At 63.9% G+C, this 115,343-nt stretch carries 70 protein-coding genes (2 of these 70 running past the window's edge); 29 read left to right on the top strand and 41 right to left on the bottom strand.

The window, feature by feature from the left end:
• Window positions 1–19,150, bottom strand: partial view of an amino acid adenylation domain-containing protein gene (locus PFZ56_RS20615; RefSeq protein WP_394304425.1) — the 5' portion only. It extends 911 nt beyond the left edge of the window; the window shows 19,150 of its 20,061 coding nt (coding positions 1–19,150); it begins with the start codon at window positions 19,148–19,150; the stop codon falls past the left edge of the window.
• 740 nt (window positions 19,151–19,890) lie between these two features.
• Here PFZ56_RS20615 and PFZ56_RS20610 point away from each other — a divergent pair.
• The 3 genes from PFZ56_RS20610 to PFZ56_RS20600 all read left to right on the top strand — a co-directional run bounded on the left by PFZ56_RS20610 (window position 19,891) and on the right by PFZ56_RS20600 (window position 22,250).
• A complete protein-coding gene (locus tag PFZ56_RS20610) occupies window positions 19,891–20,208 on the top strand; it encodes a hypothetical protein (RefSeq protein WP_220039252.1) in 318 nt (105 codons plus the stop codon).
• A gap of 123 nt (window positions 20,209–20,331) precedes the next feature.
• Window positions 20,332–21,312 (top strand): two-component system response regulator, encoded by a 981-nt coding sequence (locus PFZ56_RS20605; RefSeq protein WP_170003029.1) that lies wholly within the window; start codon window positions 20,332–20,334, stop codon window positions 21,310–21,312.
• A 20-nt stretch (window positions 21,313–21,332) separates the two neighbouring features.
• Window positions 21,333–22,250: a LysR family transcriptional regulator gene (locus PFZ56_RS20600; protein WP_170003027.1), complete on the top strand. Its 918-nt coding sequence runs from the start codon at window positions 21,333–21,335 to the stop codon at window positions 22,248–22,250.
• On the opposite strand, the gene PFZ56_RS20595 is transcribed toward PFZ56_RS20600, so the two are convergent.
• From PFZ56_RS20595 to PFZ56_RS20570, 6 genes are all read right to left on the bottom strand, one after another.
• Complete coding sequence (locus PFZ56_RS20595) at window positions 22,247–25,483, bottom strand: ATP-binding protein (RefSeq protein ID WP_170003035.1); 3,237 nt, start codon at window positions 25,481–25,483, stop codon at window positions 22,247–22,249. The two genes, PFZ56_RS20600 and PFZ56_RS20595, sit on opposite strands and share 4 nt — an antisense overlap.
• Before the next feature lie 79 nt (window positions 25,484–25,562).
• Window positions 25,563–27,068 carry a TolC family outer membrane protein gene (locus PFZ56_RS20590; RefSeq protein ID WP_170003025.1) on the bottom strand — a complete coding sequence of 502 codons (1,506 nt, stop codon included), beginning with the start codon at window positions 27,066–27,068 and terminating at the stop codon, window positions 25,563–25,565.
• A 78-nt stretch (window positions 27,069–27,146) separates the two neighbouring features.
• On the bottom strand, window positions 27,147–36,158 hold the full coding sequence (locus PFZ56_RS20585; RefSeq protein ID WP_394304424.1) for a TcdA/TcdB pore-forming domain-containing protein: 9,012 nt from the start codon (window positions 36,156–36,158) through the stop codon (window positions 27,147–27,149).
• Between the two features lie 115 nt (window positions 36,159–36,273).
• On the bottom strand, window positions 36,274–38,433 hold the full coding sequence (locus tag PFZ56_RS20580) for a type I secretion system permease/ATPase (RefSeq protein WP_110651693.1): 2,160 nt from the start codon (window positions 38,431–38,433) through the stop codon (window positions 36,274–36,276).
• Window positions 38,434–38,435: 2 nt separating this feature from the next.
• Window positions 38,436–39,824: an HlyD family type I secretion periplasmic adaptor subunit gene (locus PFZ56_RS20575; RefSeq protein WP_170003021.1), complete on the bottom strand. Its 1,389-nt coding sequence runs from the start codon at window positions 39,822–39,824 to the stop codon at window positions 38,436–38,438.
• Window positions 39,821–41,962: a type I secretion system permease/ATPase gene (locus PFZ56_RS20570; RefSeq protein WP_170003019.1), complete on the bottom strand. Its 2,142-nt coding sequence runs from the start codon at window positions 41,960–41,962 to the stop codon at window positions 39,821–39,823. The genes PFZ56_RS20575 and PFZ56_RS20570 overlap by 4 nt, the downstream gene beginning before the upstream one ends.
• A 489-nt stretch (window positions 41,963–42,451) precedes the next feature.
• Here PFZ56_RS20570 and PFZ56_RS20565 point away from each other — a divergent pair, with 489 nt between their 5' ends.
• Window positions 42,452–43,219, top strand: coding sequence for an ABC transporter substrate-binding protein (locus PFZ56_RS20565; protein ID WP_110651687.1), 768 nt, complete (start codon window positions 42,452–42,454; stop codon window positions 43,217–43,219).
• 130 nt (window positions 43,220–43,349) lie between these two features.
• On the opposite strand, the gene pelG is transcribed toward PFZ56_RS20565, so the two are convergent.
• The 12 genes from pelG to PFZ56_RS20505 form a co-directional block, all read right to left on the bottom strand.
• Window positions 43,350–44,720 (bottom strand): exopolysaccharide Pel transporter PelG, encoded by a 1,371-nt coding sequence (pelG, locus tag PFZ56_RS20560; RefSeq protein ID WP_102879372.1) that lies wholly within the window; start codon window positions 44,718–44,720, stop codon window positions 43,350–43,352.
• Complete coding sequence (pelF, locus tag PFZ56_RS20555; protein ID WP_110595665.1) at window positions 44,721–46,253, bottom strand: GT4 family glycosyltransferase PelF; 1,533 nt, start codon at window positions 46,251–46,253, stop codon at window positions 44,721–44,723.
• Complete coding sequence (locus tag PFZ56_RS20550) at window positions 46,250–47,239, bottom strand: lipopolysaccharide assembly protein LapB (protein WP_102865061.1); 990 nt, start codon at window positions 47,237–47,239, stop codon at window positions 46,250–46,252. The genes pelF and PFZ56_RS20550 overlap by 4 nt, the downstream gene beginning before the upstream one ends.
• Entirely contained in the window at window positions 47,217–48,587 is a 1,371-nt protein-coding gene (locus tag PFZ56_RS20545) for a PelD GGDEF domain-containing protein (protein ID WP_110595664.1), read from the bottom strand. Before PFZ56_RS20545 ends, PFZ56_RS20550 begins: the two co-directional genes overlap by 23 nt.
• Before the next feature lie 5 nt (window positions 48,588–48,592).
• Window positions 48,593–49,114 carry a penicillin-binding protein activator LpoB gene (locus PFZ56_RS20540; protein ID WP_102865063.1) on the bottom strand — a complete coding sequence of 174 codons (522 nt, stop codon included), beginning with the start codon at window positions 49,112–49,114 and terminating at the stop codon, window positions 48,593–48,595.
• A 28-nt stretch (window positions 49,115–49,142) separates the two neighbouring features.
• Window positions 49,143–52,730, bottom strand: a complete 3,588-nt coding sequence (locus PFZ56_RS20535; RefSeq protein ID WP_394304422.1) for a tetratricopeptide repeat protein — start codon at window positions 52,728–52,730, stop codon at window positions 49,143–49,145.
• Window positions 52,708–55,518, bottom strand: a complete 2,811-nt coding sequence (locus PFZ56_RS20530) for a bifunctional glycoside hydrolase 114/ polysaccharide deacetylase family protein (RefSeq protein ID WP_102879376.1) — start codon at window positions 55,516–55,518, stop codon at window positions 52,708–52,710. The genes PFZ56_RS20535 and PFZ56_RS20530 overlap by 23 nt, the downstream gene beginning before the upstream one ends.
• An 80-nt stretch (window positions 55,519–55,598) precedes the next feature.
• Complete coding sequence (locus PFZ56_RS20525; protein ID WP_170003015.1) at window positions 55,599–56,531, bottom strand: NAD-dependent epimerase/dehydratase family protein; 933 nt, start codon at window positions 56,529–56,531, stop codon at window positions 55,599–55,601.
• Between the two features lie 355 nt (window positions 56,532–56,886).
• Window positions 56,887–57,930 carry a HAMP domain-containing sensor histidine kinase gene (locus PFZ56_RS20520; RefSeq protein WP_110651681.1) on the bottom strand — a complete coding sequence of 348 codons (1,044 nt, stop codon included), beginning with the start codon at window positions 57,928–57,930 and terminating at the stop codon, window positions 56,887–56,889.
• Window positions 57,931–57,940: 10 nt separating this feature from the next.
• Window positions 57,941–59,401, bottom strand: coding sequence for an ATPase domain-containing protein (locus PFZ56_RS20515; protein ID WP_102879379.1), 1,461 nt, complete (start codon window positions 59,399–59,401; stop codon window positions 57,941–57,943).
• On the bottom strand, window positions 59,398–59,832 hold the full coding sequence (locus PFZ56_RS20510) for a hypothetical protein (RefSeq protein ID WP_249735884.1): 435 nt from the start codon (window positions 59,830–59,832) through the stop codon (window positions 59,398–59,400). The genes PFZ56_RS20515 and PFZ56_RS20510 overlap by 4 nt, the downstream gene beginning before the upstream one ends.
• An 82-nt stretch (window positions 59,833–59,914) precedes the next feature.
• A complete protein-coding gene (locus PFZ56_RS20505; protein ID WP_102879380.1) occupies window positions 59,915–60,115 on the bottom strand; it encodes a hypothetical protein in 201 nt (66 codons plus the stop codon).
• Between the two features lie 511 nt (window positions 60,116–60,626).
• Between PFZ56_RS20505 and gltS the strand changes: the two genes are divergently transcribed.
• Complete coding sequence (gltS, locus tag PFZ56_RS20500; RefSeq protein ID WP_170003013.1) at window positions 60,627–61,838, top strand: sodium/glutamate symporter; 1,212 nt, start codon at window positions 60,627–60,629, stop codon at window positions 61,836–61,838.
• A gap of 97 nt (window positions 61,839–61,935) precedes the next feature.
• Here gltS and PFZ56_RS20495 read toward each other — a convergent pair whose 3' ends face one another.
• Entirely contained in the window at window positions 61,936–62,079 is a 144-nt protein-coding gene (locus PFZ56_RS20495) for a hypothetical protein (RefSeq protein ID WP_170003011.1), read from the bottom strand.
• 177 nt (window positions 62,080–62,256) lie between these two features.
• Here PFZ56_RS20495 and PFZ56_RS20490 point away from each other — a divergent pair, with 177 nt between their 5' ends.
• From PFZ56_RS20490 to PFZ56_RS20480, 3 genes are read left to right on the top strand one after another with little or no spacing between them, the layout of a single operon-like run.
• Window positions 62,257–62,967: an SDR family oxidoreductase gene (locus PFZ56_RS20490; protein WP_170003009.1), complete on the top strand. Its 711-nt coding sequence runs from the start codon at window positions 62,257–62,259 to the stop codon at window positions 62,965–62,967.
• Window positions 62,961–64,508 carry a cryptochrome/photolyase family protein gene (locus tag PFZ56_RS20485; RefSeq protein ID WP_170003007.1) on the top strand — a complete coding sequence of 516 codons (1,548 nt, stop codon included), beginning with the start codon at window positions 62,961–62,963 and terminating at the stop codon, window positions 64,506–64,508. Before PFZ56_RS20490 ends, PFZ56_RS20485 begins: the two co-directional genes overlap by 7 nt.
• The gene (locus PFZ56_RS20480) at window positions 64,505–64,648 is read left to right on the top strand and encodes a DUF2256 domain-containing protein (RefSeq protein ID WP_102879383.1); all 144 of its coding nucleotides are present in this window, start codon (window positions 64,505–64,507) and stop codon (window positions 64,646–64,648) included. Before PFZ56_RS20485 ends, PFZ56_RS20480 begins: the two co-directional genes overlap by 4 nt.
• A gap of 11 nt (window positions 64,649–64,659) precedes the next feature.
• Here PFZ56_RS20480 and PFZ56_RS20475 read toward each other — a convergent pair whose 3' ends face one another.
• Window positions 64,660–65,001, bottom strand: a complete 342-nt coding sequence (locus PFZ56_RS20475; protein ID WP_102879384.1) for a hypothetical protein — start codon at window positions 64,999–65,001, stop codon at window positions 64,660–64,662.
• Between the two features lie 199 nt (window positions 65,002–65,200).
• Here PFZ56_RS20475 and PFZ56_RS20470 point away from each other — a divergent pair, with 199 nt between their 5' ends.
• A complete protein-coding gene (locus PFZ56_RS20470; RefSeq protein WP_102879385.1) occupies window positions 65,201–65,461 on the top strand; it encodes a hypothetical protein in 261 nt (86 codons plus the stop codon).
• Window positions 65,462–65,470: 9 nt separating this feature from the next.
• Here PFZ56_RS20470 and PFZ56_RS20465 read toward each other — a convergent pair whose 3' ends face one another.
• On the bottom strand, window positions 65,471–65,914 hold the full coding sequence (locus tag PFZ56_RS20465; protein WP_110595655.1) for a nuclear transport factor 2 family protein: 444 nt from the start codon (window positions 65,912–65,914) through the stop codon (window positions 65,471–65,473).
• 139 nt (window positions 65,915–66,053) lie between these two features.
• On the opposite strand from PFZ56_RS20465, the gene PFZ56_RS20460 reads away from it, so the two are divergent.
• The 7 genes from PFZ56_RS20460 (at window position 66,054) to PFZ56_RS20430 (ending at window position 76,357) form a co-directional block, all read left to right on the top strand.
• Window positions 66,054–66,674 (top strand): TetR/AcrR family transcriptional regulator, encoded by a 621-nt coding sequence (locus PFZ56_RS20460; RefSeq protein WP_110595654.1) that lies wholly within the window; start codon window positions 66,054–66,056, stop codon window positions 66,672–66,674.
• A 607-nt stretch (window positions 66,675–67,281) separates the two neighbouring features.
• Complete coding sequence (locus PFZ56_RS20455) at window positions 67,282–69,129, top strand: N-6 DNA methylase (RefSeq protein ID WP_170003005.1); 1,848 nt, start codon at window positions 67,282–67,284, stop codon at window positions 69,127–69,129.
• The gene (locus tag PFZ56_RS20450; RefSeq protein WP_170003003.1) at window positions 69,126–70,769 is read left to right on the top strand and encodes a restriction endonuclease subunit S; all 1,644 of its coding nucleotides are present in this window, start codon (window positions 69,126–69,128) and stop codon (window positions 70,767–70,769) included. Before PFZ56_RS20455 ends, PFZ56_RS20450 begins: the two co-directional genes overlap by 4 nt.
• On the top strand, window positions 70,770–72,659 hold the full coding sequence (locus PFZ56_RS20445) for an AAA family ATPase (RefSeq protein WP_170003001.1): 1,890 nt from the start codon (window positions 70,770–70,772) through the stop codon (window positions 72,657–72,659).
• Window positions 72,652–73,791: an HNH endonuclease gene (locus PFZ56_RS20440; RefSeq protein ID WP_170002999.1), complete on the top strand. Its 1,140-nt coding sequence runs from the start codon at window positions 72,652–72,654 to the stop codon at window positions 73,789–73,791. The genes PFZ56_RS20445 and PFZ56_RS20440 overlap by 8 nt, the downstream gene beginning before the upstream one ends.
• 58 nt (window positions 73,792–73,849) lie before the next feature.
• Window positions 73,850–74,230: a RidA family protein gene (locus PFZ56_RS20435; RefSeq protein ID WP_102865077.1), complete on the top strand. Its 381-nt coding sequence runs from the start codon at window positions 73,850–73,852 to the stop codon at window positions 74,228–74,230.
• 123 nt (window positions 74,231–74,353) lie between these two features.
• Window positions 74,354–76,357: a U32 family peptidase gene (locus PFZ56_RS20430; RefSeq protein WP_170002997.1), complete on the top strand. Its 2,004-nt coding sequence runs from the start codon at window positions 74,354–74,356 to the stop codon at window positions 76,355–76,357.
• 19 nt (window positions 76,358–76,376) lie between these two features.
• Here the strand turns inward: PFZ56_RS20430 and PFZ56_RS20425 are convergent, their stop codons facing one another.
• Window positions 76,377–77,258 carry a LysR family transcriptional regulator gene (locus PFZ56_RS20425; RefSeq protein ID WP_123390915.1) on the bottom strand — a complete coding sequence of 294 codons (882 nt, stop codon included), beginning with the start codon at window positions 77,256–77,258 and terminating at the stop codon, window positions 76,377–76,379.
• Window positions 77,259–77,437: 179 nt separating this feature from the next.
• Between PFZ56_RS20425 and PFZ56_RS20420 the strand changes: the two genes are divergently transcribed.
• From PFZ56_RS20420 to PFZ56_RS20410, 3 genes are all read left to right on the top strand, one after another.
• Window positions 77,438–78,508 (top strand): SDR family oxidoreductase, encoded by a 1,071-nt coding sequence (locus PFZ56_RS20420; RefSeq protein WP_110595745.1) that lies wholly within the window; start codon window positions 77,438–77,440, stop codon window positions 78,506–78,508.
• Window positions 78,509–78,525: 17 nt separating this feature from the next.
• Entirely contained in the window at window positions 78,526–79,068 is a 543-nt protein-coding gene (locus PFZ56_RS20415) for a histidine phosphatase family protein (RefSeq protein ID WP_170003033.1), read from the top strand.
• Between the two features lie 192 nt (window positions 79,069–79,260).
• The gene (locus tag PFZ56_RS20410) at window positions 79,261–79,968 is read left to right on the top strand and encodes a peptidoglycan DD-metalloendopeptidase family protein (RefSeq protein ID WP_102879395.1); all 708 of its coding nucleotides are present in this window, start codon (window positions 79,261–79,263) and stop codon (window positions 79,966–79,968) included.
• 91 nt (window positions 79,969–80,059) lie between these two features.
• Here PFZ56_RS20410 and PFZ56_RS20405 read toward each other — a convergent pair whose 3' ends face one another.
• Entirely contained in the window at window positions 80,060–82,339 is a 2,280-nt protein-coding gene (locus tag PFZ56_RS20405; RefSeq protein ID WP_170002995.1) for a P-loop NTPase fold protein, read from the bottom strand.
• Between the two features lie 12 nt (window positions 82,340–82,351).
• Window positions 82,352–83,758 (bottom strand): hypothetical protein, encoded by a 1,407-nt coding sequence (locus tag PFZ56_RS20400; protein ID WP_170002993.1) that lies wholly within the window; start codon window positions 83,756–83,758, stop codon window positions 82,352–82,354.
• 217 nt (window positions 83,759–83,975) lie between these two features.
• On the opposite strand from PFZ56_RS20400, the gene fnr reads away from it, so the two are divergent.
• Window positions 83,976–84,728, top strand: coding sequence for a fumarate/nitrate reduction transcriptional regulator Fnr (fnr, locus tag PFZ56_RS20395; RefSeq protein WP_170002991.1), 753 nt, complete (start codon window positions 83,976–83,978; stop codon window positions 84,726–84,728).
• Between the two features lie 11 nt (window positions 84,729–84,739).
• On the opposite strand, the gene PFZ56_RS20390 is transcribed toward fnr, so the two are convergent.
• Window positions 84,740–86,101: an MBL fold metallo-hydrolase RNA specificity domain-containing protein gene (locus tag PFZ56_RS20390; RefSeq protein WP_170002989.1), complete on the bottom strand. Its 1,362-nt coding sequence runs from the start codon at window positions 86,099–86,101 to the stop codon at window positions 84,740–84,742.
• Window positions 86,102–86,146: 45 nt separating this feature from the next.
• Complete coding sequence (locus tag PFZ56_RS20385; protein ID WP_170002987.1) at window positions 86,147–87,058, bottom strand: universal stress protein; 912 nt, start codon at window positions 87,056–87,058, stop codon at window positions 86,147–86,149.
• Window positions 87,059–87,315: 257 nt separating this feature from the next.
• On the opposite strand from PFZ56_RS20385, the gene PFZ56_RS20380 reads away from it, so the two are divergent.
• Window positions 87,316–87,879, top strand: coding sequence for a GNAT family N-acetyltransferase (locus PFZ56_RS20380; RefSeq protein WP_170002985.1), 564 nt, complete (start codon window positions 87,316–87,318; stop codon window positions 87,877–87,879).
• Between the two features lie 44 nt (window positions 87,880–87,923).
• Here PFZ56_RS20380 and PFZ56_RS20375 read toward each other — a convergent pair whose 3' ends face one another.
• The 3 genes from PFZ56_RS20375 to PFZ56_RS20365 form a co-directional block, all read right to left on the bottom strand.
• Entirely contained in the window at window positions 87,924–88,847 is a 924-nt protein-coding gene (locus PFZ56_RS20375; RefSeq protein ID WP_170002983.1) for a universal stress protein, read from the bottom strand.
• Window positions 88,848–88,962: 115 nt separating this feature from the next.
• Window positions 88,963–90,201, bottom strand: a complete 1,239-nt coding sequence (locus PFZ56_RS20370) for a DUF4010 domain-containing protein (RefSeq protein WP_170002981.1) — start codon at window positions 90,199–90,201, stop codon at window positions 88,963–88,965.
• 147 nt (window positions 90,202–90,348) lie between these two features.
• Window positions 90,349–91,257 carry a helix-turn-helix domain-containing protein gene (locus tag PFZ56_RS20365; RefSeq protein ID WP_102879404.1) on the bottom strand — a complete coding sequence of 303 codons (909 nt, stop codon included), beginning with the start codon at window positions 91,255–91,257 and terminating at the stop codon, window positions 90,349–90,351.
• A gap of 163 nt (window positions 91,258–91,420) precedes the next feature.
• On the opposite strand from PFZ56_RS20365, the gene PFZ56_RS20360 reads away from it, so the two are divergent.
• Genes PFZ56_RS20360 through PFZ56_RS20350 form a run of 3 tightly spaced genes read left to right on the top strand, consistent with a single transcriptional unit; the run spans window position 91,421 to window position 95,226 of the window.
• Window positions 91,421–92,779, top strand: coding sequence for a glutamine synthetase family protein (locus tag PFZ56_RS20360; RefSeq protein ID WP_170002979.1), 1,359 nt, complete (start codon window positions 91,421–91,423; stop codon window positions 92,777–92,779).
• 48 nt (window positions 92,780–92,827) lie between these two features.
• Window positions 92,828–93,916, top strand: a complete 1,089-nt coding sequence (locus PFZ56_RS20355; RefSeq protein ID WP_110651645.1) for a polyamine ABC transporter substrate-binding protein — start codon at window positions 92,828–92,830, stop codon at window positions 93,914–93,916.
• Window positions 93,913–95,226, top strand: a complete 1,314-nt coding sequence (locus PFZ56_RS20350; protein ID WP_170002977.1) for an FAD-binding oxidoreductase — start codon at window positions 93,913–93,915, stop codon at window positions 95,224–95,226. Before PFZ56_RS20355 ends, PFZ56_RS20350 begins: the two co-directional genes overlap by 4 nt.
• Window positions 95,227–95,479: 253 nt before the next feature.
• Here the strand turns inward: PFZ56_RS20350 and PFZ56_RS20345 are convergent, their stop codons facing one another.
• Window positions 95,480–96,235, bottom strand: coding sequence for a TetR/AcrR family transcriptional regulator (locus tag PFZ56_RS20345; protein ID WP_102879408.1), 756 nt, complete (start codon window positions 96,233–96,235; stop codon window positions 95,480–95,482).
• A gap of 353 nt (window positions 96,236–96,588) precedes the next feature.
• Here PFZ56_RS20345 and PFZ56_RS20340 point away from each other — a divergent pair, with 353 nt between their 5' ends.
• From PFZ56_RS20340 to PFZ56_RS20325, 4 genes are read left to right on the top strand one after another with little or no spacing between them, the layout of a single operon-like run.
• Window positions 96,589–97,293, top strand: a complete 705-nt coding sequence (locus PFZ56_RS20340) for an ABC transporter ATP-binding protein (protein ID WP_102879409.1) — start codon at window positions 96,589–96,591, stop codon at window positions 97,291–97,293.
• On the top strand, window positions 97,290–98,489 hold the full coding sequence (locus PFZ56_RS20335) for an ABC transporter permease (RefSeq protein WP_110651641.1): 1,200 nt from the start codon (window positions 97,290–97,292) through the stop codon (window positions 98,487–98,489). Before PFZ56_RS20340 ends, PFZ56_RS20335 begins: the two co-directional genes overlap by 4 nt.
• Window positions 98,482–99,981 (top strand): TolC family protein, encoded by a 1,500-nt coding sequence (locus tag PFZ56_RS20330; protein WP_110595636.1) that lies wholly within the window; start codon window positions 98,482–98,484, stop codon window positions 99,979–99,981. The genes PFZ56_RS20335 and PFZ56_RS20330 overlap by 8 nt, the downstream gene beginning before the upstream one ends.
• On the top strand, window positions 99,971–101,257 hold the full coding sequence (locus tag PFZ56_RS20325) for an efflux RND transporter periplasmic adaptor subunit (protein ID WP_170002975.1): 1,287 nt from the start codon (window positions 99,971–99,973) through the stop codon (window positions 101,255–101,257). The genes PFZ56_RS20330 and PFZ56_RS20325 overlap by 11 nt, the downstream gene beginning before the upstream one ends.
• 189 nt (window positions 101,258–101,446) lie before the next feature.
• Here the strand turns inward: PFZ56_RS20325 and PFZ56_RS20320 are convergent, their stop codons facing one another.
• From PFZ56_RS20320 to PFZ56_RS20275, 10 genes are all read right to left on the bottom strand, one after another.
• Window positions 101,447–103,150 (bottom strand): AMP-binding protein, encoded by a 1,704-nt coding sequence (locus tag PFZ56_RS20320; RefSeq protein WP_170002973.1) that lies wholly within the window; start codon window positions 103,148–103,150, stop codon window positions 101,447–101,449.
• Window positions 103,151–103,169: 19 nt separating this feature from the next.
• Window positions 103,170–104,468, bottom strand: a complete 1,299-nt coding sequence (locus PFZ56_RS20315; RefSeq protein ID WP_110651637.1) for an acetyl-CoA C-acetyltransferase — start codon at window positions 104,466–104,468, stop codon at window positions 103,170–103,172.
• Entirely contained in the window at window positions 104,465–105,358 is an 894-nt protein-coding gene (locus tag PFZ56_RS20310) for a MaoC/PaaZ C-terminal domain-containing protein (protein ID WP_110651635.1), read from the bottom strand. The genes PFZ56_RS20315 and PFZ56_RS20310 overlap by 4 nt, the downstream gene beginning before the upstream one ends.
• A 3-nt stretch (window positions 105,359–105,361) precedes the next feature.
• Window positions 105,362–106,714, bottom strand: a complete 1,353-nt coding sequence (locus PFZ56_RS20305; RefSeq protein WP_102879416.1) for a 3-oxoacyl-ACP reductase — start codon at window positions 106,712–106,714, stop codon at window positions 105,362–105,364.
• Window positions 106,715–106,744: 30 nt separating this feature from the next.
• Entirely contained in the window at window positions 106,745–109,294 is a 2,550-nt protein-coding gene (locus PFZ56_RS20300) for an acyl-CoA dehydrogenase (protein ID WP_102879417.1), read from the bottom strand.
• A gap of 279 nt (window positions 109,295–109,573) precedes the next feature.
• Window positions 109,574–111,010, bottom strand: a complete 1,437-nt coding sequence (locus tag PFZ56_RS20295; RefSeq protein ID WP_102865102.1) for an outer membrane protein transport protein — start codon at window positions 111,008–111,010, stop codon at window positions 109,574–109,576.
• Between the two features lie 123 nt (window positions 111,011–111,133).
• Window positions 111,134–111,625, bottom strand: coding sequence for an alkane oxidation protein activator PraB (praB, locus tag PFZ56_RS20290; protein ID WP_102879418.1), 492 nt, complete (start codon window positions 111,623–111,625; stop codon window positions 111,134–111,136).
• 207 nt (window positions 111,626–111,832) lie between these two features.
• Complete coding sequence (praA, locus tag PFZ56_RS20285) at window positions 111,833–112,282, bottom strand: alkane oxidation protein activator PraA (RefSeq protein WP_394304657.1); 450 nt, start codon at window positions 112,280–112,282, stop codon at window positions 111,833–111,835.
• Window positions 112,283–112,469: 187 nt separating this feature from the next.
• Window positions 112,470–113,747 (bottom strand): alkane 1-monooxygenase, encoded by a 1,278-nt coding sequence (locus PFZ56_RS20280; protein ID WP_170003787.1) that lies wholly within the window; start codon window positions 113,745–113,747, stop codon window positions 112,470–112,472.
• Between the two features lie 293 nt (window positions 113,748–114,040).
• Complete coding sequence (locus tag PFZ56_RS20275) at window positions 114,041–115,036, bottom strand: alpha/beta fold hydrolase (RefSeq protein ID WP_394304419.1); 996 nt, start codon at window positions 115,034–115,036, stop codon at window positions 114,041–114,043.
• A gap of 265 nt (window positions 115,037–115,301) precedes the next feature.
• Between PFZ56_RS20275 and PFZ56_RS20270 the strand changes: the two genes are divergently transcribed.
• Window positions 115,302–115,343: the start of an NAD(P)/FAD-dependent oxidoreductase gene (locus PFZ56_RS20270; RefSeq protein WP_170003790.1), read on the top strand. It continues 1,527 nt past the right edge of the window; the window shows 42 of its 1,569 coding nt (coding positions 1–42); it begins with the start codon at window positions 115,302–115,304; its stop codon lies beyond the right edge, outside the window.

Genomic DNA, 115,343 nt, shown 5'->3' with positions numbered 1-115,343 from the left:
GGAACCACCATTGCCCCTGGCGCAGCGCCAGCACTTCACCACACCGCACTGCCGCGAACGGCGCGCTGGCCAACCGCGGCAGTTGCCCGTCTTCCAGGTCGGCAAGGTGCACCTGCCAGTGCGGGTATTCCTTGGCCAGCGAGCCGGCCAGACCATGCACCGCCGCATGCGCCACATGGCTGGGCTCCCCAGGACGCAGGCTGATGGCCTGAGCGGTGACTAGGGTCAAGCGCAGCGGCCGTCGGCCGTAGCCCTGGCGCAGCAGCGCCTTGATCAGCCGGAACAGCGCCAGAACCCCAGGGTCCTGGGCGGCAATCAGGTCCTCGCTGCCATCAACAGGGGGGGCCAGCCACATCACGTCCGCCAGCTCGGGCCCGGCCTGCAGTTGGGCGTCGTAGTTGACCGGGCAGTCGTCCACCCGCCTCGCCTGGGGATAGAGCCCGGCCAGGGCCTGATGACGACACGGGGTCGCGCCGAAGATCAGCATCGCCCCCTGCCGATCCCGTGGCGGGTTGCTGCCGGTGTCGCCCCCGGCGAGCTGCTCATCGACAACCGACCAGATCGGCGTCAGCAGTTGCTCAATGGCCGGTGTCGGCGCTTTGGGGGCAGCCACGGCAAGCGCTCTGGCAGCGAACCCGACCCAGCGTGCGCAGAGACGACCCTGGTCGTCACTCAGCTCGATGTCGATCCGCTGGCTCGGGTGGTCGCCCAAGTCGCTGCGCAACAAGGCCCACATCCGCCGCGCACAGGGGGCGATGATCTCCAGGCGCTGCAGGGCAAAGGGCAGCATCAGTGGCAAGGGCTCGGCCGGCTCGGAGTCCAGTGGCAGCAGCATACCGACGGCGGCCTGCAGCACGCTGTCGGTGATGCCGGGCTCCAGCCAGCAGTCGCTGGCCTCTGCGACCGCCTCAAGGTGCACCTCTGCCAGCACTTGGCGACGAGCGCCCTGCTCCGCGATCAGCAACTGCTGGATACCGCGATGGCTGGGGCCGTAGGCCAGGCCCATGGCGTCGAACAGCCGATAGACGTCGTCGCGATCAAGGCGCCGCTGCCAAGGGCGGTTACGCCAGTACCCCAGGTCCAGGGGCTCGGCGACAGGCGCTGCCTCGGCCGTCACTCGGGCCTGACAATGCACCAGCGGTTGCTCGCCGTCATCGCTGAGCAAGGTCACGGCCAACTGATCGTCGACCGCTTGCAGCGTGACCCGCAGGCCCCGGGGCGCAGACTCCAGCGTCCAGGGGGCCAGCCAATGCAGCTGTTCGATGACCATGCCCCCGGCCTCGCCGGGCGCCCGCGAATGGCTCGCCGCGGCCCTGATGATTTCCAGGCAGGCAGCCCCGGGCAGGGTTTTGCGCCCCTGCACCTGGTGGTCAAGCAGCCACGGCTCGTCACCGCGAAAGAGGCTGGTGAATTGCTGACGGTCGAAGGTCGAACTGTTGCGGTGCAGCAAGGGATGCAAGGTCGTCGCCGCCGGCAACCCCGTGGTGGCAACGGGCGCCCAGTAACGACTGGTGGCGAAGGGATAGGTCGGCAGGCTGATACGCGGAGGCCGCTCGCCGCTGGCCGCGCGCAGCGCGTTCCAGTCGATACGCAGCCCGGCGCTCCACAACGCCAGCAATTGTTGCCGCTCGCCCTTGGCAAGCAGCTGGGCCAGCTGTTCATGCCACGAGTTGCGGTAACGGTGCTTGAACGCCTGCAAGGTTTCGCTGCCGCTGTGGGTGTCACCGCAGATCCAGTCACTGCAGTCGTCATTGGCCAACGCGCGCAAGGCCTGAAGCAGGCTCGCGAGGGAACTGGTGATCAGCGCCGCGCGATGCTCCATGGCTTCGCGTCCGACCTGCAGCGTCCAGGCCACGGCCGCCAGGCTTGCAGCCACCGGGGCCTGCTCCAGTCTGGCCAGCAGGCGGCTGGCGATCTGGCGCAACTGTTCGGGCTCGCGGGCAGACAGCAGAATCATTTGCGGCTGGCCGTCAGGCGCCGGCACCGGCCGCTTGGACAGGTATTGCGCAACGATCAGGTGGGCGTTGGAGCCGCCGGCGCCAAAGGACGACAACCCGGCGATGCGCGGCAGCGGCTGGCCCTGGTGCCAAGGCTGCGGCCAGTCCCGCAACTGCTGGTTGACCTCGAACGGCGTGGCGGCAAAGTCGATAAAGGGATTGAGGGTCTGTGAGTGCAGCGAAGGTACGATTTTTTCGTGCTTGAGCTGCAACAGCACCTTGGTCAGCCCGGCAATTCCGGCGGCCGCCTCGCAGTGGCCGATGTTGGACTTCACCGAGCCGATCCAGCAGGTCTGAGCCGGCGTGCGCGGGCCCAGGGCGCTGGCCAGGCCGGCGATTTCGATCGGGTCGCCCAGCCGGGTGCCGGTGCCGTGGGCCTCGATGTAGCTGATGGCGGCCGGATCGACCTTGGCGTCCTTGAGCGCACCGCTGATGGCGGCCTGCTGCGCACGCGGATCGGGCACGCTGTAACCGGTGTTCTTGCCGCCGTGGTTGAGGTAGCTGCCCTTGATCAGGCCATAGACCTGATCGCCGTCGCGTTCGGCATCGGCCAGGCGCTTGAGCACCACCGCGCCAACCCCTTCCCCCGGCACATAGCCGTCGCCGCCTTCACCGAAGCTGGCGCACTGGCCCTGGTTGGAGATGAACTGACCACTGCTGAGCATCAGGTATTTGTTGGGGTGCAGGGTCAGGTTGACCCCGCCGGCAATGGCCATGGCCGTGCGCCCGCTGTGCAGGTCCTGACAGGCCAGGTGCAGGGCTGTCAGCGAACTGGAGCACATGGAATCCACCGCCAGGCTCGGGCCCTGCAGGTTGAGGCAGAACGACACCCGATTGGCGATGCTCGCGCTGGAACCGGCAAAGCCCATGCGCTGGCCGCGCAGGCTGGCTTCGGCACCCAGCAGTTGATACTCGTTGTACATCACCCCGGCATAGACACCGACCTGCAGCGCCGGGTCAGCCTGCTCGGCGCCGAGCTTTCGGCTGTAACCGGCGTCTTCCATGGCAGACCAGGCGGTTTGCAGAAACAGCCGTTCCTGGGGGTCGATCAGCTCGGCTTCGAGGGGGGAAATATTGAAGAACAGCGGATCGAACTGATCGATGCCGTCGATAAAGCCGCCCCACTTGCTGTTGTGCACCCCGCTCAGGCTGCGGTCATGGCTGTAATAGTCGCGCCAGTCCCAGCGCTCGGGCGGAATTTCGCCAATGCTGTTCTTGCCCTGGCTGAGGTTCTGCCAGAAGGCTTCAAGATTGGCAGCCTCCGGGTAGCGCCCGGCGATGCCGATGATGGCGATATCGTCCCGTGGCTGGGCGGCCGGCTGCAGCGATTGCGGCGGCCCGTCGAACAGCCGGCGTTGAATCTCCTGGCTGGGGTTGCCCGCTTCGGCAGGTGCCTTGGCCGCCCTGGCAGTCAGGTAACGCGCCAGGGCCTGCAGGCTGGAATGCTCGAACAGCAACCCCGGCGGCAGCGCGCCAAAGCGCTGCTGCAGGCGGCGCGTGAGTTCGACAATCTGCAACGAGTCGAGACCATAGTCTTCGAAGCACTGCTGCTCGTCGATCTGCTGCGGCGCCAGGTCCAAGGCACTGGCAAACAGGTCGCGCAACGAGGTGATCAAGGCGTTCTGGGGCGGTTTGCGAACCGGCCGCGTGGCCAGATGCTCGGCCAGGCCTTGCAGGCTGGGGTATTGGAAAAACAGGGTTTTGGACAAGGCGCCGAAGCGTTTTTCCAAGACCGCCGTCATCTCCATGATCATCAGCGAATCGATGCCGTAGTGTTCGAACGGCACCTCGCTGTCCAGCCGCGCTGGGTCGATCTTCAAGGTCTTGGCCAGTAGCTGGCGCAACCAGGCCAGCAGGTCATCGCCCTCCAGAGCGACGGCTTCGGGGGTTGGGGCCGGTTCCGGGTTGAGCAAGGCGAGCAGTTTTTCGCGGTCGCCGGCCAGCACCATCAACTGCGCTTCATCGCTGTGCAGGGCCTGATAGAGGGCCTGGACCCCGGTGGCGCTGGCCATCGCTTCAATGCCGCTGCGTTGTGCCAACAGGCGTCGCGCCGTGTCGCTCATGTGCAGGCCGCCCTCCAGCCATAACGGCCAGTTGATCGCCAGGCTGCGGCCGTGTCGCGTACCCGCCGCGACCTGCTGCTCGCGCAGGCTGGCGAATGCGTCCAGATAGCCGTTGGCCGCGGCGTAGTCGGTCTGCCCGGGGTTGCCCAGAACGCTGGCGATCGAGGAGTACAACACGAAGAAATCCAGGGCCAGCCCGGCGCTGTAGCGATCCAGGTGGCGCACGCCGTCGACCTTGGCGGCGAACACCGCGGCAAAGTCCTCAATGGACTTGTCTGCCAGCAAGGCGTCGCGGGTCACGCCTGCGCAATGGATGATCCCGTGCAGCCCACGGTCATCGCGCACCAGCTCAGCGATCAGCTGTTCAACCTGGTCGGCACTGGCCAGATCCACGGCGCGGTAGTCAACGCCGGCTCCCAGTTGCTCCAGTTTGGCCAGCACCGAGGGCGCGGTGGCCGGCGTGCGGCCACAGAGCACCACACGTGCCCGGGGCGCTGCCGCCCTGATCTCTCGTGCCAGGACCGTGCCGACACCGCCCAAGCCACCGGTGATCAGGTACACGCCCTCGGGCCGCCAGGGTGCGGGCGCCGTGTCCAGGGGCTGGTGATCCCAGCTCAGTTGCTGGCGGCGCAGTGTGCCGGCGTCTTGCAGATAGCGCAGTTGGCGTTCAGCGGGGTCGGCGGCCTCGGCAACCAGGGCCGTCAACAGCGGCTGGGCGGCGAGCTGCGGTGCCACTTCTATCAGTTGGCAGATCAAGGCCGGCTGCTCACGGCTGACGCTGTACAACAGGCCGCCAAGGCCGCGATAGCCATGGGCATCGTCGGCTGCGACCAGCAGTTGAATCAGGCAAGGCTGAGCGCTGTGCAGCCAGGGCTTGAGCTGCTCGGCAAGGGCCAGCGCGGCCTGTGGATAGTCAAGCTCCGGCCAGGCGACATGGCCGATGCCCCGCTCCGCCAGGTGCGGCGCCAGATTGGCAAAAGCCTGATGACGCCCCAGGGTCAGTACCTGTTGCGCAAGCCCTGGCGCGGCAGCTGTTGGCGCCGGCCGCGCATCGTGCCAGTGCTTGTGGCAGAGCAGTCCGATGTTGGCGCCCGGGCTGGCGGCGAGGCTGGTGTCCGTCAGGGGCTGGAACGACAGTTGATTGAGGATCGCGCAGCACTGTCCCTGGTCGTCGAACAAGGCCAGATCGAAACAATAGTCGTGCGCTGTGCTCGGGGCACGGCGTATCTGCACCTGCAGGCTGGCCGGGCAATCGGCCAACAGCACACATTGCCCCAGGCCGGCGGGCAACAGCAGTGCCGGGCGCTCCTCCAGTTCATCCAGGAGCAAGGCCATGACCCCTTGCATGGCGGCATCCAGCAAGGCCGGATGCAGCGCGAAACCGCTGTTCAACGCCGGGTCTTGCAGGGCGATGCGCGCCAGCGCCTGATCCCCCTGGCGCACCAGCGACAGCAGCCGACGATGCCCCACGCCATACTCGATGCCCATGGCGGCAAAGCGCTGATAGCAGGCCTCGACGTCCACCACTTGCGCGCCAAGGCTGCTGAAGTCGAGCCGGGCCGCCTGGACCTCTGCGGTGCTGGCTCGGGCCTGGCAATGCAGTTGCAATTGCGCGGCCTGGTCATAGGCGTAGATCCCGATCCGATAGTCGCCCGCGGCCGGCATCGACAGTTCAAGGAACAGCTCGCCATTGTTGGCCGCATCAACGCTGAACGGCTGCCGCCAGCTCAGATCGCCGATCACCAGCCCCTTGCCCGCCGGCACCGCGCCGCCCAGGGCATCGGTCAACGCCGCCTGGATCATGACAATCATCGCGGCCCCCGCAAGCACCGCCTGGCCATTGACCCGATGCTCGGCCAGCACACTTTCATCACCGCTGAAGCGGCTCAGGTAGCGCAAGCCGCGCAGGTCCGAGACGTTGCGATGCAGCAGTGGGTGCAGGCGTTCCACCCCTGTAGCAATCGTCGTGGCCGCCCCTTGCGTCGGTTGCCAGTAGCGCTCGCGAGCAAAGGGATAACCCGGCAGGCTGAGGGGCGCCGGCGTGCCCTGGGGATACATCAGGCGCCAATCCAGGGTCGCGCCCTCGAGCCAGGCGTCGAGCAGGCCTTGTTGTTCACCGCGCTGGAGCGCACCGGCCATGTCGAGGCTCGGTGCCTGGGGATCGGGTTTGAGCCGGCTACGGGCCTGGGTCGCACCGTGGTCGATGAAGTCTCCCAGGCACTTGTGCAACTGGGCCAGGCAAGCAACCTGCCAGCCATGGCGATGTTCCATCGCCTCACGCGCGACTTGCAGGGTAAAGGCCAGCGCCGGCAGGTCAGCGTCAACCAGCACGCCCTGCTCCAGTTCCTCGCGCAACAGTCGGGCTTGCTGCAGCAACTGCTCGCCGGTCTTGGCGGACAGCAGGATGAGCGCCGGTTGCTCGTGGTTGACGGTGATCTGTGGCCGTACCCGCAGGTCTTCGTACTCTTCGATCACCACGTGGGCATTGGCGCCACCCGCGCCGAAGGACGACACCGTGGCAATGCGCTTGAACGTCTGCTGCACCCCGTCGATCAGCACCTGCGGGCGCGACCATGGGGCCAGCGATTGCTGTACCACGAACGGGCTGTTGGCAAAATCGATGTGCGGGTTGGCGGTAGCGGCGTGCAGCGACGGCACCAACTGGCGGTGCTGCAGTTGCAGCAGCACCTTGGTGATACCGGCAATACCGGCTGCGCTTTCGCAATGGCCGATATTGGATTTGATCGAGCCGATGGCGCAGTACTGCTTGCGCGGCGTGGCGGCGTCGGCATTGAATGCCCGGGCCAGACCGGCGATCTCGATCGGGTCACCCAGCGCGGTGCCGGTGCCGTGGGCCTCGACATAGCTCACGGCTCTGGGGTCGACCCCGGCCCGGGCCAGGGAGTCGACCACCAAGCGGCTCTGGGCCAGGGGGTTGGGCACGGTGTAACCGTTGGTCTTGCCGCCGGCATTGATCATGCTGCCCTTGATCACGCCGTAGATCCGGTCGCCATCGGCCTCGGCCTGTGCCAGCGGCTTGAGCAGCATGGCGCCCACCCCTTCTCCGGCGACAAAGCCGTCGGCATCGGCCCCGAACGCTTTGCAGTGCTGGCCCGAAGAGAGCATTTTCATTTCGCTCAGGCCGATGTAGTGCACCGGGTCCACCAGCAGGCTGACCCCGCCCACCAGCACGCAGTCGCTGACACCGCTGTGCAGGCTTTCCACGGCCAGATGCAGCGCGGTGAGCGACGACGAACAGGCGGTGTCGACTGCGAGGCTCGGCCCCTGGAAGTTGAACTGATACGACACCCGGTTGGCCACCGACCAGTAGCTGGACTGGCGGCTGTAGGTGCCGTTCATCACGCCGACAAACACCCCGACTCGTTGCCGCTCGGCCAGGCGTGCGGGGGTATAACCGGCATCACTGATGCAGTGATAGGCCTCTTCCAGGAACAGCCGCTCCTGGGGGTCCATTTTCAGCGCTTCCCGGGGCGACAGGTGAAAGAACAGTGGATCGAACTGGTCGATCTGGCCAATGAATCCGCCCCACGGGCTGTAGACGCGGCCCTCGGTGCCCGGTGTCCGATCAAAGTACTGCCGCCAGTCCCAGCGGTCCGCCGGCACCTGAGCAATACAGCTTTCGGCGGCTTTCAGGTGTTGCCACAGCTCGCGAACGTTATCGGATTGGGCGTAGCGCCCCGCCAGACCGACGATGGCGACGTCTGAATCGCGGCCAGCGGCCGGGGTGTTGTCGGGCAACATGACACTGAAGCGAGACGGGGCCGCTGGTTCGACGCTTGCTGTTGCTGTTGCTGTGGGCGATGGCGATGGCGATGGCGATGGCGATGGCGATGGGTTTGACGGCACCTGCCCCAGGCCCAGCAGGGTTTTGAGCCGATCCTGCTGGGTGGCGACAAAATGCTCCGCCAGCGCGTCGACCGTCTGGTATTCGAAGAACAGCGTGCTGCTGATCCCCGTCAGTTTGTCCCGCAGCAGGTTGGTCAGTTGCACCACCAGAATGGAATCGATGCCATAGGTTTCCAAGGCTTCACGGGCGTCGATCTGCTCGGGTTCGATCTTGAACAGACCACCAATGACCTGTTTGAGGTAGCGCACCGTCTCGGCTTTGAGCCGGGTGCTGCTGACCTCGCCCAGCGGCGCGGCGATGACCCCAGGTTGTGGCGCACGCAATGCCTGGGACGCCGGCTGGTGCCGCTTGATAGGCGCGATGGCGGGCGCTTGGGCGGTGTCGATAGGCTCCTGCCAGACCAGGCCATTGCTCTGGGCGATGACGATCTGCTGCCCCAGGTCATGCTCGGCCAGCGCCGGGAAATACACCTGTCGATAGCCTTCGCTTTCCAGCACCTGCTTCCATTGCGCTGGGGCCAATGCCGGGCCACCGGGCAAGCGCAACTGCGGATCGTCGAACAACCACCAGCCCTTGAGCAGGCCGAAGGTCAGGTGGGTAAACAGGCCATTGCGGGCAATCTCGTTGATCAGCAGCAGGCCGTTGTGCTTGAGCGCGGCCTTGGCGTTTTGCAGGGCCCGGCGCAGGTCCGGCGTGGCGTGCAGGACGTTGGTGGCAATTACCAGATCATAGGCGTCAGGCTGGATGCCCTGAGCCGCCAGGGGCTGATGAACATCGAACAGCTGATAGCGCAGGTACGGCGTCTGCGGGCCGTAGGCTTGCTGCGCGTGGATCAGGAATGCCTGGGAGACGTCGGTGTAGCAGTACTCGGCGATCTGCGCCTGGAACGGCCGCAGTTTTTCAAAGGCTCGCGCGCTGGTGCCGCCGGTGCCGGCACCGATCTCCAGGATGCGGATCGGCGTCTGCGGCGACTGCTCCAGACGAGCGCGGACAAACTCCAGCAGGGCATCGAGCAGCACTTCGTTGAAGAAGTCGGACACCGGATTGTGTTTGTAGATGCCCTCGACCCGGGACATCGAAGCGTCGGGGAACAAGATGTCGGTGGCGGCAATCCGGCCATCGAGGATCTGCGGCAACTCGCGCAGGGTCGCTGCTGCGAGCAGGGTCTCGGCCTTGAGACCGGGGTATTGGAGCCACCCCGGCTGTTGCCGATCCCATTCGTGCCACAGCTGCTCAAGCATCAACGGCTGCGGGTGGCTGGCACGCCAGCTATCGCCTGCAAGCTCCACGTAGCCGTGCTCGGACAGCTCCTCCAGGCTCTGGTCGAACCAACGCTGGTACATCGGCAACAGCCCGATACGCTGGCGCATTTGAGCTACGGATTCGCCGTCCTGGCTAAAGCAGCCCAGGTGCTGCAACTGGGCGTAGAGCAGGCCACGCTGCAATTCGTCGATCACTGCCCGTTGCGCCTGTAGCTGCCCGGTGGCATGCCGCACCTGCTGATTGCTCGGCTGCAGATTGCGCTGCAGCCGCTCGATCAGCGCCGGGTAAGCCGGCGGGCGAACTTCGCCGTACACGCCGAAGGTGCCGCCAGGATGTTGGGCCAGCCCCAGTTGGCTGAAGGTGTCGCTCAAGCGCTGCGAGGTGCGCAGGAAGGTCAATTGGCTCAACGGCGCGCCGTCATCACGGGCCCCGAGCAGTACGTCCAGGGCCTGCATCGCCGATTCGCCGTCGATGGAACCCAGCCCGACCGCGGCCATCCGCCGCCGATAGTCGTCGCTGGCCACCGAGCCGACCTCGCCCCAGTACCCCCAGTTGATGACCTTCACCGGGTAGCCGCGTTGTTGCGCCAGGTAGTGAGCGAAGGCGTTCTTGAAGGTGCAGCCGGCGGCGTAATTGCTCTGCCCCGCCGACCGGGTGAAGCTCTGCAACGAGGAGAAAAACAGCATGAAGTCCAGCGGCTGGTGCTCGAACACCTCGGCCAGACGGGCGCAGACATCGACTTTGGCGGCCAGCCCCGCAGCGAACTTTTGCCCGTCCATGCGGGCCAGGCTCTGGTCCTCAAGCTGGATCGCTGCGTGGATCACCCCGTGAATCTGCCCATGCTCGGCCAACACCTGGCTCACCGCCTGCTGCAGCGCAGCGTGGTTGCCGGCATCGGCGCGGATGTAGCGCGGTGCCGGGCCCAGTCGGGCCAGTTCGCTGATGGCCGCGTCAATCCGGCTGTCTTGCTCGCGGCGCCCCAACCAGATGATCCGGGCGCCTCGGGTACGGATCAGGTGTTCGCTCCACAGCCGGCCAATACCGCCGGCCCCTCCGACCACCAGGTACACACCGGCGTCGCGATACAGACTGCCCACCTCGGCGGCGCTGTCGGCCGGCACCAGGCACGGCGCCAGATAGGCGCGATACCAGACGCCCTGACGCCAGGCCAAGGCCTCGCCACGTGGATCGGCGGGCAGTGACAGCAGGTCCTGGCCCGGCCAGCTGTCCCCCGCCGGCAGGTCCAGCAGGCACACCGGCCAATGGCTGTATTCCTTGGCCATCACCCCGATCAGCCCGTGGACGCTGGCGTGAGCCGGCGCCACCGGCTCACTGGCGGCCTGATGCAGCGGGCTGGCCTCGGCGAACACGGTCAGGGTGGCCCGGGTGATGACGGTCCAGGCCAACGGCTGCTGGTCCAGGCCCAGGGCCAGCAATGCCTTGATCAAGCGGAAGCAGCCGAGCACGCCGCGTTGCTGCGCGCGGATCATGCCGTCGGCGCTGGTATCTGCTGCCCCCGCGCCTGGCGCCAGCCACAGCAGATGCTCCAGGGGGCCGGCCTCGCCCAGCAATGTTGCGACTCTGTCGCTGGTTTCGCTGCCGTCGAGCAACAGTGTCGCGGCCTGCGGATAGCGGGCAGTCAACTGTTGCAAGCCTTGGGGATCGTTGGCGATCAACAGCAGCCGGGCGCCGCTGGACGGCACCGGTTGCACAGTGACCCGGCGCCATCGCTGCAGCAGGTAGGCGTCCGTCCGCGGTTGGTCGTCGAGCATCAGTTGCAGTGGCGACGGTGCTTTCAGCTCGCGCAGGACAAAGCCCTGCAGGGCAACGCAGTGCTCGCCCTGGTGATTGTAGATATCGATATCAAAGCTCGACTGCCCCGCTTCCCGGCGTTGCGCGCCGGGTCGCACCCAGGCCCATATCTGTTCGCCCAGTGCCGCGCCGCTGTGCTGCAACTGCTCCAGGGCAAAGGGCACTGCGGTGTGTTCGAGTTGCGGTGCAAGCCCCTGGTCCAGCTGATCCACGACCAGCAGCCCCAGGGTGGACTGCAACGCCGCATCCATCAGGCTGGGGTGCAGGACGAACTGCCCGTGGCCGGCACTCAGTGACGGCGGCAGCTGGATCTGCGCCAGCACCTGGCCGCCGTCGATGCGCAGCTCGCGGACCGCCCGGTGGCTGGGGCCGTAATGGATATCGATGCTGTCGAACAGGCGGTACAGGCCCTCGGCGTCGAGACGATGGCCGTGGATTGCGCCTTGCAGCGACGCCAGCGAGGCCGGCGCCTGGACGGCGTTGTCATGCAACAGTGCCTCGCCCTGACAGCACAGGGTGCGCTGTGGCTGCTGGCGAATCTCGAATGTCAGTCGCTGGGGGGCCAGGCTATTGATGTGGATCTCGAGCGTAGCGGACTCGGTGCCCTGCTCGCTGAGCGTCAACGGTTGCGACCATACCAGATGGCACAGGCTCAGGGTCGCGCTGCTGGCGCGGTCGCCGAGGGAGCGACTGAGGGCCTCTCGCGCCATCTCCAGATAGGCCACGCCGGGCAGCACTTTCTGCCTGCCCACGCGATGATCGCGCAGGAAGAACTCAGCGCCGCTGAACACCGCGGTGAACTTCTGTTGCGCAAGGTCCGACACGTTGCGGTGCAGCAACGGGTGCAGACGGGCCTCGCCCAGCGACTCGACCTGAAGCGGAAACTGGACATCGCCGGACACCCAGATCCGCTCGCGGGCGAAGGGGTAACCCGGCAGGCTGATCCGCCGGACGCTGCCCTTGGGCATCCCCAGCAGCGCCCAGTCGAAGTTCAGCCCCTTGACCCACAGCTCCAGCAGCTTCTGGTGTTTGCCCTTGTCGGCCCAGGCCGCCAGCGTCGCCGCCATGTCTTCATCGTGGGCCAGTACGGCCATGGCCGCCTTGTTCTCTTGCACCCGGCCTAGATGCAGGCCGTCAAAGCAGCCGAAGTGTTCGGGGGCCTTGAGCAACTGCGCCAGGCCCTGTGCCAGACGCTCCTGCAACGCGCTGAAGGAGACGGCGCTGAACCCCAGGCGATACTCCAGGGCTTCCCGGCCCTGCTGCAAGGTAAAGGCCAGGTCCGCCAGACGCGGCAGTTGGCCTTGCTGCTCGCGCCGTTGCAGGAACTGCTGCAAGCGTTCGACCTGCTGCTGCAACTGGCTCGGGGTCCTGGCCGACAGCACGATGATCGCGGGCTGTCCGGCAACCGGTTCATCCCGTTCGGGCGCCAGGTACTGGGCAATGATCACGTGACCGTTGGAGCCGCCGGAGCCAAACGACGACACCGAAGCGGCCAAGGGGTACTCGCGCTCCCGGCCGTCGAGGTTGAGCCGTGGTCGGCGCCATTCCTGCAGTTGCTGCGGGATGTGGAACGGCGACTGGTCAAAGGCAATGCCCGGGTTGAGCCGGCTTGAATGCAGCGACGGTGCCAGTTGTCGATGCTTGAGCTGCAGCAAGACCTTGGCCACCCCGGCGATCCCGGCGGCTGATTCCAGGTGGCCGATATTCGACTTGGCCGAGCCCAGTGCGCACTGCTGCGCCGGCGCCGGTTCGCTGCCCAGGGCTGCGCTGCGCCGGGCAAAGCCCTGTTGCAGGCCGCTGATTTCAATCGGATCGCCCAACGCGGTGCCGGTGCCGTGAGCCTCGATGTAACTCAGTTCCCGGGGATTCATCCCGGCCTTTTCCAGGGACTCGGCGATCATGGCGCCTTGGGCATTCGGGCTGGGCACGGTGTAGCCATGGGTCTTGCCGTTATGGTTGACCGACGTCGCGCGGATCACGCCGTAAATATTGTCGCCATCGGCCTGTGCCTGGGACAGTGGCTTGAGCAACACCGCGCCGGCGCCTTCGCCAGGCACAAAGCCGTCGCCACCTTCACCGAAACTGCGGCAGCGGCCATCGCTGGAGGACATGGTCAGCTGCGACTGGATAAAGTATTTGTTCGGGTGCAACGACAGGTTGACGCCACCGGCCAGCGCCACCCGGCACTCGCCACGTTTCAGGCTTTGCACCGCCAGGTGCAGGGCCGTCAGCGACGACGAGCAGATGGTGTCAATGGCCATGCTCGGGCCGCTGCAGTCGAAGACGTAGGACACCCGATTGGCAATCGAACCAAAGGAAGCGTCCACCGCATCATCGGTGCAATCGGCAGCGGCCGAGCGGGTATAGAGCAAGTATTCGCCGTGCATCACCCCGACAAACACGCCCATTTTCCCCTGGTAATGACGCTGCAGTGCGGCCCGGTCGTAGCCCGCGTCTTCCAGGGTGTGCCAGGCGGTTTCCAGGAAGATCCGTTCCTGGGGGTCCATGCGCTCGGCATCCCGCGGTGAAATGTTGAAAAACAGCGGGTCAAAGCGGTCGACGTCGTCGATAAAGCCGCCCCATTTACTGTTGATCTTGCCCTTGAGGCTGCGGTCGCGGCTGTAGTACTGCAGGTGCGCCCAACGCTCGGCGGGGATCTCGCTGATGCTGTCGACCCCGTTCTTCAGGTTGTCCCAGAAACGCTCGATGTCCGGGGCACCCGGAAAGCGTCCGGCCAGACCGATGATGGCGATGGGCTCATCGCACGCCTGGCGACGCTCGATGTCGGGGCCGGATGCGGTCTGCCGGGGGGCGGCAGCGCTTGCAACGGGCGCTTGCAGGCCCAGCAATTGGCGGCTGCGCAACGGATGCTCGGCAGCAAACCAGATCGCCAGTGCACGGATGCTCTGGTGTTCAAAGAACAGGGTGCTGGACAACTCGCCGAACCCTTGCGCCAGCCGTTGGTTGAGCTCGGTGATCATCAGCGAGGTCAAACCGTAGCGATCAAAGGTTTCCAGGCTGTCGATGCTGGCCTCGGGAATGGCCGATACCTTCGAGAAGTGTTGCTTGAGGTAGCCCTCCAGGGCCGTTTGCAGCCCCTCATCGGGCACAGGCGGCGCGACCATATCGCCCCTGGGACTGTGGCCGATATGGCAGTCGATGGCGGCAAAGGGGTACTCCGCCAACGCCACGCGCCGGCAATCGTGCCGGGCAATCGCCAGCAGCTCGGTCTCACCCGCCAGCCAACGGCGGCCGATGGCGTTCAGGGCCTGGCGATCGAGGCCACGCAGGTCCACCTCGCTGGTCGGCGCTGGCGCGGCTCTGTCGAGGCGGCCTCGTAGCACCGAGTCGCCCTGGGCGGCGTTGAGCAGCGCCAGCAACTGGGCCTCGCTGTCGGCCACCAGCGCCACACGCTGGGCCTGCGCTACCCGTCCAACACACAGGCTGTAGCTGATGTCGCCGAGGCTTGCGGCGCTCAGGCGCCCAGCCTGAAGATCATCGGCAAACGCCGCCAGCAGTTGCTCAAGCTGAGCCTGAGTGGCGGCGGAGAAGGGAAACAGCCAGGGCCCGACGGCCTTGCCCGGCGCGGCCACGGGGGGCGCTGCTTCGAGGATCAGATGGCCGCCGGAACCGCTGGCGCCGAAGGCATTGATCAAGGCCCGCCGCGGCCCTTGCCATGGGCTCAAGGTGTCGGCGATAGCCAGATTGCCCGGCCCCTGTCCGATCAACGGGCTCAGCGGATGACAGCCGAGGGTCGGTGCGATCTGGCCGTGTTGCAATTGCAGCAGGACCTTGGTGATCTGCGACAGGGCCGACGCCGATTCAAGGTGGCCGATATTGGCCTTGATCGATCCGACTTTCAGCGGCTCCTGGCCAGGGCGCTCGCCGAAGACCTTGCCGAGCGCCGCGAACTCGGCGCCGTCCGCCAGGCTGGCGCCGGGCGCCGCGGCCTCCACGTAGCCGATGGCCTCGGCGGGCAGTCCCGCCTGCTCCAGGGCCTGGCGCATCGACGCGGCCTGACTCTCGGCGCTGGGTGTGCCGTAGCGAAAGGTCTTGCCGCTGTGACTGATGGCCGTGGCGCGGATGACGCCGAGGATCTGGTCGCCTTCGCGGCGGGCAGCCTCCAGTGGCCTGATCAGCAGGGCACCAACACCCTCACCCGCCACCCAGCCATTGGCATTGCGGCCGAACGGGTGCGACTGGCCCTCTGCGGACAACAGTTGCAGCGATGTCAGCAGCTCAAGGTGCGACGGATGGCTGATCAGGTTGACGCCGCCGACAATCGCCGCCTGGCATTCGCCGCGACGAATGCTCGCGCAGGCGAAATGCAGGGCGGTCATCGCAGACGAGCACGAGGTGTCGAACACCACGCTGGGGCCATTGAAGTCATTGAAGTACGAGACGCGGTTGGCAATGGCCGAATGGAACGAGGTGGCTCGCTCTCCCTGCTCCCCTGGCCGGTGGTGCTGGTAATCGCCCCACATCGCCCCGACGAACACGCCAACCCGCTGCGCCGTGCGGCGCAGACCGGCTGCGGTATAGCCGCTGTTTTCCAGGCAATGCCAGACCGTTTGCAGGAACAGCCGCTCCTGGGGGTCCAGGGTTTTCGCCTCGGCGGGGGTGATGTTGAACAGCAACGGATCGAACAGCTGCTTGTCGGCCAGTGTGCCCACCGCCCACTGCGGCGCATCCGCCGTGGTCGGGTCGCCAGCCAGCAGCGCTTGGCCGCTGACACTGTGGATCGACGAACGTCCGGCGCTGAGGTTTTGCCACAGTTCCTGGGGATTGGCGGCGCCAGGATAGCGACCGCTGATGCCGATGATCGCCAGTGCGCCTTCACCCTCGGGCGCGGCGCCTGAATGTTCATCAGCCTGGCGTTCGAGCCGTGGCCAGCCCAGCGGCAGCCGTTGGCTGACGGTGCCGCCAACGAAGCTGTGCAACAGCTCATCGCCCTCCTCCAGGTCGAAGGCGCCGCGAACCTTGTCGAAGTACATCGAGCCGATGGGGCACAGCCCGATGCCGAACTCCGTCTGATGGTCCAACAGCAACTGGCCGATTCTTCCTGCCTGGAGCAGGTTGAAATAGCGGCTGTCAGCGCCGTAGGCCGCAGAGCGGGCGCCAATGATGAATATCCGCAAGCGGGCCTGTTGTGCATGTTTGCGATTGAACGGCGTGTAGCTGCCGTTGAACGCCTGCGGCTCCGCCTCGCCGATGCGGCTCAGGCAATGACGGTCACTGTGGTAGCGGTAGATGCCCGGGGGCGGACATTGCCCCTGGCCCGGGGATTGATCCGTCGGGCCGGCCAGATGCAGGTAGATCTTCAGTGGCAGCGCGGGCTCGGCATGATACAGGCAGCCGCTGTCCGGCTCGGCCCGCAACAGGCTCAGCAGCCGGCTCAACTGCGTCACGCTCAGTGCTTCGCCACCGTACTGACGCTTGGCGGCACGCAGTTGCAGTGCATCGACGCTGATCGGCGCCGCCGGCAGTTCGATGACCCCATCCCCCTGCTCCGCCAGGTCGCGGCGAATCTGCCGTTGTTGGCGGTGCAGCTGCTCCAGCGCGTCCTTGCCCGGCAAGTCGAAACCGTTGTTGTTACCGGCCAGAAACTCGGCGAACAAGGCGCCGGACTGCCCGCTGCTCAGCACCGAGGCCTGGGCCGGCATCAGGCAATGCAGCACACGGTGGCTGGGCTGCAGTTGCAACAGTGGCCCAAGCGTCGCCACGTCCACGCCATAGGCTGGGGCCAGCGCGATGCCGAAGTCGGCCTGGCGCGACAGCAACAGTTGCTCGATATAGCCTGCTTCGAGTACCAGCAGCGCCGGGGCGGCGTGGTTGTAGATGGGCTCGATGGCGGCCATTTCCGCCACCAGAAACAGTGCCAGACCGGCTGCCGCCAGCGGCGACGCAGCCAAGGCGTGCGCATCGAGTTCGGCCGGCATACTGACGGGCAACAGGCGATTGAGCCGTGGCTGGTAGTACCAGGCGCCTGCGGGCAAGCCCTCGACCTGCCCCTGGGCCACATACAGGTAGCACTGGATGGCGTTGAGGCCCCCGGCCGATGAATAAAGGTACTTGCCCTTGCCCTCCAGGGTCACTTCACGCAGCAACGACAGCAGTCCCCCCAGCCGTTGAAGGCTGGGGGCTGCCACGTCGGTGGTTCGCCGATAGGCGCCTGGATCAAAGTGCACGGCTTGCAGGCAGATTGACTCCTGAATGCTGGCTCGCGGCGCCGGCAAGGCCTGCGCCACGCCGTTCTGGTCGGCGGTGACAGTTTTTTGATCGAGGATATAAGCGATGACGGCGGCGAGGGTCGGCTGCTGAAGAAACACCTCCACCGGCAGCGTGACCTGATACTGCTGGTGAATGCTGTGGACGGCCTGGACCAGGGTGAAAGAGGTTGCGCCCTGATCAAAAAGATCATCGTCGACCCCCAGCGCCTCGATCCCCAGCGCCTCGATGAAATACTGCTGCAACCAGGCACTGAGTGCCTGGGGCTCCAGCGCCGGTGCACGGACGCCGGCGGGCGCGATGCCATCAGCGGCGAGCAACGCCTGGCGGTCGGTCTTGCCGTGGGCCGTGACCGGGATCTGCTCGACGAACTGCACCCGATTGGGCGTCATGTACTCCGGCAGGCGGGCCTTTACGAAGTCGCGGATCGTCTTTTTGTCCAGCCCCTGGGCCACGACATAGGCCACCAGTTTGGGGTCTTCGCTGCCGGGGTCCTGGACCAGCACCACGGCATCACTGATCCCTGGATGGCTTTTGAGGGTGTTCTCGATCTCGCCCAATTCGATGCGAAATCCCCGCAGCTTGACCTGGGAGTCGAAACGCCCCAGCACTTCGATCTGGCCATCGTCGAGAAAGCGCGCCTCATCGCCGGTGCGGTACAGCCGCGCATCGGGCTGCGCGCAGAACGGGTCGCGGATGAACTTTTCCGCCGTCAGCTCGGGGCGATTGAGATACCCCCGGGCCAGGCCGACACCGCCAATGCACAGCTCGCCGGTCTGGCCAATCGGCACGGGATGGGACTCGGCATCAAGGATATGAATCTGAATATTGTCGATGGGCCGGCCGATGGGCACGCGCTGGTCGGGCCTTGGTTCGGCGGGCCACCAAGTGACGTCCACCGCAGCCTCGGTCGGGCCATACAGGTTGTGTAACCGGGCATCCAGTCGCGAACAGAATTGCAGCAGCAGATCGTGGGTCAGGGCCTCGCCGCTGACGAACACCTGGCTCAAGGAGCGGCACTCGGCGACGGCCGGGTGCTTGAGAAAGAAGCGCAGCATGGACGGCACGAAATGGCAGATGGTGATCTGCTGTGCCTGGATGATCTGCACCAGATAATGGGCGTCCTTGTGCCCTTCCGGCCTGGCCATGACCAGGCAGGCACCGCTGAGCAACGGCAGAAACAGCTCCCAGACCGAGACATCGAAGGTAAAGGGGGTCTTCTGCAAGATCCGCTCGGCCGGCCCGACCTGATAATGGCGCTGCATCCACAGCAGCCGGTTGCAGATGGCCTTGTGCGGCAACATGCAGCCTTTGGGGCGCCCGGTGGAACCGGAGGTGTAGATCACATAGGCCAGATCGCCGGGGCTGTTGATCGACGCAGGATTGTCCTCGCTTGGGTGCAGCTCTTCGCTTGCCGGGTCGTCCAGGCAGATCACTTCAACGGCCTGGGCCTTGAGCCGATGTTCAAAGCGCTGCTGCGTCAGCACCACGCTGACTGCGGCATCGTCAATGATCAGGGCCAATCGTTCTTCGGGATAACCCGGGTCCAGCGGCAGGTAGGCGCCACCAGCCTTGAGGATGGCCAGCAGCGCGACCATCAGCTCCAGCGAGCGCTCCATCTGCACCCCGACCAGGCTGTCGGGGCCGATACCGAGCTCGCGCAGGTAGTGGGCCAGGCGATTGGCCCGGCGATTCAACTGGCAGAAACTCAAGGTCTGATCGTCGAAACACACCGCCACGGCATCGGGGCTGCGCTGCACCTGTTGCTCGATCAACTGCTGCAGGCACTGGTCCAGCGGATACGCGTAGTGGGTCTGGTTCCAGCCGGCAATGAGCGCGGCTTCGGCAGCCCGATCAGCGGCTTGCGCTGCGCGCGGAGTGCTCTGTGGACCGTCATTGGTGGCGTTGTTGTCTGGCACTGCGCGACTTCCCTGTCAGGTTGGGCCGAGATCATCGGCGACTGTTCATCCGTGTCATTGCGTCAGCGCGGCACGCTTGAGTAGGCGCTTTGCCAGGCGACGTTAGATCGATACCCAGGAGTGTTCGGATTGGCGGTGCCGCTTTAAGGATTCAATGGCGCGTAGACGCGCAAGCCGACCGTCCTTGAAGGAACCGGGGCGTCCCACTCACAGGCACCTGCCCGGGAGAGGAAATGCGCAAAGCCGCCCACAGCCTCGCCGCAGCGGCAAGGATTGGGGCTGTTCAACGTGGATTCGATGAGGAGCAAGACCAACACATCCGTGTTCCTGAACACAGTAATTCCCTTTACCAGTGAGTGCCTGAAGATTGCCAGAGACAACGGTGCATGCCTTGCTTCGTTGTTTACTCACACTACTTGGGTCGTATTTTCTCGCTGGCGCTTGCCGCTTGGTGTCGCTTGCTGCAAGACAACGGTACGAGCGTAGTAGGCAAAAATGAGCTGTCAAATTCACAGACCCAAACTTTACACAGGATGGACGGATGGCCATTCGGGCGACACCCGACCAGCGTCACGCAAGCCCCCGGCGCGGCTCTGCTCCAGCGGTTTCAGCGGATCGAAAGGGCCTGTTTGTGGCAGGCAGAAAAATTGCCAATGGCAATTTTCCAGATCGGTATTAGGCTGACGATCTACGTGCCTGTCGGCTTTCGGCACAATGCCATCATGAAAAGGATGACCTTCATGAGTACCCCCAACACGGATCGTTTCCATGTCTTTGGCGTTTGCCCCCCCACTGATTACTGCCTGTTCGTCGACTATGTCCTGGACGACATCAAGGATCACGAAAACAGCTTGCTGCAGCGCATCCAGCAAACGCCCGATCCGGCATTGCGGGTCTGGCGCGAGGGCACGGCGCTGCAAGGCACGGACATCTTCGAAATTGAATGCGTGAATGACCGGGAAACCGCACAGGAAGCCGTGGAATTCTGGCGCGCCTACTTTCGTTCCCTGGGCGAAACCATCATCAAGGCCGAGCACCTGTGTGACAGGTTGGAGTGAGGCCGGACCCAGCATCGGGCACGGCCGTCAAACCATCGGTGCGCTGACTGCGGCAGCTGGACGCTAGGAGCCCATAACGCAAATAAGTTAGACTGCCGGCCTATTTTGTTCAGGCCCCTCGTCATGCCCGCAGAGCATGCTTCCAAGCCCTATACCCTCCTGGCGATCGACGACGATCCGCAGTCGTTGATCGTGCTGTCGAAAACCTTGACCTGCGAATATGAGGTGCTGCTGGCGAAGAACAGCGAGCGCGGCCTGGCCCTGGCGCGCAGTGCCAGTCCCGACCTGATCATTCTCGACATCCTGATGCCTGAGATGGACGGCTTCCAGGTGCTCAGCGCGCTCAAGAGCGACCCGGCGACTGCAAGCATTCCGGTGATTTTCCTCACCTCGCGCAGCAGCGTCGAAGATGAACGCCTGGGGCTGCTGCTGGGCGCCGCCGATTACATCGCCAAGCCGATTTCGCCGCCGGTGGTACTGGCCCGGGTGGCCACGCAACTGGGCTACCGCAACAAGCCCCTGCATGGCCTGCCAGCGGCCCCCGGACCTTGCGCCGGCAGCGACATGCGCGACGGTTTTGTCAGTGCATTGACCCTGCAACTGGCCGGCAATCCGCTGATCCGTCTCCAAGCCCTGCTCGACAGCCTGTCGATTGTGCTGCGCAGCAGCCTGAGCCGGCGCGACCCCGCGGCCTTTCGCAGCGCCGCCTGCCTGGCGCTGATGGGCCTCAATCAGCCGGGCAGCCGCATCGATCAGGCCCTGGGCCACAGCAGGCTGCTGATCGAAGAGATTCTCGCCCACGCCGAGCCGGAAGATCCGATCCTCAACCTCGCCTGGAAAATGACCCACGCCGACGCCTTGCTCAAGGGCCCTGGGGAGCTGCCCAGCGGCGAGCAGTTGCCACTCTCGGCCCGTCTGTTTGCCCTGGCGCTGAACTACCACCTGAGCCTGCTGCAGAGCGCGCCCGAGGACCTCCACAGTCGGCATGCGCATGCCATGGGCCAGCTGTACCGCCAGCCCGGGTTCGAGCAATGCATCGACGGCGACCCGCAGGCGCTGTCGGCGGCCTTGCTCAGTTCGTCACAGACCTTTTTTGGCCGGTGAACGGAGGGTGAGCCTGGCCAATGCCTAACTTCGCGGATCTGGAGCTGTTCATTCTGATCGCCGAGCTGCAGGGCCTGTCCCCCGCTGCCCGCGTCATGTCGATCACCCCGGCTGCCGCCAGCCTGGGGCTCAAGCGCCTGGAAAGTCGCCTCGGGGTGCGGCTGTTCACCCGTTCCACCCGCACCATGAAGCTCACCCCCGAAGGCGCACGCTACCTGGACAGTGCCCAGCACGCGTTGAAGATCCTGGCCAACGGCAAGCGCTCGTTGCGCCACGATGACGGCATGCTGGAACTCACGGTGTCTTCCGACCTGGGCCGCAACTTGCTGCTGGACATGCTCGCCCGGCTCAAGCAGGAACGGCCGACCATGTACATCAAGCTGGCGCTGAGCGACAAGCAAGAGGACCTGCTCAAGGGCCGCTTCGATGCGGCGTTGCGCTATGGCAAGAACCAGGCGCTGGATCTGGTCGAGCTGCCGGTGCTCAAGCAGCATTACTTCATCGCCTGCGCCGCGCCCGATTACCTGGCGGAACATGGCCAGCCTGAGTCGCCGCAACAGTTGAGCGAACACGAATGCATCATCTGTCACAGCATCGGCCGCCCGGAGAGTCGCTGGCGTTTCCATGGCGCCGGCAAGGTCGAGGACGTGCCGGTGCAAGGGCACTTTTGCTGTGATGATGGCGATGCCGCACGGCGCTGGGCCGTGGCCGGCCACGGCGTGGTCAACCTGCCGCTGCTGAATGTCGTCGAGGACCTGCTCGCCGGTCGCTTGCTGGCGCTGCTGCCGGGCTGGCAATCGGACCCTGCGCCGCTGAATCTGGTGGTGTCGCACCGCTCGCAGATCACTTCGTCGTTGCGCGCCTTGCATCAATGCCTGGTCGAGCACTGCACTGACCGCATGGCCCGCTATCAGGCCCTGAGCCAGAACAGCCGCTAGCCCTGCAAGTCCATTAGCAGGTCAAGGGCCTGCTGGAACTCCAAGCGGTAGATCCGCTCTTGAATGGCCCGCAGCGGGCCGCACGGGTATTGCTCGTACAGCTCATCAATCAGCGCCAGGGCCTGGGCATTATGCTTGCGCAGCAGCTGGGCCAGCCGCTCCAGCGCCAGCACCTGCTCAGCGTCCAGTCCCTGGCTCGGCGCTGCCAGATCTTCGTTCGCCACTGGCAGGGAGGCCAGGCCGGCCAGTACCGGCTCCAGGCACTGCGCCAGATGCTCGATCAGCGGCCCCAGTACTGCTGGCCCGGCCGCCTGTTCCTCAAGTTGTCTAGCGGCCTCCTTGACCGCCATGGCGCCGATGCTCCCGGCATTGCCCTGCAGGCTGTGGGCCAGAAAGCCGATGGCGGCCAAGTCCCCGGCGGCATGGGCGTGCCACAAGCGCTCGATGACCTGCTGCTGGCCGTCACGAAAGTCGACCAAGAGTTTGCGGTGCAGGGCCAGGTCCTGGTTGACCACCGCCAGCCCCAGCGCGGTGTCGATCCCTTCGTAGGTCGAGGTCAAGACGCTTGCATCCGGCAGCGCTGCGCTCTGCGCGAGCGGTATGTCCGTGGCTGCGATCCAGCGCACCAGGGTCCGATAGAACGCCGCGACCTCCAGGGGCTTGCTCAGCAGATCGCTCATGCCGGCCGCCAGCGCCCTGCCCTGCACATCGGTCTGATTACTGGCGGTCACGGCAATGATCGGCAGGGACTGCAAATGGGGGTAGCCACGAATCTTGCGCGTGGTGTCGAAGCCGTCCATGACCGGCATCTGGCAATCCATCAGCACGGCATCGAAATGCCCCTGTTCCAGCAACAGGCGCAAGGCCTCGGCCCCATTGACCGCCAGCACCACCTGGACCCCGACGCGCTGCAGCAGGCCCTGCAGCACTTCCTGGTTGAGACGGTTATCCTCGACCACCAGCACCCGTTTCCCCGCCAGCCAACGTGCCGGGGCATTGACCAGACCCGGGGCCGCGACGTCGCCCATCGATGGCCCGGCAGGCGCAGTGCCGCTTGAAGCGTGCCCTTGCTCAAGCGCTGGCGGCGCCAGCCCCAGCTGCACGCTGAACTTGAACGTCGCGCCCTGCCCCAGCCGGCTATTGACCCAGATATCGCCCTGCATCAGTTGCACGATTTTCTTCGAGATGGTCAGCCCCAGGCCGCTGCCGCCGTAACGCCGACTGATGGTCCGGTCGGCCTGGACAAAGGCATTGAACAAGCGGGCCTGCTGCTCGTCGCTGATGCCTACCCCGGTGTCGGTGACGCTGAAGCACAGCAGGGCCTGATGATCCCACTGGCGCACCAGGCACACACCGATACAGACATGGCCGGCCTCGGTGAACTTGATCGCGTTGTCCACCAGGTTGGTCAGCACCTGGGCCAGACGCAGTGGATCACCGACGTAACGGCGCGGCAGTGACGCCGGAATATCCAGCTGCAGCCGCAGCGCCTTTTCCTCTGCGCGCTGGCGAACCAGCAGCAACACATCGTCCACCAGCTCCCGCAGGTCAAAGCCGGTTTGCTCCATGCTCAGCTTGCCGGCCTCGATCTTCGACAGATCCAGCACGCCGTTGATGGTGCCCATCAGGTGCTTGGCCGCGCGGTCGATCTTTTCGATGTAGTCGCGCTGCACCGGCTCCAACGGCAAGTCCTGGACCAGATGGGCCATGCCGATGATCGCGTTCAGCGGCGTGCGGATTTCATGGGACATGCAGTCGAGAAATTCCGATTTGGCCTGGGTCGCTCGCTCGGCATCGCGCCGTGATTGCTGGATTTGCGCTTCCACCGCCTTGCGCTCGCTGATGTCCTGCAGCACCCCGGTGACTCGCGTCGGCGCGCCACTGGCGTCGCGCTGCATGATCTTGCCGATGTCCATGACCCACAGCCATTGCCCCTCTTTATTGCGCATGCGGTATTCGGCGCGGTATTCGCCGACTTCATCGTTCAGGTGCGCCTTGAGCCGGGCCATCACCGGCGCGTAGTCATCCGGGTGCACCAGAGCGGTCCAGCGCTCCAGGCCATGGCCGAAGGCCTGTTCCATCTGCTGTTTGCTGTAGCCAAGAATCTGCAGCCAGACATCGTTGTTGATGACGGTCCCCAGGCGCAGGTTCCAGTCCCACAGCCCCAGGGCCCCGCTTTGCAGGGCCATGTCCAGGCGCTGTTCGCTCTGCTCGATCTGCGCCACGTCACGTTTGTGTCGTCGGGCGTCGGCCAGACGCCGCAGGCCACCCCACAGCAACAGCAAGAACACCAGGGCACTCACTCCCTCGATCAGCAGCACCTGTTCCGCCGGTAACAGTGCATCCAGGTCGCCCAGGGTGATCAGGGTCCAGGGACCGCTCGGGTCATTCCAGTCGAAATCCACCCGGGACAGGCTGTAGCGCCGGCCGTCCAGCCGGACCACCGGCTGGTGGGCATCGAAGGGCAAGCGCTCGGGCACCCCGTTGGCAAACCGATAGTCGCCGAACTGGCGGCGGATCTCCCCGGTGAAGCGGTTCCAGGGCCAGGCGCGGTCGGACTTGAGGACCAAGTCCGGGGAACTGGCGGCCAGCACCACGCCACTGGGTGACAGGATCATCTGCAGATCGGCGCTGTACGGCTTGCTCAAGCTGGCATCGAGCGTATCGGCGTCAAACCGCGCCACCAGCACCCCGATCACCTTGTCCTGGCGCGTACGCGACTCGAAGATCGGCACCGCCATGTAGAACATGCGCGTGCCGGTGCTGGTGCTGATGGCGCCGTAGACACTGCTGCCGCCATTGAGGGCCACTTTGAAGTAGGGACGAAAGGCCACATTCAGCCCCAGGGGCGTCTGTCCCTGCTGGTCGTAGGCGGCCACCACCACCCCGTCCCGGTTGAGGACAAACGCATGGTTGGCATCCACCACCAGGGACAGGGTCTTGAGCGGCTGGGTGGCCCGTTCCATCAGCTCGGCAGAGGGCGCAGGCTCCAGGACGATGCGCTTGAGCCAGGGGTTGTGGCGCCCGAGGATCGACAGTGCGCCAATGGCAAAGCCGTTGGATTTCCATTGCTCCAGGTCCTGGGCCTGCTCCTGGGTCTGCATCTGGACGCTGGCCCGGTAGACGTCTTCGACCTGCACCCGGTAGTAGTTGCCCAACGCCACTGCGGCGCCGACCGCGATCACCACACCCAAGGCATAACAGCAGCGTTTGTGACTGTCGAAGAAGTCCAATAACCCGTACAACCGCTCGCCCCTTTACCTTGAAAAAACCATGCCCGCCAACCCCGGCCCGGTGCCTTGCCAGGCCCTGTCAGCGTTTTGCCAGCCGGCGTGGAAACTCCGGCGGCAGAAAATCCAGGTCCGGATCGTAGTCGGCCTTGAGGTAATCACAAAGCGCCTTGAGGTCCTGGGGCGACAAGGTTCCCACCGCTTGCTTGAGCCGCAGGGTGTCGAGAATGTAGTCATAGCGGCTGTTGTTGTACTGGCGCACGGCGTTGTACAGCTGACGCTGCGCCTCCAGCACATCGACGATATTGCGGGTTCCGACCTGAAAGCCCATCTGCGAGGCCAGCACCGCGCCCTGGTTGGAGATGATCGACTGGCGCCGCGCCTGCACCTGATCGACACCGCTGTTAAGGCCACGATGCAGGTTGCGGGTCTGCTCCACAACCTGACGCCGCAAGCCGTCGTTGAGGGACTCGCGCTGGTTCATCCGCTGGTGGGCTTCGCGCACCTGGGAGCGGGTCTGGCCGCCGCTGAACAGCGGAATATTCAACTGCAGCCCGACCGTGCGCTGCTCGACGTTGCCGCCGTAGCCGTTGCCACGGATATCGCTGTTGCCGTAACCCAGGCTGTCGTTGTCACCGATCTGGTAGCGCAGCACCGCATCCAGGGTCGGCGCGTGCCCGGCCTTGCGCGCGCTCAGGGTCTGCTGTGTCGCCTCCAGGGCGAACTGGCTGGCCTGCAGGGTCAGGTTCTGGCGCACCGCCGTGTCCACCCAGCGCCGGGCGTCGTTGGGTTCGGGCAACAGCACCGGCATGTCGTGGCGCAGCCCCTGGATCGCCTGGTACTGCTGATGCGTCAGGGTGTCCAGGGCTTGGAAGGCGTCATCGGTCTGCTTCTGCGCCACGATGCGGTTGGCCCGCGCGGTGTCATGCCCGGCCTGGGCCTGCAGCACATCGGTGCGGTCCGACAGGCCCAGCTGCAAGCCGCGCTCGGCCAGTTGCTGCTGGCGCTTGAGCGCCGCTTCCTCGGCCTTGGCCGCCGCCAGGGCATCCTGGGCCTTGAGCAGGCCGAAATAGGCCTGGGCGCTGTCGAACATGAGTTTCTGCTCGGCGGCGGCCAGCTCCAGTTGGGCCTGCTGGTCTTCAGCTTGTGCCGCCTTGAGGGCGAACCAGCGATCGGCGCGGAATATCGGCTGGTTCAGCACCGCCTGATAACTGCTGCCACCGCGCCGGGTGTCCTGCCGTGGCTGCTGCAGGGAGGTGCGGGTGGCATTCAGATCGGCGCTGGCGGACAGCGTGGGCAGCAGGCCGGCCCTGGCCTGGGGCACTGCCTCGGCGCGGGCGGCCTGATCGGCCTGGGCCGCCGCCAGCTCGCTGTTGTTCTGCCGGGCATCCAGGTACACCCGCCACAGGTCACTGGGCAGCGCCTGGTGCCGCTGTTGTGACATAGGGGGTGGCGGATGCTGCGCTGAGTTTTGTGGCAGGTCTTGCCGAGGCAATGGCACCGCCTGCGCCAGGGGCGCCGCCAGCAGCGGGACGACAAGCAGCCAGCCGGCAAAGGCTCGCTGCCGCGAATTCATGGGTTTGCTCATGGTTGGATCTAACACCGGGAAAAGAGGGAGCCGCAGACAGGAGAGGCTTTGCGCCCCTCCTGTGTTGCTTCTGCGCGGTCAGGTCAGTGAAGGCACCAGCACCGCCTGCGCGGCCTGATGGTTTTTCGGCAGCTGTTCGCGAGCGCCGCCCGTGTCAGCGAAGGCCGCCATGGCCCCGCTGAGCTTTGCCAGGCTGGGGCCCTGGCCATCCGGAGCCGAGTCCAGCTCATTCGCCGCCGAGCTCAGAGCATTCGCCGCCGGTAGCGTCTCGCGCTGGCTCCAGGCCAGCTCGAACACGCTGTCCCGGGCCGATCCGCTCGGGCCAAAGCCCTTGAGCAGCTGCTCGACGCTGAGCATCGACGAATCGCCTTTGAGCTCGATCAGCAAATGCCCATGGGCGGCCGCCTGGTTGCCCAGCACTTGGCGCAGCACCAGGGCCGTGCCATTGCCCGTGTCGGTCAGCTGCACATCCTCACCCTGCCGGCTGACGAGGATGTTCTTGCCATCGGCCACTGGCAGGATCACCCGGTCCAGGGCCAGGCCCGGATCGTCGTTGTCGATGACCACCGTGCGGTAATGCGCCCACATCGCCGAAGTCAAGCGGTAGGTGTCATCCCCGGCGCCGCCGTGCAGCACCACACTGTCGACCCCGGCAATCAACGGCGGCGCCAGATCATCCTGATGACCATTGCCGCTGGCGCCCTGAAGCAGCAGCGAGGAGCCGATGCGCTCGACATTGGCGTAATGGCCAAGCTGCAGTGCCTTGCCGTCCTTGAGCTGATACAGCGCCTGCTCGGTCGGGCTATAGACATAGGCCGAGTGCGGCATCCCGGCGGCGACCCCGATAAAGCGCAGGTCGCTGCCCGCAATGCCGTTGCTGGCAAACATCTGCCCACTGGCGATATCGAACCAGCCGCGGCTGGCGCCATCCTGCAAGGTCAACACGCCTTTGGCGCCCCACTGTCCGGCCACGGTCGCCAGGGCCTGGGGCAGATTGCCCAGATGTGCCTGCTGCCAGCCCTTGTCCACGGCCACCAACTGCACATCGCCGTTGTTGCTGCGCAGCAGCACTTCGCCCTGCACGGTGGTCAAGCGCAAGCCGGCATCGACCTGGACTGCCGAGCGCAGTTGCAGCGTGGGCATCCAGTCAATGGCGGCCGGCAATTGGGCCGAGGCCTCAAGCACCTCATCGTTGCCAAACGCGCTCGGCAGTGCCTGTGATGTCAGCGGCGGCTGCAGATAGAGCTTGCCGCTCTCGGGCTCGAACAGCCGGGCACTGCCACTGGCACCGTCGAAGCCGAGAAACTGCAGCGGCTTGTCTTGCAGCGCGGACGACGCCACCACCACCTGAGCGTTGTGGTACCACACTGGCAGCGCACGCTTGCCGTCGGCAGCCTTGACCCCGAATACCGCCAGGGTGGCGTTGCTGCCGGCGACCTCGGCGAGGTCCTTCCACCAGCTACTGCGCCCCTTGAGCCAATGCTCATTGACCGCCTCATAGCTCAGGCGCCCGGTCGCCTCGATCCGCGCCATGCGCCCGTCCTTGGTCACGGCCAACAGATGGCCGTTGAGATTGAGCACATTGGCCAGGGGCGGCGTGGTCAGGCGCAAGGCGCTTGGCTGGCCGGCATCGAGCACCTGCTGCCCCGGCCCTTCCTGGCGGAACAGCACCTGCTGCGCCTGGCTGTAGAAATAGAACACCTCCTGGCCACCGGGCTGGGCCAGGCTGCCGGCCAACACCAGATCCGCCGGAATCTTCCAGGCACTTTGCACCTGCCCCGATGCATCGGCACTCGGCGCCTGCCCGGCCGGTGGCGCCAGGTTCGGCTTGATCACCACACCATCGCGGCTGCGTACCCAGTAGCGGTGCGCGACTTTGGCGTTATCCAGGCCAAATACCGTGATCAGCTCTGCCGCGGTCGGCTCCAGCAGGGGCGCGCCCAGGCTGTACACCGGGGTATCGCGCTGGGTGGTCTGAGCCTCGTAGCCCTTGAGCAGGGTACTGAGCAGGGTCTTGGCGTCCTTGCCATGCTGACCGTTGCTTGCCGACAGTTGCAGCAGCGACTCATCGCCGACCACCCCCACCAGCTCCATCCGGTCACCGAGAATGCGGAAGCTCAGCTCGGCTTCCCGTTCCTTGAGCTGATAACGACGGGCCAGATACACCGCATCGCCTTCTTGCCAGAACCGGCTGATCTGGCCAGCGCTCTGGTTGAACGACGGGGCGAACTGCGCATCGACCTTGCCGCTGGCAATGTCGACCCGCCAGGCGGCGGCGTTCTGGGCATCGACGAAGTAGGCATGCTCGCCGATGACCGCGCCCAGCTGGGCGTTGCCGGCCTGTTGCACATCGGTGTCGGTGAACAGCATGCGGTCCTTGGCGACGTCGTAGTACGCCCGACCGACATTGCGCTCACCGTGCTTGTAGTTCTCCACCAGCACGTATTGGCCGTGCAACTGGTGGGCCTGGGCCAGGTCCTTGAGGTGCTGTTCGATGCGCTGTCCGGGCACTTGCCATTGGCTGGCGTCTTCCTTGACCACGTCGGTGGTCTGGCCGACAAAATCGACTGCCCGCACTTCGCCCTTGGCGTTGACCAGCAGCACCTCGCCGCTTTGGGCCGGATCGAGCCTGACCTTGACCCCGCCCACCAGCAAATGGTCCTTGGCCACCGTGATGCTGTCGCTCTCCAGCTGGCTGCTGTCGATGATCCAGCGTGACCGCTGACTGCCGGCCTCGTTGCTGAGCCTGACCTCGGTGCCTTGGTTGAGGCCGATCAGGTATTCGCCGCCGGCGCCCTGGATGTCGTAGCGCAGGTAGCCGTACAGTTCCTTGGGCAGCTGCGGTACGACCAATTGCCGGTTGCGCCCATCCAGCAGCACTTCTACCGGCGTCTCGACGTACTCCTGGTGAATGCGCCGGATCGTCTCCTCGCTCGGGAAGATGTAGAAGTCGTAGTCGAAGCGCCGGTCCTGCTCGAGCCTGCGAATCACATCGAAGCCCGTGTCATGCCGGGTAGTGGCCCCCGGCAGGATCATGTACTCGTAGCTGATGTAGGACTTGGGCGTGCCCGGCAGGATCACCGTCCGGCTGTCGCCGTGGTCGAGTTTGGGCGGCTGGGCGCCGTGGCCAATGCCGCTGCGCACCTCGATCGCCTGGTCGCGGTCGTGGATCATCCGCGGAAAGTCGCCAACCCAGAAGAAGTAGTTGATCGCCCCGGAGCCGGTGGAACCGTGATGGGTGCGGTAGATGTACTGGCTGTCGAAAACGACCTCGCTTGAGCGCAGGTCGAGGCGCTTGACCACCGCTCCGGGCAGCGGCACCAGCACCTGCTGTTTCTCGTCATAACGGTAGCCGTTGCCTTGATAGGCCTTGTCCAGGGTATCGAAGTAACGTCCCACCGCCTTGGCGTCTTCGGCCACCGCGCCAAAGGCCTGGGCCAGTGCCGTGAAGCCTACCGCCAGGCCGCCGAGGATCACCCCCGCGCCGCCCAGCACCGCTGCGGTGGTCGAGGCGCCGACCAACCCGGCACCGATACCCGCCGCGCCACTGACAAAACTCGCCGAATCGAACGCCAGTTGGGTGCCGAATACGGCTTTTTGCACATCGTTTTCGGCGTGGGCCAGCTCATAGGCATCCAGGCCGACCATGGCCCCGCCAAACAGCACGCCTGCACCCTCGTTGACCGTGTGCCCCAGGGTCGAGGCAAAGTCCTTGAGCGAGGACTCGGCGGCCAGGGCCTCGCCGCGCAACGCGGTTTGCACCAGCTGGGTGACCTTGGCCACATCTTGCAGGGTGCCGTGGCCGATCTGCGCCAGGCCCAGGTAGCTATGGATCTTCAGGGCCGTGGCCAGGTCCGGTGACACCACGCCCTGGGCTGCGTCCTTGCGGTTCTTGTCGGCCAACCACTGGATCAGGGTCTGGACCGCAAAGCCCGCGTTCAGGCCGTCCACATGCGCCGCTTCGCTGACCCCGGCGCGGGGCCGGATCTGCCCGTGTTCCAGGGTGAAGTGCTCGCTGAGCACGCTCATGTGCTCATCGACAAAACGACGGAATTCGACAAAGGTGCCGTCGTCGGTGCTCAGCCAGCGGGTCTGCTCGGGCTGGTCACGGTTGATGAACTGCACCCGATAGCCGCCCTCCGGCTGCGCCTCGGTGTTGGCGATGATCGGTATCCACTGGCTGCCCAGCTGGTGCTCCTGGGCCAGTCGGGTGCTGGCGGCATCGAAGCGCGCGCCCCATTGCTCGGCGTCGAAGGTGGTCAGCGCCGCACCCAGGCGCAGGTCCTGGCTGACACGTTGCTGGGCCCCCACCGCCTGCTCCACCTGGCGGCGTTGGCCGATGACGCCGGCCAACTCCTCGGGACGAGACAGATCGGCGACATTCAGCCCGCTGCCCAGCGGCACCTCGGCCATCTTGTGGGTATCGATCTCGACCAGGTTGAAGGCCGGCTGCGACTGGCTGCCGAACGAGCCGTAGTGCGCCGCCAGTTTGCGGCGCACCAGGTGCTGCTCCATGGCCTTGGCCAGGCCCTTGCTGGAATCGAAGGCGAAGATCCCCACGTTCGGGTCATAGAAGTAGTAGCGACGGCCTTCGGGACCCTGGGTACTGCCCACCAGCATCGAGTGGTTCTGGGTGTTGAGGGCAAACATCGAGTCGCTGCTGCTGTTGGCCAGCCGCGCCACCACGTCGGACAACTGGAACTGCCCCAGCGCCTTGGAGGCCTGGACCGCGTCGACATTGGAATGCAGGCGGATCAGGCTGTTCTTGAGCAAGGTCGAGCTGCCGGCCTGGGGATCGGCCGAGGCCAGGAACAGCTTCTGCACCAGGCTGTTGACCCCCGCCTCGCCGCCATTGGCCAGGGCCACGGCCATGGCCCTGACCAGCGGGTAGCAGCGGCCGCCGGAGCGATCCCCCACCAGCGACAGGTAGAAATCCTGGGGCGCCAACTGACTGAAGACACTGCCGGCGCCCTGGAAATCTTCACTGAAGGTCGCGGTCTGGCGCAGCACCTTGTCGATGTATTCGGCCTGGCTGGTTTCGCTGATGCGAGCACTCAAGGCGCCACGCTGCCCAGGCGTGAGCTGACCGTCGAGAAACAGCCGCTTCATTTCCAGGGCCGACTGCTTGCCGTCCAGCCCGGGGATCTTGATCTCGCGGAAATCCCGCACGCCATCGCTGAAGGCCGTGCCCCGGGCCCCGCGCTGATAGGCCTCGGCTATGGCGTAGCGCTCGCCGACGCTGGTACTGCGCTCATCGCCGCCACCCTGGATCGCCGTGTCGTCGGTGCGCACCACCGCAGCGCTGCCTTGCTGGGCCTGGATCTGCTGCCAGAGCCAGGTCTTTTCCACCGAAGCGGCCTCACGCAATACCGGCTCGTACTGCGCCCGGTAGAAGTCCTGGGTGAGGTTGAGCTGCTTGATCTGCTGATCGATCAGGCGCTTGTCGCCCGCCCCGCGCCGCTGCTCCTGGAGTTGATAGCGCTGGTTGCTGAGCTGTTCGATGTCGGTACTGACCTTGGCCTGGACCGCTTCGCGCAGCCGATTCCAGGCGGCAATGGCCGGATGCTCGGCAGAGAAATCGCCGCCGTTGTAGACGCCATCGGCCACCCCTTCGCTGGACACGCCGAACTGGCTCGCGACTTTCTTCAGGTTCTGGTGCACCTGTTCGCGGTACTCGGCGAACTGGGTCCGGTTGCGTTCCTGCACCTGGCTGTCGGCGGTCTGGATGGCAAGCGGCTCTGCCCCCTCGCGCAACTTCGGCCAGACCATCTGCCCTTCGCGCTGGTACTCCTGGCGCTGGAACACCAGTTGCCACTGGCCGTCGACGAATTGCATGTACGCCGCAGCCAGGCCCTCGGCCGTGCCGGCCACCTGGTAGTCCTTGTAGTCGACCGCCATCACCACGTTGTCGTACAGCAGCGAACTGTTGACCCGACCGTCGTGATAGACCCGATAGGTATCGGCGTCCAGGCGGGTCACCACCAGCGAGCAGCCCGACAAGCTACCGGTAAACAGGAAGCTGCCCGGGCGCGCCTGCCGGGGAATGTCCACATAGGCCGGCGCGGCGTTGGCCTGGTTCGGCCCGTTGTAGCCGAGGAAATACGCCGGCACGCTGTCCGCGCTCGCGGCGCTTACGGAGTTGGCGCTGTGCTCGGTGTATTCGAGCTCATACAGCTTGGGCGCGACTTCCACCAACTGCACGTTGCCCTGGGCCGGCAAGCGTCCCGCCTTGACCAGGGCCTCGGCGCTGAGGGTGTGGGTCTGGGCGAACTGCACCGGGTCGGCGGCAAACTGATGAATGTCGGCGCTGCCCTGGCGTGGTTCGAAGCCGGTCCCGAGCCCCGCCAATCCGCTCTTGAGTTGCCGGTCCTTGGCGGCCTGCCCCAACAGCGCGGGCAGCGGGCCCAGGTCGGTGAAGCGCGGCGGATGGAACTCCTCGCTCGGCGCCAGGCCTTGATTGACGATGGGCAGGACCCGGGCCATCACCGCGTCGTACAGCTCCCCGTGCAAGGCCTCGCGGCGCCCTTGGGCACGGTAGCGGTCGAAGGTCTGCAGCAGGTCCTGGCCGATGCTGTCCGGCCCCTGGGGTTCATAGCGGGCGGCGACATACAGGGTTTCGAAGAACGAGTGATAGCCGTTGCGGATCATGAAGGCCGCGTTGGCCATCTGGAACTGCCAGTACTGCTTGACGCTCGGCACACTACCGAGCAACTCCGGCAAGGCATTGCTGACGGTCTGGGTGGTCCCGGAGATGCCCCCCACGAACGGGGTGTCCAAATCGTTCATGTAGCGCGTGGCTTCATTGTTCGGGTCGGGACGGAACTGGCTGTAGCTGCGGTACTTGTCGTCCTGGATCAGCAGTGCTTTATCGGTCTGGGCCTGCTCCGGGTGGGTATTGAGGATCAGGTAGGGGTCGGGCTGATTCAGCCGGTTGTTGATCATGACCTTGTCGGAGCCGGTTTTCGGCGTCAGCGCGGCATGGGCATTGACCGGCACCGCAGCCTTGGAAAAGCTGTCGGCCACGGGGCGCAGGGCATGGAACAACGCCTGCTTGCGCAGGCTGCGGCCCTGGTCGCCGGACAACAGCGCCTCGACCGTCGGCCGCAAGGCGCCGTCGGCCGGTGCCAGGCCCTGGGGGCCGCTCAACAACAGGTTCAGCAGTTTGCTGTCCAGGCCGCGCTCCAGCGCCACCTGATCGAAGACATGCACCTTCGGGTTGCCTGGGTGCTGCCCGGCGTTGGCGCTGGCCACGCGCTGGGTTTCCACCTCGATCGCCTGGGCGCGCCACTGTTCATACAGCGGTGCCAGCAGCAACTTGGCCTGGGCAATGTCGCTTTGCAGATAGCCGCCTTGCAGGACCTTGCCCAGTGCCTGGCTCTGCACCAGGTTCTGCCCCAGGTCGAACAGCAGCTGATCGTTGTCGTGGCTCTGCCAGACCGACGCGGCGAAGGCCTGTTCCCACAGCACCTTGTTCAGGTTGTTGCCCTTGATATCCCGCAGGCTCGGACGGCTGTGTTGCGCCAGCAGCACCCCGGCCGGGGTGATGTGGTTGCGTTCGAGCAAGCGCGTCAGCTGTTGCACGAAGGTGGCGCGCTCGCTGCTGCCTTCGAACAGCCGGCTGGCCTTGAAGCCCTTGTCGCGCAGTTGTTCCAGGCGCTCGAAAAACGCCGCGTTGTATTGGTACAAAGCCTCGGTCTGAGCCTTGCTCAGGTGGCTGCTGCTGACCTTGTCGCCCTCGACGGTCATCAGGGCAAACGGCGTCGCCGAACGGAAAGCGTCGCCCTGGGGCATTTCCAGCAGGTACTGGTGCTCGGCAAAGCCGACCGAGCGCTCCAGCTCATGAATATTGACGAACAGGCCGTCGCGGTCCGGGTGGTAGCTGTTCTGCCGATAGTCTTCGACGCCCAGGGTCTGGAAGCTGCTGAGGTCCGCGTTCTGGTTGATCAGCTCGCTCAAGGCGCTGGCCAGGGGCACTTCGCGGGGCACGCTGGTGCCGGGCGACTGGCCCGATACCTGGATGCCGACCTGGTTGGGCACCTTGCGATCGACGTTGGTCAACAGCAGCTTGTGGCCGTTGCTCAGCACCTGGGCCTTGAAGCCTTCACGCAGGGAGCTTTCCGACACCAGATGGTTGGCGAAGTACTGCTCGACGAACCCGGTCTTGACCAGCACCGAGCGAATCGGTGCATAGGTCGGCGAGCGCATGGACGGCGGCTCGCTCTTGAGCCGGTACTGTTGCTGCCAGGCCAGGGACCGGGCCGCGGTGCCAAAGGAAAAATTCAGCACGCCGTCGGTGGGCACCACCAGCCGGCCGTGGTCCAGGTAGAAGTCCTTGAAGCGCCCATCGGTACTGGCATTGACCAGTGCCACGTTCATGCGGATGTAACCCGGGCGCTCTTCCATCATCAGCAGTGACAGGTTCACCGGCAGCTCGTCGGAAGCCCGAGGCGGCTTGGCCAGTGCCGCCAGGCTCGCGGCCTGCTGCTGCGGTGCGGCCTTGAGCAAGGCGTTGTAGCGAGTACTCACCTCCTTGTAGGCCTGCAGCTCGGAGAACAGGGTCACGTAGGCCTGACTGAAGGTGGAGTCGGCAACCTGCACGCTCAGGAGCTTCTCCAGGCGGTTGATCCGGCCCTTGAGCTCTTTCTGCTTGGCCGGCGCATCGGCGTGCAGGACCTCGGCCTTGGCGCCACCAGGACTGAGCAGCCGCAGGGCCTTGTTCCAGGTGCTGTCATAGTGGCTGATCGCCGTGTCCTGGCGGCTGTACAACAGGATGTCGCGGTCCAGTTGCTGCTTGTAGGCAAGGGTGGCTGGAGTGTCGGCGATGGCCTTCATTTCTTTGCGGCGTTGTCGCAGCACCTGCAACTGGTCGCCCACCGAGACCGGGTTGTCCTGCATCTGGTAGTGCTGGGCGGCCAGCACGCTCAGGGTGCTCTGCTGCATTTCCAGCAGGCGCTCGCCGACCTGGCCGATGTACTCGGCACGCTCGTCGGCGCTCATGTGGAACCATTCGGTTTGCCGCCCTGCCGTCTTGATCTGTTGGTCGATCAGGGTATTGAGCAGGCGCGTGAAGTCCTTGGACATAAAAGCCATTGCAATGATCCTTTGTCTGTTTTGAGCCGGGCCCTGCGTATTGCGCAGGGCTGCCTATGGATATGCGGAGTGGGGAGACATGACGGGTGGCTGAGTCCTCCTGCCGTGGGTGGGGTCAATCCTTCATCTGCAGTGCCCATTGCCGGGCATACACGCCGTCCAGGGCGAGCAGCTGTTGGTGTGTGCCTTGTTCGAGCACCCGGCCCTGATCGATCACCAGAATCCGGTCCGCGTGGCGCAGGGTGTTGAGGCGATGGGCGACACTGATCACCGTGCGGCCGCGGACGATGCCCTGCAGATTGGCCATCACCGCCGCTTCCGACTCGTAGTCCAGGGCACTGGTGGCTTCGTCCAGCAACAGGATGCCGGGGTTGGTCAGCAGGGCCCGGGCCAGGGCAATGCGTTGCCGCTGGCCGCCGGAGAGCTGGCCGCCCCGCTCGCCCACCTCGGTCTCGTAGCCTTGGGCCAGGGCCTCGATAAAGGACGCCGCCCCGGCCAGACTCGCAGCGTGCTGCACTTCGGCATCGCTGGCCTGAGGCCGGCACAGGCGGATGTTCTGGGCAATGCTGCCGGCGAACAGCACGCTCTCCTGGAGCACCACGCTCATGTTGCGGCGCAGGGCCACCGGGTCGGCGATGGCCAGGTCGATGCCGTCCACCAGCACCCGGCCGTGCTGGGGCACATAGAGGCGCTGCAGCAGGCGGGTCAGGGTCGACTTGCCGGAACCGGAGGGCCCGGTAATGCCGACGAACTCGCCCGGCTGGATCTCCAGATCCAGCTGGCGCAGCACCTCCTGGCCGTCTTCTTCGTAGCGAAAGCGCACCCCCTGGAAGCTCACGGCGCCCTGCAACGCCGGCACCGAGGCCAGACCGCCGCTACCGCTTTCACAGTCGCTGTCGAGAATGTCCCCCAGGCGGCGCAGGGAAATCAGCGTGTGCTGAAAGTCCTGCCAGACCTGGGCCAGGCGCAGGATCGGCTCCACCACATGCCCGGCCAGCATGTTGAAGGCCACCAGCTGACCGGGGCTCAACTGGCCGTCCAGCACCAGCATTACGCCCCACCAGAGCAACAGCGCCGCGGTCAGCTTCTGGATCAGGCCGATGCCCTGCCCGGCCCAGATCCCGACGATGCGGGTGTGGAACGCCGCCCGCACATAGGCCGCCAGCTGGCGCTGCCACTGCTGCTGGAAGGCGCTTTCGATGGCCCCGGTCTTGATGGTCTCGATGCCGCTCACGGTCTCGGTGAGAAACGCCGTGTTGGCCGCATTCAACTCGTATTCGCGCAAGGCCCGGCTGCGCAGCAAGGGCCCCACGCACAGCCAGAAAAGGAAATACAGGGCCAGGGAACCCACCACCACCCAGGTCAGCAGCGGTGCATAGCTGTACATCACGGCGATGAACAGCCCGCAGAACGCCAGGTCCAGCACCAGGGTCAAGGCCGAGCCGGTGAGAAACTGGCGGACCTGCTGCATCTCGCCGACCCGGGCGATGATCTCGCCGCTCTGGCGGCGCTGGAAATACTCCAGCGGTAACTGGATCAGGTGCTGGTACAGGCGCGCGGACAGCTCGGCGTTGATCTTGCTCGCCACATTGCTGAACAGCCAGGACCGCAACAGGCCGAACAACGGCTCGAACAGCGCCAGGGCCAGCATGGCGATCCCCAGCACTTGCAGGCTCGACAGGCCGCGACTGACCAGGACCCGGTCGATGATGTTCTCGAACAGCAGCGGCGTGACCAGCGCCACCCCTTGCAGCATCAGCGACACCAGCAGCACGCTGCGAAACTGGCGCCCATGCTTGAGGATCGACGGCAGGAACCAGGAGACGCCGAAACCACCGGTCTTGAGTTGCACGTGCCGCTCGGCCAGCAACAGCACCTCTCCCGTTCGCTGATCCTGGCCCTGCCAGAGCGTCGCCAGCTCCTGGCGCGACAGGCTCTGGCATTGCCCCTGCAGCGGCCAGAACACCCGGACCTGCTCGTCCTCCACCGCCTCCAGCACCGCCCAGCCGTGAGTGGTGTTCAACAGTGCCGGCAGCGGCAGGTGATGCAGGCGCTGCACCCGGCTCTGCACCGCCCGTGCGCGCAGGCCGATCCAGCCGGCGCAGCGCCGCAGGTCAAGGCTGTCGGCCGGACCTTCAACCCGTCCCAGGCGGTGAGTCAGTTGCGCCACGCTGATGTTCAGGTCGAAGCGCCGGGCGGCCCAGGCCAGGGCGTGCAGGCCGGTGTCGAGCAGCGTCGCTGAGGGTTCGCAAGCGGCATCGAAAGCGCGGGTCATGTTCAACGCTCCCGCAACGCTTCGGACTGATACTCACGAATCGGGCTCAGCAGGTAATTGATCACCCGCCGCTCGCCGGTGCGAATCTCGCCGGTCACGCTCATCCCCGCCTGCAAGGGCATCCAGCCCTGCCCCGCGGCAATGGCCGCACGCTCCAGGCGAATCCGCGTGGGGAATACCAGCCCCAGCTGTTCGTCCTTGATGGCATCACCGGAGACATGCTCCACCGTGCCGCGCAAGGTGCCGTAGCGGGTGTAGGGAAACGCATCCACCTTGATCTCCACAGGCTGGCCGGCCCTGACGAAGCCCACGTCCTTGTTCAGCACCATGACCTCGGCATCCAGCTCGGCCCCTTCGGGCACGATCACCAGCAACTGTTGCGCCGCTTGCACGGCGCCACCCAGGGTATGCACCGCCAGTTGCTGGACCACGCCGTCCACCGGTGCCAGCAGGGTTTGCAGGCGCTGGCGGTCGCGGCCGCGAATCAGTTGTTGCTCAAGCACCGCGATCTCCTGTTGGCTGCGGTTGAGCAATTCGTGCTGCTCGCGCTGGGTCCTGGCCAGGAAGCTGTCGCGCTGCTCCCGGCGGTTCTGCGCCTGGGCCTTGAGCACCTGCAGCTCGGCCTGTTGCTGGGCCAGCGAACGCTCGACTTCCAGTTGCTCCTTTTCCTGCTCAAGCAACTCGACCATGGGCATCAATTGTTCAGCCGCCATCGCCCGGCGTGCATGGAGCCGTTTGCGCACATTGCTGGACAGCTTGCCCAGGGCGCTGATCTCGCTGCCCCGGGCCCGCTGATTGGCCTGGTTGATGGCGATCTCGGCGTTGAGGCTGTCCAGGTTGGCGCTGATTTCCTTCCAGGTGCTCAGCAGTTGCTCCCGGGCCGCTGCTACCTGCTGTGCATCCAGGCCCGCCGGTGCCTGATAGCTGTGCAAGGGCTCCGGGGTCAGCAGTGCGCGGGCCCGGGCCAGCTCCAGACGCTTGAAGTCCAGTTGCGTGCGCAACTCGCTCAGTTCGGCGTCGATGCCAATCGGGTTCAGCGCCACCAGCACCTCGCCGGCCTTGACTCGCTGGCCGTCACGTACGTGGATGGCCCGGACTTCACCCGCCTCGTGAGCCTGGATCACCTTGGTGTAGCTGGAGACCATGAGGCGCCCGGCGGCGCTGGCATGAATGTCGAGAAAACCGAAGATCGCCCAGCCCAGGGCCAGCAGGATCGCCAGGATCAGCAGCAGCGCCGTGCAGCGCGCCCAGGGCGCCGGTGGCCGCTCGACAATTTCCAGGTAGCCGGGCTGGAACTCGTACTCGTCGCGGCTGCGCTTGAGCTGCGTCCGCGCATCACCCAGGCGCTGCCAAACGCGGCGCCAGCGAGACAACAGCGTGCCGAACATCATGACGCCTCCTTGCTCAGCGCCTGCTGCAACGCCCACAGGCGCGCGTAGCAACCGCCGTTGGCCAAGAGTTGCTGATGGCTGCCGGATTCGCTGATACGCCCCTGTTCCAGGGCGATGATGCGTTGGCAATGCCGTACCGCAGACAGCCGATGGGCAATGATGATCACCGTGCGTCCCTGGGCGATGCTCGCCATGTTGTCCTGGATCAGCGCCTGGGATTCGTCATCCAGGGCGCTGGTGGCTTCGTCGAAAATCAGCAGGCGCGGGTCGCCCATCAGTGCCCGGGCAATGGCGATGCGTTGCCGCTGGCCACCGGACAACGAGCTGCCGGCTTCGGCCAGCACCGTGTCGTAGCCCAAGGGCAGGCGCAGGATGAAATCATGGGCACCGGCCAGGCGCGCTGCGGCAATCACGCTTTCCAGGGAGGCCGTGGGATGGCGCAGGGCGATGTTGTGGCGCACGCTGCGGTTGAACAGGTAGTTCTCCTGGAGCACCACGCCAATCTGGCTGCGCAGCCAGGCCGGCTGCAACTGATCCAGGGGCAAGCCGTCGATCAGGATGCGCCCGCCATCGGGGGTATAGAGTTTCTGCAGCAGGCGGGTCAGCGTGCTCTTGCCGGAGCCAGACGGCCCGACGATACCCAGGGTCTGCCCGGCGGCGATATGCAGGTCCAGGCCGCGCAGCACCCACGCAAGTTCCGGACGGTAGCGGAACACCAACTGTTCGATGCGCACTTCGCCACGCAATGCCTGTGCCGGGCGCAAATCCCCCTCGGCCTGCTCCACCGGCAGGTTGAGCATGTCGCCCAGCTTGTCCACCGACACCCGCACCCGGACGAACTGCTGCCAGACCTCGATCAGCTTGGCCACAGGCTGGCTGACGTGGGACAGCATCATGTTGAAGGCAATCAACTGGCCGATGCTCATCTGCAGGTCGATGACACGACTCGCGCCCCAGCAGATCACCGCCACCGCGGTGACTTTCTGCAACAGCATCACGCTCTGGCTGATGGCGCTGCCCAGGGTCTGGCTGGCAAACCCGGCCTCGACCATCTGCGCCGTCTGCGACTCCCAGCGACGCTGCATGCGCGGCTCCACCGCCAGGCTCTTGATGGTTTCGCTGCTGCTGACGCTTTCATTGAGAAAGGCAGTGTTGCGCGCCGCGCTGTAGAACTGGCGCTCGATGCGCTTCTCCAGCGGACCGGTGCTGAACCAGGCCAGCAGCGCATACAGCGGCAGGGTCAGCAGCACCAGCAGGGTCAATGGCCAGGAAATCCAGGCCATGACCGCAAAGAACACCAGGGTGAAGGCCACGTCGACACACAGGGTCAGCAGCGAACCGGTGAGGAACTCGCGGATGCTGTCCAGCTCCTGGACCCGGGTGATGATCGCCCCCACCTGGCGTTGCTTGAAGTACAGCAACGGCAAGCCCAGCAGATGGCGCAAGAGCTTGACCCCAAGGCCGATGTCGATGCGATTGGCGGTGTGCGCCGCCAGGTATTCACGCAAGCCCTTGAGCAGCACCTCGAACAGGCCCACCAGCACCAGGGTCAGCACCAGCACGTCGAGGGTCGACAGCGCCCGGTGCACCATGACCTTGTCCATCACCGCCTGGAAGAACAGCGGCGTCGCCAGGGCCAGCACCTGCAGCAACAGCGAGCACAGCAACACTTCGCCGAGTATCCGCCGATGGCGCAGCAGCTCCGGTACGAACCAGGACAGATCGAAGCGCAAACCGCTCTGGCGCAGGCGAATCACCTCCCCGCTCCACTGCTCGGCCAACTGCTGGCGATCGAGCATGTCCGGGGTCGGCATTGAAGGTCGCTGCACCAGCGCCTGGGTGTCCGAGAGCCGCGCCAGCAGCATGAATTCGCCGCTGTGGTTGCGCCAGACCAGGGGCAGCATCTTCGGCGTCAGTCGGGCCAGCGCCAGGCGCTCCAGGCGCAGATCAACGCCGGCGTTGCGCGCATAGTCCCTGAGGGCCTGGCGCAGGTCCGGCGAGGGGGGCTGCTCCTGGGATGGCGGCTGCGCAGTTGGCGGTAGGCGCTCCTGGGTCAGTTGCAGCAGCAGATGGCAACAGGCCAAGGCTGAGTGAACGGCCGTATCGGCCGCGGATGAGGTGGCAGACAGCGTCGTCATAGCGGCGCGTCCGCTGAAAACAGGCTGCGGGGTGGTGCAATAGTGACTGGCATAGACCGCTCGTTGCTTGCTCCAGGGAGCGTGGAGGCACGAACGCAGTCTGAGTCAGCCAATTGCGAATGATAATCAGCAGTTTGATTGAAGCGTTTTAACTAAAACTTAAGGCTGTCCCCTAAATCCCCTGCATGCCCAGGCTGCGCATGCAGAGGGACCTGGTCCCAGGCTGGCGAGGCTACTGATACAGCGCTGCCCACGGCTGTTCAACCTGAGTGTCAGCGCGTAGCAGTCGCTGCCCTCACCGGTTGCGCCAGCCCTGAACCGTGATGGCAATCAGCGGTCAAAATAATCCGTCAAATCCATCCATCTCTGCACATAACCCTCTAATCTTGGCGGCACGTTTTGCAGGTCGTTGCGGTCGGTCTTTGTTGGTGTCGAATACGCAGCGTTAATCCGAGAGCATGAAATGCCACTGTCTGTTGAGTTACTGCCATGACTCATGTGAGTCAAACGTTGCGCCAGCGGGGGGCGCTGATCCTGACGACGCTGCTCGCGCTGATGGTCTGGGGGCCTGCAGTGTCTGGCGCAGAGTCCCGTAGCTTCGACCTGTACATCGCCGAAGCGCCGCCTCTATCGATGCTGGACCAGTCCGGCCTGCATGGCATCGTCGGCGACGCGACACTGGAAGCGGCGACCCGGGCCGGATATACGCTGCACTTTGTCGAAGTGCCTTGGGCACGAGCCCAGCAAAACGTACGCAAAGGCGTCGACAAGCTGATCATTCCACTGTCGCGCACGCCAGAAAGAGAGGCTGATTACACCTGGATCGCGCCCATCATGACCATGGACAGAGCGTTTTTCAGCCTCGATAAACGCGTCCAGAGCATGCAGCAGGCACGGGAAACCTTTGCCCGTATCGCCGTTGGCCGAGGCAGCGCCCAAGAGCAAAAACTGCGGGCAGAGGGCTTTAGCGATGCCCAGATCTATCCGTTTGAGATTGGTGAGAATCCGGCGCAATTGCTGCTGATGGGGCGCGTCGATGCCTGGTTCAACGGCATTCCTGAAACGCAAGCTATCTGGCGCAAGCTGTCAAACAGGACGTTGCAGGTCAGTCCGTCCTTGATGAAGACCGATCTGTATCTGGCCTGCTCCAGACAGTGCGATGCGCTGCTCGTGCGCCACTTGCGGGCGGCAGTCGAGACACTGCGCAAGGACGGCACGCTGGAGCGGATAAAAAACGCTTACCTGAAAGAGCCGTGATCCGTTGCCCCGGCGCTGGTCAATCAGCACCTCGCGCCAGGGGTCAACTCACGCAGTGCACAGCAGCACCTCGGCCCTGTAGCAGGCTTGCGCTGGCGTCATGACTGCGAGCCTGGAGGGACCGCACGCCTCAACGCGAGAGCATGAAGGTCTCGTACTCCAGGTCATCCAGCGCCGTCGACAGCCGCGCCAGCCCCAGCAATACGCAGATCAGCAGCGACAGGGTAAAGCCATAACCGAAGTAGCTCGGCCCCAGGTGCAGGCTCAGCAGGGTCAAGGCGGCGTTGAGGGCGACGAAGAACAGGCACAGCTCCAGCACGATCGCGCGTTTGTCGAGGTAGAAAAACACGTTGAGGATCGCCATGAACACCACCTGGATGCTCACCCCGATCAGGTCGATGTAGAACAGCGGCAGGTAATAACTGGACATCCCCAGCCACTCCAGCAGACGCGGACCGAAGAGAAACAGCAGCACCACCGTCAGCCCCTGGACCTTGCAGATTTCCAGCAGGCCCTGGCGGATCGAGAAAGTCATCTCGGCTTTCAGCGAGCCAATATGCTGCAGGGTCTCGCCGTCGCGCACCGCGCGAAACAGCCGGTCGTACCACTCGGCGAAGTCGGTTTCGATCCTGACCAGAAACACCGCCATGCCGGGAATGATCGCCAGGTAGGCGAGGAAGATCGGCAAGTCGTAGAGGATCGAGGCGCGCATCGGCCCGATCACCTGGCTGGAGGTGTCCGGGTTGAACCAGAAGATGAACTTGTCGATCCAGATGCCCAGGTTGTAGCAAAACCCGGTCAACAGCAGGCTGAGGAACACCTGGCGACGGTCGAGGAAGTCGAAGGCCACCAGCTTTTCCGCCCGGTACTCGCGCAGGATGTCGTAGAGAAACAGGAACAACAGCGAGCTATGCCCCAGCAGCAACGCCAGCAACAAGCCTTCCATGCCCATGTGCCGCAGGAAGAATGCGCTGCCGACCATCAGTCCGTAGCCCACCAGCATCACCAGCAGGATGCGGTTATAGGCCTTCATCCCCGAGAGAAAGATGATCACCAGCCACAGGTTGCACAGCACCACGAAGTTGGCCAGGGTCAGCAGGCGGTAGAGCAGCGGCTGGTCGAACAAGGTGCTCAACAGCACGATGCCCAGCACCCCGGAGCCCAGGGTCACCAGCAGCAGTACACCCACCAGGTTCGGCAGGATCTGCTCGTACTTGCGCTCGAACAGGCGGTCGGAGACAAAACGGGTGAAGAACAGCTGCAAACCGCCGGTGAGGATCAGCGACGTGGCCATCAGGTAGGTCACGGTGATCAGGAACTGGCGGATCAACACCTCCGGAATCACCAGCCCCAGGCTGATGACCCCCACCAGCATCACGCTGAGAATCGACAGCACCCAGGGCCCGGAGCTGATCAGCCCGGCATAGACATAGGCGTGCAGCGTCGCCGTGTAGGAGTCGCGGGAGAGAATCTTGCGCAGTTCAAAACCGATGCCGGCCATTTACACAGCCTCCTTGTGTGCGGTGCCCATGGCGGTGTCATACAGCGCGCGATAGCGTTCGATCATCAGGGTTTCGCTGTAATAGCGGTGCACCCGCAGCAAACCGGCGGCCTGGGCGGACTTCCAGCGTTCGGGACTGCGCAGCAGGTCGATGATCGCCTGGGACGTGGCCTGGGGATCGGCGATGGCCACCACTTCCCCGGCCAGCCCCAGATCGCGGTCGGCCGCCTCGCCGCCCTCGATCAGCTCACGGCAGGAGCCCACGTCGCTGCTCACCACTGGCGTGCCGGCGGCCCAGGCTTCGAGAATCACCAGGGGCTGGGCCTCGCTGATGGAGGTCAGCACCATCAGGCCCAGTTGCGGCAGGATGTCCTGGATCTTCTGGAACCCGAGGAACAGCACCTTTTGCTCCAGCCCGAGACTGGCCACCAGGCTGCGACACTCGGCGACGTACTCGGGGTCTTCCTCTTCCGGCCCGACGATCCAGCCTTCGACCTGGGGCATGACGCTGACCACCCCGCGCATGGCCCGCAGGAAGGTCTTCACGTCCTTGATCGGCACCACCCGGCCGATCAGCCCGACCACCGGAGCGATGCCGTCGGCCCGGGATTCAAGGGCCTGGGTCCAGACGTCCAGGTTGATGCCGTTGGGAATCACCTGGGTGCGCTCGGCCGGCGCGCCGTCCTTGATCTGGCGCTGGCGGTTGCCGTCGTACAGGGCAATGATCTGGTCGGCGCTTTCGTAGACCAGATGACCGATGCGCTCGAAGAAGCGCACCCAGAGCATGCGGATGTAACCGGAGCCTGCGTCCATGCTGTCGTTGAGCGCCTGATTGCTGCTTTCAGCGATCCAGCTGGCTTGAGCCAGGTCGATCTTGCGCTCCTTGGTGTAGATCCCATGTTCGCTGAGCAGCAACTGGCAGCCCCACAGCTGCTTGAGAATACAGCCCACCAGCCCGGCATAACCGGTTGAAATCGAGTGCAGGACCCGGGCCCGCGGCATGTGCCGGGCGGCATCGGCGAGCATCAGCAACGGCGACTGCATGGTGCGCAGGGTCCAGAAATAGTTGACGAAGGACGGATCGGCACAGTGCTGTTCGTAACCTTCGGTCAGCGCCTCCCAGCTGGGACGACTGTAAAGCACGTCATCCAGGGTGATACGCGCCTGGGCCAGGGAATCGAGCACGCCAATGCCCAGCTCGGCGGCCGGTTTCTCCGGGTTGTGCAGGTAACGGTACAGGTTGCTCAATTCTTCCAGGGACGCCGTGTGGGCGACCCGCTTGTGCTTGGGATTGCGCCAGGCCTCCTCCAGATACACTTCTTCGATGTGCACCACGTTGGCCGGGATCTCGTAGCGGCGCTGACCGTAGGCTTCGCGCTGCCCCCCAATGAACAGCACGGAAAAGGTCAGTTGCGGCAGACCGAGGATCATCTGGTGAATCCAGCTGGACACACCGCCGCGCACATAAGGCCAGGTGCCCTCGAGCAACAGGCAGACATCGGCAATGGGCGTTGGGTTGACGGCGGTTTTCATGTCCAGGTCCTTACCAGCCCGGCAAAGGGCGGACGTTGTTGCATCTGCGGCGGCAAGCTTTTGAGCAGCGCGGGAATCTCTGAATAGTTGCCGGTTTCAAAGGCGATCTCGGCCCGAAACGGCAAGACCTTGGCCGGGTCCATGCCCGCTTCCTGGGCCTGGTGCATGTGCAGTCGCGCCTTGCCGATGTCGCCCCGCTCAAGGGCGATACGCCCGGCCAGCAACAGCAACTCGCCGCCCTCTCCCGCCTCCAGCGCCAGCTCGGCATGCTCGCCGGCTTGCCCCAGCACGTGCTGCTGGACGCTGCCCTGGGCCAGGCCCAGGTAGGCCAGCTCCCAGTACCAGCGCGCCAGGGTGGCATGCAAGGCGCCGGCCTTCTTCGGCGCGGCACCGGGCAACTGTTCGAGGGCGGTCTGGATGCGCTGGTTGATGTCGGTTTCCTGCTTGTCGAGCATCGAATAGGCCAGCAGGCGGACATCGTCGCTGGGATCTCCAAGGGCCAGCTTGAGGATCGGCACCGCTTCCTTGCCCGGCATCTTGCGGGTGGCGAGCAGCGCTGCCAGGCGCTGGTCGGGGTCCGGGGCGTGGCGCAGCACATCCTGCAAGCCGCTGTCGCCGAAGGTCGGCGAATGCAGATGGGTCTGGGCGCGAAACGGCAGTTCGGGAATGCCAACCGCCTGCCACATCTGCGTCTCGCGCTTGCGCGGCAGATACAGCGCCGGAAAGATCGCGGCAATCACCCCGACCGAGCCCAGCAGCGGTACAAAGAACGCCAGGCTGAAAATGAACAGCGGGCTCCAGGGCAACGGCCGGCGATAGCGGGCCGGCAACAGCAGCCACACCGCCGCCGTCAGCAGGCCGCAGGCGATACCGTGGGACATTGCATACAGCAGCGCGATCTGCAGGTCGGGCAATTGAGTCGTCAGACTGGCCCAGCTCCCCACCTCGAAAAACAGCGCTCCGCTAAACAGCCACTTGCTGATCATTCAGGCCACACTCGTTGTACAGGAAGTTACGCAGCCCATCGCGTTGCCGGGCCGACTCCAGGTCGTAAGGCAGCACCGTGACCCCCAGGCTGGCCAGGTCCACGTTCATGCCGAAGTGCTCGTGAACCAGCTTGCCCAGGCGCGCCAGGTAGCCTTGGGCGCCCTCGGCACTGGTCAGTGGCAACAGCACCAGCAACAGCCCGTGCCCGCGCCCGTTGACCAGGCTCAGGTGCAGGTCCAGCCCGCGCTGGCTGCGCTCGAACAGCCGCGCCAGTTCATCGTTGGGCTGGGTCAGTTCAAAGGCGTAGAGGCATCCGGACAGACCGTGTTGCTCGACATCCACCAGCGAACGCTTGAGTTGGCGGGTGAAGTGCTGGGCGTCGGCGTTTTCCAGCTGCAGTACCTGTGAATCCGGGTGCAGCAGGTCGGCGATATGCCCGGCCAGCAGCGCCAGCAGGCTGAGGGTGCGCTCCTGGAAGGCAAAGAACGGCATCTGCCGCACCGCGAGAATCGCCAGCACCCGCCCCTGGGTGTCGACCAAGGGAATACAGGCCTGCAGGGACGACACCGACGCCTGCCCGCCGCTGTCGAGCAGCTCTTCACGCACACTCACCAGCTCTTCGCGCTCCAGGCACAAACGCACCAGCAGGTCCTGGTTGTCCAGGGGGCCCATGGTCCCGGTGGAGGCCAGCAGCGTCAGGGTGGGAGGCGCGCTACCGGCCTGCTCCACACGGTACAGCCCGGCCACCCGCAACGAGCCGTACTGGCCCAGCAGGGTCAGCACCGGCTCGGCCAGCAGGGTCAGCGAATCATCACCATTGGGCACCGCACGCAGGCGCTCGCGCAGGCCCAGCAAGGAACTGCGCAGGCTCTGGTCGCTGCCGGCCAGACGCTGCTCCAGGCGATCATGGGACACCCGCAGGATCTGGTGCGCCCGGGTGAAGTCGTCGAGTCGGTACTGGCGATACTCGTTGGCCATCTGCAAGCGCAACAGGCGCCGCTCCCACAGGTCGCGCACCTCGCCCACGAGCATGCCGCAGACCAGCACGCCGACGATGTAGGACGAAGCGATAGGCGCGTAAGCCTCCAGCCCCGACTGACGCAGGATGAAGAACGCCGCCACCAGCAGGCTGGCGCTGATCAGGCCGCGGACAAAGCCGTAGCGCACGCCCAGCAACAACGGCGCCAGCACCGGCCAGGGGAACTCGGCCTGTACTTGCAGCGGGTCCTGCGGCGTCAGCCACAGCCCCAAGCCGATGACCAGCCCGGTCACCAGGAATGTTTCCAGCCATGACGCCGGACCGCTGGCGCGGGGCGCCAGCGCGTAGTCCATGTGTGGAGAGCTCATGACAGTCACTCGATCCTAAGGCCACCGACAAGCTTGTCGAGCACCTTCTGCGCTGCGCCAGCCAGGCTTTCACGAGACCAGCCGGCACGGGCGCCACTATTGCTCCAGAGCACTTTGCCGGTGCCCGCCTCGACCACCCGCAGGCTGATGCCCACCGCCGGCTCGCCATCCAGGCCATTTTTGTACTGCCACTCTTCAACACTGCCGGACACCACATAGTCGAGCTTCTGCTCGCGGGCCCAATCCATGGCACCGGCCAGACGCTCGTTGTCGTCGAGCAAGGCCTGCTCGCCCTGCCCCGGCGCGCCGCTGTAGACCTGGGGTTGCAGGCCGCGGCTGCTCAGCACGCTGAGCAGAATCTGCTCACTGCGCTCCCCGGCCTGGGGCGTCTGGGAATAGTTGACCAGCGGCAACACGCCCCAGCGCGCACTCTTGGACAGTTCAGGGCTGTCTTGACCGGTAAAACTGGTGCAGCCGGCCATCAGCAAAGCGGCCATCGCCAGACTCACGCAACGAATGGATTGCATAAGGTTCACTCCTCTTTGAATTCCATGATCAGCGTCCGAAACGCACGCTGTAGCTGACACCTGCGGTGCCACCGGACTGGCCAGTTCCGCCTTGTGGCGCCGACTGGTAGCCGAAGGTCACTGCCAATTCGTCATCCCCTATGACCTCGGTGCCGATACCGGTACTGATGGCGTAGTTGATGGTGTTGTCGGTCCACTGCCAGCCGGTGCTGACGTCCACCAGCCAGGTGTACTGCCCGCGCGTGCGGTTCAATGCCCCCGGGAAGCCCCGCCGCCACGAACTGCCGAAGAACAGCTGGCCGTAGTGTTTCTGCAGCAGGGTCTGGCTGTTGATCTGGTCCGGATTGTCGAGTTCGGCCCCGATCAGGTCGATGCCCCCACCCAGGGTATTGGCCAGGTTGGGCAGCGAACGGTTGTTCAGGCTGTTTTGCTGGTAATCGATACCGCTGCGCAATTGCCAGTTCGGCCCTTCGAACTGCAGGGTGTGGTCGAACTCGATCTTCAACGCCTGACCATTGCCCAGGTCATCGCCGCCGCGGGTCGAGAACCAGCGCTGGGCCAGGCTCCAGGACAACTGGTCACGGGCCGAATAGCGATGCCGCCCACCGACCCAGACATCATTCTGCCGGCCGAAGGTGCGCATGTAGCCGCTGTCCTCGTTCTTGCGATGCCAATCGGCGCCGACGTCCAGTTCGTTGCCGCTGTCCACCTGCCAGGTACGGCTGGCGCCCAGGCCGTTGCGGTCATCGTCCTTGCGTAGGCTGCTGTCGAAAATCAGCTTGTAGTTGCCGTTCTCCAACTGCCGCTGCAAGGTCAATTCGGTGTTGGTCTCGTTGCCCAGGCGCGATGGGTCGAGGACGTCGCCGCTGTATCGGCCCTGCTCCAGTACCAGCTTGGCGTACCAGTTGTCGTTCAGGTAACGCGCTGCGGTGAGGCGCGGGCCGTTGAACACCAGTCCGCCGTAGTCCTGGCGATCCCAGGCGATCTGCACACCCTGGGGGGTGCGCTCGGTCAATTCGATGGCCTGGCGCCGCAATTGCTCACGGAGCGACGCAGGCTGGTCCTCGCCCAGCGCCGACAGGTCCACGGCCAGCGCTTCGCCACTGCGCCCCAGGCTGTTCAGGGCCTCGACCCGTTGCGCCGGGTCCAGGTCGTCGCTGGCCACCAGGCGTTCCAGGGCCTGGCGGTTGTTGCCGCGCAGGGCTTCCTGGATCTGTTCGTAGCGATTGACCTTGAGGCCACGGGCGCGGGCCCAGGCCAGCCAGTCATCTTTCTGCGTCGACTGATTGATCTCATCCAGGCGGGCCAGCATCTGGTCGAACCACAACTGCAGCATCGGCTTGGAGCCGTCCTGCCATTGCATCGCCTTGTTCAGCGCCTTGCGCGACGAGTAGCTGCTGGCCACCAGGCGCAGCCAGGTCGCATAGCCCTGAGGCGTGGCGCGGATCTGCTCAGGCGTCACTTCACGGTTGAGCTTGAGCCGCAGGCGCTGGGCCGAGTCGGCATAACCCGCGCCTTCCAGGGCGTCGGCGTAGGCCGCCTGGACCATCCAGTCCTGTGGGTTGCTCCGCAGGTACAGGCGGTACCAGGCCAGGGCCTCGGTATTGCGCCCGAGCAACTGACTGGCAGCGGCAAACGGCAACCATAGGGTGCTGTCACCGCGGGCCAGGGAGCGCCATTGCTGCAACAGCGGCTTGAGCTCGCCAGTGCGACCCAGGTCGACATACAGCCACATCAGGCGCTCGCGGAAGGTGTTGTCATCCGGGAAGCGGCTCAAGCCCAGGCGATACAGGCGCAGGGCCTCGTCGGTACGGCCTTGTTGCACCGCCAGCGCACCGCGGGCAGCCAGGACCTGGGAGCGGTCGGAGGCATCCGGGTACTGGTCGGCTTCCTTGAGCAGGTCGACCACCAGTGGCCAGTCCTGAAGCTCCTGGGCCAGTTGCAGGGCCGCAATCAGGCGTTGCGGATTGTGCTCACGGCGCCAACTGTCAACGGTCAACTGCAAGGCCTTGCGCGGATCGCGGACGCGATAGAGGGCAATCAACTCACTCTCGTCGCCACTATTGAGCGAGCCCTTGATGGCCAGCATCTTCTCCAGTGCCAGCTGCAGTTCATCGTCCAACTCCAGGTCCCAAGCCAGTGCGGCACGGGACTGCCAGTAGTTGAAGTCATCGATCTTGTTGCCGTCGACTGCGGTGATCACCTTCCAGGCTGACGGGCTGTCAAACAGCTTGAGGTGGTTGTTGGCCCAGTCCACCCGCTCGGTGCTGGTCAACGGATAAAGGCCGGCGAAGCGCTTCCAGACCGCCAGCCGCTGCGGGTACTGCGCGGTGTTTTCCAGGTTCTGCAACAGGCGGACCCAGGCCAGCCGGTGTTTCGGGTATTTGCCGACATAGCGGCGCAGCCACTGTTCCCCCTGCTCGGGCGTGCCCCTGGATTCTTCGGCGTACACCAGGGCATCGAGTTCGACATCGCTCAGGGCCCGGGTGTTCATGATCCCCGCCAGCAGTGGAATGCCCCGGTCGAAATCGTAGGTCTGCATCGCCAGGCGCCAGGTGTGCTCGAACTCGGCCGGGTTGTTGCGCAGCTTGCTCAGGCTGATCCAGTAGCCCAGCGCCGAGGCCGAATCGCCCTGCCATTCGGCAATGTGGGCCATCTGCTCCAGCAGCAGCGGATCATCCGGATGCAGCTCCAGCAGCTGCGAGCCCACGGCATATGCACCTTCGAGGTCACCGAAGGCCAGGCGCTGCTTGAATTCCTTGGCCAGCACTTCCGGGCTGTCGGGTTGCAACTTGCGCCAGGCACTGAAGAACTGCTCGGCCAGGTCCCTGCGGTTGTGCGCCACCGCCACGTCGACGCCCTGATCCAGCAGCGCCGCATCCAGCGCGTCCGGCTGGGTGGCCAGCTCCCGGGCCAGCAGCTCGGCGGCCTGATCGCCACGATCCGCTGCCACCAGGCTCTTGAAGGCTTTCTCCAGGAACTGGCGACGCTCTTGCGGCGTCTGGCTGGCATCGAGCAGTTGCACATAGAGATCGGCGGCGCGCCCGGGTTGCTCGCTGGCCTGGTACCACTTGGCCGCCTCGGGTAGCCATTGATCGCGCTGCTTGGGATCGCGACGGGCCAGCTCGGTATAGGCATCGGCTGCCAGTCCCGGGGCCTGGGCGCTCAAGGCCAGAGTGGCCAGGCGCTCGAGCTGCGGGCTGGGCAGTGTCTTGTAGTCAAAGGCCTTGAAGCGCTCGGCCAGGGCCTGTAACGCGGCGCTGTCAGTGCTGTTGTTCAGCGCCAGGGCATCGAGTTGCAAGCGGTAGTAGGCCTTCAGCGCCGGATCGGGCTGTGACCACTGCGCCAGGTGCTTTTCCGCTCTCGGGTAGTCGCCCAGTTGAATCAGCAGATCGAGCAACTGAGTGCGCAACTCGTTGTTTTCCGGGTGGGCCGCCAGCAGGACTTCGGCATAGCTGGCGGACACTTCATCCGGTTGGCCGCCCTTGGGACGGAACGCATCTTCGTTGCGATAGGTCGCCCACAGCAAGATACCGACGACAATCGCCACCACCAGCAACGCCCAGGGATTGAGCAGCCGCGCGCGTGGGGCCTTAGTTGCAGAGGAGTTGGGCATTACTCACCTGCTTCATGGGAAGTTGGAAATGCCACAGGCCCTGCTCGGACTTGCCGGCATAACGTTGGCCCTGGACCTCGACCCGGCAGGGGCTGGCCGAACGCACCGAGAACTCCAGGTTGAATTGACCGGCAAATGAGAACGTCACCTGTCGGTCGCTGACATAGCGCCAGTCACGCAGGGGAATGTTCGCCAGCTCCAGAGCCGGACGTGGATCACGCTCAGGACGCAGGGCCAGCAGCGCATGATCGCGGCTCAAGGCCACATAACGCCCCTGGGGCAGATCGCGGACCCCCGCTACGCCCTGGGAACGGCCGAGGTCCGGCCAGCCCAGCGCCGGGTCCAGGCGCAGGGTGCGCAAGCCATCCATGCCGCGAACCTGCCAGTCACCATTGAGCGTACGGGCCAGGCTGGCCTGGTACAGGCCATGGATCCGATCCAGGTAGTCGCTCATCCACAAGGACATCGGCTGCTGGCCACGCATGAACTGATAGATGTCGGTCATGGCCTTGATCGATGCCTGCTTGGTCCCCGAATAGAAGTGGTAGTACAGGTGAATGCCCCGCAGGCGCCGTGGGCTGTCGGTCAGTTCGAAGGTGTCGATCACGTCGCGAAAGCCGTAATACGGGCCTTTCCAGAGGTTGGTGTACATGTTCTCGTTGATCACCGGCGCGTAGTACTGCAAGCCGCCTTCGGTGGGACGCAGCAAGGGGTACAGGCCGGTCAACGAGGAATTGGCCTTGGTCAGGATGGTCTGCCCGCCGTTGACGTTTTTCAGTCCGGCGTCGTAGGCCAGCTTGATGGTCTCGGCGCTGGGCAGCGCGTCCCCCGGCCAGAAGAGCAGCTTCACCGGCTTCTGCGCGGTGGTCAGGCGGCTATTGATGTAGTCCCGCGAGCCGAGGATCTCGCGCTTGTAATCCAGGTTCTTGTACCCCGGGATATTCAGGCGCAGGCCGTATTCGGCGCTGAAGTCCTCGTCCTTCTTGGCCTTCTCCGGCTGCAGGTAGAACGGGTGACTGTAGGTGTGGGTGGCCACCTCGACCTTGGGGTCGGCAAAGATCTCCTGGGCGATCGGCTCCAGTTCCCTGGCGAGAAACGGCGACATGCCCTTGGGCCCGATCTCCCCTTCGATGATCGACACCGAGGTCAGGTACGGGTTGGGACGAATGTAGTCATCCAGCACCTGGCGCCCGGAATACGGGGTGCCGCGCACTTCGGCGCGCGAGGGAAAGCCGTCGCCGTCGATATGCACGGTGGCGATCCGCCGGCCGTTCTCGGTGGTGGTGTCCGGGCGCGGTTGCGCCGGCAGACGCAGGGCTTTCTGGATAAAGGCGAAGGGGTCGAGAATCCAGCGGCTGCGCTCGATATTGGACTCCACCACATAAGGCGCCAAGGCCATGCCGCCCCAGGCGCCGATGGCCACGGGGGCGTACTTGCCACCCTTGTCATCGCCCAGCAACAGTGCCGGTTTCGGCCCGTCGGGCAGCAGCGTCACCCGGGTCAGTTCACGGGAACGGGCCACAACCGGCGCTTCAAAACCACCGATCAGTGTCTTGTCCTGGCTCAGCACCTGCAGTGCCCCGCGAGCCCCTGGCGCTGCGAGGTTCAGCCCCAGGCGCTTGAGCAGTGCGCGATCCTCGATGGGCAGCCCGGCCATGATGGCCAACGGCACCTGTTCGTCCAGGCGTTGGCCAATCCAGCTGTTAAAGGCACGACTGTCCTGGGGCGGGCCGCTGGTCATCCACAGCACCACCCCGGCATAGAGGCCGGCGAAGCTGTAGGACGGCAGGCTGTCATCGGCGGGCAGGTAGTCGACCCGATAGCCCAGGTATTCCAGCAGGCCGCCCAGCATCCGGTGCCCGGCGTGGTCGTAGAGTTCACCTTCACGCGGGTCATAGAGCATGGCGATGCGCCGCGGCTGCACTTCCACGGTGCTCATGCTGATGGCATTCAGGTCCGGGGTGGTGACCACCGGGATAAAGCCTTCCTGACTCAACTGGCGCACCAGCTTGCGCGCCTCTTCACGACGGTTGGACGGCAAGTAGTCGATGGCCACCAGTGGAATGTTTTTTGCGCGCAGTGGTTTGAGTTCGCCTTCGAGCCAGTTGCGATCGGACTCGGACACCGGACGATAACGCTTGGTCGAGGCATCCCAGCCGGCATGGATCGATTCGACCGCCACGGCCGAGGCGACGCCGTCGAGTTCGCCCAAGACCTCGAACCCGCGGTTGAAGAACAGTTTGAGGTTCGGCAGGCGGCTGTGCAGTTCCCGCAGGAACGACGCCAGGGCCTGGCGTTGCGGTTCGCGATCGGCTTCGGGAAGCAACTGGAAGCTGTCCAGGGTATCGAGGAACAGACCGGCATAACCCTGGTCCTGCAACGCCTTGGCACGCTTGAACAGGTGTTCGCGCCAGGCCGGGGTGGCGATGTCCATCACCTGGCTGTTCCACGCCTTGTTGCGGATGGCGCTGGCTCCGTGGCTCAGGGCTTCCTTGTCCAGTGCGGCGCGATCGCCGTCGAACTCGCCCACCGACAGGTAGGCGAACGGCTGGCTGCCCAGCTTGCGCAAGGTAGCGACATCCCCTGGGGCCATATGACCGGGCTCGACCACCGCCCACTCGAACTGCGCCAGCTCCGGCAGCGGCGGTTGCTCGGCGTACCAGAAACCGACGCTGGCGGGAGCCGCCGGGGCGGCTTGTACCAGCGAATGGCCGGCACATAACGCTAATGCAGTAAACAGACGCCGAACCACTGTGCAGACACTCCCCCGGCGAAACTCCATGTCCATCACTCACTCTTCAAGTCAATCAATCCGCACAACAGCAAACGCTCAAGTCCCCGGAAACGGGTCTGTGCAAGCCCGCAAAGCTAAAGACTGCGGTACAGCCTAGCCAAGCCTTCGGTCAGGCTGGTGGGCGTGCCCAGGTCGAAACGCTCCAACAAACGCCGGTTGTCGGCCTTGGAATGGCGGATATCGCCAGAACGGGCCGCCCCATGGCTGACGTTCAGGGGTTGGCCGCTGATCTGTTCCAGGGCGGCAATCAGGTCATTGAGGGTGGTCACGCCGCTGAGGCCGACGTTGGTGGCATCGGCTGCAGGTGCTGGGTGTTCAAGGCCCTGGACCAGGATCTTCACCAAGTCCTCAACATAGACAAAGTCGCGGGTTTGGCCACCATCACCGAACACGGTGATGGGGCGTGCTCGCTTGGCCCGTTCGCTGAAGATGCTGATCACGCCGGAGTACGGCGACGATGGGTCCTGGCGCGGCCCGAAGATATTGAAGAAGCGCAGGATGACCGGCTCAAGGCCATGCTGGCGACGGTAGAAATCCAGGTAGTACTCGCTGGCGAGCTTGTCCGCCGCATAGGGCGTGAGGGGAGACTTGGGCGTGTCTTCGTTGATCGGGGTGCCCTCCCCGTTATTGCCATAGACCGCCGCACTGGACGCAAACACCACTCGACGGATGCCGGCGGCGACCATGGCCTCGCACACCCGCAGCGTGCCGATGAAGTTGCTCTGGTGGGTGCGCACCGGGTCCTCGACCGAGGCCTGGACCGAAGCGACAGCCGCCAAGTGCACCACCGCGCCACAGCCGTGCATGGCTTCCGCCAGGGCCGCGGCATCGGCCACATCCCCCACTACAAGTTGCAGTTGCGGATTGTCCATCGGCAGATTGCTGACCTTGCCGGTCGAAAGGTCATCCAGAACCCGGACCCCATAGCCTTTGGCCAACAGCGCATCAACCAGGTGAGAACCGATGAAGCCTGCGCCCCCTGTCACCAGTATCCGTTCAGTAGACATAGATCATCCCGAAGAAAAATATCGCAGCTGCGCCGTTTGAAACTAGCACACCCACTGAATACGCCATGGCTATTAGCCCCTATGGCCAATATTTCCCTGGTTACTCACGCTTATTCAAAGGCTGAAACGCCTTTCTGGAAGAACTCCCGAAACCCTGACGTCAAAAAAACATCAATGAAATCAAGCGTTCAGCGGCCGGATACTGGGATAAAAATACTATCGCGTCAATATTGCGTCGATTTATTATTTTTTCAGCTACAGAGCCAAACAAGGGCCAATATATTGACGACTTAGCGCTTCAAGGCTCTGGATCAAGGCTATCAGCCTTGGCAGTGATGGCATCAGGCGATCACCGCTACGGGTTGGGGGTGGAAATTAAATCGCTCACCAGGGGCAGAATCACGACGAAGCGACTGCCTTTGCCGCTGCCTTCACTCATGCCTTGCACTGTTCCGCCATGGGCTTCCACCAGTTCGCGCACCACCGTAAGGCCGATGCCCAGCCCGGCGCCATTGAAGCCGATAGCATGGGCGTCCTGAATGAAGGGTTCGAAGATAAACGGCAGGGCTTTGGCAGAAATGCCAATACCGTTATCGCAAACCGTCAGTTGCACGGCATCGCCCCGGGTGCTGACCGAAAGCGTCACCTGCCCCTCTGCGGGGGTGTATTTGGCAGCATTGCCCAGCAGGTTGCCGAGAATCTGCTTGAGACGCACCGGGTCGCCTTCGACCGGCAACGGGTCATCCGGTCGCTGGGCACTGAAGTGCAGATGCCGGGCCTTCATCAAGGGTCTACAGGTCTCGATGGCGTCATCGACAATCTGCCTCAAGTCCACCACCTGGCGATCCAGGTGCAGCTTGCCGGTGCTGACCCGGGAGACATCCAGCAGATCATCCACAAGCCGCGACATATGCTGCACCTGACCTTCGATCAGTGCCTGCATTCGTGGCAGCTCTTCACTGGGGACCCGGGCCAGGCGGCCGGCAATCATGCTGATGGGCGTCAGTGGGTGGCGCAGTTCGTGGGCCACCAGTACCAGGATGTGCCGCTGTTGCTCCAGCAGTTGCTCGGCGGTGGCCTGCAGGTGTTGCGCGCTGAGCGCTGCAATCACCAACTGCTCATTGGCTTCGCGCATCTCCAGGTTCAACGGCTGCTCCTGCTGGATGCGCAAGGCCTCCTGCGCGTTGGATTGCGCCAGCAGGATGGCCTGTACCAGTTGCTGATTGGCCTCGATCAGTTGCTCGATGTACTGGCTATCGCCGACCCGGGTGTTGGCTTCGCCCAGTTCTTTTTGCAACGACGCCAGAACTGCGCGCGCCTGGACGATTTTCTGGCCGAGGAGCAACAGTTCACGAGCCGCCGTGGCGGCCTGGTCGGTCTTGCCATTGACCTCGTTCATTGTTTTCTACTCACACCTCGCCTTTGTCCACGTGTTGCCGGGTGGGACGACCGCCGAGCAGGCCTTCCTGATCAGGCAGCATTTCGCCGATCTGCAAGCCGTCATCATCGATGTGGTACAGGCGCAGCTCATCGGAATGAGCGCTGGCTCGCACCTTGACCACCGCCATGATGCGCTGCAAACGGCTTTGCACTTCGATGTAGCGCTGGACGATGATGGCATCGGTGAGAAACGCCGTACCGTAGGGACTGAAGCGCAGGTCGGTGTAGCGATCTTCCAACTCCGAGGTCAGCAGCACGGTAATGCCGGCGCCGGTCAGCGCGCTGACCATCCGCGCCAGTGATTCGCGAAAATCCTCGCGAAAAGTCGGCGCCAGGGCCAGCTCGAAGCCGGATAGTGAATCCACCACCACTCGGGTCGCCTTGATCCGGGTGATCTCGGTCAGCAGCAGATGGACTATTTCATCGATCGACAAATCAGCGGCCCGGCTGTCCACCAGGCCAACCTGGCCACTGTGGATCAGGGCGGCCAGGGTGGGGTTCTGCGAATGGTTGGGTCGTTGCTCGAACACTGCAATCACGCCGGTTTCACCGTTGCGCGCGCCTTCGGCGAGGAAGGTCGCCGCCAGAATGCTCTTGCCCGAGCCCGACGGTCCGGCCACCAGCAGCGAATACCCCTGAGGCAGGCCGCCACCGAGCATGTCGTCAAGACGCGCAACGCCCATCTTCAGGCGCTTGATGGGGAACTCCAGTGGCGTTTCAACGGTGCTGATGGCCGCCGGTGCAAAGACCCGGACTCCCGAAGTGGCGATGCGAAAGGTGTGCAGCCCCGGCAGCGTCGGCTGGCCACGCATCTTCATGATTTCCATCTTGCGCACCATGGAGTTGCGCTGAACGCTCTGACGCAACCAGATCAAGCCGTCGGCAACGGTGAACACCGGGTTGGTGTCGGTTTCATTGAAGTATTCACCGATGAGGAAGGTGGTCGCCTGCCATGTGGTCATCAACATGCCCAACTGCTGGACGAACAGCGGCAGGTTGTTGTTGGGGTTGTCCCGGGTCTGGCTTGCCAGCACCACCGAACGAAAGGAATCGACGAACACCAACCCCGGCGAGTGAGCCTGGACCTCACTGACGATACGCCGTAGTACCTCGTCGAGGTCGCCGGCCTGGGTGTCGTCGGCCAGGTTGATGTAGTGAATCGACTGGTTGATCGCTGCGCTGTCAAAAAAGTCGAACTGTTGCTGATAGCGGAGCATCTTCAACGGCGGCTCCCCGAGCACCGTAAAGAACAGCGCCGGACGCTGCGGCGTCGCCAGGGCGAACATCATCTGGTGAGCCAGGGTGGTCTTGCCGCAGCCCGGCGGGCCGGCGATCAGATTGAACGAAAACTCCGGCAATCCTCCGCCCAGCACCTCGTCCAGTCCTGGCACGCCAGTGGCCAAGCGGTTGATCGTGACTTTGCTGCTCATGGCGCATGTTCCTGCGAAGGGGGATCGCTCAAGAAAGGCTCCCACACGCCACTCAGCAAGCGTGCAGTGAGCGAGGGACCAATCAGCGTGGTCAGCAGTTCATAGAAGGTGGTGAGCATCACTTCACCGAAAAACAGCGCCTCGGCCGGGCTTTGCTCTATGAGTACCGACTTGAGGGCCGTCAGGTTCAATTCGGCCTGTAGCCCGTCATAGAGGCCGGCCAGGCGCGGTTGCGCCGAGATGCACAGATGAAGGCTGCGGCAGTAAAGAGCGGCAACCCCCTGCTCACCGATAATCGGCGTGAGGGCGCGGCTCATGCGCTGCAAGGTTGAGACAATCGCCTGGGCGATGCTTGCAACGTCAGCCTCCGGGCCAACACTTCGCGCCAGAGAAGCTACGATCTGGCGGCTCTCTTCGCTTAGCGTGGACATGGCTGGCTGATAGTGGGTGAGAAGAATTCGATAGTACACCCTATAGCCGCGTATAGAAGCGCTATTGGATGTGGCCCTGTCCCTATAAAGAGGGCTCCGGGGCCTGGCTTCTAAGAAACAGCGTCCAGGCCTCAAAAGCCTGCTGATGCCTGCGGGTTGCGTTCTCCCACTCAGGCCCGCAGGCCTGTCGTGCGGAAACCAGCATCATCATGCTCGTCGTTGCAGCATCCAGCTCAAGTAGCAGCTTGTACGCCTCAAGCCGGAAATCATCGACGGACTTCATGGTTTTTCCCTGGTGGCGACACGTCTGGGCGAAGAAATCTTGTCCCTTCTGCCGTGGAGTGCCTGCAAAACCAGTAGTTCAAATCGATCCTGCTCGGGGATGCGCCCTCGCCTGATCTCGCCCCCTGATCAGACATTTCTTAAAAACCCGCTTTCCACGCACGCCTGGGCCTCTGTTAATCCGCTCTTAACGCCAGCGCAATGCAATCAGCCCGCCATTGCGGGCGCAAAGTGCGGGCGTGAATCAATTACTTGAAAACCTCCCACGCAGAACACCAGACCGACTACCGGCAGCGGCGCGACCACTCAATGCGCCTGCCGCTGCGCGACAGCCTTATCCAACGGCCCGACTTGATCGATCGGCGCCAGGCAATGTGCGTGGCTATCCGTGCAGGTCGCAAGCCAGTAACCGCCGTCCAGCCCGCAATCAATCAGGTTGAGGCCTCTCAACCCTAGCCGCTGGCGCGACTGGCTGACAGTGCGTCCAGAAACCCAGACTGAGGAGTGTGCGAATGGTCCAACTGGACTTCTATGGAACCCTGGTGGCCGCATCGTTGGTGCTGTTACTGGGGCGTGGCCTTGTCACCCGAGTCGGTTTCTTGCGTGCCTACAATATTCCCGAACCTGTGGCCGGAGGCTTGGTGGTGGCCTTGCTGCTTCTGCTGCTGCGGGGTATGGGGGACATGGAAGTCCGCATTGATACCTCGCTCCAGGCGCCCTTGATGCTGGCCTTCTTTGCCACCATTGGCCTGAGCGCAGACTTTGCCAGCCTGAAAAAAGGTGGGCGCAACCTGGCGGTATTCCTGCTGCTGGTCACCGGTTTTCTGCTGGTACAGAACGCCATGGGCATTGGTCTGGCCAAGGCGCTGGGGCTTGATCCCTTGATGGGGCTGTTGACCGGCTCTGTGACACTGTCCGGCGGTCACGGCACGGGCGGAGCCTGGGGCGCAGTGTTCAAGGAGCAATATGGCCTGGCCTCGGCCCCCGAAATCGCCATGGCCTCGGCCACCTTCGGCCTGGTGCTGGGGGGCTTGATCGGCGGGCCGGTCGCTCGCCTGCTAGTCAAGAGGGTGCAACCCCCTGGGGCCGTGCAAGGCGAACCGCGCTTGCCCAGAGGCTATGAGCAGCCCTACAAGGAGCGGCAGATCACCGCGCTGAGTTTCATCGAGACCCTGGCCCTGGTTGCCATCAGCCTGCAGGCCGGGAGTTTTCTCAGCGGCTTGATCCAGGGCACGGCGCTGGAACTGCCGACCTTCGTCTGCGTGCTGTTCGTCGGGGTGGTGTTGCGCAATGGCCTGTCGGCGCTGGGCTGGCATCAGGTCTTCGATCAGGAAGTGTCACTGCTGGGCAACGTGAGCTTGTCGCTGTTCCTGGCGATTGCCTTGATGTCGCTGCGGCTGTGGGATCTGGCCAGCCTGGCCCTGCCCATCCTGATTCTGCTGGCCGTGCAGACCCTGGTGATGGCGCTGTTTGCGATCTTCGTCACCTTCCGCGTCATGGGCCGCAACTATGACGCTGCGGTCCTGGCTGCCGGCCATTGCGGCTTCGGGCTAGGCGCGACGCCGACGGCCATCGCCAATATGCAGGCGGTGACCCAGCGCTACGGACCATCGCCAATGGCATTCCTGGTGGTGCCGATGGTGGGGGCATTTTTTATCGACATCAGCAACGCCATCGTGATCAAGCTGTACCTGGCGCTGCCTTGGCTGGGGGTTGCTGCTTGATGGAGCGCTCCGCCCGCCGGACTCCTGTGCCGGCGGGCGAATCATGATCAGCACAGCCATAGAGCAAAGCTGTACAGCACAATCGCACACGTACAACCTAATCCAGCGGGTGCTGCTCTTCGCCGCCCAGACAGGCACTGGCCTTGCGCACCGGTCGCCGCACCCTCGGCCAGCGACGGCGCAGGCAAAGGAACAGCGCCACGACCAATACCAGGCCAAGCATCAAGCAAAAACCCCACATTGCCCTCTCCTTCCATTGCCGAAGCCGGCAGCGGCTTCACCCTGAAGACTTTTTAGCCGCAATCGCTGCAAAAATCCTGTACAAAATCAAATTTTATGTACAACTATTACTCATGGATTTTGACAGTGCGAGCAGGGAGTCAGGCTCGCTGCCACGTCAATCGGTGGGTAAAACACAATGAGCACTAACTTGAACATGCAGTCCCTGGGTGCGGGCTATCGTGCTCTGGTGATTGGCGCCAGCGGCGCGCTGGGCTCGGCCTTTTGCCAGTGGCTCGAAGAGGACCCGCGCTGCGCCGGGGTGCGCGCCCTGTCCCGCGGCACGCTTCCCGCGCTCGACCTTGAACAGCCCGACAGCATTGCCCGGGCCGCCGCCGAATTGGCGGATGAGGCGCCCTACCAGCTGATTGTGCATGCCGCCGGTCTGCTGCATCGCGCCGACATCAAACCGGAAAAAACCTACGCCGCCCTTGAAGACCAGGCGCTCAAGGCAGTGTTCCAGGTCAATGCCGTGGGCCCGGCCCTGGTCCTGCGGCACTTTCTGCCCTTGCTGGCGCCCCAGGGCGCGATGGCGCTGCTGTCGGCCAAGGTCGGCAGCATCAGCGACAACCGCCTGGGCGGCTGGTACGCCTATCGCGCCTCCAAGGCCGCGCTGAACATGCTGGTTAAAACCGCGGCCATCGAACTGGCGCGAACCCGGCCCGGGGCCCGTCTGCTCAGCCTGCATCCCGGCACGGTGGTGTCACAGCTGTCGCAACCGTTTCGCGGCTCCACGGCGGCGCGGCCGGCCAGCGTGGCGGCCTGGGAGCTGCTGACGCTGATCGACCGCCTGAGTGCGGCCGACAGCGGCCAGTTCTTTGCCTACGACGGCGAGCGTCTGCCGTGGTAGCCGCCGGCGCTGGCGGCCGACTGGGGCTGGTGCTGGGCGACCAGTTGTCGTTCGACCTGGAGTTGCTCAAGGTCCTGGACCCGGTCCACGACACACTGCTGATGGCCGAAGTCGACAGCGAAGCGCGGTATGTCCGGCATCATCCACAGAAAATCCTGCTGATCTTCAGCGCCATGCGCCACTTTGCCGAGCGCCTGCGCGAGCAAGGCTGGCGGGTGATCTACGTCAAGCTGGACGATCCTGACAACAGCGGCAGCCTTCCTGGCGAGTTGCGGCGCTGGCAGACGGCCCTCGGTGCGGCTCAATTGCATGTCACCGAGTGCGGAGAATGGCGACTGGAACAGGCCCTGCGCGATGCCGGCCTGCCCCTGACTGTTCATGTGGATCGGCGGTTCCTGTGTTCGCGCGAAGCGTTCCGCGATTGGGCGGCCGGACGGACGTCGTTGCGCATGGAGTATTTCTACCGCGAGATGCGCAGGCAAAGCGGCCTGCTGCTGGAGCCCGATGGCCGCCCCTGCGGTGGCACCTGGAACCTCGACGCCGACAACCGCAAGGCCCTGCCCCGGGGCTTGCGCGGGCCCTTTGCGGCGCGCTTCGGCCACGACGCCATTACCCGTGAGGTACTCCAACTGGTGGGCCAGCGCTTCAGCGATCACTACGGTGACCTGGCGCGCTTCGACTATCCGGTGACCCACGAGCAGGCGCAGGAGCTGTGGCAGCACTTCCTCGACTTTTCCCTGGCCGCGTTCGGCGATTACCAGGACGCCATGGCCGAGGGCGAGCCCTTTCTGTTTCATGCGCGGATCAGCGCCGCACTGAATATCGGCCTGCTGGATGTGCGCCAGCTCTGCGCCGATGTCGAGCGTGCCTACCGCGAGAACCGGGTGGCGTTGAATGCCGCGGAGGGTTTCATCCGCCAACTGATCGGCTGGCGTGAATATGTACGCGGCATCTACTGGCTGCGCATGCCGGAATACGCCGAGCTCAACGGCCTGGGCAATACCCGGGCCCTGCCGGAGTTCTACTGGAGCGGCGCCACCGACATGCGCTGCATGTCCCAGGCCATCGGCCAGACCCTGGAACTGGGTTACGCCCACCATATCCAGCGGCTGATGGTCACCGGCAATTTTGCCCTGCTGGCCGGCATCGCCCCCAAGGCCATCTGCGACTGGTACCTGGCGGTCTACCTGGATGCCTTCGACTGGGTCGAACTGCCCAATACCCTGGGCATGGTGATGCACGCCGACGGCGGCTACCTGGGCTCCAAGCCCTATTGCGCCAGCGGTCGCTATATCCAGCGGATGTCCGACTACTGCGGCGGCTGCCGTTACCGGGTGGACCAGGCCACCGGCAGCGATGCCTGCCCGTTCAACGCCCTGTACTGGCATTTCCTGATCCGCCACCAGGAGCAACTGGGCGCCAATCCGCGCCTGGCGCTGACCTATCGCAACCTGCAGCGCATGGACGCCCCGCGCCGGGAAGCCATCTGGCAACGGGGCGAGGAGTTGCTGGCGCGCCTGGACGCTGGAGAGCCCCTGTGAAGAAATCCGACCTGCCGCGCAAGGACTGCGCCGCCTGCGGCCGGCCCTTCACCTGGCGCAAACGCTGGGCGCGTTGCTGGGATGAGGTGCGCTGGTGTTCCGAACGCTGTCGCCGCAGCGCCCGCGCCAGGAAGCCATGAGCCCCGGCGAGTTACAGGCAGTCTTGTGCGGTCTTTTCGAAATGGGACGGGGCAAAGCTGGAGGCCAGCAAATGCCGCTCATAGAGGAATACCTTGCCGCCGTTGGGCGCCTTGTAGGCTTCCAGCACGTTGTCCGCCGCGACCTTGCTGGTGACCACGATCCGGTAGCCGCGCTGTGATTGCGAAACGGTAGCGGTCTGGTCGCTGCTCTGCAGCTTGGGCATCACGCAATCGGCGTATTGGGCGGGGGTTTTGCGGGTCTGCATGACCAGGCTCGGGTTGTTCGGCGCAGAGGCGCAGCCGGCCAGCACAACAGCGGCAGAAGTCATGGCAAACAGGGGTAAAAGGCGCATCGGACACATCCTGGAATCAAGAACGCGGGTACAGGGCGCCACGGGTTGAACCCTGCGGGCGCTATCGAGGGCGGCGATTTTCCACGGTTGACGCGTCCGACAAAATAGCTGTTTTTTGATTGTCACTATCACTTGAACCAATAGTTGCCCTGCGGGCAGACTGCCCGGCAGTCCAACTACAACTAAAAGGGATTCTTGCGTGCGAACTTTTGACCTTATCCGCGATGCCGTCCTGCCCGAATTTCGCGAGCGGGTGGCCGACTACCTGATCGAGTATGAAAGCGTATTGCGTGACAACAGCGCAGAACCGCAGGCATTGCAGGCGGTTGCCTACCAACTGCGCGGCTATTTGCGCGGCCTGAACACCACTCGGGTGCTGGGAATGGCGGACTGGGAAGAGCTGGATCGGCGGGTGGTGGCGACCTGGCTGAGCCCGGCCGCCGGTGAAACCCTCGAATAACCCGGCTTCTCAGGGTGCCGACGGCGCCCCCTTGCTGGCGGCGAGGTAGGCGGACAAACGCTTGCCCATTTCCTCTCCCAGGGCCTGCAACCCACTCATGGGCCGCACCATGACCTCGAATTCGACAATCTTGCCGCCCTCGTCAAAGCGGATCATGTCGATGCCCTTGACCTGTTTGTCGCCGACCCGGGCGCTGAACTCCAGCACCACGTTCAGGCCATCGGCGGTGGCCAGCTCGCGGTGATAGGCAAACTCCTCGAAGACATTGAGCACCGTGCCAAGGATGGTCGCCACGACCTGAGCTCCCGGGTAGGCGGTATGGGCCATGGGCGAACGAAACACCACCTTGGGGTCCAGCAGTCCGGGCAAGTCGTGCAGATCTTGCCCGGCGACCATGGCGTGCCAGCGTTGCAAGGATACGGCGGCCTGGGGTTGCAGTTTCAGTTCTGACATAGGGGGCTTCCTTAAGCGGTCTTGTTGTTGTGGCGCCCAGGCTACGAGCCAATCTTAGCGCCGTCAAGATTATGGCCCATGATAAGATTTCGGCGTTTTTTTTTGCCTTTCAGTCGAAGCCATTCGGGGCCTTCCAAACATGACCAAGCACTCCTCGCGCTCACGGGATTCCTACCACGTGGGCAATCTGGCACCGCAACTGCTCGATGCGGCCCGGGACATGCTTGAGGAAGTCGGCCCGACCAAGCTGTCGCTGCGCGCGGTGTCCGAACGGGTCGGGGTCAGTGCCACGGCGGCCTATCACCATTACGCCAATCGCGCGGAGCTCATCGGCCACTTGGCCGCTCAAGGCTTTCACGAGTTGGCCCAGGTGTTGCCCCGGGACAGTACCCAGAGCGGCCTGCAAAAATTGCGCGATGCCTGCCTGGCCTACTTCAGTTTTGCCCGCGCCAACCCGGCGCTTTACCAGCTGATGTTCGGCCCCGAGTTCGCCACTGGCGAGATGCCGCCCCTCTTACTCAATGCCCGCAACCAAGCCTTTGGCGAGCTGCGACGGATCATTGCCGAGATCCTCGAACTGGACATCGAACACCCCGAGGTCCGTCGGGCCGCCCTCGCCGGCTGGTCCTATACCCATGGCCTGGCGTCGCTGGTGATCCATGGCGTCCTGCACTTTCCCGCCGGCACCTCGGACCAGCGCTTCGTCGACAACACCCTGCAAGGCTTCCTGCAACTGTTCCAGGCCGGTAGCCGGGAATGAAGAAGACCATCGCCCGCTGCCTGTTCCGTGCGCCGGCGGATCGCCAGCCAGGGTCGGCAACGCCCACTGCCGGCGTGCATATACTGATCCCCCGCTGGGATGCCAGGCTTGGCGATTCGATCGTCTCCTCGCTCTTCTTTAGCGAGGTGCGCAAGCTCAATGCCCGGGCCGCCGTGCTGACGGTGCCGGACCTTGGGCCTGGGTTATCTCCAAGTGCTCCTGGACCAGGGGTGCGATGCGATCGATTGCCGGTACATAGTCCCGCTTCTCGAGCACGTCCAGCAGCGCGCCAAGGCTGTCGCTGAAGCATTGCCCCCAGGATCCTGGGGCGAGGCTGTGCTGGTCCGTTGATATCCATGGCTGTCGTACTGCAACTTGATGGACGCAGAATTTCTGCAGCAGTGGCCAATGGATCTCAAACATGGAGCCTTTACGCTCCATTTGACAATAGATATGGAGTGCAGACACTCCATCACCGAAAACATGAACTCTGGCGCCAATCTGCGGGCGCACTGCACGCTAGCCAAGTGCTTTTATCCCACTGCGGCAAACCCCCTATACTTGCCACTTTTTCGCTGCCCCCGACCTCTTATCGCAAAGGACTACGATGCTTCCTGCTGATATCCGGAAAAAAGTTGCCTCGCTCTGGGACCTGGTTTCCGGTGCCGGGCTGGCCTCCTCGCCCTACGTGGCACTGGAACAGATTGCCTGCCTGATATTTCTCAAGCGCCTGGATGGCATGGCCGCTGAGCCGGATGAGGATGGGTTGCCGTCGATCTTCCAGTTGCTCATGCCTGATGATGAGAACTCGTTCGACGAGCGCCCTTCGTTCTGGAACACCCTGCTGCAACACGAGGATCCTGGCAGCTACCTGAATGACCGATTGTTTCCGTGGCTGCGGGAACTGGAGTTGCTGATCATCGTCGGCCAACCATCCCTGGCCAGGCGCTTGAGCTTGAACGGCATGCTGCGCGACGCCTACTTTCAACTTGATCCGAGCAAAAGCCAGGCACTCAGACTTCTGATCAAAGCTATCGATCAGCTGTTCCCTTATCACGGACGCCAGAACAAGGGCCGGTTTTCATCCGGCGAAGTGTTCGAGTATCTGTTCACCGAAGCCTCGGCCAGCAGCAGGATTGGCCCATTGGTCACCGCACGGCATATCACCCAGTTCATGGTGGCGCTGCTGGATCCAAAACGCGGACAGCGTATCGTCGACCCCGCAGCCGGTACCGGTGGTTTTCTCATCAGCGCCCTGCACTACATGCTGGCCGATGCCCCCGGGCCGATAGCCCGGAATAAACGTCTAGACACTATTGGCGAAGGCCTGGTGGGTGTGGACCTCAGTCACGCCCTGGCACGGATTGGCTGGGTGAACCTGCTGCTGCACGGCATCGAACTGCCGCAGTTCATGCAGGGCAACAGCCTGGTCATGACTGACTTCCAGGGGCCTGCACAGCCTTTACTCAGCGAAAGCTTCAGCTTTGTGCTCTGTGACCTGCCCTTTGGTGGCCGCATCGATCCGGAGGAAGCCGCAGGTACCCAGTACTTGCCGAGCTACACCCGGGAGGATCAGGTCAATCATTCCGACAAGATTGACCTGCTGTTTGTCTGGCGTGCACTGAGCCTGTTGAAGGTCGGAGGCAGAGCGGCGCTGATCATTCCCCAGAGCCTGCTGTACGGCAGCTCGAAAGCCGAGGTTGAACTGCGCCGCGAGCTGCTGTCCCGGCATCACGTGGAGGCGGTGATCCTGTTGCCGGGAGAGATTTTCAATCCCTATACCGGCATCGAGGCCGCGGTCCTGGTGGTGCGCAAGGTCACGGGGCTCCATGACGCATCGACTTCCTTCAGCAAGGAACCGAAGACCGATGCGGTCTGGTTCTATGAGGTCACCCAGGATGGTTACTCGATGGACCACAAGCGCGATGAGCTGCCCGCTGGCGCGGATAACGACTTGTTCGATGCACTGGTGCATTTCAGACAGCGTCAAAAGGGTGAACATGTATGGGATGCCGGCAAGGAGCGGTATTTCCGGCCGGACACTTGGCAGGACGCCAGTTGGGCGTCCCTCAATGCGATCCCCGAGCGCGAAGCGACCCAGCTCAAGCAGTGGCTGGTTCCGGTACGTAGCTGGCTGCAAAAGCCAGCATGGCGATCGGTCAATAACCAGATCCACGGCTCTCACGATGAGCAGGGGCAGGTCCGCTCCGCCTATGTGGAAGTGATGCAGCCCAGACTCTATATCAATGACAAGTTGCGCTCGAACCTTCTGGCCCCAGACTGCATCGAAGGCAACGGTTGGAGCCTGGACCTGGACGATTACAAAGTCATCGAGCAACCAAAGCCCACGGAGGAACGTTCGGCCCTGGAACTGATCGATGAGCTGGAGGCCATAGAAGTCGATGTCCTCGAGCGCCTGCGCCAGTTGCGCAAGCTGATTGGAGAGGTGCTATGAGCTTTCCTCCCTCCTGGAGGGAGGTCGGGCTGCTGGACATTTGCGAACTCAACCCTCGTGCGCTGCGTCCGGCCCCTGAAGTGCTGGTGAGCTTCTACCCCAATTCGGCACTCGGCGATCTGGACGGACAGAGTCCGACCGCCAATATCCGCCCCTATGGCGAAACATCTTCACAAGGCGCGCTGTTTCAGGAGGGGGATGTACTGATCGCCACCCGTGGGCGGGATGTCATGCAAGCCAGGATCATGTCGGGGCTGACCACCGAATTCGGTGTTGCCCAACACTTTCTCGCCTTGCGTCCGGACCCTCAGGTGCTTCCGGCTTTTTTGCTGCATTTCATCCAGCAGCCCTGGCTCAAGCAGGCCGCTCTGGATACCAACCGGGGAACTCAAAGCCAGCTGAGCATTCCCCTGAGCTTCTTCCGCAATCTGAGAATGCATCTGCCGCCCCTCGATGAGCAGGCCTACCTTGTCGACCTCTTGCAGCAAGCCTCGTTGAGGCCTTACGAGGAAGCGCTGCATAAAGCCGCTCATCTGTCCGATGCCCTGGCATTGGAGCTGCTGGTTTCCGGGGCCAAGGCCCAGTCCTGGCCACGGGTCACCATGTCGTCCATTTGCAAGTTCAGGCCGCCCAGACGCAGCCCCAGCGAGAGCAGAAGGCCGGCAAGAGTCCGGCTCTTCACCCCCGAAAGCATTGATCGGGCAACCGGGCAGGTGCAGCCCGCCAAGGTCAAGTTCGAGACGCTGAGAAAGTCCTGCATCGAAGTCCAGGCCAACGATGTGCTGTTCACACTGGCCGAGGGTTTTGGCGAAAGTGGCAGCGCCTTCGTTGTCCCCAAGGAGAAATCAGCCACGCCTTTCGCGTCGAGTGCTTTCCAGGTGCTGCGGCCAAACAACAAGGTCCTCCCGGAGTACCTAGCCTGCTTCATGGGGCTGTCCTGGCTCGGTAAACAGGTACAAAGCATCAGTGATCGCGGAATGGTCTCCCGATCACTCTTCGAGCGCATGGAACTGGCACTCCCGCCCTTGGCGCAGCAGCGGGTCATTGTCGACCTGTTGAACAAGGTCCCACGCCAGCAGTTGCACGATGCCCAGGAAAAGGCCCGGATCCTGGCATCAGCCATGCTGACCGAGGCCTTCTCAGCAAGCCTGTCCCGCAAGTGGCGCAGCCAACGACGGGCGCCGAAAAAAGTGGCCCCGCAGCGAGTCGAGGAAACCCCACGCCCTGGTTCTCGTCAGGCACAAGGCTGGGCGACACCCGCGCAACGCACCGCGCGTGCACGGGTCGCTGCGCAGTTGTCGGTCTTTCAGGCGCGGGTCTGGGAGGCCTTGAGCAGCTTGCCGTTCGCGCTGTTGATCGATGACCAGGATGCCGTCGACGCCTTCTGCCGCCATCCGCTGTTTAACCAGGAAACCCCTATTTCCGAGGTATCCCTGCGCCGCGCCCTGGAGCAGATCACGGCCCTCGGGCTGATCCGCAAAGTCGGCATTCCCGGTGCCGGAGGCCACGGCGATGGACGCTTCATGACCGCCTTCAGGGCCTGTCGACTCAACGCGTCGGGCCACGCCGAGGAAGACAGCCGGGGAAGTGATCTGAAGCGTTTCACTGACAACCGTGCAAGCTCGGACAAGGGGCAATAAATGCGTTTGCGTTATTTGAATCTGAACCTCTATGCGCCCCTGAGCGACCTCAAGGTGAGCTTCGCCCAGGATGCACCCTGGGACGCGTTTATCCAGGACAAGGCAGCGCCCTGCGCCATCCACTTTGTGGTGGGCCTCAACGGCAGCGGCAAGAGCCACCTGCTGCGGGCCATTGCCTCGATCTTTATCGCCCTGGCCGATGGCAAGCTGCCGGGGTTTGCCTTCACCCTGGTCTATGAACTGGGCGCCGCAGCCAGCGGCAACCTGCGCACGGTGATCTTCAAGAGCGTAGGCTCCAATGCGTCCACCAGCCTGTGGCTGGCGCAGGACGCGCCCTTTGCCAAAAGCGCCGACAGTAAGACGTTCGAAGCGGCCATCCAGCGATTGGGCACGGAGCCGACGGACCCGGAGCAACCACTGCCGTTCATTGCCCGGGTCAGGGAAGGCAGCTACCCGCAGGCGGTGACGGACCTGCTGCCACGGGTGCTGGCCTACACCTCCGGCTCCTGGAGGGCCTGGCAGGATATCTGGCGTCCCCCTCTTGATCAGTCGAGCAGTGCTGCGCGCTTCAAGGACGATGAGGATTATCCCTTCGAGCTGGAGCGTCCCGTGGGCTGGACCCACCACGACGAAGCCTCGCTGGATGCCAGCGAACCGCGGCCTCGGGAACCCGCTCCCCTGCCCCACAGCACCGACGATGCCAGCGACCAGCTCAACCGCCCCATCCTGCTCAGCGACGGTCGCCCGGATGCAGCCTTGCTGGCCGTGGTCCTGCAGGACCTGATGCTGCAACGCAAGCCGCAACAGAATGATCGGGGGCTGGCCGGCCTGTTCGAAAAGGCCGGCTGGCATCGATTGGTCAGTGTGCGCTTGCGAGTGGACCTGGAGCGGGCCCTGGCTGCCCCCCGGGCCTTGCAGAGCAAAATGCACGACCTGATGCTGGTGGCCGGCGAGGTGCTGGCCCAACCCGACCCCGCCAATCGCCTGCGGGTGCTGCACTTTGATGTGGGTGCCCCGGTGCCGGCCTTGGGCAATAACCAGTACCTGAACCCGCAACTGCAGCAGGCAACGACTCAGGAACAGGCCCTGGCCCTGATGCTGGGCGAAGCCGGCCAGAGTGCCTTCAGCCGCTTCAACGAACTGTCGCGCTGGCTGGCTGTAGGCCTGATCGACGGCATCGAAATGTCGTTGCGGCGCAACGAAAAGCCCGAGGACGAGTTCGCCAGCGACAGCGGGGTCATGAGCTACGCCGACCTATCCGATGGCGAACAGATGGTGCTGCGGCGCTGGGCGCTGTTCCACCTGCTGGCGGGCCAGCAAGATGCCCTGCTGCTGCTCGACGAGCCGGAAACCCACTTCAACGATGCCTGGAAACGCGAAATCGTCAGCAATATCGAGCTGGCCATGGGCGAGGACGCCAACAGCGTGCTGATCGCCAGCCATTCGGCCATCGTGCTGTCGGATGTGTTCGATGAAGAAATCATCTTTATCAAGAAGGGAGCGGACGGCAGTTCTTCAGCCAATCAGGTCGGTACCCGCACCTTCGCCACCGATCCCGGGGCGCTGATGATGAATCTGTTTCACACGCAAGACAGCATCGGCAGCCGTGCACAGCAGCGTATCGAGGCCTTTCTCAAGCATGTAGAACAGGTACAGGTACCCAATGCCGCGCAAATAATGCAGCTTAGGGCGGTGATCAATCGGCTTGGCACCGGTTTCTATCGCTCCGAACTGCGCGCCCGGCTCAACCACTGGGAGCAGACCGAAGACACTCGCACCCTGAATGCCTTGATCGAGCAGGTGAAATCGGATGAGTTGAAAGCCGATCTGCATGGCTTGATCGACAAGCTCCAGGCCAGCCGCAACGCTCGGGGCGATACCGATGCTTAAACCCATCGAGCCTGTCGACTGCTCCGGCGCCTTGAGGGCATGCCAGAACATGATGCGCGAGTTTGCCCTGTGGTTGTGCCAGCCGACGACCCGGGCAGCACAACTGACGGCTGTCGACTTGCAGGCACTGCCCCTCAGCCCGGAAGAAAGCCGTTGGCTGTGGGGCTTTCTGAACAAGAAACTCAATCGCCACAAGCTTCTGGAGCGGGCCGCCCATCTGGCCGAACTCACTGACGCGCAGAAAGACCGCTTGCGTGACTGGATCAATGCAACCAGCCGGATCGGCCGCTACTTCGAGGCAGCGCCCATCGCTCCGGCAATGCCAGTGGGTTACCCCTTCGCTGGCGCCCCGGGCGCCAAAGCCCACCAAAAAAACCTTCAGGACCTGATGGAGGCGTTCTACAACAAGGGGCTTAAAGACGGCCTGCCCTACCTTGCCGACGGTACCCCGACTGGTGAGCGCAGCTTGCTTCTGAAGTACCAGCACTTTTGCGACAGCTTTCTTGCTCTGCACAAGGGCGACAAGGACCAGGACGCCCGGCATGTCTGTGTGATGTGCGGTGGAGAGTTGCGCAATGTCGAGGTCGACCATTGGATACCCAAGAGCGCCTACCCCTTGCTAGCGGTGTGTGCGGAGAATCTGGTCCCCATCTGCGGCGAGTGCAATGGACCACAGCACAAGGCTGCACATCCCGTGCACAGCAGCGGCTCCTTTGAGGAGTGGTTCCACCCCTACAGGCGTAACCCTGCCGGCACACTCAAGCTGGAGTTCAACGTCGAGAAGCTCAGTGTCATGCTCAGTAGCACGCGTGCCGCCGACGTGCAACGGGTCCGCAACCTGAACAGGCTCCTGCACCTGGAAGATCGCTGGACCCGAGAGCTCAAGGGCGAGAACCGCAAGCTGTACAAATCCATCCTGACCCGGCAGCGAAAAAACGATGCCCCAACGCCGCTCCAAAGCATCTATCAACAGGTGAAGGACTGGACCGACGGGCTCAGTGAAACCGAACCCAACTATGAAGTACACCAGGCATTGGCCAAGGCCCTGTGTGACCCTCGGCGAATTGCCGCCTGGAAGCGTGACCTGGACGACGCATGGGATGAGGACCGGAAAAAGACCCTCACAACTTGAACTTCAATCGGCACCCACTCATCCTTGCGAACCGTTTTCCCTCGAACAAGAGACCCCCATGGCCAACCCAGACCTCATCTTCACCCCCGACCCGGACGCGGACTCCATCTCCTCCGACGTCGCCGCGTTCAACGGCATCCTGGTTTCCACCCAGATCCCGACCCGCGCCGACGGTAGCCTGGAACTGGGGGACATCACCCTGCAGAGCGAATGCACCCTGCAGGCGCTGAAAGTCGCCCTGGAACGGGCCGGCAGTTCCATGGACCGGGTCATGCACCTGACCATCTACCTCACCGACATGGCCGACCGCGCCGCGTTCAACGAGGTCTACCAACGTTTCTTCGCCAAGCCCTGGCCGGTGCGCGCCGCCGTTGGCGTGGCCGCTCTGGCGGTGGAAGGCATGCGCGTGGAAGTCACCGCGATGGCCGCCAAGGCCTGACGCCGCGGGTTTATTCGCGGCTGCGCGCAATGCGTGGCCGCCACCGGGCAGCATACGGGTGCCGGGCACGCGTTTCGCCGCTACAATGCGCGCCTTGATCCTGATAAGCCTGACTAAAAAAACATGTCCTTGCCCAAACATCACCTGGAACTGCTCAGCCCTGCCCGCGATGTGGCCATCGCCCGCGAAGCCATCCTGCATGGCGCCGATGCGGTGTACATCGGTGGCCCGAGCTTCGGCGCCCGTCACAACGCCAGCAACGAGGTGGGCGAGATCGCCCAGTTGGTGGAGTTCGCCCGCCGCTATCACGCCCGGGTGTTCACCACCCTCAACACCATCCTCCACGACAACGAACTGGAGCCGGCGCGCAAGCTGATCCATCAGTTGTACGACGCGGGTGTCGATGCGTTGATCGTCCAGGACCTGGGGGTGATGGAGCTGGATATTCCGCCCATCGAGCTGCATGCCAGCACCCAGACCGATATCCGCACCCTGGAGCGGGCCAGGTTCCTCGACCAGGCCGGTTTCTCCCAACTGGTGCTGGCCCGTGAACTGAACCTCAAGGAAATCAGCGCCATCGCCGCCGAAACCGACGCGGCCATCGAGTTTTTCATTCACGGTGCCTTGTGCGTGGCCTTTTCCGGCCAGTGCAATATCTCCCACGCCCAGACCGGCCGCAGCGCCAACCGCGGCGACTGCTCCCAGGCCTGCCGCCTGCCCTACACCCTGAAAGACGAGCACGGCGGCGTGATCGCCTACGAGAAGCACCTGCTGTCGATGAAGGACAACAACCAGAGCGCCAACATCCGCGCCCTGGTGGAAGCCGGCGTGCGTTCGTTCAAGATCGAGGGGCGTTACAAGGACATGGCCTATGTGAAGAACATCACGGCCTACTACCGTCAGCGCCTGGACGACGTCCTCGAAGACCGTCCGGACCTGGCCCGCGCCTCCAGCGGCCGCACCGCGCACTTCTTCGTCCCCGATCCGGACAAGACCTTTCACCGTGGCAGCACCGACTACTTCGTCAGCGAGCGCAAGATCGACATCGGCGCCTTCGACTCTCCGACCTTCACCGGCCTGCCAGTGGGCACCGTGGAAAAAGTCGGCAAGCGCGACCTGCAAGTGGTGACCTTCGAGCCGCTGTCCAATGGCGACGGCCTCAACCTGCTGGTCAAGCGTGAGGTGGTGGGTTTTCGCGCCAACATCGCCGAAGCCCGTGGCGAATTCGAAGAAGATGGCGAGAAACGCTACCGCTATCGGGTCGAGCCCAACGAGATGCCCGAAGCCCTGCAGCGCCTGCGGCCCAACCATCCGCTGAGCCGCAACCTCGACCACAACTGGCAGCAGGCCCTGACCCGTACCTCCGCCGAGCGGCGCATTGGCCTGTCCTGGCTGGCCACCCTGCGTGAAGAAAGCCTGCAACTGACCGCCACCAGCGAAGAAGGCATCAGCGCCAGCGTCACCCTGGACGGTCCGTTCGGCGTGGCCAACAAGCTGGAGCAGGCCCTCGGGCAGCTGCAGGACCTGCTGGGGCAACTGGGCACCACCCTCTACCACGCCACGGACATCAAGCTGGATGCGCCCCAGGCGTACTTCATCCCCAATTCCCAGCTCAAGGCCCTGCGCCGGGAAGTCATCGAAGCGCTGGACACGGCCCGCGTCGCGGCTCATCCACGGGGCACGCGCAAGGCCGAAAGCAACCCGCCGCCGGTGTACCCGGAGTCGCACCTGTCGTTCCTGGCCAACGTCTACAACCAGAAGGCCCGCGACTTCTACCACCGCCACGGCGTGCAACTGATCGATGCTGCCTTCGAGGCCCACGAGGAACACGGCGACGTGCCGGTGATGATCACCAAGCACTGCCTGCGTTTCTCTTTCAACCTGTGCCCCAAGCAGGCCAAGGGCGTAACCGGCGTGCGCACCAAGGTGGCACCGATGCAACTGGTGCACGGTGACGAAGTACTGACCTTGAAGTTCGATTGCAAGCCCTGCGAAATGCACGTCGTGGGCAAGATCAAGGGCCACATCCTCGACCTGCCGCTGCCGGGCAGCGCCGCCGCCGAAGCCGTCGTCGGCCACATCAGCCCCGAAGACCTGCTCAAGACCATTCCCCGCGCGCCGCACTGAGTGACGCACCGGCGCAGTCCTAAGGGATTGCGCCGGGTTGTCCAGGCGCCAGTGCCTCACTCAAAACCTGCTCCAGAACCTCGAAGCAGTGTTTGATATGCGCCTGCTTCAAGGCTTGAGGCCGGGTCACCAGATAGATCTCCATCGCTGGAAACGTCATCGACGCAAACAGCTCCACCAGATCGCGCCCCAGAATCCGCGGCATGACCGCAATCCCCATCCCGCGCCGTACCGCCTCGACCTGAGTCGTGAACGAACTCACCCTGATCTGCCGGCCCTCAAGGCCTGCGGCCTTGGCCGCGCGCATCTGCGGCAGGTTGTCCAGGGGTGGAAGCAAGCCGATGGTGGCGGCCGTCGCCGGGGTGATGTCCGGGCACCTGCGCAACAAGTCAGCACTGGCGAACACGCCATACTCAAGCTTGCCCAATGCGCGATAGATCAGCGAAGGCTCACCCTGATGCGCAGTGCGCACCGCGATGTCCGCCACGCCGCGGGCCAGCTTGTGAAACTCGGCGCTCACCTGCAGCTCCACCGAGCAGCCTGGATGAACCGACGTCACCCGATGGGCTGCCTCCAGCACCCAAGGGGCAAAGCCCTCGCCTGCACTGACCAGGATGCTGCCGCGCAGTTCGCTCTGCGACTGCGTGAGGCCCACAGTGCTCTGGCGCCTCAGCCCTTCCTCTGCGGCCAGGGCGACTTCCACCAGTGATTGTCCCCGCGGCGTCAGCCAACAGCCCTCGACACCTCTTTGCAGCAGTGGCTCGCCCAGGGCCGTTTCCAATTGGCTCAAGCGACGGGACACCGTCGAGGCCGCCACCCCCAGCAATTGGCCGGCCTGCAGAAAACTGCCGCGCCGCCAGACCGCCAGCAACAGGCGCAGATCATCCCAATTCGCTTCCAAAGCCCTACTCCCTGCTGGTCGCTTTGCAAATTCGCAAAGCCATTATGCAGGACTCGCTGTTTTTCCGTGGTGCTGGCCAAGGTATATCTAGCGCCCTCCAAACCCATGGAACGGACCGTATGAGCACTGCCCCCGAACACCGCACCCAAGCGAACGCCGATGCCGGCTATCGCCCTGAAATGCATTACACCTTTGTCACCGGGGCCACTGGCCTGCTGGGCAACAATCTGGTCCGGCAACTGCTGGCCCGAGGCTGCCAGGTCAAGGCCCTGGTACGTTCAAGAGCCAAGGGTGAACAGCAGTTCGGTTCGCTGCCAGGGTTGGAACTGGTGGTGGGCGACATGGCCGATGTCGACTGGTTCGCCGCTGCACTGCATGGCTGCGACACGCTGTTTCATACCGCGGCGTTCTTTCGCGACAACTACAAGGGTGGCAGTCACTGGGAACAACTGCAGAAGATCAACGTCCTGGGCACCCAGCGCTTACTGGAGCGGGCCTACAGCGCCGGTATCCGCCGCTTCATCCACACCTCGTCGATTGCCGTGCTCAAGGGCGAGCCCGGCCAACTGATCGACGAGACGTGCCTGCGTGACCCCGCCGATGCGGATGACTACTACCGCAGCAAGATCCTCGCCGATCAAGCAGTGCTGGCGTTCCTCGAGAGCCATCCGCAGATGCATGCCTGCATGGTTCTGCCCGGCTGGATGTGGGGCCCCGGAGACATCGGGCCGACGTCCTCCGGACAATTGCTCAACGACGTGGTGCTTGGCCGCCTGCCCGGCCTGGTTCCAGGCAGTTTCTCAGTGGTCGACGCCCGCGATGTGGCACTGGCGCAGATTGCCGCCGCGCGCCAGGGACGCCGGGGCGAACGCTACCTGGCGGCGGGCCGGCACATGACCATGGCCGAACTGGTACCGCTGCTGGGGCGTGTCGCTGGCGTCAGGACCCCAGTGCGCCCGTTGCCAGTCCCTTTGCTCTATACCTTGGCGGCGGTGCAGGAACTCTATGCCCGCTTGACCGGCAAGCCGGTGTTGCTGAGCCTGGCCACGGTGCGTCTAATGCTTCAGGAATCCGGTCGCAGCCGTTTCGACCCGAGCAAGAGCGAACAGGAACTGGACCTGAGCTTCCGGTCCCTGGAACGCACCATCAGCGATACCCTGGCCTGGTATCAGGACCATGGCTGGCTTCCCAGACAGGCGCCGGCCGCCCATTCCTCGAACCGCACCAAGCAGGACGTAACCAGACCTTGAACAGCACCATCATCCTCATGCGTCACGGTCAACCCGAAGGCATAGCGAACGACAGAATTTCAGCACTCGACATGCAGGGCTGGATCCAGGACTACGATCGCTCGGCAATCACTGCGCACCCGGCCCCACCATCCAGTCTGCAACTGGCCGCCAGCGCCGCCGTGATTGTCTCCAGCAGCGCTCCTCGAGCACTGGCATCGGTGCAGGCCCTGGGGCTGCAACCGACCTTGGTGGACCCACTGTTCTGCGAGGCGCAACTGCCTTATGGACCTTGGCGACAACCACGCCTGTCACCTATTACCTGGGCGGTCATTCTGCGAATCCTGTGGTGCTGCGGTTACTCCAGGCACGTCGAAACCGCCACTGCGGCCCGGAGTCGGGCGGCAGCCGCCGCCCTGCAACTTCAGTCCCTGACCCAGCAGGGCCCCGTGCTGTTGCTCGGCCATGGCTGGATGAATCGGCTGATTGGCAAACAGCTGGCTGGCGCCGGTTGGCGTCGCCAAGAACGCGCCGGCAGCCGCTATTGGAGTGCGACGGTGTATCGGCGTAGCACTGCCTGATCGTTGCGGCGTCATAAGTCCTGACGCTTGATGGCCCAGCGCTCAACCAGCAACACAATCATTGAATTTAACGCTGCATGTTGCGGTCTATAACGCGCCTCTCAAGCCGCAAACAGGTATAGTTGCCGGCTTGCCTGGCGCGTCGCGGGCAGCTCGAGCTGCAGGGCTTTATCAGGACTTAATGGTTGCCGTGTGTTGGTAAGACTTCTATTGATTGCACTACTGCTGGCGGTATCGGCCTGCAGCTCCAATTCCTCCAGCCCTGGCGGCACTGGGCCGCTCAAGGCCGGTGAATACCGGGTCAAGCGTGGCGACACGCTGTATTCGATCGCCAGCCGCAATGGCACCAACTGGAAGGAAGTGGCGCGGCTCAACGGCCTCAAGGCGCCCTACACCGTGGAAGTCGGCCAGGTGCTGCGGGTTGGCGGCGCGACCAGGACCACCCGCGTGGTCAGCAGCAAGTCGCGCAGCACCGCCAGCAAGAGCAAGGTCAAGGCCGCACCGCCCGCCCCGCCGATGCCCAAGGTCACCCTGCAAGGCTGGAGCTGGCCGCTGCGCGGGGTGCTGATCGGCCGTTTCTCCCCCACCGGCAAGCTCAACCAGGGCATCCGCATCGCCACCACTCAGGGCCAGCCCATCCACGCCACCCTGGGCGGCAAAGTGGCGTTCGCCGGCTACATGCGCGGTTACGGCAACCTGATGATCCTCCAGCACGGCCCCTCCTACACCAGCACCTACGCCTACAACAGCCGCTTGGTGGTCAAGGAAGGCCAGATGGTGATCAAGGGCCAGAAGATTGCCGAGGCCGGGTCCCAGGACACCGACCGCGCCCAGTTGTACTTCGAAATCCGCGCCAACGGCGTACCGGTGGACCCATTGCGGTTGTTGCCGCCGGGGTGAGTGCAACAAGCCCCCTGCGCCCGGGGCCAAGGCACGTCAACGAAACCCGGGGCGATGGCCTCTCGCGCTATTGAGCGGAGGCTGCGCGGAGTCAAATGCCTCGCAGTTCGTGCTCGATGTCATTGGGTTCGTCATCCCACCAGGTGGGAGTACCCAGGAACCCCGGGATCGCCACCTGCCGTTCAAGCTGCGACTTTAGTTTATTCAGATGCACCCGTGTCTGTATGGTTGGTTCCAGCTGGCAGAGGGCCTGCCAAGCCAACTGGATATACTCCAGATAGGGCTTGGCCTGCTCTGCACTAGTGGAGGCAGACTCCCAGCGAGTAATAAACGCATCCAGATAGGACAGGGCATTCTTCGCCAGTACCTCCCTGCTGCCCAGGTCCTGAGGGGTCTCGATCAGTTGCTTCAAGGCAGCACATCCCAGCTCTTTGCATGCCTGCGTATACAGGGGGGAGCGCTCTTCTGTCAGTACCCACTTGAGCCGCGCATCATCCAGGATCAGTGCATTCATGACGCCATTGGGTATGGCGAACACATGGATGGCACGGCGTATCAAACGAGGCGCGAGTACCTCTTGCAACGCTGTCACATAGTCCTCGCGCGCACGAGAAAATTCCCAGGAAGGAACACGCAGGGAGCCCTGAAAAGGTTCGGCATCCAGATACAGGCGCTGCGGATCATCGCACCGAGCGGCAATGATCGCCGCCAGTCGCAGCTCGCGCTCACGGAGCGCCCTTTCAGATGCGCTAGCGTCTTTGGCAACGCTTCCAAAAAAGCTCCTGATAAAGCCAATGCACACTTCATAGTCGCCGCGCGCCGTGGACATGGCCCCTTCAATCTCGGTCGAGTAACAGAACTCGATCAATCTCAGGAGCTCTGCGGCGCCGCGCATCGCTCGCTCGAACGCTTCCTGTGAGTAGAAGGCCCCGGCTCTGCCCAACTGCTCGCCATACTGAAAATTCGCCATATTGAGCATGGCATTGGCCACTGCGACCTCACCTTCATCGCTACGACTGGCCGCATCACGAATGAAGTCGTTGAGGGTCTGGACGTCCTGGAATTCACCCCAGGATTTCACCAACCGGGAAAACTCGGGAATGGTGAACTCCACCTCGCGGACCGCCAGGCTCATCTCATAGTGAATGTTTGCCAAAGTCAGTTTGCTTCTGGCACGGCCCAGCTCTTCGATCAATTTCCACAGGCGCTTGTTATTAACTTCATCCTTGGGACATTGCGCGGCATTGAGCGCTGCTTGCTTGTGCTGCTCCTGTTTGGCGTTATTGGCATTGCCGAACACGCTGGCACTAAAGGCCGAGTGGAAACCCAGCAGGTGCTCTTCAACCACCTGGGCCACCTTGGGCTCGGTCTCACGCAAGATGGTCTGCAGGATGATTCCGCGCCAGTCCAGTTGCCCCTCGGCATGTCGATCAGCCGCCGCGCCAAACACCGACAAGCTGCGGCAGATGCGTTTGGCCTGGCGCGGATTGGTGGGAAACCACTCGGCGGTCTGCGCGATGGCCGTGTCAGGCAGGAATGGGCAGCAGTATTTCAGGTTCCTGGCGACCATTCGCTGCACCTGCTTCGGGCTTGGCTCGGGCAGGGTCACCGGTACATCGATGATCTTGTCCAGAAAGTGCTGGGCCGACTCGCCGAAGGCTTCGGAATAGGAGCAAAGTGCCTTGCCCACCACGTCCTTGTCGAAGGCCAGGACAAAGACAAATCCCGGCCAGTCCAGAAGTTCCCGCAGCGTCAACAGGGTCGTCGGGAGCATCCGGGGATCGGCACGGTCGAGGTCGTCGACAAAGACAATGATGCGTCTATCGCCCAGTTGCTTGCGCAGGGCATCCAGGTCGCTTTTTTCCAGTTGCAGTATTTCGCTCAGTTTCTCGAAGACCAACCCTGCCGCGCCGGCGGCCAAGGTTACGATTTCGCTGTAGCTGGCCGACTCGGGCAGTTTGAGGTCAGCGGTTTTATTGGCGGCTTTTCCCAGGATCTCGGCGATCTTTTTCGACTGGCGCTTGGTCCAGTGCTTGAAGGGTTCGCCAACACCTGAACGTTGCAGTGTATCCGCCAGCGCCAGATAGAACTGCACGATGAACTCCTGCTCCCCGGTGGTGCGCCACGCGGGAAGCCGCACTACGATGTCGTCCTTCTCCTCTGCTATGAGCTGCAGAAAATTCAGCACGCTGGTCTTGCCGCTGCCCCACTGACCATAGAGGCCGATCCGCGCCGACCAGCCCAAGGGCGTCGCGGTGATCATGCGATAGACCAGCTTGGCCACCGGCCAGCGGTCCAGAAGGTCGTCGTCGCGTCGGGTCAGCGCCGCGTCGTGCCCGCCCGGGGCGGTAAAAGCCTGTGTGGCTGACATCTGCTTACGTCCTTACTGCTGCGGCTTGATCAGCTCGATGGAAATCATTTTGTGCATGCCACTGAGGGGCACCAGACGCTTGACGTCCATCTGGTAGAAACCGGCCACCGGACTGATGGACGCCGGCATGGCCGGGGTGCAACCGGTCAGGCTGTAGAGGTTCATGTAGTCGGCATTGGGGTCGCCCACGGTGCCCTGGCGCATGGACAGGCTGCAACGCAGACTGCCCTTGAGCCCCGGGCCACCGTCACCCTGGACTTCCAGGCGCAACGGGCAGACACCCATGCGCCGCCCACCCATCCAGGGGTCCTGGGCCTGCGGGCATTCCTGGTCGCCGACGGTGGCCATGACCTGGCCCACCAACTGGCGCAGGTCCTTGTTCTGGTCGGGCCAGACTTCGCCGTTGTCGACCATGCGGTCCTTGATGAACAGGGTGTAGCGCACTGGGAAGCCGACCTTGTTGCTGAGCATGAACGCGCCCTGGGAATAGGCCAGCTTGTCGCCGGCGATGCAACCGGCGCGATCGGTGACGGAGAACTCGGTGGTGTTGAGGTTCTTGATATCGGTGCCGCCGTTGAATCTGATCAGGCACTGGGCTTGCCGGCCATCGCGGCAGTTGTTTTCCACCAGGCGCAACCCCTTGCCGACCACAGCGCTGTCGTCGATGACAAAACCGTTGAAGTTGGTCATGTCGCTGGGCAGCACGCGGTTGACCCGCAAGTCGACGAGAAAATCGCCGTTCTGTGCCAGCGAAGGCTCCAGGTTCATCGAGAAGCGTGCATTGCATTGCTGCTTCAGGGTCACCTTGAAGTTCTGCGCATCCGGCAGGCCACCGATCATGCCGCCCGCACCGATCGGCAGGCCGAGAACGCTGCCCAGGGTGGTCAGAATGCCCGAGATCATGGCCTTGGTCTTGGCATAGGCCTCCAGCTCGTCGTTGGTCATGTCGCTGACTTGGGCTTGGCTGAAGTTGTTCGACTGGTTCCAGTTGAAGCTGGTGGTGGAGCGGATGGTCCCGCTGAGCCGGGCTTCGTCACAGGCCCCACGCTCCTGGCAGAACTTGAGGTTGAAACCCCAGTCCTTGCTGAAGATATCGAGGATGTTGAACATCGGCTTGCTCAAGGCCATCACCAGCATGCCCTGCTGGCGCGCGCCGATCACCACGGGACCGGACTCAAGGCCCTTGGCGGTAGCGTATTTGGGCACGCTTACCGGGTATTTGCGCTCGAAATCCGAAGAATCGACGTGGAATGGCGGCTCAAACGTGATGGGATAGTCGCCTTCGTTCTCGATCACCAGGGTGATGAAATCAGGCTCCGCTGCCTGAGTCTCAAGGCTTAGTACCGCCAATGGCAGGCTAAGCAGGCAGCTTGTCAGCAAAGTCGTTTGGCAACGGGTCCAGAATCCAGTCCTGCGCATCGTCAATCCTTGAACATGGGAGAGGGGGCGCTCACTTTAAATGCTTTATGGCGTATTGCCATCCCCCTTCTCTTGCTCGCTCCGGATCAGCGTCAGGCGCCACCGGCGAATGATAAAACCGTTTAACCGTGCTCCCCGGGCCGCATCGGTCTACATTCAATCACCAGGCTCGCCCTCCTCCTCTGGCCTGAGCCGACTCAACTGCAGCGAGCCCCCCATGCCGCCATTCGAGACACGCCCTATCCAGGTGCAGTACCTCAAAGCCGCCTGCTCAAGTTGCAGCGTTCTGGAATTGTGTTTGCCCCTGGGCCTCAGCCACCAGGAGGTAGAACGCCTGGACACCTTGATCCTGCAACGGGTCAGGGTGAAGAAAGGCCACACGCTGTATCGCGCCGGCGATCCCTTGAGCTCGCTGTACGCGGTGCGCCTGGGGTTCTTCAAGACCAGCGTGCTGTCGGTGGACGGTCGTGAACAGGTCACCGGGTTCCAGATGGCCGGGGAGATTCTCGGGCTGGATGCCATCAGCAGCAACCTGCACGCCTGCAGCGCCTTTGCCCTGGAAGATGGCGAGGTGTGCCCGATTCCCTTTGCCCAGTTGGAACAGCTGTCCCAGGCCCTGCCTTCGCTGCAGCACAACCTGAACAAGATCCTCAGCCGGGAGATCGTGCGTGATCACAGCATGTTGCTGCAGATGGGCAACATGAACGCCGACGAGCGTCTGGCGGCCTTTCTGCTCAATCTGTCGCAACGCCTGAGCCTGCGGGGCTATTCGTCACGGGCCTTTGTCCTGCGCATGCGCCGCGAGGAGATCGGCTCCTACCTGGGCCTGCGCCTGGAAACCATTTGCCGGTGCATCGCTCATCTGCGGGATCAGGGCTTGGTGATCATCGATGGCAAGCAGGTCCAGATCCTCGATCTGGAAGGCCTGAAACAGCGGGTGGCGGGTTGTCATAACGCCGCCAGGGAATAGTCCCCCGCCCCTCAAGGCTGCAACTCCACGCTGTCCCGATATTCCGGCACCGACACCGACCAGCCCAGTTCCAGGCTGATGCGCCGGCGCAAGGTGTCGGCGGCGTTGGCCTCGCCGTGGACCACGTAGGTGTGTTTCGGCGGGCGCTTGAAGCCTCGCAGCCATTGCATGATCTCGTCGGCATCAGCATGGGCCGAGAGGCTCTGCATGGCCGTGACCTCGGCGCGGATCGGCACTTCCCGGCCATGGATACGCACCGACTCGGCGCCAGCGATGATCTGCGCACCACGGGTGCCGCCGGCCTGGAACCCGGGAATCAATAGGCTGTTGGCGGGGTCGGGCGCCAGTACCTTGAGGTGGTACAGCACCCGACCGCCGGTGGCCATGCCGCTGGCGGCGATGATCACCGCCGGGGTCTTGAGCGAGTCCAGGGCCATGGATTCCTGGGTGCTGCGCACGATGTGCGCGACATGGCACATGCCTTCGCACTCTTCCCGGGACAGCCGGTGGTCACTGCGAAAGCGCTGGTACAGATGGGTGGCGTCGGTGGCCATCGGGCTGTTGAGGTAGATGGGCAGGTCGGGAATCGCCTGGCGCTGGCGCAAGCGATACAGGTGATACATCAGTAACTGCGCGCGGCCCACGGCAAAGGACGGCACCAGGGTGATGCCGCCACGCTGGGCGGTGCGGTTGATGACGTCAGCCAGTTGCTGCTCGGGGTCGTCCCGGGAATGCAGGCGATCGCCATAGGTCGACTCCACCAGCAGGTAGTCGGCCTGTTCGATGCTTTGCGGGGCGAACATCACTGGGTCCTGCATGCGTCCCAGGTCGCCGGAGAACACCAGTGCCATGCCTGCGGCATCCACCTGGACCGTGGCGGCGCCAAGAATATGCCCGGCACCGCGCAATTGAATGTGCATCCCCGGCACCACCTCCACTCGGTGCTGCAGTTGCACCGGGTGCAGAAGTTTCAGGGCCTGCTCGGCATCGCGCTCGGTATACAGCGGCAATGCCGGGGAGTGCTTGGAATAGCCATGACGATTGGCATAGGCCGCCTCCTCTTCCTGCAGGCGACCGCTGTCGCGCAGCAGAATCTTCGCCAACTCGCAGGTAGCCGCCGTGGCATACACCGGCCCGCGATAGCCGTTGCGCACCAGCACCGGCAGGTAACCGCTGTGATCAAGGTGAGCATGGGTCAGGACAATGGCATCCAGTTCACGCAGTGGCAGGCCAAAGGCCTCCCAGTTGTGCTGGCGCAGTTGCTTGTAGCCCTGGAACAGCCCGCAGTCCACCAGCACATGCCGGCCCTCGTGCTGCAACAGGTATTTGCTGCCGGTGACAGTGCCGGCGGCACCGAGAAAACTAATGCGCATCGTCATCTCCTGGCCGCCGGGCAGGGCCACGGCTCAAGCCCGATCTCACTCCTGAGGCTCCACCAGCATCAGGCTGCAAGGTGTGTGATACAGCAGTTGCTCGGCGCTGGAGCCGATGAAGCGTTGCAAGCCCCGGCGATGCACACGCCCGAGGACCATCAGGTCGAAATCGTTGTCGGCGGCAAAGCGTGCGATGACCTGATGCGGCACACCCTCCAGGCGATAACAGTGCTCAGGGGCAATGGCGTAGCGCTCGGCCAGGGTCTCGAACGCTTCCTGCTGTGCATCATTCACCGCATCACGCAAGCTGATGTTGGTGTCAGGACTGTAGATCGGCAGGCCGGTGGCGTTCTCAGTGGCCCAATCCACCACATTCAGCAAGTGCACCCGGGCACCGCAGTGTTTGGCCAGGGTCGCGCACATCTCGAGAATGCGTTGATTCAGGCCCTGGGTCAGGTATTCCAGATGGGACAGGTCCAGGGCGGCCAATACCTTCAACGGCAAGGGGTGCCGACAGTCCGTCACCAGGTGCAATGGCTGGCGCAGCTCGCGCAGCAGCAACCAGTCCAGAGGCTGGTAGAAGATGCGCCTGAGGGTTGGCACCGGCTGGGCGTCCTTGACCACCAGGTCCGGGTGGTAGTCGCTCACATAGTCGAGAATCTCCTGCAAGCGAGCCTTGGCCCACAGCACCTCGGTGCTCACCTGCAAACCGTGGGCCCGCTCGAAGCGGGCCTGTTGTTCCAGCCAATGCCGATGCACCTGCAGGTAGCCTTCCCGGGCCTGGGCCATGGCTTGATGATCGAACAGCCCCGCCACCTCCAGCACCTCGACGAAGTCAAAGGCGACGATGTGCAAACTGGCGCCCAAGGCCCGGGCCAACCCGCTTGCGCGATCAAATGCCGGGCTGCGGGACAGGGCCGTAGGTGCAATCAATAGCACGCGTTGCAGTGTGGACATGGGCACCTCCCGGACGGCGCACTGAACAACGGCCAGGGCGCCCCCAGCCGATGCCTCGATGATGCTCGCCACCCGCGCCGCCGGCTTGATAAAAATCACAAAGCGGCGGGTTAACGCCGCGTCGGCAGTGAAAACCAGCCCCCCTGAGCCGCGTCTGATCCAGATCAGATCCTGCCCCCTGCAACAGGCGTAAAGGATAGGAACCACGCGGCCCGGGGTCGCGGGCCACGCTTGATCATCCCTAGAGGATCGCCCACATGTTCAGCATCAAAGAACACAATGACCAGGCCGCCGCAGCCTATGGCTGCGTGACCGGTCAGCACTGGATCGAAGCCCTTGATGATGGCCGCCACGTGCTGATCAGGCCCCTGACGGAGCAGGATCGGCAGCGCGAATACGATTTCATCAAGCGGCTGTCCGCCGATTCCCGGCACATGCGTTTTCTGGCCCAGATTAAGGAGCCCGATACCGCCATGCTTAACCAGTTGATGGACGTCGATGGCAAGCAGCGCCTGGCGTACATAGCCCTGGTGCATGAAAACGGCAAACTGATTGAAATCGGCGTCAGTCGTTATGCCGCCGCCACCGGCGATCAATGCGAATGCGCGGTCACTGTCGCCGATGAATGGCAACACCTGGGCCTGGGCTCATTGCTGATGACCCACCTGATCCGCGCAGCCCGCCAGCATGGTTTTCAGCAGATGTATTCAGTGGACAGCGCCAACAACCAGTCGATGCGTGAGCTGGCCGCTGCCTTGGGTTTCACCACCCGTACCGATCCCGACGATGCCCATCAGGTGGTGCACCGCCTGTTCCTCTGACCCGAGCTGCCACGCCACCCCATGGCGGGCGTGGCCGGCCCCTGTCACTGCTGGGGTTCGCGCGCTGGCTTGACCGCCCAGATACTGCAGGGTGCCTGCAACAGCAGGTGCTCGGCCGTGCTGCCCAGGCGCTTGTGCACACCACGGTGCTGGGTGGTGCCCATGACAATCACATCGCTCTGATGCTCCTCGGCGAAGCGGCAGATTTGCTGCAGCGGCATGCCTTCAATGAAGTGACTGCGTTCCGGGGGCACGCCGTGGCGCTCCGCCAGCGCGCGATAAACCTCGTGTTGCGCCGCGCCCAGGGCTTCATACAAACCACTGGCCAAGGACAGCGCGCCGGCGCCGGTGTCCTTGGCATAGACCGCCACCCAGTCATACACATGCAGCAGGTCCAGCTCGGCGTCGCACTGCTCGGCCAGTTTTACCGCCGCGTCGACGATCTGATCGTTGAACTGCAAGTCCTGCACTTCGCTGCGCAGCACGTCGATGATCGCCAGCACCCGCCGCGGCCGCGGGTGGCGGGCTTCGGTCACCAGATGCACCGGCAAGGTGCAGTCGCGCAAGAGTTGCCAGTCCAGCGGGGTATAGAAGATCCGCCGCATCGCCGACTCGGCATGGGCATCCTTGATGATCAGGGCCAGGGGCATTTCATTGGCGAACTCCTGGATCGCCTGATACGGCTGGGTGACCCACAGCGCCTCGCACGTCACCTGCAGGCCCTGCTCGCGCATCGGTTGCGCCTGTTGTTCCAGCCATTGCCGGTGCTGTTGCAGATAGGCCACCTGCAATTGCTCGGCCTGGCCGCTGTCGAACAGCCCTGCCAGCGTCAGCGCCTGAAGATGATCCAGGGCGACCATGTGCACCGGCAGTTGCAAGGCCTTGGCCAGTTGCGCAGTGCGCTCGAAAGCCGCGGTGCGCTGCATCTGCTGGGGCGCGATCAAGAGTAAACGTGGTGTTTGCGACATGGTTCACCTCGGCTCAAGCGCTTGAAAAAAAACCGCAAGGGGCACTCAAGACTGAGCGCTCTGGCCAGAGGCGAGTTGATCTTTGTCAGGCGTCGCGTTTTTTTCCAGGGCCTGGTTACTGCAGCCAGACGCCGCCCCACATCGCCAGGGTCAACAGCACCTGCCCTGGAACGACGTAGAGGGCAAAGCGGCGTCCGCCACTGATGGCTGCCAGCACGCACTTGCTGAGTGCGTTGCTGCTGACGGCCAGCATCACCACACTGCCGATGGCCGCGCCGGGCAATTGCCCGGACTTGACCAGCGAAGCAATGGACGCCGTGGACGCATGGGCATCGGCAAAACCGCTAATCAACGCAGTCAACATCACCCCCAACTGCCCGAAGTAGTTGAGCATGAGCGAAGACGCGAAGGTGATGGCGCTCATGGTCAGGGCCACGATCAAGGCCAGCTTGGGATTGAACGCGCCCTTGTCGCTGACCGGTTCGACGCTGCCGGGATCGGTGCGGGGAAACATCAGGCAGGCGGCATACAGGGCCGTGCTCGCGCCCCCCAGCAACAGGGGCAGCCACATGGCCTGCAGCAGCGCGCTATCGACCGTCGCCAGAATCAGGCCGATCTGCGCCACCGTGGCCAGGTTGGAGAGAATCGCCGCCGCGCCGAGGGTCCGGACCTGCTGCGGCGCGTTGGCGACCCGCTGGCCCATGGAGACGATGGTCAAGGTGCTGGACACGAACCCCGACGCTACGGCGCTCAGGGCATACCCGTAATGGGTGCCCAGGGCTCGTACCGCCACATGTCCCAAGGCGCCCACCGCCATCAACAGCACGGTCAGGGTGCCTATGGTGCGCAGGTTGAAGGCGCCATAGGGACCGATGAACCGGTCGGGCGCCAATGGCAGGATCACCAGCGCCGCCACCAGCAGGGTCAGACCATCGGCGATTTCCCGGTCGCTCAACTGACTGCGCACAAAGTGATGGAGTGTCTGTCGATAGGCCAGCAAGGCGGTCATGACAACGGCGATGGCCAGCGCAAGCTCCGGGGCCGTGCCACATAAGGCCCCGAGGATCAGCACCGCCAGCAGCGCCACTTCGCTGGTGACCCCCGGGTCCTCTTGCTCGTTGCGCCAATAGGCCACCGTCACCAACCCGGCCACAGCAATGGCCAGCGAGGCCAGCAGCAGCGGGCCGCCGACTCGCTGGCCGATGAACCCCAACAGCGCGGTGATGGCGAAGGTACGCAACCCGGCGCTGCCACGCTGAGGCCCCTGCCCTTTGCGCCGCTCGCGCTCCAGGCCCACCAGCATGCCGATCCCCAGGGCCGCGGCGGCGTTGGTCAGGTCGATGGTTTCAAGCATTGCGCCCCCCAGGAAGACAGCCCACACCGAGAATAGAGCGCTGCCGGCGCTTTCGCGAATCGGCCGCCCAGCGCCTTGCAGGAGCCGGCTTGCCGGCGAAGACCGTGTTGAGGGCGATGCAGGGTTTGCGGGCTTCTTCGCTATGGGTCAGGCGCGGCCATGGCGTTTCAGAGTCTGGCTGGGCAACTCCTTGAACAGCGCTCGATAGCTGCTGGAGAAGCGTCCCAGGTGCCAGAACGACCAGTGCATCGCCACCTCGGCCACGGTGGTTTCGCCAGGGCCACGGCTGAGCAACTCCCGGTGTGCGCTGTTGAGTCGGCGCAGGCGCAGCCATTGACTGGGGGCCATGCCGGTAAAGGCCTTGAACGCACTCTGCAGCTGGCGCAGGGAGACCCCGGCCACCTGGGACAGTTCCAGCAGGTTGAGGGTTTCTTCGGGCACGTCGGCGGCCCATTGCGCCACCCGCTGCATGATGCCCCGCTCCTCGTTGCGCCGTTGCAGGCTGCCCGGGTCCAGGCGCACGCAGGCGTTGTCGAGGATGTACAGGCAGTCGTCCAGCAGTTGCTGGGTCAGCGCTTCGCGGCTGGGTGGGTCGAGGGTCTGGGACAGGCGGGTCAAGGTGGCGCTCAGCCAGCGGCAGAACAGGGCATTCTGCTGGTTGGTCAGCGGGGCCATGAACAGACCCTCCAGGCGTTCCACTCCCAGGCCCTGGCGCTGGACGAATTCGGGGCCGAACACCACTGCCACTTCCTGGTAGTTCTCCGGGGTGATCCAGATGTTGCGGCTCTCGCCATTGAGCAGGTAGAGGGCGTTGTCGCTGCGATCGAAACAGAACGCCAAGGCGCCTTGCGGGGCACTGAAATTCTGCTCGACCCGGGTGTTCATGCACTCCTCGTAGATCTCTACGCCCTGCAGGTCGAGGTAGCGCACCAGGCCGTTGAAATGCCCGGGGGACATCTGCTGGTAGTGCTGGACCCAACCCGGGGTGGCACGGATCTGATCGGCGACATCGAAGGTGTTGAAGGCTTGGACCTGAAGCGGATTGGACGCTGTCATCGGGGGACCTTGCGCACTCTTTTGGTGCGCTTTGGTGCTGCTTAAAGTGGATAGATGGAACAACAAGGCTCGCCCAAGATAGTCGCCAATGCGCCGCAGGGGAAGCCTTGCCGGGATACTCCCGCTCACCTCGGTGCAGACAAAACCAATCATCGAGGTCTTTATGAACGCCCCTTTCGATCAGCTTTCCTCCTGGCTGAAAGATCACAAGATTACCGAAGTAGAGTGCGTGGTCAGCGACCTGACCGGCATTGCCCGCGGCAAGATCGCGCCCACCAACAAGTTCCTGCATGAGCGCGGCATGCGCCTGCCGGAAAGTGTCCTGCTGCAAACGGTAACCGGGGATTTTGTCGACGACGACCTGTACTACGAACTGCTGGACCCGGCGGACATCGACATGATCTGCCGCCCCGACTCGTCATCGATCTACCTGGTGCCCTGGGCTATCGAGCCCACGGCCATCGTCATCCACGACACCTTCGACAAGTTCGGCAACCCCATCGAGCTGTCGCCGCGCAACGTGCTGAAAAAAGTGCTGCAGCTATACACCGACAAGGGCTGGCAGCCGATCGTCGCCCCGGAAATGGAGTTCTACCTGACCCAGCGCTGCGAAGACCCGGACCTGCCGCTCAAGGCGCCCCTGGGCCGTTCGGGACGGGCGGAAAGCGGCCGCCAGTCGTTCTCCATCGATGCCGCCAACGAGTTCGACCCGCTGTTCGAGGATGTCTACGACTGGTGCGAAGCCCAGGGCCTGGACCTGGACACGCTGATCCACGAAGACGGCCCGGCACAGATGGAAATCAACTTCCGCCACGGCGACGCCCTGGATCTGGCGGACCAGATCACCGTGTTCAAGCGCACCCTGCGCGAGGCCGCGCTCAAGCACAACGTCACCGCCACCTTCATGGCCAAGCCGGTGGCCGATGAGCCCGGCAGCGCCATGCACCTGCACCAGAGCGTGGTGGACATCGCCACCGGCAAGCCGATCTTCGTCGACGAACATGGGCAGAAGAGCCAGCTGTTCCTGCACCACATCGGCGGCCTGCAGAAGTACATCCCCAAGGTGCTGCCGATGTTCGCCCCCAACGTCAACTCGTTCCGCCGCTTTTTGCCGGACACCTCGGCCCCGGTGAACGTCGAATGGGGCGAGGAAAACCGCACCGTCGGCCTGCGTGTGCCCACCGCCAGCCCCGATGCCATGCGCGTGGAAAACCGCCTGCCCGGCGCCGATGCCAACCCTTACCTGGCGATTGCCGCCAGCCTGCTGTGCGGCTACCTGGGCATGGTCGAGGGCATCGAGCCCAGCGCCCCGGTGGAAGGCCGGGCCTATGAACGCCGCAACCTGCGCCTGCCGATCACCATCGAGGACGCCCTGGCGCACATGGAGGATTGCCCGACCATCGAGCACTACCTGGGGCGCAAGTTCGTCCGTGGCTATGTGGCGGTCAAGCGCGCCGAACACGAGAACTTCAAGCGCGTGATCAGCTCCTGGGAACGCGAGTTCCTGCTGCTCAGCGTCTGATTTCCCCACCTTCTGCAATCAATAAAAACAACCCGAAGAGGTGTCGATATGCGTCTTTTGCAAGCAGTGATCCCGGCAGCACTGGCGGCCTTGATGAGCGCCGCCGTCCAGGCACAACCCAGTGTCAGCGTGTACAACTGGACCGACTACATCGGCCAGACCACCCTCGCCGACTTCCAGGGGCAAACCGGGGTCAAGGTGATCTACGACGTGTTCGACTCCAACGAAACCCTGGAGGGCAAGTTGCTGGCCGGGCGCACCGGCTACGACGTGGTGGTGCCCTCCAACCATTTCCTGGCGCGCCAGGTGAAGGCCGGCGCGTTCCTCAAGCTGGACCGCTCGCAGTTGCCCAACTGGAAGAACCTGGACCCCAAGCTGCTGGCGCTGCTGGAGCAGAACGACCCCGGCAACCAGTACTCGGTGCCCTACCTGTGGGGCACCAACGGCATCGGCTATAACGTCGACAAGGTCAAGCAGGTGCTGGGCATCGAGCGCATCGACTCCTGGGCGGTGCTGTTGGAGCCTGCGAACCTGAAGAAGCTCCAGCAGTGCGGGGTGTCGATGATGGACTCTTCGGACGAGGTATTTCCGGCGGTGCTCAACTACCTGGGGCTGGACCCGCGCAGTGAAAATCCCGAGGACTACAAGAAAGCCGAGGCCAAGCTGCTGACCCTGCGCCCGTACATCACCTACTTCCATTCCTCCAAGTACGTCTCGGACCTGGCCAACGGTGATATCTGCATCGCCTTCGGCTACTCCGGGGATGTGTTCCAGGCCGCCAATCGGGCCAAGGAAGCCAAGAACGGGGTGAACATCGCCTACGCCATTCCCAAGGAAGGCAGCAACCTGTGGTTCGACCTGCTGGCGATTCCCGCCGATGCCGGCAACGTCAAGGAGGCTCACGCCTTCATCAATTACCTGCTGGACCCGCAAGTGATCGCCAAGGTCAGCGGCTATGTCGGCTATGCCAACCCCAACCCGGCCTCCCAGCCGTACATGGACGCCGAGCTGGTGAACAATCCCGAGGTGTACCCGCCTCAGGACGTGCTCGACAAACTGTACATTTCCACCACCCAGTCGCCGGCCATCATGCGCTTGATGACCCGTTCCTGGAGCAAAGTGAAGTCCAACAAATGATTCAGCCAAACCTTTCGGGCAGTGCCAATGGGCACGCCCGCTCCTACTACGCCGCCTCCGCCGGCAGCCTGCCCGGCTACCCGTCCCTGGACGGGGACCTGAGCGCCGATGTCTGTGTCATCGGCGGCGGTTTCACCGGGGTCAACACCGCCATCGAACTGGCCCAGCGCGGGCTGTCGGTGATTCTCCTGGAAGGCCGGCGCATTGGCTGGGGCGCCAGTGGGCGCAATGGCGGCCAACTGATCCGCGGCATTGGCCATGACGTCAGCGGCTTTGCCCGCTACGTCGGCAAGGAGGGGGTGAAATACCTTGAGCATGCCGGGATCGAGTCAGTGGAGGTGGTGCGCCAGCGCATCGCCGAACACGGCATCGATTGCGACCTGCGCTGGGGCTTCTGCGAGCTGGCCAATACCCGGGCCCAGTTCGCGGCGTTCCAGGCAGAACAGGAGCATCTGGCGAGCCTGGGCTACCGCCACCCTACCCGCCTGGTGGCGCCTCAGGACATGCATCAGGTGGTGGACTCCCCGGTTTATGCCGGGGGCCTGGTGGACATGGGTTCGGGGCATTTGCACCCACTCAAGCTGGTGCTGGGGGAAGCGCGGGTCGCGGCGTCCCTAGGGGTAAGGATCTTCGAACAGAGCCCGGTGCTGGAGCTGGTGCATGGCAACCGCGTCGAGGTGCGTTGCGCCACAGGCACCGTGCGCGCCGCCAGCCTGGTGCTCGGATGCAACGCCCACCTGGATGAACTGGAGCCACGCCTGAGCGGCAAGGTGCTGCCCGCCGGCAGCTACATCATCACCACCGAGCCATTGCCTGAGGAGTTGGCGACACAGTTGATCCCGCAGAACCTGGCGCTGTGCGACCAGAAAGTGGGCCTGGACTACTACCGGCTGACGGCGGATCGACGCCTGCTGTTCGGCGGTGCCTGCCACTATTCAGGACGAGATCCTGCGGACATCGGCGCCTACATGCGGCCGAAGATGCTCAAGGTATTTGCCCAATTGAACGATGTGGCCATCGACTTCCAATGGGGCGGCAAGATCGGCATCACCGCCAATCGCTTCCCCCAGGTAGGTCGGCTGCACCAGTACCCTAACGTGTACTACGCCCAGGGCTATTCCGGTCATGGCCTGAATGTCACCCACTGGACTGCACGGCTGCTGGCCGAAGCCATCCATGCCGGGCACAGCCATGGCCTGGATGTGTTCAGCGCCGTGCCCCACATGACCTTCCCCGGCGGCCCAGCCCTGCGCGCACCGCTGCTGGCCCTGGGCATGCTCTGGCACCGGATGCGGGAAATGCTCGGTTGACCGCCCGCCTTCGCCGGTCCCATCCCGCTTGCTACGGGGCGGGCAGGTTCTCCAGGTGAGCCGTCGCTGCGGAAAATCCAGCAACAGCGCATTGATCCGTTGTGGCTGCTCATTCTGGATGCCGGGCGCTCCAGGGTCGATGCGAGGAGCAGAACCTGGCAGATGGCGGCCGCAGCCCTGAGCAATATTGATGCTTCGAATGACACTGCCGCTGCTGCCGGCACTGTGCGGTGCTGGCAGGAGCGGCAGCCCCTCAGGCGGAAATCATTCCGACCTGGGACTGGCTGTGCTGACGAATCAGGCGCTGAGTGTTCAAGACCTTTTCCAGGGCCTGCTCGGAGTCGGGGTCCTGCATGGGCGCACGAATCGCCGCCGACACCAGGCTGATCAGCTTGGCCATGACTTCGGCGTCAGTGGCCGGACGGCCCAGGCTCATGGCCTGCATCAGCAGGCGCAGTTCGGTGCCGGCCATCACCCCGGAAATGGCCTTGAGGGCAAACTGCAGGCGCACCCCCAATTCGTTGCGCGGCAGGTCCGGCAGCGCCAGGGCAAAGGCCTTGAAGAAGCGCTCGAACACCGGTTGGTAGTGTTCCTTGAGGTATTCCTGAATGAAGGGTGAAGTATCGCTGTACACCCGCCCCAGGAAACGGATGAACGACCGGCCTTCCAGGCCACCGCTTTCATCACTGCGCTCCAGGCCCATGGCCGGGGCGAACAGCACCCCCAGCAGGGTCTCGCAATCCAGCGGTCCCTGGGCCTGCTCTTCGCATTTGGCCAGCAGTTCCAGGCGTTGATCGTTGAGGGGGCCCAGGCGCTGCATCAGCAGGGCTTTCATCAGCGAGTCCTTGTCGCCGAAGTGATAGTTCACCGCCGCCAGGTTGACCTGGGCGCGCTCGGTGATCTGACGCAGCAGCACGGCGTCGTAGCCGTACTTGATGAACAATGCCTCGGTCGCTTCCAGCAGTCGGGTCTTGGTGACATTGGGGGCACTGAGTTTCTTGGCGACCATGGAGGACTAACCTTTGCTGGGATGAAAAACTGACCGTTCGAACAGTGTTTTAAAAAAAAATTTGATTTTTTATACCCGCGAGAAGCCCTAAAAGCAAGCGTCCCAGGGACGTCCCCAGCGGCCCGAGGCCGTTTTGTGACCCGCGGGTTCCTGGTAGAAAAATCCCGAAAAAAGCCCGCAATTACCCGGTTCAGACAGCTGGCGCGCCAGGATGAACGCAGTTACTATTCAAACAAATTTTTTAAAATAATAAATAAAACCAGAGCTTGGCGTTGCCCCTGAACCCCCGCTGCACGAGCCGTACGTGGTGGGAATGTTCAAGCATTCAGTCGAGCCAGCCGGCGCGGTAAGCGATGACAGCGACGATAATCGACCCAGGTTTTATCTCCCTGCAAGGCATAGGCAAGAGCTATCGGCTGGCGGAGCAACCGCTCCACATTCTCAAGAACGTTTCCCTGTCCATCGAAGCCGGTGAAAGCTGCGCCATTCTCGGTGCCTCCGGTTCCGGCAAGAGCACCCTGCTCAACATCCTCGGCCTGCTGGACCTGCCCGACAACGGCGACTATCGCTTTGCCGGGCACGATATCTTCCGCGCCAGCCCCGACCAACTGGCGGCGATCCGCAACCAGCAGATCGGCTTCGTCTTCCAGAGTTTCAACCTGCTGCCGCGCCTCAGTGCCCTGGACAATGTCGCCCTGCCCCTGAGCTATCGCGGCGTGGCACGGCGTGAATCGCTGGAACGCGCCCAGCACATGCTCGATCAGGTGGGCCTGGGGCAACGGGCCCACCACCGCCCGGCGGACCTCTCCGGCGGTCAGCGCCAGCGGGTGGCGATTGCCCGGGCCCTGGTGGGCGAACCCTCGGTGATCCTCGCCGACGAACCCACCGGCAACCTCGACAGCCACACCGCCCAGGAGATCATGGACCTGCTGCTGTCGCTGAACCGCGAGCGCCAGGTGACCCTGATCATCGTCACCCACGACCCGGGCATCGCCCAGCGCCTGGAGCGGCAGATCCGGGTCACCAACGGCGTGGTCCAGGAGGTCTGCCCGGCATGAGCCTCAAGGTCGAACAAAGCGCCAGCCAGTTGCTGCACGAAGCCTTCGTCAGCCTGCGCACCCTGGGCAAGCGTTCGATCCTGGCTCTGCTGGGGATCGTCATCGGCAGTTCATCGGTGGTGGCCCTGATCAATATCGGCCACAACGCCGCCGAAGACGCCGCGGCCATCTTCCAGGACATGGGCACCGACACCCTGGCGGTGCAGTTCCCCGACACTTCGGGGGCGCGCACGCCTATGCCGGCGGCGCTGGACCTCGCCACCCTGTACAAGGCCCTGCCCAACCTGCTGCACATCGCCCCGGTGGCGTTGTTCAGCGGCCCGGTGGTGTTCCAGGGACGCACCACCAACGCCAACCTGGTGGGCAGCACCGCGGCATTGAACGACGCCATGCGCCTGCAGCTGCAGCAAGGACGCTTCCTCTCGGAATTCGATGCTGCCGAAACCTACGCGGTGGTGGGGGCACAAGTGGCCCAGGCCCTGAGCCAGCCCCATGACCCACTGCGCCTGGGCGACAGAATTCGCATCAATGACTACCTGTTCCAGGTGATTGGCATCCTGCAACCGCAACCGGCTGCCGTACTGATCCCGGTGCAGACCAACGAATCCCTGTTCGTGCCCCTGGAGGGCATGCGGCGGATTTCCTCCAGTGCGCAGATCAGCAACCTGATAGCCCGCGCCGCGCCCTCCCAGGACATGAACCAACTGGCCACGGCCCTGGGCGATGCGCTGAAAAAACAGCTACCGGGACGGGGCGTGGAAGTACAGATACCGCAAAAGATCATCGACGGCATGACCCGGCAAAGCCGCACCTTCGGTTACCTCTTGATGGCCCTGGGGGGCATCTCCCTGGTGGGGGGCGGGGTCGGGGTGATGAACGTGATGCTGATGAACGTCTCGGAACGGCGTCGGGAGATCGGCATCCGCATGGCCCTGGGCGCCAGGCGCCGGGATATCCGCAACCTGTTCCTGCTCGAAGCCGTGACCCTGACGGCGGTCGGTGCCCTGTCCGGGGCGGTGCTGGGCATGAGCGCCGCCTACCTCTATGCCCGGGTTTCCGGCTGGCAGTTTTCCCTGGCCTCTGCATCCTTGCCCCTGGGCATCGGCAGCACCTTGTTGATCGGCCTGTTCTTCGGCCTGTACCCGGCCATCTCGGCCTCGCGCCTGCAACCGGTGGAGGCGCTGCGCGATGAATGATCGCCAACGCGCCGGGCTGTTGCTGCTGTGGCTGATCAGCCCCTTGGGGCAAGCCGCCTCCCAGGACATGAATGTGGCTCGCCAAGCGTCAGCCCCGACCCTGCACAGCGGTTATGAACGCAGCGTCCTGCTGAGCCAGCAGCAGACCGACCTGACCCTCGCCGATGCGGTCTACCTGGGCCTGCGCAACAACCGCGGGATTCGCAGCGCCTACTTGCAGCGCGTGGCGCAAAAGTTCGATCTGCGGGTCTCGGAAGATGCCTTCAATCCCAAGCTGCTGCTCAGTGGCACCTACCAGGCCAACAAGGGCAGCAACGACGGGGTACGCAACGCCATGCTCACGCCCAGTTCCAGTTTGCTGGGGGAGTACGGCACCCGCTTGAACATGGCCTGGCGGCAAGAGTTGAGCAATGCCAATCGGGCCGGCTACTACCGGCGCGACGGCCTCGACCTGGCGATTATCCAGCCCCTGCTCAAGGGCGCCGGCTGGGATGTGACCACCGCCCCGCTACGCCTGGCGCGGATCAACGAACAGGCCTATCGCCTCAACCTCAAGGCCAACGTGGCGCAGACCATCAGCGACATCATCGGCGCCTACCGCGAGCTGTTGCGGGCCCAGCAACAGCTGGCGATCGTCGAGGATGCCCTCAAGCGCGCCAATGCCCTGCTCCAGGTGAACAAGGCGCTGATCGCCGCCGGGCGCATGGCCGAGTTCGAGATCGTGCAGACCGAAGCCGATATCGCCAGCCAGGAACTGGGGGTCGAAGAAGCGCGCAATCAGGTGGACATCAATCGCCTGTCGCTGCTGCGGCTGCTGGCCCTGGACCTGTCCACGCGCATTCGCGCCAGCGACGCCCTGGAAGCCGCCAGGATCAGCATCGACCAGCAGGACGCCCTGCGCCTGGCCCAGCTCCAGCAACCCAGTTACCTGGCGACCTTGCTCGGCAGCCAGCAGGCCGATCTGAACCTGGTGATCGCCAAGGACCAGGGCCGTTGGGACGTGTCCCTGGTGGCCGGTGCCAACCAGGTGCGCAACCGCTACGACAACGACGGCGGCAATGGCGCGGGCAGGACCTGGGACAGCTATGCCGGGGTCCAGGTGCAAATCCCCATTGGCGACCTCAGTACCCGCCAGGCGGAAGTCCATGCCCGGGTCGACGTGGAAAACCAGGCGCTGGTCCTGGCCGATGCCCGCCAGGCCCTGGAGCGCGGTGTCAATGACGTGGTGCGCGACCTCGGCACCCGTTGGCGCCAGTACGAAATTGCCCAGCGCGCCGTGGAACTGTCCAAGCGCAAACTGGAGATCGAACGGGAAAAGCTCAGCGCCGGACGCTCCAGCAACTTTCAAGTGCTGAGCTATGAAAGCGATCTGCGCACCAGTGAAAACGCCCGCCTCAACGCACTTATCGCCTACCTCAACGCCCAGACCCAACTGGACCTGACCCTGGGCACGACCTTGGAGACCTGGGACATTGCGCTCAATGACTACTGAGCAGAAAAGCTCGCGCAAACGCTACCTGCAAGGGGGCGCGGCGCTGGTGGTGCTGGCCTTGGCCGGCGTGGCCCTGATCGGTTACCACGCCCCGGACCACACAGCGACTGACAAGGGCCGCTGGATCGAGGTCAGCAGCGCGCCGCTGATTCATCAGATCGGCCTGGTGGGCAAGATCGAACCCCAGCGCACCATCAGCCTGACCGCGCCGTTCGACGGCATTGTCCTGGCCAATCTGGTGGAACAGGGCCAACGGGTGGAGGCCGGTCAGACCCTGCTGAAAATGGACCCCAGCCTGATCGAGATCCAGTTGCGCGAAGCCTTGTCGGTCCAGCTCAAGGCCCGACGCAGCGTCCAGGAACTGCAGGACTGGAACAACAGCGCCCAGGTCACCCGTGCCCGGCGGACCTTGCGTTCCTCGCAGATGGCGGTCAGCAATTCCGAGCGCAAGCTCAGTGAAAGCCAGAGCCTGTTTGCCCGGGGCATCATTCCCCGCAACGAACTGGACGACCTGACCCAACAACTGCAGACCCAGCGCCTGGACCTGAGCGCGGCCCAGGGCGAGCTGCAACAGGCCCTGGATCAGGGCAAGGGCGAATACCGGCAGATTGCCGAGATGGAACTGACCAATGCCACGGTCAAATACGAAGCCCTGCGCGCCCTGCTGGCGGGCAAGGACGTCACCGCGCCGTTTGCCGGCATCGTGGTGCCGGCGCCGGGCGTCAACCTGAGCCAAATCGCCTCGGCAGGGGCCTCGGGCCCGGTGCAAACCGGCAGCAAGGTCGGCCAGGGCCAGGCCCTGTTCGGCCTGGCCAACATCGAGCAACTGAAGATCGTCAGCAAGGTCTCGGAGCTGGACATCAACCAGCTGCGTCAGGGCCAGAGCGTGGAAATCCTCGGTGACGGCTTTGATGGCGAACGCCTCAATGGCCAGGTGGACATCGTCAGCAGCCTGGCCCTGCCCGGCGACGCCAGCGGCGCCAGCGCACAGTTCCCGGTGACCCTGTCGATCCCCACGCTGACCCACGAACAACTGCAGCGGGTGCGTCTGGGCATGAGTGCGCGATTGACCATCATCACCTACCGCAACGACCAGGCAATCGTCATCCCGCCGGCAGCGATCCAGCGCGGCGCAGATGGCATGAGTGTGGAATATCGGGCGAGCGCCGATCAGCCGGCACAACGGCTGCCGGTGAGCGTGGGCCAATCGACGGCTGAGGGTGTCGAAGTGTTTGGCCTGCAGCCGGGCCAGGTCCGCCTGCCCAACGCCTTGTAGGTTCAGGCTTGCCTGGCTATCACCCGAAGACCTCTAGCGCCCTAGGGACTCTTGCGCCCCTGCGGGCCGTTCGCAGCCTTCGGCAGCGGCTACACCGATCGTAGCCGCTGCCGAGCCCCGGCGAGGCTGCGAAAAGGCCCGCAGGGCCTTGCTTGGCGATCTTCAGAACAACCTCAGGCGCCCTCGGAACTAACGCAGGGCGCGGCGCAGCACCTTGCCCACGGTGGTCTTGGGCAACTCTTCGGTGCGGAACTCGACGTAACGCGGCACTTTGTAGCCGGTCAGGTACTCGCGGCAGTGGGCCAGCAACTGCTCCTGGGTCAGGTTCGGGTCCTTGCGCACCACGAAGATCTTCACCTTCTCCCCCGTCACCCCATCCTCGACCCCGATCGCCGCCACTTCCGCCACGCCCGGATGCAAGGCCACCACATCTTCGATCTCGTTGGGGTACACGTTAAAGCCGGACACCAGGATCATGTCCTTCTTGCGGTCCACCAGACGGATGAAGCCCTGCTCGTTCATCACCCCGATATCCCCGGTGGACAGCCAGCCATGACGGTCCAGGACCTTGGCGGTTTCTTCCGGACGCTGCCAGTAGCCCTTCATCACTTGGGGGCCACGCACCTGCAACTCGCCCTCCTCGCCCAGCTCCGCCAGTTCGCCATCCTCACGCACGAAACGCACCCAGGTCGACGGCAGCGGCACGCCGATGGTCCCGGTGAAGTCCCCCTCGCGCATGCGCGCGATGTCGATGGGGCTGATGCTCACCACCGGCGAGCATTCGGTCAGGCCGTAACCTTCGATGATCGGCACCCCGGTGACTTCCTTCCAGCGCCGGGCCACGGCGGTGTGGGTGGCCATGCCGCCGGCGATGGCCAGCTTCAGGTCGGAGAAGTCCCGGCCACGAAACTCTTCATTCTCCAGCAAGCCGTTGAACAGGGTGTTGACCCCAACGATGCCGCTGAACTTCTCCTTGCGCAGGATCATCTGCACCCGCTTCACGTCCCGGGGGTTGGCGATCAGGATGTTGCGCCCGCCCAGGCACATGAACATCAGGCAGTTCACCGTCAGTGACAGCACGTGATACAGCGGCAGCAAGGTGACGTTGGTTTCCTGCTGGTTTTCGTCCAACTGGTCGCCAACCCAGGCCTTGGCCTGCATCAGGTTGGCGAGGATGTTGCGGTGGGTAAGCATGGCGCCCTTGGCATCGCCGGTGGTACCGCCGGTGTATTGCAAAAAGGCAATGTCATCCTGCTTCAGCTCCACTGGACGGGGCTCCAGCACGGCGGCCAGTTTCATCATCGCCGGGAAGCGGATCGAGCCTGGCAGGTTGAACTTGGGCACCTGCTTCTGCAGGTGGCGCAGGGCGAAGTTCAAGGCCGCGCCCTTGAAGGTGCCCAGCAAGTCGCCAATGGCGGCCACCACCACATTCTTCAATTGGCTGCCCGGCATCGCCTGCTCCAGGGTGTGGGCGAAGTTCTCGAAGATCACCACGGTTTCGGCGCCGCTGTCCTTGAGCAGGTGCCGCAGTTCATGGGCGGTGTACAGCGGGTTGACGTTGACCACCACCGCCCCCACCAACAGGGTGCCGAACAGGCAGATCGGGTATTGCAGGCAGTTGGGCATCATCAGGGCCACCCGATCGCCCTTCTTTACTCCCTTGGATTGCAACCAGGCGGCAAAGGCGAATACGCGCTTCTCCCAGAGGTCGTAGCCCATCTCGGTGCCAATGCTGACGTAGGCCACCCGGTGGCGGTACTTGTCCACGTGTTCGAGGAACACTTCCCGCAGCGACGGGTAGCGGTCGATGTCGGCTTCGATATCGCTGGGCACACCCGGCAGGTAAGCGTTCAGCCAGATACGCTCGGCGGGTTGCAGGCTCACGACACTCATTGGCAGTCTCCTGGTTATTTTATTTTTCGACGATGGCGGTGATACCCAGCCCGCCGGCTGCACAAACGGAAATCAGCCCGCGGCCGGAACCGCGCTGGTGGATCGCCTTGGCCAGGGTCGCCAGCAGGCGCCCGCCGGTGGCGGCAAAGGGATGCCCGCAGCCCAGGGAGCCGCCGTTGACGTTGAGTTTGCTGCGCTCGATGCTGCCCAGGGCGCCGTCGAGGCCGAGTTTGTCCTTGCAGTAGTCGGGGTCTTCCCAGGCCTTGAGGGTGCACAGCACCTGGGCGGCAAAAGCCTCGTGAATCTCGTAGAAGTCGAAATCCTGCAAGCCCAGGCCCTCCCGGGCGAGCATGCGCGGCACCGCGTAGGCCGGAGCCATCAGCAGCCCTTCCGTGCCATCGACAAAGTTCACTGCAGCAGTTTCCCCGGTCCGCAGGTAGGCCAGCACCGGCAGGTTGTGGGCGGCGGCCCACTCCTCGCTGGCCAGCAGCACCACTGAGGCGCCGTCGGTGAGCGGGGTCGAGTTACCGGCGGTCAGGGTGCCGTTGTGGCGGTCGTAGGCCGGGCCCAGGCCGGCGAGCTTCTCCAGGCTGGCATCGGCCCGCAGGTTGTTGTCCCGGGTCAGGCCGCGATACGGGGTGATCAGGTCGTCGAAGAAGCCGCGCTGATAAGCGGCCTGCAGTTGCTGGTGGCTGGCAAGGGCCAGTTCATCCTGGGCCAGACGCTTGATATGCCAGCGCTTGGCCATTTCTTCACAGTGCTCACCCATGGACAGGCCGGTGCGTGGCTCGCCGTTGCGCGGCAACAGCGGCTTGAACAACATCCCCGGGCGCACCTTGAGCAGGCTGCGCAGCTTGTTGCCGGCGCCCTTGGCGCGGTTGGCCTGGAGCAAGGTCCGCCGCAGCCCTTCGTTGATGCCGATGGGCGCATCGGAAGTGGTGTCGGCACCACCGGCGATGCCCACTTCGATCTGCCCCAGGGCGATCTTGTTGGCCACCAGCAGCGCCGCCTCCAGCCCGGTGCCGCACGCCTGCTGCACGTCGTAGGCCGGGGTCTGCGGCGACAGCGTGGTGGACAGCAGGCTTTCCCGGGCCAGGTTGAAATCCCGGGAATGCTTGATCACCGCCCCCGCGGCGAACTCCCCCAGGCGCTGTCCCGACAGGCCGTAGCGATCCACCAGCCCCTGCAACGCCGCCACCAGCAGGTCCTGGTTGCTGTCGTTGGCATACACCGTATTGGAGCGGGCGAACGGAATCCGGTTGCCGCCGATGATCGCCACCCGGCGCACCGGCGCCGGATTGAAACTGTACTCAGTCATTGCCCAGCTCCCCAGATAAATAGGCCGCGCATGTGGGGCTTGTCCCCCGCGTTGTTGCGCACTTCGAACGCATGGCGCGGACCGTCGGGCAGACGGTTCCACAGGGTCACCGCCGCCGGCAGGAAGATCGGCAGCTTGAACTCGCAGTCCAGCTCCGCCGCCGCCAGTGGATGGGGTGGTTGCTGCGCTGCCAGTGCCCGGCCCAGGGTCCACATGCCGTGGGCGATGGGCCGACGGAAACCGAACAGCCGGGCGCCGAGCCAGGAGGTGTGGATCGGATTGAAATCGCCGCTGACCTGGGCAAAGCGCCGCCCCAGGTCGCCCCCCAGGCTCCAACGTTGAGTGCGCACCAGAGCCTGTTCATCCAGCGGCAGCGAGCCTTGCCAGGGCTCACCAATGGGCGCGCTGATGCCACGGCGCAGATACAGGCTGTCGCTTTCCCAGACCAGGCTGCCGCCACTGTGGGCCCGGGTGGCAATCGACAACGCCTGGCCCTTGGGATGGGCCAGCCAACGCTCGGCAAACACTTCCAGGCGCAGGGCCTGCCCTTCCTCCAGCTTCTGGTACTGACGGATACGGTTGGCCAGGTGGACCATGCCGCTGGCCGGATAGGGAAACGTCGGGTGGGTCAGCAGCAACAGGTGCAACGGGAAAGCCAGGGTATGGGGAAAGGCCAGCGGCACACCGTGCTCCCGGCGAAAGCCACAGGCCTGGGCATAACGGGCGATTTCGGCGGCCTGCAGCTCCACCGCCGGGCGCACAAGGCGCTCGCTGGGCAGCTTGGGGACGGCCTCCAGTTTGGGCTTGCGCAAGCTGCGGATGCCGTCGTACAGCAACTGGCCCCGGGACGGCGGCGGTTCGATGATGCGAATGGCAGAATCGGCATTCATGGTTCAGGCCCCCAGCAGGCTTTGTCCGCAGACGCGGACCACCTGTCCATTGATCCCGCCGGAGGCCGGATGGGCCAGCCAGGCGATGGTTTGCGCCACATCCACGGCCTGCCCGCCCTGGGACATGGAATTCATGCGCCGTCCGGCCTCGCGAATCAGCAGCGGGATCTTCGCGGTCATCTGGGTTTCGATAAAGCCCGGTGCCACCGCGTTGACCGTGATCTGCTGACGCGCCGCCAGTGGCCCCAGACTCTCCACCAGACCGATGACCCCGGCCTTGGACGTGGCGTAGTTGCTCTGCCCGAGGTTGCCGGCGATCCCGGAAATCGACGAGACACAGACGATCCGTCCCCCCGGGTTCAGGCCCTGGCCCTCCAGCAGCGCCTGGCTCAGTAACAGCGGTGCTTCCAGGTTGACGGCCATGACCTTGCGCCAAGCGGCTTCAGTCATCTTCGCCAGGGTCTTGTCCTGGGTGATGCCGGCGTTGTGCACGACGATATCGAAAGCACCGTGCTCACCGACGAACTCCAGCAGCCGCTGCCCGGCACCAGAAGCGGTGATGTCCAGGGCCAGGGCGCTGCCCTTGAGGCCCGCTGCCGCCTGCTGCAACTCAGCCTCGACCTGGGGAATGTCCAGGCACACCACCTGAGCGCCTTCCCGGGCCAGGACCTGGGCAATGGCCAGGCCGATGCCGCGACAGGCCCCCGTGACCAGGGCTCGCCGGCCTTCCAGTGGCTGGGCCCAGTCGATGTGCCGGGGCACATCCACCGGCTCGCCGATGCGCACCACCTGACCCGAAACATAAGCCGAACGACGGGACAGGAAAAACCGCAGGCTGCTGTCCAGTTCACCTTCGGCACCGGGCTCGACATACAGCAGTTGCGCGGTAATGGCCCGGCGCAACTCCTTGCCCAGGGAACGCACGAAACCCTCCAGGGCCCGCTGCGCCACGGCCTGGGCCAGCGCTTTGCAGTGCTCCGGCGGCGTGCCCAGCACCAGCACCCGACCGTGGGCGGTCAGGCGCCGGACATTGGCGTGGAAGAAGCGGTACAGCTCATCGAGCTGGGCGATATCCGCCAGCCCGCTGGCATCGAAGACCAGGCCCTGGACCTTCACGGTCGAGGGCGCGTTGATGCTTGCGGCCTGGGCCGCCACGGTGTCGGTGGCGGCGAAGATCCGTTGTAGCTCGCCCAGAAGGCGCCCCTCGGGCGCCGCGGCGAGGACCACCGGGTTGATCAGGTTGCCGCCCTGCCCCTCGCGCTGGCGTTGCAGCGGCAGCGGTTGTGGCAGGCCGGTCCGCTGGGCCAGCCAGCGGCCCCACCCGGAATTGACGAACGAAAGATAACCGTCAGACATAAAGAGATCCCGATCCAATCCAGTAGAGGCTCAATAGGCCGAATCGCTGGCCAGCACCGCGTCTTCGCTGCTGGCGGCACGTTTGCGCGAGGCCGGCTTGGCGCTTTGCTCGAAGTGCGCCTGACGCTGTTGCAAGGCTTCCAGCAGACCGAAGTCCTGGGGGAAGTCGTCGACCTGGATCGCGTGATCGCCGTATTCCACGTAACGACTGAGCAGCTCGTCTTCGTCCTGGCTGATCAATTGCTGTTCCAGAGCCTGGACGCGCCACACGCCGAAGGCCTCGCGGGAGATCGGCAACGGCGCCAGGGCGCCCTGCTTGATCGCCGGCTTGAGCCGCGCCTCGATCAGTTCCACTTGCGGTTGCAGGCGGAACGCCAGTTCGCCGTAGGCCAGTTTGTCGATGTCCGGTTGCGGGATGTAGGAGTCGGCCAACAGGCGGTCGCGGGTGGCGCCAGGGGTTTGCACCAGCTCGGCCACCTCGGCCAGCAAGCGGTCGCTGGGTTTGTGCTGGGGAATGCCCAGGGGGAAGCTCAGGCCACGAATAATCCGCGCAGCCGCTCTGGACGGATAGTTGTCCAGCACCTCGGCGAGGGCTTCATGGGCCCGCAGCAGGGCATCCTGGGCCGCCCAATGCACCAGCGGCAGATCGGCCTGGGGCCGGCCATCGTCTTCGAAGCGCTTCAGCACGCAGGACAGGATGTACAGCTGGGAAAGAATGTCCCCCAGGCGTCCGGTGATGCTTTCCTTGCGCTTGAGGGCACCGCCCAGCACGCCCATGGAAATGTCCGAAGCCAGGGCCAGCACCACCGACAGACGCTGGATCTGCCGGTAATAGCCAGCCAGGGCCTTGTCGGTGTTGGCCGGGGCTTTGATCAGGCGGCCGCCAGTCAGCGCATGCACCGCGGCGCGCACGGTGTTGGCGCAGACAAAGCTGATATGGCCGAACATGGCGCTGTCGAACGCTTCCAGGCCTTTGCGTCCGCCATCACGAGCGGCTTCCATTTCACGGAACACATAAGGATGGCAACGGATCAGCCCCTGGCCGTAGATGATCAGGCAGCGGGTCATGATGTTCGCGCCTTCCACGGTGATGGCAATCGGGCTTTGCTGGTAGGCCCGGGCCAGGAAGTTGTTGGGGCCCATGCAGATGCCCTTGCCGGCGACGATGTCCATGCCGTCGTTGACGATGGCCCGGGCGCGTTCGGTGACGTGGTATTTGGCAATCGCCGAGATCACCGAAGGTTTCTCGCCGGCATCCAGGGATGCCACCGAAACCTTGCGCACCGCATCACAGGCATACAGGTGCCCGGCCATGCGCGCCAACGGCGCCTGAACGCCTTCGAACTTGCCGATGGGCAGGCCGAACTGCTTGCGCATCGCCGCATAGGCCGTGGTGCCGCGTACTGCCACCTTGCCCAGGCCGACGTTGGCCGACGGCAGGGAAATCGCCCGCCCGGCCGCCAGGCACTCCATCAGCATGCGCCAGCCATTGCCCACTTGAGCGCCACCGCCGATCACCCATTCCAGGGGAATGAACACATCCTTGCCGGTGGTCGGGCCGTTCTGGAACACCGCGTTCAGCGGCCAGTGGCGACGCCCGGTATTGACCCCCGGATGGGTGGTGGGAATCAGTGCGCAGGTAATCCCCAGGCTGCCCTTGCTGCCCAGCAGGCCGTCCGGATCTTCAGCGCGAAAGGCCAGGCCCAGCACCGTGGCGATGGGGCCCAGGGTGATGTAGCGCTTGTCCCAGGTGACGCGAAAGCCCAGGACTTCCTGGCCGTCGAACTGGCCCTTACAGACCACCCCCACATCGGGAATCGCCCCGGCGTCGGAACCGGCATAGGGGCTGGTCAGGGCAAAGCACGGAATGTCTTCGCCACGGGCCAGGCGCGGCAGGTAATGCTGGCGCTGGGCCTCGGTGCCGTAGTGCAACAGCAGCTCGGCCGGGCCCAGGGAGTTGGGCACCATCACCGAGATCGCCGCCGCCGAGCAGCGGGTGGAGAGTTTCATCACCACCTGGGAATGGGCGTAATGGGAGAAGCCTTTGCCGCCGTATTGCTTGGGAATGATCATCCCCAGGAAACCCGCGTCCTTGGTGTATTGCCAGGCCTTGGGCGACAGGTCCTGCCAGATCTGGGTGGTCTCCCAGTCGTTGGCCATGTTGCACAGGGTTTCCACTTCGTTGTCCATGAACGCCTGCTCTTCGGCGCTCAGGCTGGCCGGGGCGGCCTGCAGCAGGCGTGGCCAGTCGGGCTTGCCGCTGAACAGCTCGGCGTCCCACCAGACCGTGCCGGATTCGATGGCGGCGCGCTCGGTGTCGGACATGGCCGGCATGATCTTGCGGAACATGGCCAGGGCCTTGCGGGTGAGCAAGGCGCGGCGCAGGGGCTTGATGCTCAGCAGCGCGGCCGGCGCCAGCACCAGCAGCACGCCGAGGGTCAGTCCCAGGGTGCCCACCAGATTGAACAGATAACCTGCCGCCAGCCACACCAGGCCGCTGCCCAGCCACAGGGCCGCGGCGGCCTGGCGATAGGCCAGTGCACAGGCTGCGGCGAGTCCCACCAATAACCAGACAATCATGGAATACCTCTCTTGTTCTAACGAGACAACCACTGGGAGCCCGGGCGTTGTGCCGGCCCCTCGACGATCACCCTACAAAGGAAAGAAGCATGTTTCAAATTTTATTTTTAAATATTATTTTGAGTGTTTTCGGCAACGCATAACGGCTGAACGATGTCAGCCAAAGGTTGGAAAAGCAGGCAGGTCGAGACGGGTCCTGAGGTGACCCGTCCAGCCAACGACAGTCGCACAATCCCTTGGTACTGCCGTTATCTCAAGGCATGGATGAAGCGCGAGGCCTCAGAAGTGATAGGTCGCGGAGAGACTCACCACTTCGCCCTTGGAGTCGACTTTGCCGTCGATGGTGGAACCGCCGAGACGGTCAACGTTGACGGTCTTGAGCTTGGCCTCTTTGACGAACTGCCGGGAATAGGCGCCGTCGATGGTCAGCCCGGGAATGGCCTTGATGTCATAGCCAAAACCGATGGAAGTGAACCAGCGATCGTTATCCGGAATCCGTGGGTCACGGGTCGAATTGCGAGTCGGGGTCTGGTCGAAGGCCACACCAGCGCGCAGGGTCAGCTCATCGGTGAAGCGATAGTCGCCACCCAGGGAGTACATCATCGAGTCCTTGTAGTTGTAAGGAATCGCCACCAGGGTGTTGCCATCGGACTTCAGCGTCAGGTCCTTGAACGACGACCACTGGGTCCAGAGCAGACTGGCGCCCATGGTGAAGCGATCGTTGAACACGTGGACCCAGTCCAGGCCGGCGGTAGCCGGAATGTCCAGTTGAGTACTGGCGTTGGCACCATCGGGGTTTAGCTTGAGGCCCGGATAAGCCAGTTCGGTCAGGGTTTCACCGTTGGGACCGGCCGGCTGGGTCATGAAATTGCGGCCCAGGGCGTCGGCACGAATGTTGTACTTGCCCTCCATCTTGTTCTTGATCTTGGCGTGATAGTTCAGGCCCAGGGTGTCCTGCTCGGTGGGTTTCCAGGTGATGCCGGTGAACCAGCCGACCGAGGTGTTATCGACCTTGACCCGCATCAGGTTGGAGCCAATGCCCGAGGGCGCTCCAGGAAGCACCGACATGCCCGCCGAACCACTGACGTTGAGGTTCTGGCTGACGAAGCCCTTGCTGTGCTGCACGATGACCCCGGCACCGATGGAGAAGTCCTCACGGACCTTGAACGACAGGGCCCCGGTCAGGCCGACAGTCTCAATCTTGGTATCCACGGCGAAGTCACGACCTTTCCAGCCTTCGTCCCAGGTGCTGCGCATGCCCAAGGGCACGACCTGGCTGAGGCCAAAAGCAAAGCGATCGTTGATCGGCATCACCATGAAACCGGTGGGCAGCCAGGCGGTGAAACCACCCTCTCCGCCATCGCCGGTCAGGGGCATCGCCGCGCCGCTGGGAGCGCCGGTGTCATCCACGGGAGTGATGGAGGCCGGATTCCCCTGATAGTCGTTGACGTTGCCTTTGAACTTCATCTTGATCCGCGCGTAATCCACGGTCATCTGTGCCACGTTGTGATCGATGAACGCCATGGCCGCCGGGTTGTTGTACGCAGCACTGGGATCATTCTTGAACAGCGAACCACCACCAAATGCCCGACCCCAGCCTGGAGCGCCATAGGTCGGAGTTGAGAAACCACCCGCCTGCACCGACCCGGAACCAATCAGGCCACCCAGCACCGCCAGGCCAATAGCGGCCTGGATCTTGTGTTTCTTATTATTCATGCCCCACTCCTTATTATTATCGACCGCGATCGGCCACCACCGATCCAGGGCGTTGCAACAGGCGCCTCAAACGAGGCGCCTGTTTTTTCAGCAAGTGATCAACAGGCTGAAGTCAGATCAACTTCAAGGGGTTACGGTGAAGGCTGGGTTCGGCTTGACGCTCAACGCCGTGATTTTGCAACTGCCGACGGATTGCGCCGAAGGAATGCTCAGGGTGTTGGTGGCGTTGTTCCAAGTGGCGTTGATGGTCACCGGCGTGCTGCTGCAGTTGGAGAGGATCTTGAAGTTGACCCCGGTCACGGTGCCCGCGGTAGCGCTGGAGGCGGTCAGGGTCCAAGGCAGGTTCAGCAGAACCGGCACGCCGCACAGCGAGTTGCTACCGCTGACGGTGGCGCCGGTGATCGAGGCATTGGAGCCATTGGCCGCCACGGTACCGGTGAAGTTGATGTTGCAATTGACTGGAATCCCAAACGATGCCGGCGAAGACACCGAGATGGTGCCCGGTGCCGAGAAGGACGCACCGGCAGGTGCAATGGTGGCAGCGTTGGCCATCGACGCGGCGCCCAGGCAGATGGCGAAAGAAGCTACGGATACCAGAGTCTTGATGCTTTGCATTGTTGTTTTCCTCAAGATTTAGGCAACAGGCAGTTGCCAGGGGGTTATCAGCCTCGCCAGGGTGTCGATGACGCCATCGGCTCTCCAGTTCGACCGAATTCGGTGCTGGAGCACGCTATGGCGATACCGACCCGGCTTGAGCTGCCGGCGCTTTCGGACTACTTGATCGCAAGTTCATCAGCGTCCCTCCATGGAATCTGTTGTGACTCAGGGCGCAACCCGGAACGTGGGCGGCATCTGGATCGATACGGTCTTGATGGTGCAGCCGCCCTCAAGGCTGACCTGGGTCGCCTCCAGCTTGCCGGTGCGGTTGTTCCAACTGCCTTCGGCGGTGCTCGGCCCGCAATCGCCGCCCACCAGGGGGGCGTGTACGGTGACCTGGATGCCGGACATGGCGCCGCTGGTTTCATCCTTGGCAATCAGCTTCCAGGGCAGGTGCGTGGCTTCCACCTGGCCACACTTGAGGCCGCCGCTGAAGTCGACTTTCTCGACGCTGGCGAAGCTGCCGTCGGGGCTGACCTTGCCGCTGACCTGGATGGTGCAGTCGGCATTGATGATGCTTTTGGCGAAGCTGATGGGCCCCTTGGCGGTGAACTCGGTGTTGGCCGGCTCGATGCGCGCCGCATCGGCGGCGCCCATCAGTGACACACCCAGCATGACCACGAACAGACGGGCAGCGAGCAGAGGTGAAATAGACATCCGTAACTTCCTTACAGTTGCTTATTGTTGTTGTCGGTCAACGTGTTCAAGGACTTCTGTATTCGGGGCTCACCCTTCAAGCAGGCAAACGCAGGCGGTTCACGGGCACTTAAAGGGGTGAGCGGTCCAACTAAAGAGCGGTGTCTCAATCGGTGTCGGTGAAACCGTATTGCTTGAGCAGTTCGGCACGCTTGGCCGGATGCAGGTTGGCCAACCGCACATCCCCCGAGTAATGGGCCAGGACCCGGTGGTCCATCAGTCGCCGCCAGAGCGCCGGCACATAGGCCCAGACGATCATGGTGGCGTAGCCATAGGGCAGTTGCGGGGACTCGTCGAAGTGGCGCAAGGCCTGGTACGAACGGGTCGGGTTGGCATGGTGGTCAGAGTGACGCTGCAGCTGGAACAGGAAGATGTTGGTGACGATGCGGTTGCTGTTCCAGGAATGACGCGGCGAGCAGCGCTCATACCGGCCGTTGGGCTGTTTCTGCCGCAGCAGACCGTAGTGCTCGACGTAGTTCACCACTTCCAGCAGGGAGAAACCGTAGATGCCCTGGATCACCAGGAAGGGAATCACCGCCGCGCCGAGCCAGGCAATCAGCACGCCCCAGAGCACCACGCTGTACAGCCAGGCACTGAGCACGCCGTTCTTCCAGTGCAGGGTCGGCAGCCCGAGCTTGTGCAGGCGCTCGCTTTCCAGGTGCCAGGCCGAGCGCAGGCTGAACCACACAGTACGCGGCAGGAAGCTCCAGAAGGATTCGCCAAGACGAGAGCTGGCGGGATCTTCAGGGGTTGCCACGCGCACGTGGTGGCCACGGTTGTGTTCGACGAAGAAGTGCCCGTAGAAAGTCGAGGCCAGGGCCAGCTTGGCCAGGAACTTGGACATCCCGCGGTTCTTGTGCCCCAGCTCATGGGCGATGTTGATGGCGATGCCGGTGGCGGCACCGGTGGACATGGCCATGCCCAGGTAAGTGAACCAGCCGACGCTGCCATGCAGTTGCGCACGTTCGGTCAGGAAGGTCGCGAAGCTCGCCAGGCTGCCCTGCAGGTGCAGCTGTTCACTAAGCTGCAACAAGCCACCGGCCATGATCCAGTCGACCCCCTTGATGGCCATCCAGGCGGTGACTACCAGGGACACCACCGAGAGCACGGCGCAGCTGTAGACGATGAAACGGTAGTAGGGTTGTTTTTCCAGATCGGGAACCGCGGATTCCGGCGGGTTGCTGGCGTCCTCTCCGAGCAGGCCGTCAATCAGGGGAATCAGGCCGAAGATCACCACCACCCCGCTCCACCAGAACACCTGGACACCGGTGGTCAGTGCGAACAGGCCTGCGAGCAAAGGGGTGATCATCGGCAAGGTGCCCAGCCACCAGAGGTGACGCTTGCCATCGGTCCAGACGCCGGGTGCCGCCACGGAAACAGTCATGGCAGCCTCCGCAGGATGGCCGTCGGCAGGGATGCCATAGAGGACAGCGCGACGGCGCTGTAGGGAGCGTGAACAGATGAAAAAACAAAAGCGTGAAATGGCGTTATTTTCATTATTTTAATCGCTCAATTGCACTTTCAAAAAAAACATTCAAAACATTTTTTTAAAAAAATAGCTCGGGTTCGTTAGCTCGTCAACTATTTTCTCGGCCTGTTTTGAATGTCGCCCGTGAAGCCTTTACAGCTGCTGCCAGAGTCGTTGCGCGACGATCGCAATCGCCACCTACAACGCCCCTAGCCTGCTCGGGATGCCGCGAACGGCGGGCGCAGCACGGTGGCGCTGCGCTGTGGTGCGGCTTGTGCAGCAATGTGCTCGACCATGGCCACCACTCGCTCGACGGCGCTGATGGGCAGCATGTGCCCTCGACCTGGAACGATCTCAAGTTGCAGCCCCGGCACCTTGCCCACCATGGCCTCGCCATGCCGGCGGTAATTGAGTATCGAGTCCGCCGAACCATAGATCAGCCCCACCGGCAGCTTCAGGCTGGGGTAGCGCTTGACCATGCCCGGCAAGGCGCGATTGACCACCGCGATCTCGCTGGAGGCGTTATAGAAGTTGTTCGAACGCATCCCCAACAAGCCGCCGCCACGCTCGGCAAAGTCCTCGGGCACCGGGTCCGGGGCGAATATCGCCTTCACCAGACCGCGACGACCGAGCATCGCCATGGGCGCCGCCAGGGTCAGGGACATCCAGCGACGCAGGAAGGCCGGACGTACTCCAAGGGACAGGAACACCCAGGGCAGCATGCGTTGCGGATGGGTCAAGGGCGCCACCAGGATCAGCCCGGACACCGATTGCGGATGATCCAGCGCCAAAGACAGGGCCACGGCGCCGCCCAGGGAATGCCCGAGTACCAGCGGCTGCCCCAGGTCCAGGGTGCGAATGAACTTGGCCACCAGGCTGGCCTGGGCCGGAAGGTCCGCCGCCGCCCCTCGGGCCCGAGTGGAATAGCCTGAGCCGGGGCGGTCGAGGGTGATCACCCGGAACCGCTCGCGAAGTTGCGGCGCCAGGGAATGGGTCAGGTTGCGACCGCAGCCGGACAGGCCATGGATCATCAGCAGTGCCGGGCCTCGCCCCTCGTCGGTGTAATGCAGGCGTTCACCGCCGACTTCGAGAAAGCGCCCGTTGATCGGCACCTGACGTTCGATCCTGCGGTTGATACGCAAGCTCACCACCCAAAGCACCGCGCTGACCGCCAGAAATACCGCCGCCGCTACCAGCCACTGCATAACCCGTCCCCCCAGCTTCCCTGCGCCTCGCGGCAGGACCAGGATGATCCGCCGCAGTGGCTGTCGCCTTGGCCCGGTACTGCCTGTGGCGTCTCATCCCAGCTCCGGATGAGCCCTGCAAGATCCACAAGCGAATGGCGTAGGTGACTTTTTCAGGTGATTTATTTAAATTAATTTTTAAAACATTATTTTAAATTGTGCAATCCTGAGGTTTCACTCACCGACGAAAGTCACCCCAAGCGTCACCACAATCGAGGTACACACCATGAATGCGTACTCGCCACCCAACGACCCCGAGGTCGTTGAC

It is taken from the genome of Pseudomonas danubii, from assembly GCF_042980055.1.
Taxonomy (GTDB): domain Bacteria; phylum Pseudomonadota; class Gammaproteobacteria; order Pseudomonadales; family Pseudomonadaceae; genus Aquipseudomonas; species Aquipseudomonas danubii.
This window is presented reverse-complemented; position numbering and strand designations above follow the sequence as displayed.

Coding starts and splice junctions, on each gene's coding strand:
- PFZ56_RS20305 (WP_102879416.1), bottom strand. CDS start 106,714: ATGTCTGACGGTTATCTTTCGTTCGTCAATTCCGGGTGGGGCCGCTGG.
- PFZ56_RS20430 (WP_170002997.1), top strand. CDS start 74,354: ATGTCCTTGCCCAAACATCACCTGGAACTGCTCAGCCCTGCCCGCGAT.
- PFZ56_RS20315 (WP_110651637.1), bottom strand. CDS start 104,468: ATGACTGAGTACAGTTTCAATCCGGCGCCGGTGCGCCGGGTGGCGATC.
- PFZ56_RS20465 (WP_110595655.1), bottom strand. CDS start 65,914: ATGTCAGAACTGAAACTGCAACCCCAGGCCGCCGTATCCTTGCAACGC.
- PFZ56_RS20350 (WP_170002977.1), top strand. CDS start 93,913: ATGATTCAGCCAAACCTTTCGGGCAGTGCCAATGGGCACGCCCGCTCC.
- PFZ56_RS20565 (WP_110651687.1), top strand. CDS start 42,452: ATGACTCATGTGAGTCAAACGTTGCGCCAGCGGGGGGCGCTGATCCTG.
- PFZ56_RS20505 (WP_102879380.1), bottom strand. CDS start 60,115: ATGAAGTCCGTCGATGATTTCCGGCTTGAGGCGTACAAGCTGCTACTT.
- praB (WP_102879418.1), bottom strand. CDS start 111,625: ATGCAAAGCATCAAGACTCTGGTATCCGTAGCTTCTTTCGCCATCTGC.
- PFZ56_RS20530 (WP_102879376.1), bottom strand. CDS start 55,518: ATGGACATGGAGTTTCGCCGGGGGAGTGTCTGCACAGTGGTTCGGCGT.
- PFZ56_RS20435 (WP_102865077.1), top strand. CDS start 73,850: ATGGCCAACCCAGACCTCATCTTCACCCCCGACCCGGACGCGGACTCC.
- PFZ56_RS20570 (WP_170003019.1), bottom strand. CDS start 41,962: ATGACGACGCTGTCTGCCACCTCATCCGCGGCCGATACGGCCGTTCAC.
- PFZ56_RS20275 (WP_394304419.1), bottom strand. CDS start 115,036: ATGCAGTGGCTGGTAGCGGCGGCGGTATTTCTGGCGGTCAGCGCGGTG.
- PFZ56_RS20420 (WP_110595745.1), top strand. CDS start 77,438: ATGCATTACACCTTTGTCACCGGGGCCACTGGCCTGCTGGGCAACAAT.
- pelG (WP_102879372.1), bottom strand. CDS start 44,720: ATGGCCGGCATCGGTTTTGAACTGCGCAAGATTCTCTCCCGCGACTCC.
- PFZ56_RS20600 (WP_170003027.1), top strand. CDS start 21,333: ATGCCTAACTTCGCGGATCTGGAGCTGTTCATTCTGATCGCCGAGCTG.
- PFZ56_RS20545 (WP_110595664.1), bottom strand. CDS start 48,587: ATGAGCTCTCCACACATGGACTACGCGCTGGCGCCCCGCGCCAGCGGT.
- PFZ56_RS20585 (WP_394304424.1), bottom strand. CDS start 36,158: ATGGCTTTTATGTCCAAGGACTTCACGCGCCTGCTCAATACCCTGATC.
- PFZ56_RS20280 (WP_170003787.1), bottom strand. CDS start 113,747: ATGACTGTTTCCGTGGCGGCACCCGGCGTCTGGACCGATGGCAAGCGT.
- PFZ56_RS20385 (WP_170002987.1), bottom strand. CDS start 87,058: ATGTCCACACTGCAACGCGTGCTATTGATTGCACCTACGGCCCTGTCC.
- PFZ56_RS20415 (WP_170003033.1), top strand. CDS start 78,526: ATGCGTCACGGTCAACCCGAAGGCATAGCGAACGACAGAATTTCAGCA.
- PFZ56_RS20375 (WP_170002983.1), bottom strand. CDS start 88,847: ATGTCGCAAACACCACGTTTACTCTTGATCGCGCCCCAGCAGATGCAG.
- PFZ56_RS20525 (WP_170003015.1), bottom strand. CDS start 56,531: ATGTCTACTGAACGGATACTGGTGACAGGGGGCGCAGGCTTCATCGGT.
- PFZ56_RS20455 (WP_170003005.1), top strand. CDS start 67,282: ATGCTTCCTGCTGATATCCGGAAAAAAGTTGCCTCGCTCTGGGACCTG.
- PFZ56_RS20460 (WP_110595654.1), top strand. CDS start 66,054: ATGACCAAGCACTCCTCGCGCTCACGGGATTCCTACCACGTGGGCAAT.
- PFZ56_RS20540 (WP_102865063.1), bottom strand. CDS start 49,114: ATGCAATCCATTCGTTGCGTGAGTCTGGCGATGGCCGCTTTGCTGATG.
- PFZ56_RS20310 (WP_110651635.1), bottom strand. CDS start 105,358: ATGAATGCCGATTCTGCCATTCGCATCATCGAACCGCCGCCGTCCCGG.
- PFZ56_RS20295 (WP_102865102.1), bottom strand. CDS start 111,010: ATGAATAATAAGAAACACAAGATCCAGGCCGCTATTGGCCTGGCGGTG.
- gltS (WP_170003013.1), top strand. CDS start 60,627: ATGGTCCAACTGGACTTCTATGGAACCCTGGTGGCCGCATCGTTGGTG.
- PFZ56_RS20340 (WP_102879409.1), top strand. CDS start 96,589: ATGACAGCGACGATAATCGACCCAGGTTTTATCTCCCTGCAAGGCATA.
- PFZ56_RS20610 (WP_220039252.1), top strand. CDS start 19,891: ATGAGTACCCCCAACACGGATCGTTTCCATGTCTTTGGCGTTTGCCCC.
- PFZ56_RS20360 (WP_170002979.1), top strand. CDS start 91,421: ATGAACGCCCCTTTCGATCAGCTTTCCTCCTGGCTGAAAGATCACAAG.
- pelF (WP_110595665.1), bottom strand. CDS start 46,253: ATGAAAACCGCCGTCAACCCAACGCCCATTGCCGATGTCTGCCTGTTG.
- PFZ56_RS20405 (WP_170002995.1), bottom strand. CDS start 82,339: ATGTCAGCCACACAGGCTTTTACCGCCCCGGGCGGGCACGACGCGGCG.
- PFZ56_RS20520 (WP_110651681.1), bottom strand. CDS start 57,930: ATGAACGAGGTCAATGGCAAGACCGACCAGGCCGCCACGGCGGCTCGT.
- PFZ56_RS20355 (WP_110651645.1), top strand. CDS start 92,828: ATGCGTCTTTTGCAAGCAGTGATCCCGGCAGCACTGGCGGCCTTGATG.
- PFZ56_RS20300 (WP_102879417.1), bottom strand. CDS start 109,294: ATGATTGTCTGGTTATTGGTGGGACTCGCCGCAGCCTGTGCACTGGCC.
- PFZ56_RS20330 (WP_110595636.1), top strand. CDS start 98,482: ATGAATGATCGCCAACGCGCCGGGCTGTTGCTGCTGTGGCTGATCAGC.
- PFZ56_RS20390 (WP_170002989.1), bottom strand. CDS start 86,101: ATGCGCATTAGTTTTCTCGGTGCCGCCGGCACTGTCACCGGCAGCAAA.
- PFZ56_RS20495 (WP_170003011.1), bottom strand. CDS start 62,079: ATGTGGGGTTTTTGCTTGATGCTTGGCCTGGTATTGGTCGTGGCGCTG.
- PFZ56_RS20370 (WP_170002981.1), bottom strand. CDS start 90,201: ATGCTTGAAACCATCGACCTGACCAACGCCGCCGCGGCCCTGGGGATC.
- PFZ56_RS20450 (WP_170003003.1), top strand. CDS start 69,126: ATGAGCTTTCCTCCCTCCTGGAGGGAGGTCGGGCTGCTGGACATTTGC.
- PFZ56_RS20475 (WP_102879384.1), bottom strand. CDS start 65,001: ATGCGCCTTTTACCCCTGTTTGCCATGACTTCTGCCGCTGTTGTGCTG.
- praA (WP_394304657.1), bottom strand. CDS start 112,282: ATGCTGGGTGTGTCACTGATGGGCGCCGCCGATGCGGCGCGCATCGAG.
- PFZ56_RS20575 (WP_170003021.1), bottom strand. CDS start 39,824: ATGATGTTCGGCACGCTGTTGTCTCGCTGGCGCCGCGTTTGGCAGCGC.
- PFZ56_RS20440 (WP_170002999.1), top strand. CDS start 72,652: ATGCTTAAACCCATCGAGCCTGTCGACTGCTCCGGCGCCTTGAGGGCA.
- PFZ56_RS20590 (WP_170003025.1), bottom strand. CDS start 27,068: ATGAGCAAACCCATGAATTCGCGGCAGCGAGCCTTTGCCGGCTGGCTG.
- PFZ56_RS20320 (WP_170002973.1), bottom strand. CDS start 103,150: ATGAGTGTCGTGAGCCTGCAACCCGCCGAGCGTATCTGGCTGAACGCT.
- PFZ56_RS20605 (WP_170003029.1), top strand. CDS start 20,332: ATGCCCGCAGAGCATGCTTCCAAGCCCTATACCCTCCTGGCGATCGAC.
- PFZ56_RS20490 (WP_170003009.1), top strand. CDS start 62,257: ATGAGCACTAACTTGAACATGCAGTCCCTGGGTGCGGGCTATCGTGCT.
- PFZ56_RS20515 (WP_102879379.1), bottom strand. CDS start 59,401: ATGAGCAGCAAAGTCACGATCAACCGCTTGGCCACTGGCGTGCCAGGA.
- PFZ56_RS20580 (WP_110651693.1), bottom strand. CDS start 38,433: ATGACCCGCGCTTTCGATGCCGCTTGCGAACCCTCAGCGACGCTGCTC.
- PFZ56_RS20550 (WP_102865061.1), bottom strand. CDS start 47,239: ATGATCAGCAAGTGGCTGTTTAGCGGAGCGCTGTTTTTCGAGGTGGGG.
- fnr (WP_170002991.1), top strand. CDS start 83,976: ATGCCGCCATTCGAGACACGCCCTATCCAGGTGCAGTACCTCAAAGCC.
- PFZ56_RS20510 (WP_249735884.1), bottom strand. CDS start 59,832: ATGTCCACGCTAAGCGAAGAGAGCCGCCAGATCGTAGCTTCTCTGGCG.
- PFZ56_RS20335 (WP_110651641.1), top strand. CDS start 97,290: ATGAGCCTCAAGGTCGAACAAAGCGCCAGCCAGTTGCTGCACGAAGCC.
- PFZ56_RS20380 (WP_170002985.1), top strand. CDS start 87,316: ATGTTCAGCATCAAAGAACACAATGACCAGGCCGCCGCAGCCTATGGC.
- PFZ56_RS20345 (WP_102879408.1), bottom strand. CDS start 96,235: ATGGTCGCCAAGAAACTCAGTGCCCCCAATGTCACCAAGACCCGACTG.
- PFZ56_RS20365 (WP_102879404.1), bottom strand. CDS start 91,257: ATGACAGCGTCCAATCCGCTTCAGGTCCAAGCCTTCAACACCTTCGAT.
- PFZ56_RS20325 (WP_170002975.1), top strand. CDS start 99,971: ATGACTACTGAGCAGAAAAGCTCGCGCAAACGCTACCTGCAAGGGGGC.
- PFZ56_RS20535 (WP_394304422.1), bottom strand. CDS start 52,730: ATGCCCAACTCCTCTGCAACTAAGGCCCCACGCGCGCGGCTGCTCAAT.
- PFZ56_RS20445 (WP_170003001.1), top strand. CDS start 70,770: ATGCGTTTGCGTTATTTGAATCTGAACCTCTATGCGCCCCTGAGCGAC.
- PFZ56_RS20400 (WP_170002993.1), bottom strand. CDS start 83,758: ATGCGCAGGACTGGATTCTGGACCCGTTGCCAAACGACTTTGCTGACA.